Source organism: Amycolatopsis melonis (assembly GCF_040064235.1).
Classification (GTDB): Bacteria; Actinomycetota; Actinomycetes; order Mycobacteriales; family Pseudonocardiaceae; genus Amycolatopsis; species Amycolatopsis melonis.
This window is the reverse complement of sequence record NZ_JBDZYD010000008.1, coordinates 1-113904: the sequence shown is the minus strand read 5'-3', so window position 1 is coordinate 113904 and position 113904 is coordinate 1. Positions and strand designations below refer to the sequence as shown.

The 113904-nt window shown below is 70.4% G+C and carries 100 protein-coding genes and 1 tRNA gene; 51 read left to right on the top strand and 50 right to left on the bottom strand.

Going from position 1 to position 113904, the window contains the following annotated elements; all coding sequences use genetic code 11:
• Positions 1 to 54: 54 nt before the first annotated feature.
• Positions 55 to 1155, bottom strand: coding sequence for an epoxide hydrolase family protein (locus ABJI51_RS22190; RefSeq protein WP_348953161.1), 1101 nt, complete (start codon positions 1153 to 1155; stop codon positions 55 to 57).
• A gap of 149 nt (positions 1156 to 1304) precedes the next feature.
• On the opposite strand from ABJI51_RS22190, the gene ABJI51_RS22185 reads away from it, so the two are divergent.
• The 3 genes from ABJI51_RS22185 (at position 1305) to ABJI51_RS22175 (ending at position 3754) form a co-directional block, all read left to right on the top strand.
• Positions 1305 to 1377, top strand: a tRNA-Arg gene (locus tag ABJI51_RS22185).
• Between the two features lie 271 nt (positions 1378 to 1648).
• A complete protein-coding gene (locus ABJI51_RS22180) occupies positions 1649 to 2746 on the top strand; it encodes an NAD(P)/FAD-dependent oxidoreductase (RefSeq protein ID WP_348953160.1) in 1098 nt (365 codons plus the stop codon).
• Between the two features lie 15 nt (positions 2747 to 2761).
• The gene (locus ABJI51_RS22175) at positions 2762 to 3754 is read left to right on the top strand and encodes an aldo/keto reductase (protein ID WP_348953159.1); all 993 of its coding nucleotides are present in this window, start codon (positions 2762 to 2764) and stop codon (positions 3752 to 3754) included.
• Between the two features lie 177 nt (positions 3755 to 3931).
• Here ABJI51_RS22175 and ABJI51_RS22170 read toward each other — a convergent pair whose 3' ends face one another.
• Together ABJI51_RS22170 and ABJI51_RS22165 are read right to left on the bottom strand one after the other, a co-directional pair.
• Complete coding sequence (locus ABJI51_RS22170) at positions 3932 to 4282, bottom strand: bleomycin resistance protein (protein WP_348953157.1); 351 nt, start codon at positions 4280 to 4282, stop codon at positions 3932 to 3934.
• Between the two features lie 174 nt (positions 4283 to 4456).
• Positions 4457 to 5197: a PIG-L deacetylase family protein gene (locus tag ABJI51_RS22165; RefSeq protein WP_348953156.1), complete on the bottom strand. Its 741-nt coding sequence runs from the start codon at positions 5195 to 5197 to the stop codon at positions 4457 to 4459.
• A 78-nt stretch (positions 5198 to 5275) separates the two neighbouring features.
• Between ABJI51_RS22165 and ABJI51_RS22160 the strand changes: the two genes are divergently transcribed.
• A complete protein-coding gene (locus ABJI51_RS22160; RefSeq protein WP_348953155.1) occupies positions 5276 to 5791 on the top strand; it encodes a VOC family protein in 516 nt (171 codons plus the stop codon).
• Positions 5792 to 5965: 174 nt separating this feature from the next.
• Positions 5966 to 7132, top strand: a complete 1167-nt coding sequence (locus ABJI51_RS22155; RefSeq protein ID WP_348953153.1) for a right-handed parallel beta-helix repeat-containing protein — start codon at positions 5966 to 5968, stop codon at positions 7130 to 7132.
• 100 nt (positions 7133 to 7232) lie between these two features.
• Here ABJI51_RS22155 and ABJI51_RS22150 read toward each other — a convergent pair whose 3' ends face one another.
• Positions 7233 to 7817, bottom strand: a complete 585-nt coding sequence (locus ABJI51_RS22150) for a TetR/AcrR family transcriptional regulator (protein ID WP_348953152.1) — start codon at positions 7815 to 7817, stop codon at positions 7233 to 7235.
• 77 nt (positions 7818 to 7894) lie between these two features.
• Here ABJI51_RS22150 and ABJI51_RS22145 point away from each other — a divergent pair, with 77 nt between their 5' ends.
• Positions 7895 to 8806 carry an SDR family NAD(P)-dependent oxidoreductase gene (locus ABJI51_RS22145; RefSeq protein WP_348953151.1) on the top strand — a complete coding sequence of 304 codons (912 nt, stop codon included), beginning with the start codon at positions 7895 to 7897 and terminating at the stop codon, positions 8804 to 8806.
• A 65-nt stretch (positions 8807 to 8871) separates the two neighbouring features.
• Positions 8872 to 9147, top strand: a complete 276-nt coding sequence (locus tag ABJI51_RS22140; protein WP_348953150.1) for a YggT family protein — start codon at positions 8872 to 8874, stop codon at positions 9145 to 9147.
• 3 nt (positions 9148 to 9150) lie between these two features.
• Here ABJI51_RS22140 and ABJI51_RS22135 read toward each other — a convergent pair whose 3' ends face one another.
• Positions 9151 to 9801: a TetR/AcrR family transcriptional regulator gene (locus ABJI51_RS22135; RefSeq protein ID WP_348953149.1), complete on the bottom strand. Its 651-nt coding sequence runs from the start codon at positions 9799 to 9801 to the stop codon at positions 9151 to 9153.
• A 114-nt stretch (positions 9802 to 9915) separates the two neighbouring features.
• Here ABJI51_RS22135 and ABJI51_RS22130 point away from each other — a divergent pair, with 114 nt between their 5' ends.
• Complete coding sequence (locus ABJI51_RS22130) at positions 9916 to 11106, top strand: FAD-dependent monooxygenase (RefSeq protein WP_348953148.1); 1191 nt, start codon at positions 9916 to 9918, stop codon at positions 11104 to 11106.
• A 70-nt stretch (positions 11107 to 11176) separates the two neighbouring features.
• Positions 11177 to 12163, top strand: coding sequence for an MCE family protein (locus ABJI51_RS22125; protein WP_348953147.1), 987 nt, complete (start codon positions 11177 to 11179; stop codon positions 12161 to 12163).
• 96 nt (positions 12164 to 12259) lie between these two features.
• Here the strand turns inward: ABJI51_RS22125 and ABJI51_RS22120 are convergent, their stop codons facing one another.
• On the bottom strand, positions 12260 to 12682 hold the full coding sequence (locus ABJI51_RS22120; RefSeq protein WP_348953146.1) for a PaaI family thioesterase: 423 nt from the start codon (positions 12680 to 12682) through the stop codon (positions 12260 to 12262).
• 64 nt (positions 12683 to 12746) lie between these two features.
• Here ABJI51_RS22120 and ABJI51_RS22115 point away from each other — a divergent pair, with 64 nt between their 5' ends.
• Positions 12747 to 13169 (top strand): MarR family winged helix-turn-helix transcriptional regulator, encoded by a 423-nt coding sequence (locus tag ABJI51_RS22115; protein WP_348953145.1) that lies wholly within the window; start codon positions 12747 to 12749, stop codon positions 13167 to 13169.
• An 18-nt stretch (positions 13170 to 13187) separates the two neighbouring features.
• On the opposite strand, the gene ABJI51_RS22110 is transcribed toward ABJI51_RS22115, so the two are convergent.
• Both ABJI51_RS22110 and ABJI51_RS22105 read right to left on the bottom strand, forming a co-directional pair.
• Complete coding sequence (locus tag ABJI51_RS22110) at positions 13188 to 13919, bottom strand: class I SAM-dependent methyltransferase (RefSeq protein WP_348953144.1); 732 nt, start codon at positions 13917 to 13919, stop codon at positions 13188 to 13190.
• Positions 13919 to 14836: a proteasome assembly chaperone family protein gene (locus ABJI51_RS22105; protein WP_348953143.1), complete on the bottom strand. Its 918-nt coding sequence runs from the start codon at positions 14834 to 14836 to the stop codon at positions 13919 to 13921. The genes ABJI51_RS22110 and ABJI51_RS22105 overlap by 1 nt, the downstream gene beginning before the upstream one ends.
• Before the next feature lie 174 nt (positions 14837 to 15010).
• Between ABJI51_RS22105 and ABJI51_RS22100 the strand changes: the two genes are divergently transcribed.
• The 6 genes from ABJI51_RS22100 (at position 15011) to ABJI51_RS22075 (ending at position 19241) form a co-directional block, all read left to right on the top strand.
• Positions 15011 to 15514 carry a PH domain-containing protein gene (locus ABJI51_RS22100; RefSeq protein WP_348953142.1) on the top strand — a complete coding sequence of 168 codons (504 nt, stop codon included), beginning with the start codon at positions 15011 to 15013 and terminating at the stop codon, positions 15512 to 15514.
• A complete protein-coding gene (locus ABJI51_RS22095) occupies positions 15511 to 17031 on the top strand; it encodes a PH domain-containing protein (protein WP_348953141.1) in 1521 nt (506 codons plus the stop codon). The genes ABJI51_RS22100 and ABJI51_RS22095 overlap by 4 nt, the downstream gene beginning before the upstream one ends.
• Before the next feature lie 153 nt (positions 17032 to 17184).
• Positions 17185 to 17970, top strand: coding sequence for an IclR family transcriptional regulator (locus ABJI51_RS22090; RefSeq protein ID WP_348953530.1), 786 nt, complete (start codon positions 17185 to 17187; stop codon positions 17968 to 17970).
• 30 nt (positions 17971 to 18000) lie between these two features.
• Positions 18001 to 18504: a GNAT family N-acetyltransferase gene (locus ABJI51_RS22085; protein WP_348953140.1), complete on the top strand. Its 504-nt coding sequence runs from the start codon at positions 18001 to 18003 to the stop codon at positions 18502 to 18504.
• 123 nt (positions 18505 to 18627) lie between these two features.
• Positions 18628 to 18825: a hypothetical protein gene (locus tag ABJI51_RS22080; protein WP_348953139.1), complete on the top strand. Its 198-nt coding sequence runs from the start codon at positions 18628 to 18630 to the stop codon at positions 18823 to 18825.
• A complete protein-coding gene (locus ABJI51_RS22075) occupies positions 18825 to 19241 on the top strand; it encodes a VOC family protein (protein WP_348953529.1) in 417 nt (138 codons plus the stop codon). The genes ABJI51_RS22080 and ABJI51_RS22075 overlap by 1 nt, the downstream gene beginning before the upstream one ends.
• Before the next feature lie 269 nt (positions 19242 to 19510).
• Here the strand turns inward: ABJI51_RS22075 and ABJI51_RS22070 are convergent, their stop codons facing one another.
• Positions 19511 to 20779: an aminotransferase family protein gene (locus tag ABJI51_RS22070; RefSeq protein ID WP_348953138.1), complete on the bottom strand. Its 1269-nt coding sequence runs from the start codon at positions 20777 to 20779 to the stop codon at positions 19511 to 19513.
• Between the two features lie 55 nt (positions 20780 to 20834).
• Positions 20835 to 22025: a CaiB/BaiF CoA transferase family protein gene (locus tag ABJI51_RS22065; protein WP_348953137.1), complete on the bottom strand. Its 1191-nt coding sequence runs from the start codon at positions 22023 to 22025 to the stop codon at positions 20835 to 20837.
• A gap of 146 nt (positions 22026 to 22171) precedes the next feature.
• Here ABJI51_RS22065 and ABJI51_RS22060 point away from each other — a divergent pair, with 146 nt between their 5' ends.
• Positions 22172 to 24091 carry an NPCBM/NEW2 domain-containing protein gene (locus tag ABJI51_RS22060; protein WP_348953136.1) on the top strand — a complete coding sequence of 640 codons (1920 nt, stop codon included), beginning with the start codon at positions 22172 to 22174 and terminating at the stop codon, positions 24089 to 24091.
• A 7-nt stretch (positions 24092 to 24098) separates the two neighbouring features.
• Here the strand turns inward: ABJI51_RS22060 and ABJI51_RS22055 are convergent, their stop codons facing one another.
• The 6 genes from ABJI51_RS22055 to ABJI51_RS22030 form a co-directional block, all read right to left on the bottom strand.
• Complete coding sequence (locus tag ABJI51_RS22055) at positions 24099 to 24776, bottom strand: GntR family transcriptional regulator (protein WP_348953135.1); 678 nt, start codon at positions 24774 to 24776, stop codon at positions 24099 to 24101.
• Positions 24777 to 24780: 4 nt separating this feature from the next.
• A complete protein-coding gene (locus tag ABJI51_RS22050; protein WP_348953133.1) occupies positions 24781 to 25566 on the bottom strand; it encodes an SDR family NAD(P)-dependent oxidoreductase in 786 nt (261 codons plus the stop codon).
• Between the two features lie 2 nt (positions 25567 to 25568).
• A complete protein-coding gene (locus ABJI51_RS22045) occupies positions 25569 to 27269 on the bottom strand; it encodes a hydantoinase B/oxoprolinase family protein (protein ID WP_348953131.1) in 1701 nt (566 codons plus the stop codon).
• On the bottom strand, positions 27266 to 29287 hold the full coding sequence (locus tag ABJI51_RS22040; protein WP_348953130.1) for a hydantoinase/oxoprolinase family protein: 2022 nt from the start codon (positions 29285 to 29287) through the stop codon (positions 27266 to 27268). The genes ABJI51_RS22045 and ABJI51_RS22040 overlap by 4 nt, the downstream gene beginning before the upstream one ends.
• The gene (locus ABJI51_RS22035; RefSeq protein WP_431605657.1) at positions 29284 to 30879 is read right to left on the bottom strand and encodes a thiamine pyrophosphate-binding protein; all 1596 of its coding nucleotides are present in this window, start codon (positions 30877 to 30879) and stop codon (positions 29284 to 29286) included. The genes ABJI51_RS22040 and ABJI51_RS22035 overlap by 4 nt, the downstream gene beginning before the upstream one ends.
• A gap of 71 nt (positions 30880 to 30950) precedes the next feature.
• Positions 30951 to 32129 (bottom strand): NAD(P)/FAD-dependent oxidoreductase, encoded by a 1179-nt coding sequence (locus ABJI51_RS22030; RefSeq protein WP_348953128.1) that lies wholly within the window; start codon positions 32127 to 32129, stop codon positions 30951 to 30953.
• 80 nt (positions 32130 to 32209) lie between these two features.
• On the opposite strand from ABJI51_RS22030, the gene ABJI51_RS22025 reads away from it, so the two are divergent.
• The 6 genes from ABJI51_RS22025 (at position 32210) to pqqB (ending at position 36611) form a co-directional block, all read left to right on the top strand.
• Positions 32210 to 33574, top strand: a complete 1365-nt coding sequence (locus tag ABJI51_RS22025; RefSeq protein WP_348953127.1) for a WS/DGAT/MGAT family O-acyltransferase — start codon at positions 32210 to 32212, stop codon at positions 33572 to 33574.
• A gap of 115 nt (positions 33575 to 33689) precedes the next feature.
• Complete coding sequence (gene pqqA / locus ABJI51_RS22020; RefSeq protein WP_348953528.1) at positions 33690 to 33776, top strand: pyrroloquinoline quinone precursor peptide PqqA; 87 nt, start codon at positions 33690 to 33692, stop codon at positions 33774 to 33776.
• Positions 33777 to 34478 carry a pyrroloquinoline-quinone synthase PqqC gene (gene pqqC / locus ABJI51_RS22015; RefSeq protein WP_348953126.1) on the top strand — a complete coding sequence of 234 codons (702 nt, stop codon included), beginning with the start codon at positions 33777 to 33779 and terminating at the stop codon, positions 34476 to 34478.
• Positions 34475 to 34741: a pyrroloquinoline quinone biosynthesis peptide chaperone PqqD gene (gene pqqD / locus ABJI51_RS22010; RefSeq protein WP_348953125.1), complete on the top strand. Its 267-nt coding sequence runs from the start codon at positions 34475 to 34477 to the stop codon at positions 34739 to 34741. Before pqqC ends, pqqD begins: the two co-directional genes overlap by 4 nt.
• Positions 34732 to 35796 carry a pyrroloquinoline quinone biosynthesis protein PqqE gene (gene pqqE / locus ABJI51_RS22005; protein ID WP_348953124.1) on the top strand — a complete coding sequence of 355 codons (1065 nt, stop codon included), beginning with the start codon at positions 34732 to 34734 and terminating at the stop codon, positions 35794 to 35796. The genes pqqD and pqqE overlap by 10 nt, the downstream gene beginning before the upstream one ends.
• Positions 35793 to 36611, top strand: a complete 819-nt coding sequence (pqqB, locus tag ABJI51_RS22000; RefSeq protein ID WP_348953123.1) for a pyrroloquinoline quinone biosynthesis protein PqqB — start codon at positions 35793 to 35795, stop codon at positions 36609 to 36611. Before pqqE ends, pqqB begins: the two co-directional genes overlap by 4 nt.
• Positions 36612 to 37060: 449 nt before the next feature.
• Here the strand turns inward: pqqB and ABJI51_RS21995 are convergent, their stop codons facing one another.
• From ABJI51_RS21995 to ABJI51_RS21985, 3 genes are read right to left on the bottom strand one after another with little or no spacing between them, the layout of a single operon-like run.
• Positions 37061 to 37318: a hypothetical protein gene (locus tag ABJI51_RS21995; protein ID WP_348953122.1), complete on the bottom strand. Its 258-nt coding sequence runs from the start codon at positions 37316 to 37318 to the stop codon at positions 37061 to 37063.
• Between the two features lie 58 nt (positions 37319 to 37376).
• Positions 37377 to 38759, bottom strand: coding sequence for an amidase (locus ABJI51_RS21990; RefSeq protein WP_348953121.1), 1383 nt, complete (start codon positions 38757 to 38759; stop codon positions 37377 to 37379).
• Positions 38756 to 39754 carry a D-2-hydroxyacid dehydrogenase gene (locus ABJI51_RS21985; RefSeq protein WP_348953120.1) on the bottom strand — a complete coding sequence of 333 codons (999 nt, stop codon included), beginning with the start codon at positions 39752 to 39754 and terminating at the stop codon, positions 38756 to 38758. The genes ABJI51_RS21990 and ABJI51_RS21985 overlap by 4 nt, the downstream gene beginning before the upstream one ends.
• Before the next feature lie 100 nt (positions 39755 to 39854).
• Between ABJI51_RS21985 and ABJI51_RS21980 the strand changes: the two genes are divergently transcribed.
• The 3 genes from ABJI51_RS21980 to ABJI51_RS21970 are packed head-to-tail and all read left to right on the top strand — an operon-like array spanning position 39855 to position 42123.
• On the top strand, positions 39855 to 40595 hold the full coding sequence (locus ABJI51_RS21980; RefSeq protein WP_348953118.1) for a maleate cis-trans isomerase family protein: 741 nt from the start codon (positions 39855 to 39857) through the stop codon (positions 40593 to 40595).
• 60 nt (positions 40596 to 40655) lie between these two features.
• Complete coding sequence (locus tag ABJI51_RS21975; protein WP_348953117.1) at positions 40656 to 41402, top strand: maleate cis-trans isomerase family protein; 747 nt, start codon at positions 40656 to 40658, stop codon at positions 41400 to 41402.
• Between the two features lies 1 nt (position 41403).
• On the top strand, positions 41404 to 42123 hold the full coding sequence (locus ABJI51_RS21970) for a GntR family transcriptional regulator (RefSeq protein WP_348953116.1): 720 nt from the start codon (positions 41404 to 41406) through the stop codon (positions 42121 to 42123).
• 184 nt (positions 42124 to 42307) lie between these two features.
• On the opposite strand, the gene ABJI51_RS21965 is transcribed toward ABJI51_RS21970, so the two are convergent.
• From ABJI51_RS21965 to ABJI51_RS21955, 3 genes are read right to left on the bottom strand one after another with little or no spacing between them, the layout of a single operon-like run.
• Positions 42308 to 42778, bottom strand: coding sequence for a DUF4262 domain-containing protein (locus ABJI51_RS21965; protein WP_348953115.1), 471 nt, complete (start codon positions 42776 to 42778; stop codon positions 42308 to 42310).
• 59 nt (positions 42779 to 42837) lie between these two features.
• Entirely contained in the window at positions 42838 to 43896 is a 1059-nt protein-coding gene (locus tag ABJI51_RS21960) for a tartrate dehydrogenase (protein ID WP_348953114.1), read from the bottom strand.
• Positions 43893 to 45356 (bottom strand): NAD-dependent succinate-semialdehyde dehydrogenase, encoded by a 1464-nt coding sequence (locus tag ABJI51_RS21955; protein ID WP_348953112.1) that lies wholly within the window; start codon positions 45354 to 45356, stop codon positions 43893 to 43895. The genes ABJI51_RS21960 and ABJI51_RS21955 overlap by 4 nt, the downstream gene beginning before the upstream one ends.
• Positions 45357 to 45447: 91 nt before the next feature.
• On the opposite strand from ABJI51_RS21955, the gene ABJI51_RS21950 reads away from it, so the two are divergent.
• Both ABJI51_RS21950 and ABJI51_RS21945 read left to right on the top strand, forming a co-directional pair.
• A complete protein-coding gene (locus ABJI51_RS21950) occupies positions 45448 to 46704 on the top strand; it encodes an aspartate aminotransferase family protein (RefSeq protein ID WP_348953111.1) in 1257 nt (418 codons plus the stop codon).
• 2 nt (positions 46705 to 46706) lie between these two features.
• Positions 46707 to 47204 carry a DUF3830 family protein gene (locus ABJI51_RS21945; RefSeq protein ID WP_348953110.1) on the top strand — a complete coding sequence of 166 codons (498 nt, stop codon included), beginning with the start codon at positions 46707 to 46709 and terminating at the stop codon, positions 47202 to 47204.
• A gap of 528 nt (positions 47205 to 47732) precedes the next feature.
• Here ABJI51_RS21945 and ABJI51_RS21940 read toward each other — a convergent pair.
• Entirely contained in the window at positions 47733 to 48554 is an 822-nt protein-coding gene (locus ABJI51_RS21940) for an aldo/keto reductase (protein ID WP_348953527.1), read from the bottom strand.
• 78 nt (positions 48555 to 48632) lie between these two features.
• On the opposite strand from ABJI51_RS21940, the gene ABJI51_RS21935 reads away from it, so the two are divergent.
• From ABJI51_RS21935 to ABJI51_RS21915, 5 genes are all read left to right on the top strand, one after another.
• Positions 48633 to 49352, top strand: coding sequence for an alpha/beta fold hydrolase (locus tag ABJI51_RS21935; protein WP_348953109.1), 720 nt, complete (start codon positions 48633 to 48635; stop codon positions 49350 to 49352).
• A gap of 78 nt (positions 49353 to 49430) precedes the next feature.
• On the top strand, positions 49431 to 50816 hold the full coding sequence (locus tag ABJI51_RS21930) for an FAD-binding oxidoreductase (RefSeq protein WP_348953108.1): 1386 nt from the start codon (positions 49431 to 49433) through the stop codon (positions 50814 to 50816).
• Positions 50813 to 52375, top strand: a complete 1563-nt coding sequence (locus ABJI51_RS21925) for an acetolactate synthase large subunit (protein ID WP_348953107.1) — start codon at positions 50813 to 50815, stop codon at positions 52373 to 52375. The genes ABJI51_RS21930 and ABJI51_RS21925 overlap by 4 nt, the downstream gene beginning before the upstream one ends.
• Before the next feature lie 41 nt (positions 52376 to 52416).
• Positions 52417 to 53217, top strand: coding sequence for an SAM-dependent methyltransferase (locus ABJI51_RS21920; protein WP_348953106.1), 801 nt, complete (start codon positions 52417 to 52419; stop codon positions 53215 to 53217).
• A 50-nt stretch (positions 53218 to 53267) separates the two neighbouring features.
• Positions 53268 to 54068, top strand: a complete 801-nt coding sequence (locus ABJI51_RS21915) for an SAM-dependent methyltransferase (protein ID WP_348953105.1) — start codon at positions 53268 to 53270, stop codon at positions 54066 to 54068.
• Here ABJI51_RS21915 and ABJI51_RS21910 read toward each other — a convergent pair.
• Positions 54065 to 55465 carry an MFS transporter gene (locus ABJI51_RS21910; protein WP_348953104.1) on the bottom strand — a complete coding sequence of 467 codons (1401 nt, stop codon included), beginning with the start codon at positions 55463 to 55465 and terminating at the stop codon, positions 54065 to 54067. The two genes, ABJI51_RS21915 and ABJI51_RS21910, sit on opposite strands and share 4 nt — an antisense overlap.
• Before the next feature lie 115 nt (positions 55466 to 55580).
• Here ABJI51_RS21910 and ABJI51_RS21905 point away from each other — a divergent pair, with 115 nt between their 5' ends.
• From ABJI51_RS21905 to ABJI51_RS21895, 3 genes are all read left to right on the top strand, one after another.
• On the top strand, positions 55581 to 56648 hold the full coding sequence (locus tag ABJI51_RS21905; RefSeq protein WP_348953103.1) for a sensor histidine kinase: 1068 nt from the start codon (positions 55581 to 55583) through the stop codon (positions 56646 to 56648).
• A gap of 7 nt (positions 56649 to 56655) precedes the next feature.
• Positions 56656 to 57321, top strand: coding sequence for a response regulator (locus ABJI51_RS21900; protein WP_348953102.1), 666 nt, complete (start codon positions 56656 to 56658; stop codon positions 57319 to 57321).
• A gap of 114 nt (positions 57322 to 57435) precedes the next feature.
• A complete protein-coding gene (locus ABJI51_RS21895; RefSeq protein WP_348953101.1) occupies positions 57436 to 59487 on the top strand; it encodes an MMPL family transporter in 2052 nt (683 codons plus the stop codon).
• On the opposite strand, the gene ABJI51_RS21890 is transcribed toward ABJI51_RS21895, so the two are convergent.
• The 3 genes from ABJI51_RS21890 to ABJI51_RS21880 form a co-directional block, all read right to left on the bottom strand.
• Positions 59484 to 61004: a DUF3558 domain-containing protein gene (locus ABJI51_RS21890; RefSeq protein ID WP_348953100.1), complete on the bottom strand. Its 1521-nt coding sequence runs from the start codon at positions 61002 to 61004 to the stop codon at positions 59484 to 59486. The genes ABJI51_RS21895 and ABJI51_RS21890 overlap by 4 nt on opposite strands.
• A gap of 97 nt (positions 61005 to 61101) precedes the next feature.
• Positions 61102 to 63273 carry a 3-hydroxyacyl-CoA dehydrogenase NAD-binding domain-containing protein gene (locus ABJI51_RS21885; RefSeq protein ID WP_348953099.1) on the bottom strand — a complete coding sequence of 724 codons (2172 nt, stop codon included), beginning with the start codon at positions 63271 to 63273 and terminating at the stop codon, positions 61102 to 61104.
• A gap of 23 nt (positions 63274 to 63296) precedes the next feature.
• Entirely contained in the window at positions 63297 to 64508 is a 1212-nt protein-coding gene (locus ABJI51_RS21880) for an acetyl-CoA C-acetyltransferase (RefSeq protein WP_348953098.1), read from the bottom strand.
• A 149-nt stretch (positions 64509 to 64657) separates the two neighbouring features.
• Between ABJI51_RS21880 and ABJI51_RS21875 the strand changes: the two genes are divergently transcribed.
• Entirely contained in the window at positions 64658 to 65836 is a 1179-nt protein-coding gene (locus ABJI51_RS21875) for a TetR/AcrR family transcriptional regulator (protein ID WP_348953097.1), read from the top strand.
• 475 nt (positions 65837 to 66311) lie between these two features.
• On the top strand, positions 66312 to 68084 hold the full coding sequence (locus ABJI51_RS21870) for an HEXXH motif domain-containing protein (RefSeq protein ID WP_348953096.1): 1773 nt from the start codon (positions 66312 to 66314) through the stop codon (positions 68082 to 68084).
• 5 nt (positions 68085 to 68089) lie between these two features.
• Here the strand turns inward: ABJI51_RS21870 and fxsT (ABJI51_RS21865) are convergent, their stop codons facing one another.
• From fxsT (ABJI51_RS21865) to ABJI51_RS21850, 4 genes are read right to left on the bottom strand one after another with little or no spacing between them, the layout of a single operon-like run.
• Positions 68090 to 72367, bottom strand: a complete 4278-nt coding sequence (fxsT, locus tag ABJI51_RS21865; protein WP_348953095.1) for an FxSxx-COOH system tetratricopeptide repeat protein — start codon at positions 72365 to 72367, stop codon at positions 68090 to 68092.
• Between the two features lies 1 nt (position 72368).
• Positions 72369 to 73415, bottom strand: coding sequence for an AAA family ATPase (locus ABJI51_RS21860; protein ID WP_348953094.1), 1047 nt, complete (start codon positions 73413 to 73415; stop codon positions 72369 to 72371).
• On the bottom strand, positions 73393 to 75006 hold the full coding sequence (locus ABJI51_RS21855) for a VMAP-C domain-containing protein (protein ID WP_348953092.1): 1614 nt from the start codon (positions 75004 to 75006) through the stop codon (positions 73393 to 73395). The genes ABJI51_RS21860 and ABJI51_RS21855 overlap by 23 nt, the downstream gene beginning before the upstream one ends.
• Positions 75007 to 75044: 38 nt before the next feature.
• Complete coding sequence (locus ABJI51_RS21850) at positions 75045 to 75875, bottom strand: effector-associated domain 2-containing protein (protein ID WP_348953091.1); 831 nt, start codon at positions 75873 to 75875, stop codon at positions 75045 to 75047.
• 245 nt (positions 75876 to 76120) lie between these two features.
• Between ABJI51_RS21850 and ABJI51_RS21845 the strand changes: the two genes are divergently transcribed.
• A complete protein-coding gene (locus tag ABJI51_RS21845; protein ID WP_348953089.1) occupies positions 76121 to 76315 on the top strand; it encodes a hypothetical protein in 195 nt (64 codons plus the stop codon).
• 2 nt (positions 76316 to 76317) lie between these two features.
• Positions 76318 to 78126 (top strand): HEXXH motif domain-containing protein, encoded by a 1809-nt coding sequence (locus ABJI51_RS21840; RefSeq protein WP_348953087.1) that lies wholly within the window; start codon positions 76318 to 76320, stop codon positions 78124 to 78126.
• A gap of 4 nt (positions 78127 to 78130) precedes the next feature.
• On the opposite strand, the gene fxsT (ABJI51_RS21835) is transcribed toward ABJI51_RS21840, so the two are convergent.
• From fxsT (ABJI51_RS21835) to ABJI51_RS21820, 4 genes are all read right to left on the bottom strand, one after another.
• A complete protein-coding gene (gene fxsT / locus ABJI51_RS21835; RefSeq protein WP_348953086.1) occupies positions 78131 to 82543 on the bottom strand; it encodes an FxSxx-COOH system tetratricopeptide repeat protein in 4413 nt (1470 codons plus the stop codon).
• A 1-nt stretch (position 82544) separates the two neighbouring features.
• Positions 82545 to 83603 (bottom strand): AAA family ATPase, encoded by a 1059-nt coding sequence (locus ABJI51_RS21830; RefSeq protein ID WP_348953084.1) that lies wholly within the window; start codon positions 83601 to 83603, stop codon positions 82545 to 82547.
• Positions 83581 to 85068 (bottom strand): VMAP-C domain-containing protein, encoded by a 1488-nt coding sequence (locus tag ABJI51_RS21825; RefSeq protein ID WP_348953082.1) that lies wholly within the window; start codon positions 85066 to 85068, stop codon positions 83581 to 83583. The genes ABJI51_RS21830 and ABJI51_RS21825 overlap by 23 nt, the downstream gene beginning before the upstream one ends.
• A gap of 94 nt (positions 85069 to 85162) precedes the next feature.
• A complete protein-coding gene (locus ABJI51_RS21820; protein WP_348953081.1) occupies positions 85163 to 86086 on the bottom strand; it encodes an effector-associated domain 2-containing protein in 924 nt (307 codons plus the stop codon).
• Between the two features lie 117 nt (positions 86087 to 86203).
• Between ABJI51_RS21820 and ABJI51_RS21815 the strand changes: the two genes are divergently transcribed.
• The 3 genes from ABJI51_RS21815 (at position 86204) to ABJI51_RS21805 (ending at position 90034) form a co-directional block, all read left to right on the top strand.
• Positions 86204 to 87409, top strand: coding sequence for a low temperature requirement protein A (locus ABJI51_RS21815; protein ID WP_348953080.1), 1206 nt, complete (start codon positions 86204 to 86206; stop codon positions 87407 to 87409).
• Between the two features lie 100 nt (positions 87410 to 87509).
• The gene (locus tag ABJI51_RS21810) at positions 87510 to 88805 is read left to right on the top strand and encodes an acyl-CoA dehydrogenase family protein (RefSeq protein WP_348953525.1); all 1296 of its coding nucleotides are present in this window, start codon (positions 87510 to 87512) and stop codon (positions 88803 to 88805) included.
• Positions 88806 to 88828: 23 nt separating this feature from the next.
• Positions 88829 to 90034 (top strand): acyl-CoA dehydrogenase family protein, encoded by a 1206-nt coding sequence (locus ABJI51_RS21805; protein WP_348953079.1) that lies wholly within the window; start codon positions 88829 to 88831, stop codon positions 90032 to 90034.
• A gap of 149 nt (positions 90035 to 90183) precedes the next feature.
• On the opposite strand, the gene ABJI51_RS21800 is transcribed toward ABJI51_RS21805, so the two are convergent.
• Positions 90184 to 90342, bottom strand: a complete 159-nt coding sequence (locus tag ABJI51_RS21800; protein ID WP_348953078.1) for an AMED_5909 family protein — start codon at positions 90340 to 90342, stop codon at positions 90184 to 90186.
• On the opposite strand from ABJI51_RS21800, the gene ABJI51_RS21795 reads away from it, so the two are divergent.
• Positions 90329 to 90697 carry an NUDIX hydrolase gene (locus ABJI51_RS21795; protein ID WP_431605650.1) on the top strand — a complete coding sequence of 123 codons (369 nt, stop codon included), beginning with the start codon at positions 90329 to 90331 and terminating at the stop codon, positions 90695 to 90697. The genes ABJI51_RS21800 and ABJI51_RS21795 overlap by 14 nt on opposite strands.
• A 5-nt stretch (positions 90698 to 90702) precedes the next feature.
• Here ABJI51_RS21795 and ABJI51_RS21790 read toward each other — a convergent pair whose 3' ends face one another.
• The 11 genes from ABJI51_RS21790 to ABJI51_RS21740 all read right to left on the bottom strand — a co-directional run bounded on the left by ABJI51_RS21790 (position 90703) and on the right by ABJI51_RS21740 (position 104940).
• On the bottom strand, positions 90703 to 92481 hold the full coding sequence (locus ABJI51_RS21790) for an ATP-dependent helicase (RefSeq protein WP_348953077.1): 1779 nt from the start codon (positions 92479 to 92481) through the stop codon (positions 90703 to 90705).
• Positions 92482 to 92490: 9 nt separating this feature from the next.
• Positions 92491 to 94278, bottom strand: a complete 1788-nt coding sequence (locus ABJI51_RS21785; protein WP_348953523.1) for an ATP-dependent nuclease — start codon at positions 94276 to 94278, stop codon at positions 92491 to 92493.
• Between the two features lie 731 nt (positions 94279 to 95009).
• A complete protein-coding gene (locus tag ABJI51_RS21780) occupies positions 95010 to 96077 on the bottom strand; it encodes an alpha/beta fold hydrolase (RefSeq protein WP_348953075.1) in 1068 nt (355 codons plus the stop codon).
• Positions 96078 to 96208: 131 nt separating this feature from the next.
• On the bottom strand, positions 96209 to 97054 hold the full coding sequence (locus ABJI51_RS21775) for an SDR family oxidoreductase (protein WP_348953074.1): 846 nt from the start codon (positions 97052 to 97054) through the stop codon (positions 96209 to 96211).
• 59 nt (positions 97055 to 97113) lie between these two features.
• Positions 97114 to 97626 carry a GNAT family N-acetyltransferase gene (locus ABJI51_RS21770; RefSeq protein WP_348953073.1) on the bottom strand — a complete coding sequence of 171 codons (513 nt, stop codon included), beginning with the start codon at positions 97624 to 97626 and terminating at the stop codon, positions 97114 to 97116.
• Positions 97627 to 97635: 9 nt separating this feature from the next.
• Positions 97636 to 98400, bottom strand: a complete 765-nt coding sequence (map, locus tag ABJI51_RS21765; protein ID WP_348953072.1) for a type I methionyl aminopeptidase — start codon at positions 98398 to 98400, stop codon at positions 97636 to 97638.
• Positions 98401 to 98443: 43 nt separating this feature from the next.
• A complete protein-coding gene (locus ABJI51_RS21760) occupies positions 98444 to 99598 on the bottom strand; it encodes an acyl-CoA dehydrogenase family protein (RefSeq protein ID WP_348953070.1) in 1155 nt (384 codons plus the stop codon).
• The gene (locus tag ABJI51_RS21755) at positions 99595 to 101580 is read right to left on the bottom strand and encodes an ATP-binding protein (protein WP_348953069.1); all 1986 of its coding nucleotides are present in this window, start codon (positions 101578 to 101580) and stop codon (positions 99595 to 99597) included. The genes ABJI51_RS21760 and ABJI51_RS21755 overlap by 4 nt, the downstream gene beginning before the upstream one ends.
• Before the next feature lie 2 nt (positions 101581 to 101582).
• Positions 101583 to 103196 carry a carboxyl transferase domain-containing protein gene (locus tag ABJI51_RS21750; protein WP_348953068.1) on the bottom strand — a complete coding sequence of 538 codons (1614 nt, stop codon included), beginning with the start codon at positions 103194 to 103196 and terminating at the stop codon, positions 101583 to 101585.
• A gap of 139 nt (positions 103197 to 103335) precedes the next feature.
• Positions 103336 to 104106 carry an SGNH/GDSL hydrolase family protein gene (locus ABJI51_RS21745; protein ID WP_348953066.1) on the bottom strand — a complete coding sequence of 257 codons (771 nt, stop codon included), beginning with the start codon at positions 104104 to 104106 and terminating at the stop codon, positions 103336 to 103338.
• 252 nt (positions 104107 to 104358) lie between these two features.
• Positions 104359 to 104940: a TetR/AcrR family transcriptional regulator gene (locus ABJI51_RS21740; RefSeq protein ID WP_348953065.1), complete on the bottom strand. Its 582-nt coding sequence runs from the start codon at positions 104938 to 104940 to the stop codon at positions 104359 to 104361.
• A gap of 113 nt (positions 104941 to 105053) precedes the next feature.
• Between ABJI51_RS21740 and ABJI51_RS21735 the strand changes: the two genes are divergently transcribed.
• The 4 genes from ABJI51_RS21735 to ABJI51_RS21720 all read left to right on the top strand — a co-directional run bounded on the left by ABJI51_RS21735 (position 105054) and on the right by ABJI51_RS21720 (position 107891).
• Positions 105054 to 105794: an SDR family NAD(P)-dependent oxidoreductase gene (locus tag ABJI51_RS21735; RefSeq protein WP_348953064.1), complete on the top strand. Its 741-nt coding sequence runs from the start codon at positions 105054 to 105056 to the stop codon at positions 105792 to 105794.
• 32 nt (positions 105795 to 105826) lie between these two features.
• On the top strand, positions 105827 to 106657 hold the full coding sequence (locus tag ABJI51_RS21730; protein ID WP_348953063.1) for an SDR family NAD(P)-dependent oxidoreductase: 831 nt from the start codon (positions 105827 to 105829) through the stop codon (positions 106655 to 106657).
• A 96-nt stretch (positions 106658 to 106753) separates the two neighbouring features.
• Entirely contained in the window at positions 106754 to 107344 is a 591-nt protein-coding gene (locus ABJI51_RS21725) for an SACE_7040 family transcriptional regulator (RefSeq protein WP_348953062.1), read from the top strand.
• Between the two features lie 46 nt (positions 107345 to 107390).
• On the top strand, positions 107391 to 107891 hold the full coding sequence (locus ABJI51_RS21720; protein WP_348953061.1) for a hypothetical protein: 501 nt from the start codon (positions 107391 to 107393) through the stop codon (positions 107889 to 107891).
• Between the two features lie 10 nt (positions 107892 to 107901).
• Here ABJI51_RS21720 and ABJI51_RS21715 read toward each other — a convergent pair whose 3' ends face one another.
• Positions 107902 to 108531 carry a TetR/AcrR family transcriptional regulator gene (locus ABJI51_RS21715; RefSeq protein WP_348953060.1) on the bottom strand — a complete coding sequence of 210 codons (630 nt, stop codon included), beginning with the start codon at positions 108529 to 108531 and terminating at the stop codon, positions 107902 to 107904.
• Between the two features lie 71 nt (positions 108532 to 108602).
• Between ABJI51_RS21715 and ABJI51_RS21710 the strand changes: the two genes are divergently transcribed.
• Together ABJI51_RS21710 and ABJI51_RS21705 are read left to right on the top strand one after the other, a co-directional pair.
• Positions 108603 to 109502 (top strand): AurF N-oxygenase family protein, encoded by a 900-nt coding sequence (locus ABJI51_RS21710; protein ID WP_348953059.1) that lies wholly within the window; start codon positions 108603 to 108605, stop codon positions 109500 to 109502.
• Positions 109493 to 109714 (top strand): hypothetical protein, encoded by a 222-nt coding sequence (locus ABJI51_RS21705; RefSeq protein ID WP_348953058.1) that lies wholly within the window; start codon positions 109493 to 109495, stop codon positions 109712 to 109714. The genes ABJI51_RS21710 and ABJI51_RS21705 overlap by 10 nt, the downstream gene beginning before the upstream one ends.
• Before the next feature lie 53 nt (positions 109715 to 109767).
• Here the strand turns inward: ABJI51_RS21705 and metX are convergent, their stop codons facing one another.
• Both metX and ABJI51_RS21695 read right to left on the bottom strand, forming a co-directional pair.
• Positions 109768 to 110871, bottom strand: coding sequence for a homoserine O-acetyltransferase MetX (gene metX, locus ABJI51_RS21700; protein ID WP_348953057.1), 1104 nt, complete (start codon positions 110869 to 110871; stop codon positions 109768 to 109770).
• Positions 110868 to 112166, bottom strand: a complete 1299-nt coding sequence (locus ABJI51_RS21695) for a bifunctional o-acetylhomoserine/o-acetylserine sulfhydrylase (RefSeq protein WP_348953055.1) — start codon at positions 112164 to 112166, stop codon at positions 110868 to 110870. The genes metX and ABJI51_RS21695 overlap by 4 nt, the downstream gene beginning before the upstream one ends.
• Before the next feature lie 163 nt (positions 112167 to 112329).
• Between ABJI51_RS21695 and rdmE the strand changes: the two genes are divergently transcribed.
• Positions 112330 to 113877, top strand: coding sequence for an aklavinone 12-hydroxylase RdmE (gene rdmE, locus ABJI51_RS21690; RefSeq protein ID WP_348953053.1), 1548 nt, complete (start codon positions 112330 to 112332; stop codon positions 113875 to 113877).
• Positions 113878 to 113904: the final 27 nt, after the last annotated feature.

Here is a 113904-nt window from a genome sequence, read left to right as displayed (position 1 = left end):
GGTCCAATCCACCAGGCGGGGTGTCCGCCCAGTGGGACTCGTCACGCTTCGCGGCTACCGCACCAGCCGGAAGAACCCCCGGACCTGCTCGACGAACAGCCCGGGCTGTTCGAGCGCGGCGAAGTGCCCGCCGACGGGCAGCTCCTCGAACCACCGCAGATCGGTGTACCGCTGTTCGGCCTGACGACGCGACGGCCGCACGATCTCCTTCGGGAACACCGAAATCCCGGCCGGAACATCCACAGTGGACAGGTCGGCCTCGGCGTTCTCCCAGTACATCCGCGCCGACGAGGCGGCCGTGGCGGTGAACCAGTAGACGGAGACGGCGTCGAGGATCCGCTGCCGGTCGACGGCGTCCTCGGGGTGCCCCTTGTTGTCGGTCCACGCCCAGAACTTCTCGGCAATCCACGCAGCCTGCCCGGCCGGCGAGTCGGTGAGCCCGTAGCCGAGCGTCTGCGGCCGGGTGCGCTGCTGCGCGGAGTAGCCGGACCCGGTCCGCCGGAACTCTTCGAGATCGTCCAGCGCGCGCCGCTCCGACGGCGTCAGCTCGCCCTCCCCCATCCGCACGAGCGGGAAGTTGACGTGCACCCCGGCCACCCGCCCGGTCCGCGCGAGCGCGTTGGACACGGCAGCACCCCAGTCGCCGCCCTGAGCGCCGTAGCGGTCGTAGCCGAGCGACGTCATCAGCCGGTCCCACAGTTCGGCCACCCGGGAAACTTTCAGCGCGGGCTTGTCACTCCACCCGAACCCGGGCAGCGACGGCGCCACGACGTGGAAGGCGTCGGCGGGATCCCCGCCATGCCCCCGCGGATCAGCCAGCGGCCCGAAGACGTCGAGGAACTCCAGCACGGACCCGGGCCAGCCGTGGGTGAGCACGAGCGGAAGAGCATCGGGTTCCGGTGACCGAAGGTGCACGAAGTGCAGCCCGACCCCGTCGACGGTGGCCCGGAACTGCGGAAAGGCATTCAGCCGCCGCGCGAACCCGAAGTCGTACTCCTCACCCCAGTCCCGGCACAGTTCCCGCACGTAAGCGAGCGGAACGCCCTGAGACCAGTCCCCGACGGTCTCGGCCTCGGGCCACCGCGTCCGCCGCAACCGCTCCCGCAGATCGGCGACATCGGTCTCGTCGAGAGCTACCTGGAACGGCTCGGCCATCTCGGCTCCTTCAGGTGGGGTTCCCAAGCTAGCGACGGTCCGCCGGATCGATCAACTTCCTCCCGTTGACCAGGGGAAACACCGATGGGGGCACCTGCCCGCGGAGGCTGTCGGGGATGCGCTAAGCTTTCGGAGTCGCCCAGCGATGGGCCCTCGTAGCTCAGGGGATAGAGCACTGCCCTCCGGAGGCAGGTGTCGCAGGTTCGAATCCTGCCGAGGGCACGTACAGACCACGTCGACAGGCGGGCTGCCGGTTACTCGAAGACACCTTCAAGGTGTGAGTACCAGCAGCCCGCCTGTTTCGCGTCGGCCCGACCCATGGCCGGTCCGCCCGGCGCAGCCCGATCAGGCTTAGTTTCTCTTCGACGCCGGACGGCGTCGCACTCCCCCGTGATCCAGTTCTCTCGCCTTGTCCGGCCACGTCACACTTGCAGTTCGTACTACGAACCAATATGATTCGTAGTACGAACTTAACTTGATGGAGGATGAACCCATGAGTCGTGGAGTCGTGGTCGTCGGTGGTGGCTACGGAGGCGCGTCGGTCGCGAAGGCGTTGGAGAACGAGGCCGACGTCGTGCTCATCGATCCCCGGGACTCGTTCGTCAACGCGGCGGGATCGCTGCGCGCGGTCACGCAGCCGGACTGGGCGGGCAACATGTTCTTCCCCTTCGACACGCTGCTCACGCGGGGTACGGTGATTCGCGACCGCGCGATCTCGGCCGATCCCGCCGGCGTCACGCTGGCCTCCGGCCGCCGGGTCGAGGCGGACTACCTCGTCCTGGCCACCGGCTCCAGCTACGCCTACCCGGCCAAGCCCACCGCGGATTCCGCCGCCGAGGCGATGGACGACTTCCGCCGGACCCACAAGGAACTGGCCGGCGCCGAGCGGGTGCTGATCCTCGGTGCCGGGCCGGTCGGCCTGGAGCTGGCCGGCGAGATCAAGGAGGTCTGGCCCGGCAAGCGCGTCACCATCGTCGATCCGGCCGAGCGGCTGTTGCCCGCCTTCGCCCCGGAGATGGTCCAGGACCTGCACCGCCAGCTCGGCGAAAGGGGCATCGAGCTACGGCTGGGCGCCGGCCTGACCGCCGCGCCGCCGACCGAGGCCGGGCAGGCGGGCACGTTCACCGTCACGACCACCGGTGGCGCCGAGATCACCGCCGACATCTGGTTCCGTGCCCACGGCGTGCGGGTCAACAGCGACTACCTCTCCGACGGGCGGCTCACCACCCGCACCCCGGCAGGACAGGTGCCCGTGACCGAGACCCTCAACGTCAAGGGGCACGACAACGTCTACGCGGTCGGCGACATCACCGACGTCCCCGAGGCCAAGATGGCCGGCTATGCGATGCAGCACGCCGAAGTCGTGGCGAAGAACATCGCCGCACAGCTGCGCGGCGAGCAGCCGTCGGCCACCTACCGGCCGCTGCCGCACCCGATGATTCTCCTGCCGCTCGGGCCGCGTGGCGGTGTCGGCCAGCTGCCCGCACCGGACGGACCATCCGTCGTGTCGACCGAGACGGTTTCCGCGTACAAGGGCACCGACCTGTTCACCGGCCGCTTCGTCGAGCAGTTCGGTCCCACCGCTGCCTGAAAGGAATTGTCCACCATGGAGTACACACACCTCGGCCGCAGCGGCCTTTCCGTGTCCCGGCTCGTGCTCGGCACCATGAACTTCGGACCGCACACGTCCGAAGAGGACAGTCACGCGATCATGGATCGCGCGCACGAGCACGGCATCAACTTCTTCGACACGGCCAACGTGTACGGCGTGCGGCCGGGCGACGGAGTCACCGAGGAGATCATCGGCCGGTGGTTCGCCACGGGCGGCGCCCGGCGGGAGAAGACCGTGCTGGCCACCAAGCTCTACCTCCCGACAGGAGAGTGGCCGAACGAGTCGTTCCTGTCCGCGCTGAACATCCGGCGCGCGGCCGACGCCTCACTCCGGCGGCTGCGGACCGACCACATCGACCTGTACCAGATGCACCACGTCGACCGGAACACGCCGTGGGAGGAGATCTGGGAGGCGTTCAGCGTTCTTCGCCAGCAAGGAAAGGTGCTCTACTTCGGCTCGTCCAACTTCGCGGGCTGGCACATCGCGCAGGCGCAGGAGGCCGCCCGGTCGCGGCACTTCCTCGGGCTGGTCTCCGAACAGTCGATCTACAACCTGATGGCCCGCTGGGTCGAGCTGGAGGTGCTGCCCGCCGCGCGGCACTACGGGCTCGGCGTGATCCCGTGGTCGCCACTACACGGTGGCGTGCTCGGCGGTGTGCTGCGCAAGCAGAAGGAGGGCGGCGCCGCCCGCGGCAACTCGCCACGCTCGGCCGCCGCGCTCGCCGAACACCGGGAGACCATCGAGGCGTACGAGCAGCTGTGCGCCGACCTCGGTGAGGACCCGGCCCACGTCGGGCTGGCGTGGTTGCTCGCCCAGGACGGCGTGACCGGTCCGATCATCGGCCCACGCACGGTCGCCCAGCTAGACGGCTCGCTGCGCGCACTGACCATCACGCTCGACGAGGACACCCTGACCAGGCTGGACACGCTGTTCCCACCACCCGCGCCGAACGGGACCAAGCCCGCCCCCGAGGCGTACGCCTGGTGATCACGAAAGGCCGGACGTTGTCCGTGCTCTTCGTCCCGCGGGGACGGCGCTCCTGCCGGGCGGTCTCAGCGTTCCCTGAGCTGGGGCCGCCCGGGCGAGAGTGCCCGCGGCGACCACGGTCAGCGCGGCCAGGCCCAGCGCGTACGAGCTGAAAGCGCCGTCCTGGCTTGGTCAACCTTACTCGGTAAGCGGCTGGCTGAAGATCAACAAGTGCCCGTCGGGTGTCCGTACGTTGAAGTCGCGCATCCCGTAGGGCCGGTCAGCCAGTGGCTCGACGATGTCGGCGCCGCGGGCGCGCAGCTCGTCGTGGCAGGAATCGACGTCGTCGACGATAACCGTCACCCTGGCCGGGCTGACGCTGCTTTCGGCGTACAGGTGGAACTCGGCGGTATCGCGGATCACGGCCGCGTAGCTGGGTGGGGTCTCCCAGGTGAATATGGTGTCGAATCCGAGCGTGTCCGTGAAGTACGACCGCGCTGCCTGCACATCTCGGCACGGCAGCACGGGAATCGCCACCCGCATGACCATTTCGTCACCCTACCTGAATTTGGCTCAAGATCGCTGATCTTGGGTAGGGTGCTGGCTGTTGAGCTGCGGTTTCGTCGTGTGAACGGCGAAAATCTGCGCACTGAGCGGCCGGTTCCAGGCTGTCTCTCGTGGCGTATGTGCGCACGGTGAAGACGGCGTCGGGGGCCAGGGCGGTCAGTCCTCGAAGTCGGGCGGTGCCTGCAGGTCGAACGCCCGGAACAACACCGCGTGCTCCACCCCCATGGCCTTGCCGCTCATGGCCGCGAACCGGGGGATGAAGTCCGCCGGGGCCGGGTGGTCCGGGAGGGCCGCCAGGTACGCCGCGTGGGCCTCCAGGGAGGCCACGCCGCGGCGCAGGGGCTCTCCTGTGACGTCCACTCCGTGCGTTGCTTCCTTGATGCCCGGTGTCAGGTACCAGCGCGGCGAGTGGGGTTCGAGGCCCTCGTCGTCGATCTGCTCCGGGAACACCCAGCGGTTGCCCGCGTCGCGTAGTGCGTCGAGCGTGGCCAGGCCTGCCGCGCGGTGGTCGGCCTGGTCGAAACCGTACGGTGTCTCGATTTCGTACGACGGGCCGAACACCACGTCCGGCTTGAAGCGGCGGATCTCGCGGCAGATGTCGCGGCGCAGGTCCAGGCCGTAGACCAGGACGCCGTCCGGGTGCTCCAGGACGGTCAGGTGCTCCACCCCCACCGCGGCGCACGCCGCCCGCTGCTCGGCCACGCGCAGGCGGGCCGTCTCCTCCGGCGGGTTCGGCATGCCCGCCTCGCCCCTGGTGAGCAGCAGGTAGCCGACCTCGATGCCGCGGGCCGTCCAGCGGGCCACCGCCGCCGACGTGCCGTACTCCATGTCGTCGGGGTGGGCGGCCACGCACAGCACGCGGCGGAACGACTCCTCGGGAAGCGCAGGCAGTGTCATGGCTCACATCCTGCATTAGGTCAGGATCTGGCCTGAACGGTGGATAGCGTGCCGGTACCAACGCGAAAGGAACCCGCCATGACCGCCACCCCCGCCGGCTACACCACCGTTGCGCCCTGGGTCGTCACCAAGGACACCGGCGCGCTGCTGGACTTCGTCACCGCCGCCTTCGACGGCGTCGAACTCGGCCGGGTACCGCTCGAGGACGGCAGCATCGGGCACGCCGAAATCCGGATCGGCGACACCGTCGTCCTCGCCTTCGACCAGCACGACGACTGGCCCGAACTGCCGTCGCTGCTGCGTGTCTTCGTGCCCGACGCCGACGTCGCCTACACCGCCGCCATCAAGGCAGGCGCCCGCGAGGTGACCGCGTTGTCCGACAACGCCTTCGGCCAGCGGGGCGGCCGGGTGCGCGACCCGTTCGGCAACATCTGGTGGATCACCGCCATGGTCGAAACCGTGGCGCCGGAAGAGGGCATGCGACGGCTGAACGAGCCCCGGTACCAGGAGCAGATGCGGTTCGCCCAGGAAACCCTGGACGCCGAACTCAGCGGACGGGCACACGGCCGGGCGAGCGCAGTGGCCAACCCCTGACCTCGCAAGCGCTTTCCTGCGGGAGCGGTCTGCACTGAAAGCGTTTTCAGTGCAGACGACCCGCTTGGCCCAGTCGGACGCCCGCCACCCGGTGCTACCGTCGCCTCACCGAAAGATCCCGCCCCGCACAAGGGGTTTCCGGCATCGGTGATTCTTGCCCGCAAGGAGGCGTGCATGGGTTCGTACGGAAGCAGTCACGGCAGGAAAGCGCTTGCAGCAGGCGCCGCACTGGTCACGATCGCGGCGCTGGCCCCGCCGTCGGCGGCCGCGGCCACCACGCTGTACGTGGCCCCCGGCGGCAAGGACTCCGCCGCCGGCACCCTCGCCGACCCGACGACCCTGACGTCGGCGCTCGGCCGCGTCGGCGCCGGTGGCACGATCTCGCTGCGGGGCGGCACCTATTCCTTCAGCCAGACGATCACCATCGCGCCGGGCAACAGCGGGACCTCCAGCGCTCGCAAGACACTGTCGGCGTACGGGAGCGAGAAGCCCGTGCTCAACTTCTCGGCCATGAAGGAGGACCCGGCCAACCGCGGCCTGGCCCTGAACGCGTCGTACTGGCGTGTGGCCGGGATCGTCGTCGAGCGCGCGGGCGACAACGGCATCTTCGTCGGGGGCAGCAACAATGTCATCGAACGCGTGGTGACCCGCTACAACCGCGACTCCGGCCTGCAGATCTCCCGGATGTCCTCCAGCACGCCGAAGGACCAGTGGCCGTCGAACAACCTGGTCGTCAGCTCGGAATCGCACGACAACGCCGATTCCGACGGCGAGGACGCCGACGGTTTCGCGGCGAAACTGACCGCCGGGCCCGGCAACGTGTTCCGCTACGACGTCTCCCACAACAACATCGACGACGGCTGGGACCTCTACACCAAGACCGACACCGGCCCGATCGGCCCGGTGACCATCGAGGACTCCCTCGCCTACGCCAACGGCACCCTGAGCAACGGCACGGTGAACAAGAACGGCGACCGCAACGGCTACAAGCTCGGCGGCGACAAGATCGCGGTGAACCACATCGTCCGGCGGGACATCGCCTACCGCAACGGGCACCACGGGTTCACCTACAACAGCAACCCCGGCTCGATGACCGTCACGGACAACGTCGGCATCGACAACGCCGAGCGCAACTTCTCCTTCGACACCGGGACTTCGGTGTTCCGCAACGACACTTCGTGCCGCTTCGCCAGTGGCGGCTCGAACGACAAGACCGCAGGCAGCGTCGACGGCTCCGACCAGTTCTGGACCGGCAAGAACGGTTCCCGGTGCGCCGCCTACGCGGGCACGCTGAAGTGGTCCTTCGCCTCCGATGGCAGGCTCGTGGTCACTTTCGGCTGACCCCCCGGACCGGGGGGGGGGGGGGGGGGGGGGGGGGGGGGCCCCCCCCCCCCGCGCGGGGGGGGGGGGGGGGGGCCCCCCCCCCCCCCCCCCGGCCGGCTCAGTGCACTTCGCGCAGCAGCACCGCGAACGCGTCGTCCACCGCGCGCCCCAAGGCCGCCGGGTCGCCGTCCGCCGCCGCATGGCCCGCGCGGAAACAGGCCAGTCCCACGTGTGCCGCCAGTGCCGCTTCCGCCGGTACCATTCCGCGCGCTGTCAGGCGGCTCGCCATGGCGTCGGTCAGGTTCAGCAGCTTGCGCTCGCTGCGGTCGTGCAGCTCTTCGTTCTCCGCCACCAGCTTTTCGTGCAGCCGGTACCGCTCCCGGTCCGCCGTCACCGTCCGGCACATCACGTCGACCGCCGCCCTGGCCTCTTCCAGTGCTTCGCGGAACGTCGGCGGCCCCGGTGCCGGCGGCGGTGCCGCGCGGAGGACGTCGAGCAGGTTCTGCTCTTCGACGAACAGGACCTCCTGCTTGTCGCCGAAGTAGCGGAAGAACGTCGTCCGGCCGACCTCCGCGCGCTCGGCGATCTCCGTCACCGTCACGTCCGCGAAGCCCCGTTCGGCGAACAGCTCGAACGCCGCGTCGACGATCGCCTCCTGGACGCGCCGCCTTTTGCGCTCGCGCAGCGGCACCTGCTCGGTCATGGCCGCATCCTAGCGACGCCGGACCAGATCCCGTACGGTACTGAGTACCATTTGGAATCGAGTCCGAGGAGGACGTCGTGCAGACCCTGCTGATGACCGGCGCGAGCCGGGGGCTGGGCCGGATCGCCGCCGAGCGGATCCTCCGCCGCCGTCCGGACGTCCACCTCGTCGTGACCGCGCGCGGCGGGACACTCGCCGACGACCTGCGCGCGAGCACCGGGAACCCGAACGTGACGGCGCTGACCTGCGACCTCACCTCGGCAGCGGCCATCCGCGCCACCGCCGCCGACCTGGCGGATCGGCTCGACAGCGGCGCGCTGCCGCCGTTGCACGGCTTCGCCGGCAATGCCGGGCTGCAGCTGACCAGCCGCGCCTGCGCCACCGCGGACGGCATCGAGCCGACCTTCGCGGTGAACGTCCTGGCCAACTTCCTGCTCGTGCGCCTGCTGTGGGCCCGCTTCACCGCGCCGGGCCGGATCGTGCTGACCGGCAGCGACACCCACTTCGGCGATCTGCGGCACAACCTGGGCATGGTGCCCGCGCCGCGCTGGGAACCGGTCGCGGAGCTGGCCAGCCCGCGTCCCGGCGAACGCACCGCGGCCGACGGCCGCCGGGCCTACTCGACCAGCAAGCTGGCCGTCGTCCACCTCGTGCACGCACTGGCCCGGCGGCTGCCGGAGGGCGTCGACGTCTACACCTTCAACCCCGGCTACGTCCCCGGCACCGGCCTCGTCCGCGACGCCGGTCCCGTCGTGCGGTTCTTCTCGCGAACAGTGATGCACGCACTGATCGCAACACCGTTCGCCATGTCCGCGGCCTCGGCGGGTGAGCTGCTCGCCGAGGCCGTCACCGGTCCGCGCCCGGGCGAGAGCGGCGCGTATGTCGACCGCCGGAGGGTGACGCCGTCGGCCCCGGAGTCCTACGACCTCGACCGCGAAGAGCAGCTGTGGCGAGAGCTGTGCGCGCTCGAACCTGTTGAAATGCTGTGAACCGGACGGATCCGGCACTTCCGGGCTCCCGCCGCACGTTCTGGTGGTAGGAGAACGGAGGGACCATGGGTGCACTAGGGACGCTGCTGGGGTTCGCGCTGAGCCTGTACCTGCTCGTGCTCGTCGCGCGGATGGTGCTGGACTGGGTCGGGATGGTGGCCGACACGCCGCCGTGGGCGCGGCGGGCGCGCAGTCTCGCCTACTCGGCCACCGAGCCGGTGATCGGGCCGGTGCGGCGGGTGGTGCGGCCGGTGCGGATCGGCGGCATTTCGCTCGACCTCGCGTTCACGCTGGTCTTCGTCGGCGTGATCGTGCTGCGCAGCATCGTGTTCGCGCTCTAGCAGTTACAGCGTGCCGCGGAAACCCGCGGACAGCCGGTCGACGCTGCGCTCCAGCTCGGCCCGCAGCCCGCGCAGGTCGACGCCGTCCGGGTCGATCAGCGCCTGCATCGAGATCCCGCGCAGCTGGGCCAGCAGCGCCGAGGCGTAGGAGTCCGGGTCGTGGACGCCGGTGATGGAGCCGTCCGCGACCCCGCTGGCGACGGTCTGGGCGATGGCGAACCGGAACCGGCGGTCGGCCTCGGTCAGCGCGCCGCGCAGGGCCGAGTACTCCGCCGCGCCGTCGCCCCACAGCGCCAGGAACGCCTGGTTGAGCGTCGGCATCGTGCGGATCAGCTCGAAGATGATGTCCAGCAGCGCGCGCAGCATGTCCATCGGCGTCGCGGCCGCCGCCCCGGTCCGCGCGGCGACGGCCTCGCTGTAGGCGTCGGTGAACTCCGCGACGGCGTATTCGATCAGCCGTCGCCCCAGCCCTTCCTTGTCGCCGAAGTGCTGGAAGACCACCGACCGCGCGTACCCGGAGCGGGCGCAGACGGCACCGATCTTCAGCCGTCCGAACCCCTCCTCGGCAATGAGGTGCGCGGCGGCTCCCAGGATGCGCGCTTCGACGATCTCCTCGCCGTCCTCGGGGATCCGGCCTTCGGCGGAGCGGTCCACCGCGTCATGTTAGCGACGGCGCGCGCACCCCACCGGTCAGCGGACGGTGCGGGAACCGTCAGCGGCGGTCAGCACTCTCGGATCCGGCAGTACCCGACCCGAGAGGAACCCCTGATGACCACCAAGACCGTGCTCGTCTCCGGAGCAGGCATCGCCGGCCCGTCCGCCGCCTGGTGGCTGCACCGCGGCGGCTACCGCGTGACCGTCGTCGAAGCCGCGCCCGCCCTGCGGCCCGGTGGCCAGGCCGTCGACTTCCGCGGTGAGCAGGTGAAGCTGCTGGAGGCGATGGGCCTGCTCGCCGACGTCCGCCGGTACGAGACGGCGATGGGCGACCAGACGCTGCTCGGCCTCGACGCGCGGCCCCTGCTGACCGTGCCTGGCGCCGCGTGGAGCGGGGAGGTCGAGATCCTGCGTGGCGACCTCGCGCGGATCCTGTACGAGCACACCGCGGAGCACACCGAGTACGTCTTCGGCGACCGCGTCACCGGCCTCACCGAGACCGCCGACGGCGTCGAAGTCACCTTCCGGCACGGGGCGCCGCGGAAGTTCGACCTGGTCGTCGGCGCCGACGGCGTCCACTCCGGCGTGCGGGCCGCGGCGTTCGGGCCCGAGCGGGACTTCCGCCGCGACCTCGGCTTCGGCATCGCCGGCTACACCGCGCCCAACCACCTCGGGCTCGACCACACCAGCATCATGTACAACGAGCCGGGCCGCGGGCTGACCGTGGGCAGCCACCGGCTGGCGGACCGGCTGCACGTCGGCCTGGTCTTCGCCGCCGACGACGTCGGGTTCCACCGCCGGACCCCCGCCGAGCAGCGCGCCCTGCTCGGGCAGCTGTTCGGGGACACCGGCTGGGAAATGCCGCGGTTGCTCGAAGCGCTGGCCGGGGCCGACGACCTGTACGTCGACGCGATCAGCCAGATCCACCTCGACCGCTGGTCGAAGGGCCGGGTCGTGCTGCTCGGCGACGCCGCCTGGTGCGCCGGGCCGGGCGGGTCCGGCACCGGGCTCGCGATGATGGGCGCCCAGGTACTGGCCGGCGAACTCGCCGCGGCGGGTGGCGATCACGAGACGGCGTTCGCGAAGTACGAGCAGCGGTTGCGCAAACCGGCCACCATCGGGCAGAAGAACGGCAAGGGTTCCGGCAACTTCCTGGCACCCCGGACGGCGGCGAAGATCCGCAGCCGCAACCGCGCCTACCGGATGGTGAGCACTCGGGTGTTCGGCCGGGTCTTCCTCTGGATGACCGACCGCGCGGCCAACGCGCTGGAGTACCGCGAGTACCCCGCGCTCACGGCGGCGTGAGCAGCGCGATCTTCCTTCCTTCGGGTTACTCCGCTGGCGGCCCGGCGTGGCGTGCGTCACTCTTGACACCATGTCAATACGCTGGGCCGCGGACTCCCCGGTCAGGACGGCGCTCGCCGGCCTGACCGTGCTGGCCCTGGGTGTGCTCACCGCGCTGAACGCGCGTTCCCTGCCGGTCCTCGGCGACGGGACGACCTACTCGGCGGAGTTCAGCGAAGCGGCCGGGCTGGCCGAGGGCAACGACGTGCGCGTCGCCGGGGTGAAGGTCGGCCGGGTGTCGGCCGTCCGGCTGCGCGGCGACCACGTGGTCGTCACGTTCAAGGCCAAGGACGCGTGGCTGGGCGACACGACGGGCGCGGCGATCCGGCTGAAGACCGTGCTGGGCCAGAAGTTCCTCGCCCTCGACCCGCAGGGCGAGCACCCCCTGGATCCGGGGCAGCCGATCCCCCGGTCCCGCACCAGCGTTCCCTACGACATCCTCGCGGCGTTCGGCGCACTTTCGTCCACTGTGGACCGGATCGACACCACGCAGCTGGCGAAGAGCTTCGACACTCTTTCGGCGACGCTGGCGAACACGCCGCAGAGCGTCCGCGCCGCGCTGACCGGGCTGTCGCGGCTGTCGGATTCGCTGGCCTCCCGCGACCGGCAGCTCACCGCCCTGCTGGCCAACACACGCACGGTGTCACGGACGCTCGCCGACCGCGACGCCGTGGTGCAGCGGCTTCTGAGCGACGGCAACCGGCTGCTCGCGGAGGTGAGCGACCGCGAGGCCGCGATCGGCTCCCTGCTCGACGGCTCGCGGCGGCTGGCGGCCGAACTGTCCGGGCTGATCGGCGAGAACGAGGCGCAGCTCGGCCCGCTGCTCACCCAGCTCGACCGGCTGACGTCGATGCTGCAGCGCAACCAGGACGCGCTCGCCGCGGGCATCCGGGGACTCGCGCCGCTGGTCCGGTTCGGCACGAACATCGCAGGCAGCGGCCGGTTCATCGACGGCTACCTGTGCGGGCTCATCCTGCCGTCGCTCGGGCCGCTCAACGAGGAAGGCTGCCACGGCTAGGGTCGCCCGGGCCACGGCGGTGCCGGGACGACATGAACGACTCTTTCCTGTCGTCGGAGCGCATGAACGAGTCGTTCATGCGCTCGCGACCGCCAGTCATCCCGCGACGGCGCTCCGCACCACCCGCGCACTCCCCTGTGCGGCCGCGCACAGTACGGCATCGCCGTCTCCGTCCACTGTGTACAGATCACACCGGCAGGTGGCCCCGGACCGCCCGGCCCGCACGACGACGGCGTCCGCCCGCAGGGTCACGCCCGTCGCCGGGCGCAGGTAGTCGATCGTGAAGCCGGCGGTGAGCAGTGCCGGGCCGAGCACGGTGCCCGCCGCGAAGGTCAGCGCGTTGTCGGCGGCGTAGGCCAGCACGCCGCCGTGGAGAAAGCCGTTCTGCTGCTGGAGTTCTTCGCGGATGTCCAGTTCGAGCGTGGCCGCGCCGTCGCCGAAGCCGGTCAGGCGGGCGCCGAGGAGGCGGCTGAACGGCTGGCTTGCCAGCCCTTCGCGGGCTGCTGCGAGATCGAGCATGCATCCTCACTTCACTAGTGAAGCGAGGATGACGCGGAGCCGCCCCTGCTGTCAAGATCGGGGCGTGCCCGAACCCGACCAGCGCCTGTTCTTCCTGCTCCAGCAGGCCGCCCACCGGCTGCGCGTGGCCGCCGACCGCCGCTGCCTCGCCGCGGCCGGGATCACCACCGCCCAGCTCGGCGCGCTCTTCGCCGTCCGCGAAGGCGGGCTGACCCAGCGAGCTCTCGCCGCACGGCTCGGCCAGCGCGAATCGGCGGTGACGGCCATGGTCACCCGGCTGTCCGACGCGGGCCTGCTCTGCAGGCGCGCCCACCCGAGCGAGCACCGCGCGGTGGTCCTGGAGCTGACGCGGGCGGGCGAGGAAGCGCTGGCCCGCGTCACCCCGGAGATCGAAGAGTTCAACGCCCGGCTGCGTGCGGTGCTGGGCGAGGACGGCTTCCGGCACACCGCCGAAGCCGTCGGCCTGCTGGCGAGCCGGGAGTGGTGAGCCGGGAGTGGTGAGCCGCTAGGCGACGATCAGCCGGAACCCCGCGTCCCACTCCGGCAGGTCCAGCAGCTCGGCGTGTTCCGCCGCCCACCGGCCGGACGCCAGGTCGTCCCGCAGCCGCGTCACCCCGCGCTCCACCGCCTCGGGCGCGGTCTGCGCGAGGGCCGAACACGACCGCTGCACCACCGGGTCGAGGTAGGCCTCGGGCCGCCGCCAGTACGCCGGGAACACGCCGTCCGTGAAGTCCCACGGCACCGGCAGCTCGATGACCGAAACCGCGTCCAGTGCGTCCGCGATCTCCGGTGCCGACGGCCGTGACGCCTCCAGCGCGGCGACCTCCGGCACGTACTCGCGCACGAACCAGAAGTCGCTGTGCACCGCGGTGTCGTAGGCCAGCACCACCCGCCGCGACGCCACGCGGCGCAGCTCGGCGAGCCCTTCGCGCCAGCCCGGCCAGTGGTGGACGGTCAGCACCGCCAGCGTCGCGTCGAACGTCGCGTCGGCGAACGGCAGTGCCTCCGCGACCGCCTGCACGACCGGCGCCGCCTCCGGCGACCGCTGCCGGATCATCTCCGCCGACGGCTCGACCGCGACCACCCGCCGCCCCGGCGGCTCGTACGAGCCCGTCCCGGATCCGACGTCGAGCACCGACGACGCGTCACCCAGTGCTTCGAGCACCGGCGTCAGCCACCGCGGATCCGTCCGCCGCCCCTGCGCGTAGCCGACGCCGATCTCGTCGTAGCGCGCCATCAGCGCTCGGACCCGTCGCCGCCGTTCTGCTCGGCGAGGAACCGCTCGAACTGCGAACCGAGCTCCTCCGCCGTGGGCATGTGCTCGACGGTCTCCGCGAGCAGGCTGTCCCGCTCCGAAGCTTCGACGAACGTGTCGTACTGCCGCTCCAGCGCGCGGACGACGTCGGCGACCTCGTCGGACTCCGCGACCTGCCGGTTGATCTCCGCGTCGGCGAGTTCCGCGGCCGCGCGCAGCTCGCCCTCGGCCAGGCTGAGCCCGGTCGCGCGGCTCAGCGCGTCGAGCACGATCAGCGACGCCGCCGGGTACGTCGACTGGGCCAGGTAGTGCGGCACGTGCGCGGCGAAACCCATGGCGTCGTGCCCCCACTCGCCGAGCCGGTACTCCAGCAGCGCCGCCAGGCTGCCCGGCACCTGCAGCCGGTTCGGCAGCGGCTGGTGCTCGCCCACGAGGTCCCGGCGGGTGGCGTGCGCGGTGACGCCGAGCGGGCGCGTGTGCGGCGCGCCCATCGGGATGCCGTGGAACCCGGCCGTCAGCCGGACGCCCCAGCGCTCGATCAGGTTGCGGACGGCCCGGCAGAACCGCTCCCAGTCGTGGTCCGGCTCCGGGCCGGTCAGCAGCAGGAACGGTGTCTCGTCGGTGTCGTGCAGCAGGTGCACCACCAGTTCGGGCGCGTCGTAGTCCTCCCAGTGGTCGACCGCGTAGGTCATCGCCGGCCGCCGTGAGCGGTAGTCGATGAGCCGGTCGACGTCGAAGCGGGCGACCACCCGGTGGTCCCCGCCCAGCAGGTGCTCGGCCAGCAGGCGGCCCGCCGAGCCCGCGTCCATGAACCCCTCGAAGTGGTGCAGCAGCACCGCCCCGGTCAGGTCGGGGACGTCCGAGTCCACCTCGTACAGGTCGTCGGGATCGAGTCCCACCGGATCCTCCTGCTTGCCCCATGGATCGATGCTTCAAGCACAACACACCCCGACGGGGATTCCATTCCTCCGGCGGTGTCACCGATCGTAACGCCCGGCGACGAGCCGCGGCGCGGATCGGCGACGTGACACTTGTCGTGGGCGCGCAAGCCTCCGATCGGGCACGCTTGAACCGTGAACGAACACACCACGGCGGTGCGGCTGCGGCCCCCGGCGCACCGGGTCAGCCGCCGGGCCATCGGGTACTGGACGGCGACCGCCGCGCTCCTCTGGATCGTCCTGATCGGGGTGCAGGCACTGATCGTGGTGACCAGCGACGACCCGCCGGCGTTCTTCGACGTGACGCTGGTGGTCTCGTGCGTGCTCGGCCCGCTGCACCTGCTGGTGATGCCCCAGTGGCGGTACCGCGTGCACCGCTGGGAGGTCACCGGCGAAGCCGTCTACACGCAGTCGGGGTGGCTGAAGCAGGAGTGGCGGATCGCGCCGGTCTCGCGGATCCAGACCGTCGACATCGAGCGGGACCCGCTGGAGCAGCTGTTCGGGCTGGCGAAGATCACGGTGACGACGGCGTCCGCGGCGGGCCCGCTGCGCATCGCCGGCCTGGCGCACGACCGCGCGCTCGCGCTGGCCGGCGAGCTGACGAAGACGACCCAGGCCGTCCGCGGGGACGCGACGTGAGCACCGAAGTCGTGACGCCGCCCGCCGAAGGCACGCAGGACGCGCCGTGGCACCACCTCGACCGGCGCATGCTGCTCATCCGGCCGGTGCTGGACCTGGTGAAGTCGCTGCCGGTGCTGCTGGGCGCGCTGCTGTTCGGCCAGGGCGAGCCGTGGCAGTGGGCGGGTCTCGTGTTCACCGCGATCGCCGTGTGCACCGGCGTCTCGCACGTGCTGACCTCGCGCTACCGGATCACCGGGTCACAGGTCGAGTGGCACACCGGGCTGCTGCTGCGCAAGCAGCGGGCCATCCCGCGCGACCGGATCCGCACGGTCGACGTCACGTCGGAGCCGAAGCACCGGCTGTTCTCCCTCGCCGCCGCGCGGATCGGCACCGGGCGGCACGCGCACGGCCAGGGTCCCGGCAAGGACGAGCTGGTCCTCGACGCCGTCACCGTCGCCGAAGCCCAGCGGCTGCGGACCCTGCTGCTGCACCGCAAGGAGGCCGTAGCGACGGAGACCGCCGCCGTCCCGCCGGAGCAGCTGGTGGCCGCGGTGGAGAAGAAGTGGGTGCGGTACGCGCCGTTCACGCTGTCGGGGCTGGCGGTGGTCGGCGCCGCCGTCGGCACCGTCTACCACTTCGCGCACGAACTGCACTTCGACCCGATCCGGTTCTCGCTGGTCCAGACGGTCGTCGGGCACTTCGCCGACACCCCGGTGTGGCTGAGCCTGGTGCTCGCCGCGGCCGGGCTGCTGGTGCTCGTGTCGGTGCTGTCGATCGCGGGGTACGTGCTCTCGTTCTGGAACTTCCGGCTCACCCGCGAGCCCGCGGGCACCCTGCACGTCCGCCGCGGCCTGATCACGACCCGCTCGGTGTCGATCGAGGAGGACCGCCTGCGTGGCGCGGAAATCCGCGAGCCACTGCCGCTGCGGCTGGCAGGCGGCGCCCGCGTCGTGGCCATCGCCGGCGGCCTCCGCGAGGGCAAGGGCGCGGACAAGAGCGGCAGCCTGCTGCTCCCGCCCGCCCCGGCCGGGCGTGCGCACGAGGTCGTCGCGGAGGTCCTCGGCGAAGACCCGGCCGCGACGCCGCTGGTCCGCCATCCCCGCCGCGCGCTGTACCGGCGGCTGTCCCGTGCCGTGGTGAGCGTGCTCCTGCTCGCCGCGGCGCTGTCGGGCCTGGCGTGGCTCGGCGCCCTGCCGGACTGGCCGTGGCAGGCGGCGCTGGTGCTGCTGCCGTTCGCCGCGCTCGTGGGCTGGGACCGCTACCGCAGCCTCGGGCACGCACGGGCCGGGCGGTACCTGGTGACGCGTTCGGGCTCACTGGACCGCAGCACGGCAGTGGTCCGCTGCGACGGGATGACCGGGATCGTCGTCGAGCGCTCGTACTTCCAGCGGCGGGCCGGGCTGGTGACCGTGACCGCCCCGGTCGCCGCGGGCAAGGGGCGCTACCGGGTGGTCGACATCGGCGAAGCCGACGGGCTCGCGCTGGCCGATCAGGCGGTCCCTGGGCTGCTCACGCCGTTCCTCACCCGGGACTGACGCGCGCATTCGAGTACTACAAGAAAAATCGGATCGGCGTGTTCCGGTGGAATTTCACCGCATGCGGGAATGCCTGGCCTTCGATTCACACACCGTGCTAATTTATTCACCGCGCGTGATAGCGAGGACGGTCACCCCCACCGAGAGGTCATGATGACGCCTGCCGTCAGTACGGTCGACGGTTCCGCCGCCACAGTCCCCCGCCGCACCCCCGGTGCCAGCAGTTCCCGGAAGGTCCTGCAGCTGCTGCTCGCCTTTTCCGAGAGCCGGTGGGAGGCCAGCGTCGCCGAACTGGCCGCGACGATCGGCACCCCGGTCGCGACGACGTACCGCTACGTGGCCCTGCTCAAGGAACTTCAGCTGCTCGAAGAGGGCCGGGCCGGGCACTACCACCTGACCAGCCAGGTGATGCCGCTGGCGCGGGCGGCGCAGCTGGCCAACGACCTCGTGCGGCTGGCGAAACCGTCGATGGAGTCGGCGGCGCGGGAACTCGGCGAGACGGTGATGCTGTTCCAGCAGTTCGGCGACAGCGCCGTGTGCGCCGACCGCGTCGAGTGTGACCGCGCCATGCGGTTCACCTTCGAGCCGGGGCATTCGATCCCGCTCGGGCTCGGCGCGTCCGGCAAGATGCTGCTCGCCCTGCTGCCCGAAATGGAACGCGACCGGCGGCTGCCCGCCATCACCGAGCTGCGCGGCCCCGGGCTGCGCGAGGAGCTGAAACGCGCACTCGAAAACGGCTATTCGGTCAGTTCCGGAGAAATCGACGAAGGCGTCTGGGCCTGCTCGGTGCCGGTACTGGCACCCGGCAGGCGGCCCACCGTGCTGAGCCTGGCCGGGCCCGCCGCCCGGATCACCGACGACGCCCGGCGCGCCGCGATCACGACCCTGCAGGAGTACGCGGCCCGCATCCAGCGCACGATCGCGGCTTATTCGCTGTGAGAATCCCGCATCGGGCGTGAAAATGCCGGGGTGATCCGACTCGCGCGTCCCGGCGACCTGCCCGCACTGGTGGACATCGAACGCGCGGCGGGCAGCCTCTTCCGCGCCATCGGCATGACCGCGATCGCCGACGACGACCCGGGTTCGGTGGCGGAACTGGCGGTGTACCAGGTTGACGGGCGCGCGTGGGTGAGCACCGGCGAGGACGACCGTCCGGTGGCCTACCTCCTCGCGGACGTCGTCGACGGGTGCGCGCACATCGAGCAGGTCTCGGTCCGGCCGGAATGCACGCGGCGCGCGCTCGGCCGCGCGCTCATCGAAACACTCGCCGGCTGGGCCGGCGAGCGGGGCCTGCCGGCGTTGACGCTGACGACGTTCGCGGAGGTGCCGTGGAACGCGCCCTACTACGAGCGGCTGCGGTTCCGGGTGCTCGCGGACGAGGAAATTGGCGACGGGCTGCGGGCGATCCGCCGCGAGGAGGCGGCCCGCGGCCTGGACGCCTGGCCGCGCGTCGCGATGATCCGGCCCCTCTGAGCTGGCTTTCTCCCCTTTCCGGGGGATCCACTTGGCGCGGGTGTCGAACATGTGTTCTACTGTGCGGGCCGGTCCCGGAGGGGGAAGCTCCGCGGGCCGGCCCACAGACTTCGGGAGGTTGTCATGGCGGTCAAGATCACCCACCTGACGAACGGCCAGCAGGTGCGTTTCGCCAACGCCGACGGCGCCCGCCGCTACGCGGAGATCATGGGCGGCGGCGTGGACAAGTGGCGCTTCACGGTGGTGCCGGAGCAGCCCGCGCTCCGGAAAATGTCGGACTCGGTCGTTAACGTGCCGGTATGGCGTATGACTTCCAGGTAGTGGTGGATTCGGCCGACCCGCACGTGCTCGCCGACTGGTGGGCCGAGACGCTCGGCTGGCCGGTGGAACCGACGGACGAGGACTTCGTCCGCGAGATGATCGCGAAGGGGTACGCGAAGGAGGAGGAAACCCGCACATACCGCGGAAAGCTGGTCTGGCGAACGGGCGCGGCGATCCGCCACCCGGACTCGCCCCCGGACGGCCCGCCCCGCCGGATCCTCTTCCAGGAGGTCCCAGAGGCGAAGACGGTGAAGAACCGGCTCCACATCGACGTGTGGGTGGGAGCGGACAACGTCGAGGCAACGCTGGAGAAGCTCAAGTCCCGCGGCGCAACGTACCTGTGGCGGGGGCGGCAGGGGCCACACAGCTGGGTGACGGTCGCGGACCCGGAGGGCAACGAGTTCTGCATTTCGTGAGCCGTGAGGTAGGCGCGGACCGGCGGCGGGCAGGGGGTCGCCGCCGGTTCCGGGCCCGATCACGCGAGTTCCGGGCCCGACCACGCGAGTTGCGGCCTCAAGCACGCGAGTCTCGGGAGACCCGCCCCGGCACGCCAGGCCCTGGCACCAACGGCTCGGCTCTGGCTCCGGCCCCCAACGTCATGAACGACTCGTTCATGACGTCGGACGACATGAACGAGTCGTTCATGACACGACAGCACCGGCACCCACCGGTGCCGCAGCTCACCTCAGCTCTGCGCCGCCAGGCTGTCCAGTGCCTTCGGCAACGCCGACGCCAGCAAATCCAGCTCCGCCTCCCCCGCCACCAGCGGCGGCGACACCGCCACACCGCGCCCGAGGTTGCGCACGATCACGCCCTCGTCGCGGCAGGCTCGCTGCAGCTTCACCGGTGCGCCCGGGTCCGCGTCCAAAACCTCCGCCGTCAGCTCCACCGCCGCCAGGAAACCCAGGCCCGCTCGGACCTCGGCGACCAGCGGGTGTCCCGTCACCGCCGAGACCGCGTCGGCCAACGGCTTCTCCAGCTCGCGGCCGCGGGGGATCAGCTTTTCTCGCTCGTAGATGTCCAGTGTTGCCAAGCCCGCCGCGCATGCCACCGGGTGGCCCGCGTACGTCGCGCCGTGGCGGAAGACCGGTGCGCCCGGGGAACCCGTGAAGAACGGCTCTGCCACCCGAGGAGCCACCACCAGTGCACCCAGCGGGATCGTTCCGCCCGTGATGCCCTTCGCCGTCGTGATCATGTCCGGCTGCACCGGCCAGCGGTCGATGCCGAACCACGTGCCGAGCCTGCCCCAGGCCGCGATCACGCAGTCCGCCACGAACAGCACGTCGTGACGGCGGCAGATCGCCGCCGCCTCCTCGAGATACCCCTCCGGCGGGAGCAGTACCCCGCCCGCGCCGATCACCGGCTCGCAGAAGAACGCCGCCACCCGTGCCGCGCCCACCCGCTGGATCTCCGCCTCCAGCGCCGCCGCGCTGTCGAACGGTACGTGTGAGAACTCCGGGGGCTGCGGGCCGACGCCTGCCGCGTTCGCCGGGATGCCGCCGACCGCCGTGCCGAAGCCGTGTGTTCCGTGGTAGCCCTGGGTCCGGCCGATCACGTGGACCTTCTCCGGGCGCCCCGTCTGCGCGAAGTATGCCCGCGCCAGCTTCACCGCCGTGTCGATGACGTCGCCGCCGCCCGAGCCGAAGAACACCTTCGACCCCGGTACCGGCGCCAGCTCGGCGACGCGGTCCGCCAGCTCGATCGCCGGACGGCTGGCGTTGTAGCCGAACAGGTTCCACGAATCCAGCGTCGCCAGCTGGCGGGAGACCGCCTCGGTGATCTCGGGACGGCCGTGGCCGAAGTTCGCGTACCAGAGCGACGCCGTCGCGTCGAAGTACCGGCGGCCCGCATCGTCCCAGACGTACGAGCCCTCACCCCGGGTGATGACCATCCGGTCGCCGTCGACCGCGCCCATGTCGGCGAACGGGTGCCAGAGGGCGTGCTGTGCTGCCATCGGTCCTCCTCAGTCCTGTCCCCATCCCTACCAGTGCGCGGCGGCGAGCGCGAAGTCAGTCCAGGAACTGCGCGATCTCCTCCGGCGAGTACCCCAGCTCCGCGAGGACTTCCGCGGTGTGCTGGCCCAGCGTCGGCGGGGCGGACACCGGCCGGGCCGGGGTGTCCGACGCCTTCACCGGGAATCCGGTGCCGACGTAGGTTCCCACCGTCGGGTGCGGCAGGCGGACCACCTGGTCACGCGCGGCCGTCCACGGGTCCGCGTAGACGTCGTCGATCTCGTTGATCGGCGCCGCCGGGATGCCCGCCGCCTCGAAGGCCTTCAGCCACTCCGCGGCCGTGCGGGTCCGCAGCACCGGCTCCAGCACGGCGTTGAGGGCGTCGCGGTGGTCCGCGCGGGCGGCGTTCGACGCGAACCGCGGGTCCGCCGCGATGTCCAGGTCCAGCACCCCGCAGAACGCCTGCCACAGCTTCTCGCTGCCCACCGCGATGATCAGCCAGCCGTCCGCGACGGCGTAGGCCTGGTACGGCACGATGCTCGGGTGCGCCGAGCCCATCCGGCGCGGCCGCGGCGTGTCGTAGAAGTGCGCGCCCGCGGCGTAGACGTGCCAGGCCAGCTGACTGTCCAGAAGGGACACGTCGAGGTACTGGCCGCGGCCGGTGGTGTGCCGGGCCTGCAGTGCCATCAGCACCGCGATGATCGCCCACGTCCCGGCGTTCAGATCCGCCACCGGCAGCCCGACCTTCGCCGGCGCGCCGTCGGGCTCGCCGGTCAGCGACATGACGCCGCCGAGCGCCTGCGCGACCAGGTCGTAGCCCGCGCGGTCGCGGTACGGCCCGGTCTGCCCGAACCCGGTGATCGACACGTGGATCAGCCGCGGGTTCAGCTCCGCCAGCACGGCGTACCCCAGCCCCCACTTCTCGAGCGTGCCAGGGCGGAAGTTCTCGACGAGCACGTCGGCGTCCGCGACCAGCCGCCGCAGGGCCTCGCGCCCGCGGTCGCTCTTGAGGTCGAGCACGATGCCGCGCTTGTTGCGGTTCGCGGCCAGGTAGTAGACGGCCTCGCCGCCGACGAACGGCGGTCCCCAGCCGCGGGTGTCGTCGCCGTTACCCGGCGGCTCGACCTTCACCACGTCCGCGCCCATCTCGCCGAGGTACTGCGTGCAGTACGGCCCGGCGAGGATGCGGGAGAGGTCGACGACCTTGATCCCGTCCAGCGGGCGGAATCCGTCGGGGGCAGCGGGCATCAACGGCTCCTCGTCAGGCTCGGCGTCCAGCCCCTTTCTACCCGGCGCCCGGCACTCACCCGTCCGGCGGCGGCATTTCTCCCCTCATGCCCGGTTCGTCCCCGCGTCACCCTGGAGCTCTTGTCCGCAGTCCGGGGGAGGGAACCATGCGACGGTTCGGGGTCCTGCTGCTCACGCTCCTCGGTCTCGCCACGGCGGTCGCCGCGCCCGCAGCCGCCGACGAGCCCGTCATCGCCGCCAGGCCGCCGATGGGGATCTCCTGGTCCCGCGGCTGGAACCAGTGCCCGCGCATCGACGACGCGAAGGTCCGCGCCGCCGTCGACATGCTGGTCGGCAGCGGACTCAAGGACGCGGGCTACACCTACGTCAACATCGCGGGCTGCTGGGCGGCGAAGACGCGAGCCGCCGACGGCAGGCTGCAACCGGACACCGCCAAGTACCCCGACCTGCCGGGACTCATCGCCTACGTGCACGCCCACGGGCTCAGGTTCGGGCTGCACAGCGGCACCGGCGCGCTCGTCTGCGGCAGTGCGATGCCGGGCTCCCGCGACCACGAAGAACTCGACGCGCAGACGTTCGCGGACTGGGGCGTCGACTACCTCGAGTACGACACCTGCGGCGGCGAGAACGGCGTCGCGGCGTCGGTCAGGAAGATGAGCGACGCCCTCAAGGCGACCGGGCGGCCGATCCTGCTGGCCATGAACGACACGATGGCGAACAACTACCGCCAGTGGGAGTGGGCGCCCGGGGCCGGCGCGCACACCTGGCAGCTCACCAGCGACCTGCCGGAACCGTTCCCGATCGTGATGACCAAGATCGACGAGCAGGTCCCGCTCGCCGGGCACACCGGTCCCGGCGGGTGGAGCGACCCCGGCTACCTCAACTTCAGCTTCCTCGACCTGCCGGTGCGGCGGGCCGAGTTCTCCCTGTGGGCGCTGCTGAACGCGCCGCTGATGCCGAACGAGTCGTTCCCGCTGGACACGATCGCCAACCGGGACGTCATCGCGGTCGACCAGGACTGGTCGGGGACGCCGGGACGCAAGGTCCGCGACCTGTCCGACGCCGAGATCTGGGCGAAGCCGATGTCCGACGGGTCGGTCGCCGTGCTCCTGCTCAACCGCGGCTCGGTCGCCCGGACGATCCCGTTCGACCTCGCCGAGTCCGGGATCGCGGCCGCGTCCGCCTACCGGGTCCGCAACCTCTGGACCGGCGCGGAACTGACCAGCACCGGCACGCTGCGCGCCTCGGTGCCCGCGCTGTCGGGGGTCTTCCTGCGTGCGTGGCCGGGACAGCCGTCGCCCGCCGAACCGCTGGTCACGCTGGGCGTCGAGCTGCCAGAGGGCTTCCTCGCGGGCCAGCCGGTTTCCGGCACCGTGACGCTGACCAACGACGGCGACACCCCGATCACCGACGCCCGCTACACGATCACCGTCCCGTCCGGATGGCAGCTGGACGGGCCCGCGCAGGTCGACGTCCCGCGCGTTTCGCCGGGCAGCACGGTGACACAGGAGATCACGCTGCGGCCGGTGGCGGCACCGGCGGCGAAGGTGCCGGTCGCGGTGGAGGGCAGCTACACGAGCGAGTCCGGCCCGCGTACCGCGGCGGGCTCGGCCGAGATGCCGCTGGTGACCGCGCCCGGGAGCGGGACGACGTACCTGAGCACGCGGCCGTGGCTGTACTCGGAGAACGGGCTCGGCCCGGTGGAACGCGGCACCGTGGCCAACGGGCGGGCGATGTCGGTCGGCGGCGTCGCGTTCCCGCCGAACAGCGGGATCGGCGTGCACGCGCCGTCGGTGATCCGCCTGTACCTCGGCGGTGCGTGCAAGTCGTTCACCACGCAGTTCGGTGTCGACGACGCGGCGGGCCCGCAGGCGACGACGGCCTTCCGCGTGCTCGGCGACGGCCGGGAGCTGTTCGCGACCGGCGTCGTCCAGCGCGGCGCGAAACCGCAGAAGGTGACGATCCCGGTCACCGGCGTGCAGCAGCTGGCCATCGCGGTCGACGACGGCGGCGACGGGTCGGCGGGCGAGTACGCCGACTGGATCGCGCCGTACGTCAGCTGCTGACGGACGCCTACGTGCAGAGCTCCAGCAACCGGGCTTCGGCGTCGCGCAGGTAGCGGTCCAGCGCGGACTCCGCGATGGCGAAGCTGCCCCGGCGCAGGTGCCGCAGGATCTTCTCGTGGCAGTCCAGGAACGGCTCGTAGAACGCGCGGGTGTTCTCGTTCAGCACGAAGAACAGCCGCGTTTCGGCGAGCACCTGCCGCATCGTCGCGGAGAGGCGCTCGCTGCCCGCGAGGTCGGCCAGTGCCTGGTGGAAGTGGATGCTCGCGGTGCCGACCGACGGCCAGTCCCCGGCGGCCGCGGCCGCGCGGCCCTCGCGCAGCGCCCGCTCGACCGCCGACAGATCCACTGTGGACAGTTCGGCGGCGCGACGCAGGGCACCGCACTCGGTGGCGCGGCGCACGACGTAGAGGTCCGCGATGTCGTCGGCGGTCAGCCTGCGGACGAACACACCGCGGTTCAGCTCGTGCACCGCCAGCCGCTCGTGGGCCAGCAGCTGGAACGACTCGCGCAGCGTGTTGCGCGAGACGCCGAGCGCGGAGCTGATCACCGGCTCGGACAGCCGTTCACCGGGGGCGAAGACGCCGTCGGTGATGTACTGGCGCAGGATCGCCGCGACCCGCTCGGCTGTGCCGCTGCGCTCGAGCAGGTGCCGCTCGCTCTCCAGCCCCGAGGCATCGACGGACACGGCGCTACCTGACGCCGAGTTCGAAGTCGAGGCTGTAGCGGTTGCCCGGCATCGCCCCCGCCGCCTTCGCGCCGTCGATCGGCAGGACGACGCCGTTGACGAACCGCGACTCGTCGCTGGCCAGGAACACCACCGCCTTGGCGACTTCCCACGCTTCGCCGACGCGCGCGGCGGGTGTGCTCGCGACCAGCTGGTGCTGCTTGGTCTCGAACTCCTCCGGCGAGTTCAGCGTGCTGCGCAGCATGTCGGTGTCGATCGCGCCGGGGTTCACCGTGTTGGCGCGGATGCCCTGGTGGGCGTGCGCGACGGCGATCGACTTCGTCAGCCCGACCAGCGCGTGCTTGGTGGCGTTGTAGACCGGGTCGCCGGGGCGGCCCATCACGCCGCCGTTCGACGACGTCGTGACGATGCTGCCGGCCTTCCGCTCGATCATGTGCGGCAGGACGGCGCGGGTGCCGAGGAAGGCACTCCGGACGTTCAGCGCGAAGATGTGGTCGAACTCGGCGAGCGTGGTGTCCGCGAGCGGCTTGCCGAGGTGGATGCCGACGTTGTTGAACAGCACGTCGATGCGGCCGGCTTCGGCGATGACGCCGTCGACGAAGGCGCCGACCTGGTCTTCGTCGGTCGCGTCCACGATCTCGTGGCGGTAGCCGGGTATGTCCTCGGCGGGTTCCCGGACGTCGGAGGCGAACACCGTGGCCCCCTCGGCGAGGAACTCCTTCACCGTGGCGAGGCCGATGCCCCGCGCGCCACCGAAGACGACCGCCACCTTGCCCGCCAACCGGCCCATGCTCACTGCCCTGCTCTCAGTCGTGCTGTCTCTTCTTCGTCCACCGCGTAGTCCTCCGGCAGCCGGACGAGCGCGTCCGGCTTCCCGAGATACCGCACGGCGACGCCGTACACCTCGCGCGCCGCGGCCACCGAGACGTATCCCTCGACGACGTCTGCGAGCACCGCGTGCAACGGTCGTGCGAGCGGTGTTCCGTAGCCGCCACCGCCGGGGAGCGTGACGTCCACGACGGCGTCCGCGGGCAGGCTCACCCGGCTCTTCGCGGGCAGGTCCGGCCCGCCGTCCAGGCCGAACCGGCCCGGCGCGCCCGGCCCGCCGCCGTCCACTCCGGACGCCGCGGCCCGGACGCGGTCGACGTTCCCGTTGACGCTCCAGGAGTCTCCTTCGCGCAGCGCCATCGTCGTCACCTGGCCGAGGCCGCCGCGCCACCGCCCGGGACCTCCGGAGTCCGTACGCAGTTCGCGCGACCGCTGGACCAGCGGCGCCATCGTCTCGATGACCTCGGTCGGCGTCGAGCGCAGGCCGCTGGGAAACCCGGTGGTGTTCAGGCCGTCCTTGCCCGCGCGGGCGCCCATGCCGCCGGTCTGGAAGACGTTGAGCATGAAGCCCGGACCCCGCCAGATGGTCATCCACAGCGCGTCCGCGCTCGGCGCGATCGCCGTCTCCGGCAGCGCACCGATCAGCAGCGACGGCAGGAAGTGCCCGATCAGGTGCCGCGACGCGACCGGGGCAGGCGGCAGGCAGTTCAGCACCGAGCCCTCCGGCGCGGTGACGTGCACCGGCCGGAACGACCCGGCGTTGTGCGGCACCTCCGGCGAAATCGCCGCCTTCACCGCGAAGGACGCGTACGCGCGCGTGTAGTTCAGCACGACGTTGATCCCGCGACGGCTCTGCGGCGAGGAGCCCGCGAAGTCGAGGTGGATCTCGTCGCCGTCCACCGTCGCCGCCACCCGCAGGACGATCTCTTCGTCGTCGAAGCCGTCAGTGGCGATTTCGTTGGTGTACGTGCCGTCGGGCAGCTCCCGCAGCGCGTCGCGCAGGGCGCGCTCAGACCGGTTCATGATCTCGGCGGCGACGTCGTCGAGACTGTCGATACCGAACTCGTCCAGCAGCCGCAGCAGGCTCGCCGCACCGACCTCGTTGCCGGTGACCTGCGCGTACAGGTCGCCGATGGTCTCCTCCGGCGTCCGCACGTTCGCCCGGATCAGCCGTTCCAGATCGGCGTTGACCTCGCCAGCGCGCAGGAACTTCAGGATCGGCAGCCGCAGGCCCTCCTCGAAGACCTCGTGCGCCTCGGCCGACACCAGGCGCCCGCCGATGTCCGGCGCGTGGCAGCACGACGCGAACCACGCGACCAGGCGGCCGTGGCGGAACACCGGCGTCGCCACCGTGATGTCGTTGATCTGCCCGGCGGTCTGCCACGGGTCGTTGGTGAGCAGCACGTCGCCTGGAGCGAGGGTTTCCGGCGGGTACTGCGCGGCGAAGTGGTGCATGCCGGTCGCCATCGCGTTGATGTGCCCTGGCGTGCCGCCGACGGACTGGCCGATCATCTCCCCGCGCGAGTCGAACACCGCGCACGCCAGGTCGAGCGACTCACGCACGACTGCGGAGAAGGCCGTGTTGACCAGGGCGTTCTGCTGCTCGGCGAGGATCGAGTGCAGCCGGTTGCCGAACAGCCCGACGACAATGGGGTCGGCACTCACAGCGTCACCTCCAGCGCGGCATCCTCGCGGACGACGCAGTGCGCGCCGGGCGGAACGACCACAGTGGACTCGCGTTCCTCGACGATGGCCGGTCCATCGACCCGCTCGCCGGGCTGCAGGCGGTACCGGTCGAACACTGCCGTGTCGACAAATCCACCGGCCGAGGGGAAGTACGCCGGACGCGTGCCCTTCCGTGCCTCACCCGGCGTTGCCGCCGCCGCCAGCCGCAGCGTGACGTCCGGTTCCGGCCCGCTCGAAACGACCCGCCAGTTCAGCACCTCGACGCCGACTTCGGGGCCGGTGCGCCGGTAGAGCGCGCGGTAGGTGCGGGTGAACTCCTCGATCAGGCTGCCGGGCCAGCTGCCGCCGCGGACCGGGACGCGGATCTCGTAGCCCTGCCCGGCGTAGCGCATCTCGGCGATGCGCGTGTGTGTCACGGCGTCCACCCCCGACTTCGCCAGCAGCGCCGCGCCCTCGGCCTCCATCTCGGCGAACAGCGCGTCGACCTGCTCCCACGCGAGGTCGTGCACGGCCGCGCGGGCCGACCGGACGAAGTCGAACGCCAGCGGCGCGGTGAGGAACCCCGCCGCGCTGAGCACCCCGGCGGCCGGGGGCGCGACGACCGAGGGCGACCCGAGCGCGCGGGCGACGCCGGCGCCGTGCACCGGTCCGGCGCCGCCGAAGGTGTACAGCGGCAGCTTCGCCGGGTCGTGCCCGCGCTCGACGGCGTGCACCCGCGCGGCGTTGGCCATGTCCTCGTTGACGCTGGTGTGGATGCCCCAGGCGGCCTCCTCGACACTCACGCCGAGCGGCGCCGCGATCTTCTCGGCGATCACGGCTCGCGCGGCGCCGGCGTCCAGGCGCATGCCGCCGCCGAGGAAGTAGCCGGGGTCGAGGTAGCCGAGCACGAGGTCCGCGTCGGTCACCGTGGGCTGGGTGCCGCCGCGGGCGTAGCAGACCGGGCCGGGCTCGGAGCCTGCCGAGTCGGGCCCGGCGGTCAGCAGGCCCAGCGCGTCGATGCGGGCGATCGAGCCGCCGCCGACGCCGATCTCGATCATGTCGGTGACCGGCACCTGCACCGGCAGCCCGGAGCCCGGCAGCAGCCGGTACTTGCGGTCCACTTCGAACTGGTGGGTCACCAGCGGCGCACCCGAGGCGATCAGGCACAGCTTCGCCGTCGTGCCGCCCATGTCGAAGGCCAGCAGGTCGTCCGGGCCGATCGCGGCCGCGGCCAGCGCGCCGCCCGCGGGCCCGGACTCGAGGATCCGGATCGGGTACTTCGCCGCGGTGTCCACCGTCGCGAGCCCGCCGCTGGAGAGCATGATGTGCGGCGCGCGGGTGATCCCCAGCCGCCGCAGCCGCTGTTCGAGGTCGCGCAGGTACCGCTCGGTGAGGTCCTGGACGTAGACGTTGGCGGCCGTGGTCGACGCGCGTTCGAACTCGCGGATCTCCGGCACGACGTCGGACGACAGCGCGCCCCTGAGCGCGGGCGCGACCTCGGCGAGGATCTCCGCCACCCGCCGTTCGTGCGCCGGGTTCGTGAACGCGTGCAGGAAGCAGACCGCGACCGCCTCGATCCCGCGGGCGGCCAGCTCCCGGCCGAGCCGCGCGACGAAGTCCTCGTCGAGCGCGGTGTGCACGGAACCGTCGGCGAGGATCCGCTCCGGGACGTCGAAGCGCAGGTGCCGCGGCACGAGCGGCGCGGGCAGTTCCAGGTGCAGGTCGTACAGCTCGTAGCGGTGCTCGCGGCGCATCTCCAGGACGTCGCGGAAACCGGCGGTGGCCAGCAGCGCGGTCCGGGCCCCCTTGCGCTCGATCAGCGCGTTCGTCACCAGCGTCGTCCCGTGCACCACCTGCTGGACGACGCCGAGATCTGCCAGGAGCGCGGCCAGGCCCTCCTCGACCGCGCGGGCAGGCTCGTCGTGGGTGGTCAGCACCTTGCCGACGGCGACGATGCCCGTCTCGTCCACGGCGCAGAGGTCGGTGAACGTGCCGCCGATGTCGACGCCGATCCTCATGTCCGGTACCACCGCGGCGAGGTGTTGAGCGGCGGCTTCAGCCGCGCCCGCACGACCAGGACGTTCGGCTCGTCCGACTCGACGAACTCGCCGAGCAGCCGCCGGAACGCCCGCCCGAACCCGGAGACGCGGTCGGCGTGCACCCCGAAGGAACGGGCCAGGCCGACGAAGTCCGGGCTGTCCCAGTCGACCCCGCGGTGCGGCAGGCCCTCGCGGTCCTGGTCGTAGCGCAGCATCCCGTAGCCGCCGTCGTCGACCAGGACGACGGTGACCGGCAGCTGCTCCTGCGCGAGCGTCGCGAGGTCGCCGCAGCCGTAGAGGAATCCGCCGTCGCCGGTGATGCAGACCGCGCGCCCGGTGCCTGCCGCGGCCGCGCCGAGCGACGCCGGGAAGCCGTAGCCGAGGGTGCCCCAGCCCATCGGGTAGGCGAGCTTGCGCGGCGCGCGGACCCGGTGGAAGCCGCCGACCCAGTACCCGGCGACGCACATGTCGGCCACGATCACCGCGTCGGTCGGCAGTACTTCGTCCAATGTGGACAGCAGGTCGTAGGCCTGCGGCTCCTCGTCACGGATGCGCTGGCGCACCCGGCGTCCGATGCCCGCCAGCCGCAGCGTGACGTCGTCGAGGCCCGGCCGCTGCTTCGGCAGCAGCCGCTCGACGATCGAGCGCGCGTCCCCGACCAGCGTCAGGTCCGGGCGGTAGTTCTTGGCGGCGTCGTCGGCGTCGACGTTGACCGCGATGAGCTGCGGCGGCTTCGGCATCCGCCAGTTCTGCGTCATCAGGCCGTCGAAGTCGGTGCCGACGGCGAGCACGACGTCGGCTTCGTCCCACAGCTCGCCGACCTCGGGCGTGTGCACCGGGTTCGGCGCCAGGCACGGGTGGTCGAGCGGGAGCAGGCCGCGCGCGCCGAACGTGGTGATCACCGGCGCGGCGAGCTTCTCCGCCAGCTCGCCGATCGCGCTGCCCGCACCCGACCGCAGCGCGCCGCCGCCCGCCCAGATCAGCGGATGCCGCGCGTCCGACAGCATCGCCTCGGCCCGCGCGAGGTCGGGGACGTCGACGTCGGGCTTGCGGTGCGGCGCGGGCGGACGGCGGTGCGGCACCGTCTCGCGCAGGTAGTCGGTGGGCACGCCGAGGTAGACCGGCCCGCTCTGCGGCAGCTGCGCGAGCCGGGCGGCGCGGTGGACGGTGGTGCCGATCTGGTCCGGCGCCCGCACGGTGAAGCCGCCCTTGGTGACCGGCGCGAACATCGCCTGCTGGTCGGACGTCTCGTGCAGCACCCCGCGGACGACGCCCGGCCGCCGCAGCGTCGAGGGGATGTCGGTGGCGATGACCAGCACCGGGGCTGCGGACGCCATGGCCTCGCCGACCGCGCCGAGCGTGTTGGCCGCTCCCGGCCCGGTGGTCACCATGGCGACGCCGAGCTTGCCGGTGGCGCGGGCGTAGCCGTCGGCGGCGTAGCCGGCGGTCTGCTCGTGGCGGACTCCGACGAGCTTGATGCCGGTCTCGCCGAGCGCCTCCCACAACGGCAGGTTGTGCACCCCGGGAAGCCCGAAGACGATCTCCGTCCCGAGCGCTTGCAGCGCGTCCACCAGCTCCCGAGCACCACTCACAGCCACGGCGCGGATACTGCCAGATCGTTGAACGATCGGGCAATCGCCCCCTAGACGATGTGGTGCTCCGCCGGTGCGGTATCGGCGGCGCCGAACCGCCGGACGTCCAGCTCCGCGATGTCCACCGGCGGCCGTCGTCCCAGGTAGAGGTCCCGGACCAGCTCGCCGGCGGCCGGGCCCATCTGGAACCCGTGCCCGGAGAACCCGGTCGCGTAGATGAACCGCGACAGCAGGACGCTTTCCCCGATGATCTGGTTGCGGTCCGGCGTCGTTTCGTACAGCCCGGCCCACGCGGTGCGGATGCCGGCGTCGAGCACCGCGGGGATCCGGCGGCCCGCCAGCTCGGCCAGCCGCGGCAGCCACTCGCCCGCTTCGAAGTGCGTCGCGAAGCCCGGGAAGCCGTCGTCCTCGGAGAACGACATCGCCAGGCCGGGGCCTTCGCGGTGGCAGTAGAACGTCGAGGGCAGCTCGATGGTCAGCGGAACCGAGTCCGGCAGGCCGGGCACGGGGCCGGTGAACACGACCTGCCGCCGGAACGGGCGCACCGGCAGGTCGAGCCCGGCCAGCTCGCCGATCCGGCCCGACCACGCGCCCGCCGCGCACACCACCGCGCCGGTCCGGACGAACCCCGCCGTCGTGACGACACCGGTCAGCGCGTCGCCGTCCCGTTCGATCCCGGTGACCTCGACACCGGTGCGCAGTACCGCGCCGCACGCCCGCGCGGCCTTCGCGTAGCCCTGGACGACCGCGTCCGGCGTCGCCTTCGCGTCCTCCGGCGACCAGAGGGCGGCGACCACGCCGTCCGTGTCGAGCAGCGGGAAGACCCCCTTCGCCTCGGCCGGGTCGAGCAGGTGACTGCGGACGCCGTACTCGCGCTGCAGCTCCGCACACTGTCCGATTGCGGGGATGTCGGCCGGGTCGGTGATCAGGTAGAGGTAGCCGTCGCGGCGGAAGTCGATCTCGACGCCGAAGTCCCGCGAGAAGGCGCTGTAGGCCGCCAGCCCGCGCAGCCCGAGTTCGACGTTGACGCGGCGGGTGAACGACGACCGGATGCCGCCCGCGGCCTTCGCCGTCGACCCTCCGCCGAGCCCGCCGCGCTCCAGCAGCAGGACGCCGACGCCGGCTTCGGCCAGCCGGAACGCACAGCTCACGCCGATCACGCCGCCGCCGATCACCACGCACTCGGCCATCGGTGGCAAGGACGTTTCCGCGGCGCCGTCGGCGGTCATACTCGCCAATGTAGAACGTGATCCACCGGCGGCGGCCGAGCGCGTAGAGTCGGCGTGCCGAGCGCGGAAGGTGATGTCCCATGGCGATGATGCCCGTGACCGACTCGATGTTCCTCCTGGTCGAAACGCGCGAGCATCCGATGCACGTGGGCGGCCTGCAGCTGTTCCGGAAACCCGACGGCGCCGGCCCCGAGTACCTGCGCGACATCCGCACTTCGCTGCTGGAGTCCGGCAACATGCGGAACGTCTTCCGGCGCCGTCCGGCGCGGCCGGTCAACACGCTCGGGCATCTGGCCTGGTCGACCGACGCCGACCTCGAACTGGACTACCACTTCCGCCACTCGGCGCTGCCGCAGCCCGGCCGCGTCCGCGAGCTGCTGGAACTCACCGGGCGCTGGCACAGCACGCTGCTCGACCGGCACCGGCCGCTCTGGGAAACCCATCTCATCGAAGGACTCGCCGACGGCCGGTTCGCGGTCTACACCAAGGTCCACCACGCGCTGATGGACGGCGTCTCGGCGTTGCGCCAGCTGCAGGGCACGCTCTCCGACGACCCCGCCGACCTGGACTGCCCGCCGTGGTGGGGCAGCCGCCGGGCGGCAGGCGAAGAACGCGCGAAGCGGCCGCGGTCGCTGCTCGGGACCGCCCGCAAGACCGCGGGCCAGCTCGCGAGCCTGGCCCCGGCCGCACTGAAGGTCGCGCGGGAGGCGTTCGGCGAGCACACCCTGACCCTGCCGGGCCACGCCCCGAAGACGATGCTCAACGTGCCGATCGGCGGCGCGCGGCGGTTCGCGGCGCAGTCGTGGTCGCTGGAGCGGGTGCGGAAGGTGGCCACCGCGGCCGGGGTGTCGCGCAACGACGTCGTGCTCGCGATGTGCTCGGGTGCGCTGCGGGACTACCTCATCGAGCAGCGCGCGCTGCCGGACGCGCCGCTGATCGCGATGGTGCCGGTGTCGCTGCGCCGCCAGAACGACCCCGGCGAGGCGGCGGGCAACAACATCGGCGCGCTGCTGTGCAACCTCGCGACCGACCTGCCGGACGCGGGCAAGCGGCTCGTCACGATCCACCAGTCGATGCGCAACGGCAAGCGGCTGTTCTCGGAGCTGACGCCGTTGCAGACCCTGCTGCTGTCGGCGCTGAACGTCGCCCAGCTCGGCGCGTCGCCGATCCCCGGCGTCGTCAACAACACGCGGCCGCCGTTCAACCTGGTGATCTCGAACGTGCCCGGCCCGCGCAAGCAGATGTACTGGAACGGCGCGCAGCTCGACGGCATCTACCCGGCGTCGGTGCTGCTCGACGGCCAGGCCGTCAACATCACGCTGACCAGCAACGGCGACAACCTCGACTTCGGTGTCACCGGCTGCCGCCGCAGCGTGCCGCACCTGCAGCGGATTCTCACTCACCTCGACACCGCATTGGTGGAACTGGAAGCCGCAGTCCGCTAGCACCGCTGACCGGCATTCCGCTGCGCCATCGGTAGGAATCTTCGCGAACGGATCTGGCCAGCCCGGCCGCCGCGCTCCTAGGGTGCGGTCACCAGCCCGACGGGAGGAGCAGGACATGACCGAGGAATGGACGGCACCGGACTTCGTCGAATACGAAACGCCCATGGAGGTCACCGCCTACGCGGCTCGCATGGCGGACTGAATGACCGCGGGGCCTGCCGCCGGGCCGCGACCGGAAAGCGCATTCATCAGTGAACTGCGTGCGCTTTCCGGCCGGTACTGGGGCACCCACCCGTTCCACCGCCGCCTGCACGCGGGTGAGCTGGACGAGCGGCAGCTGCGCGTCTGGGCGGCGAACCGGTGGTACTACCAGTCGATGCTGCCGCAGAAGGACGCGGCGATCATCGCCAACTGCCCGCTTCCGGAGATCCGGCGCCAGTGGCTCGACCGGATCGTCTACCACGACGGGACGAGCGCGGGGACCGGCGGCATCGAACGCTGGCTGCGGCTCTGCACGGCGGTCGGCCTCGGCCGAGACGAGGTGCTCGACGAACGGCACGTCGTCCCGGGCGTGCGTTTCGCCGTCGACGCCTACGTCACCTTCGCGCGGACGAAACCGTGGTGGGAGGCCGTCGCTTCGGGCCTGACGGAGATGTTCGCCGGGCACCTGATGCAGCAGCGCGTGGCGGACATGCTCGCCCACTACTCCTGGATCTCCGCCGGGGACCTCGCCTACTTCACCAACCGGATCGACAAGGTTTCCGGCGAGGGCAAGGACACGCTCGACATCGTCGTCCGCCACTGCGGCACGCGCGAACGGCAGGATCGCGCGATCGCCGCGTTGTCGTTCAAGTGCGACGTGCTGTGGTCGATGCTCGACGCGATCGAACGGGCGGCGGGATGATCACCGCCGAGTCGGTCCCGCAGCTGCGCCGCGGCGTGCGGCTGACCTTCGACCACGTCCGCGAGACGCACGTCCTGCTGTACCCGGAAGGTGTCCTGGTGCCGAACGCGACGGCGACGGCGGTGCTCGAACTCTGCGACGGCGTGCGGTCGGTCGCCGACATCACGGCGGCCCTTTCACAGCGCTACTCCGGCGTGCTGGCGCAGGACGTCCTTTCCGTACTGTCCCGGCTCGGCGAACGGCGGGTCGTCGCATGGACGTGAGCCCGCCGCTGGGCCTGCTGGCCGAGCTGACCCACCGCTGCCCGCTGCACTGCCCGTACTGCTCGAACCCGGTCGAGCTGACCGCACGCGACGCCGAACTGTCCACTCAGGACTGGCGGGCGGTGCTGTCGCAGGCCCGCGAACTCGGTGTCCTGCAGGTGCACCTGTCCGGCGGCGAGCCGCTGGCGAGGCCGGACCTGCCGGAGCTGGTGACGCACGCGAGCGGGCTCGGCTGCTACGTCAACCTCGTTACGTCCGGGCTGGGCCTGACCGCGGCGCGGCTCGACGACCTGGCCGCGCGTGGGCTGGCGCACGTCCAGCTGTCGGCGCAGGGCGCGACGCGGGCCCGCGCGGACCTGCTGGCCGGCGCCAAGGCGTTCGACCGGAAGCTCGCCGCGGCCGCCGTGGTCAAGGCGTCCGGGCTGCCGTTGACGCTGAACGTCGTGCTGCACCGGCAGAACCACGACCAGCTGGCGGGCATCATCGAACTGGCCGAGCAGATGGGCGCCGACCGGCTGGAACTGGCGAACACCCAGTACTACGGCTGGGCGTTGCGCAACCGCGCGGCGCTGATGCCGACGCGCGAACAGCTCGCGGCCGCCGAACCCGTCGTGCGCGCGGCTGTCGCGCGCCTGCGCGGCACGATGGAGATCGTCTACGTCGTCGCCGACTACTACGAGCCTTTCCCGAAGCCGTGCATGCACGGGTGGGGCGCGCGGCAGCTGACCGTGGCGCCGGACGGGACCGTGCTGCCGTGCCCGGCGGCGTCGGCGATTTCGACACTCTCGCTGTCCAACGTCCGCGACACCCCGCTCGCCGAGATCTGGTACGGCTCGGAGTCGTTCAACGCCTACCGCGGCGAGGAGTGGATGCGCGAGCCGTGCCGCACGTGCGACCGCCGCACGCTCGACTTCGGCGGCTGCCGCTGCCAGGCGTTCCTGCTGACCGGCGACGCGGCGGCGGCCGACCCGGTGTGCTCGCGGTCGCCGCACCGCGACGTCGTCGACCTGGTCCTGGCGGCCCCGGGCCCGCCGGAGATGGTCATGCGCCGATGAGGGTGATCCTGCTCGGCACCGCCGCGGGCGGCGGGTGTCCACAGTGGAACTGCGCGTGCGCGCTGTGCACGTCGGGCCTGCCCCCGCGGCTGCAGGACTGCGTCGCGGTGAGCGCGGACGGCGCCGGCTGGTACCTGCTCAACTGTTCTCCGGACATCCGCGCGCAGATCCTCGGGACGCCGGCGTTGCGCGCCGGGCCGGGGCCGCGGGAGACGCCGCTGCGCGGGGTGCTGCTCACCGACGCCGAACTCGACCACTCGCTGGGTCTGCTGATGCTGCGCGAAGCAACCGGCCTGCCGGTGTGGGCCCCGCCCGCGGTGCGGCACGCGCTGTCGCCCCTGCGCAGGGTGCTGACCGGCTGGACCTGGCCCTCCACTGTGGACATTCCCGGCCTGCGGGTCGAGGTGCTGCCGGTGAGCGACAAGCGGCCGAAGTACGTGTCCTCCGGCGCGGCAGGCCCGTGGGTGGTCGCCTACCGGATCGAAGACCCCGCGACCGGCGGAGTACTGGTGTACGCGCCGTGCCTGAAAAGCTGGCCCCCGGGCTTCGACGCGTTCGTGGACGGCGCGTCCCTAGTGCTGCTGGACGGCACGTTCCACGCCCCAGACGAGATGGCCGGAGTCGGCGGCCCGGACCAGCTCGCGATGGGACACCTGCCGATCACGGCCAGCCTGCCCCGCATCGCGGGACGCCGCTGGGCGTACACGCATCTCAACAACACGAACCCGGTCCTGGACCCGGCCTCCCCCGAGCACGCGGCAGTGCACGCGGCGGGTGCATTACTGCCCGCGGACGGAACGGAGTTCTCGCTGTAGGCCCGGCCGGGTTATGTCGGTGAACTCGACGCGTGCGTACCGGCCCCCGGCCGGGACTGGGACTCGCGGTTCCGGCGCAGCGAGCAGCAGCACGAGCACCCCACGTTCCGAGCGGGCGGGTCCAGCCCGGTGGGTCGGCTCATCGAGGTGATGCTCGCGCGACGTCCGCAAGAAACCCCAGCCCGGCGCGTCGCCGCCTGCCAGGTCAGGCAGCAGCGCCCCATGGGTCGGCTCGTCGAGGCAATCCTCGCGCGACCCAACCCGGCGCCGCCGCCTGCGAGGTCAGGCAGCAGCGCCCCATGGGCCAGCTCGTCGGGGTAATCCTCGCGCGACCCAACCCGGCGCCGCCGTCTGCCAGGTCAGGCAGCAGCGCCCCATGGGCCAGCTCGTCGAGGTAATCCTCGCGCGACCCCACCCGGCGCCGCCGCCTGCGAGGTCAGGCAGGTGGGTTACCGGCCTGCGCGGGGTTCCGGGGTCAGGTCGCGGTGGCCGTCGAGGCGCCACCAGCTCTCCAGGGTCTCGCGTAGTGCCTTCAGCAGCTCGCCGCCCGTTTCCAGGGGGACCAGTGCTGCCTTTCCGTCGTCCACCCGCAGGGCCGCCGACAAGCGGTTGCCCTGCTCGATCAGGCCTACCACCACACGGGTCGGCTGACCCGCCTGGTCTACCGTCGGGATGGCTCGTTCGTAGCGCCAGCCTTGAGCGTTCACCCGGCCGACAGTGGCACAGCTTCCCGGACTCCGGCCCGGGTTTCACCCTCACGTGTGGTCAGGCGGGCGCCCAGGGCCGGACTTCCTCCAGCAGCTTCGCCACCGCCAGCACCAGGTCGTCCGAATGCCGCGGCCCGACGATCTGCAGCCCGACCGGCAGGCCCGCCGACGTGCGGCCCGCCGGCACGCTGATCGCCGGCTGCTGGGTCATGTTGAACGGGTACGTGAACGGGGTCCACTCCGGCCACTCGCTCAGCCCGCTGCCCGGCGGCACGTCGTGCCCCGCCTCGAACGCCGCGATCGGGACCGTCGGGGTGATCAGCACGTCGTAGCGCGTGTGGAACTCGCCCATCAGGATGCCCAGTGCCGCGCGCTCGGCCGTGGCGTCGAGGTAGTCGCTCGCGCTCCACGTGCGGCCCAGCTCCCACACCCTGCGCAGCCCCGGATCGGTTCGCTGTTCCGAGCCCGGCGGGAACGTGTCGAGCAGCTTCGCCGCGCCCGACGACCACAGGATGTCGAACGCCGGCTTCGGATCGGCAAAGCCGGGGTCGGTCTCCTCGACGTGCAGGCCCGCGTCACCCAGCGCGCGCACCGCTTCCGCGACGATCGCGGCGACCTCCGGGTCGACGTCGACGTAACCGAGCGTCGGCGAGAACGCCGCGATCAGGCCGCGCACGTCCCGCCGGACCGCCTCGCGGAACGACGCCACCGGCGGTGCCAGTGCGGCCGGGTCGCGGTGGTCCGGCAGGGACAGGACGTCCAGCAGCAGCGCGGTGTCGTCCACCGAACGCGCCATCGGGCCGGCGTGCGAGAGCGGGCCGAACGGGCTCGCCGGGTACAGCGGGATCCGGCCGTGGGTCGGCTTGAGCCCGACGATCCCGCAGAACGACGCCGGGATCCGCACCGAACCGCCGCCGTCGGTGCCCACGGACAGCTCGCCCATCCCCGCCGCCACCGCCGCGGCACTGCCGCCGCTCGATCCGCCCGCCGTCTTCGACGGGTCGGCCGGGTTGCGCGTGATGCCGCACAGCGGGCTGTCGGTGACGCCCTTCCACGCGATCTCCGGCGTGGTGGTCTTGCCGAGCAGCACCAGGCCCGCCTCGCGCATCCGCGCGGCGACCGGGCTGTCGACCTCCCACGGCTGGTCCGGGTCGATGCTCTTCGAGCCACGGACGGTCGGCCAGCCCTGCGTGAGGAACATGTCCTTGATCGACGCGGGCACACCGTCGAGCCAGCCGATCGGGTTCCCGTCCCGCCAGCGGATCTCCGACGCCTTCGCCTGCTCCAGCGCCCCGTCGGCGTCGACGAGGCAGTAGGCGTTGCACTCGCCGTCGCGGGCTTCGATCGCCTGCAGCGCGCTCTGGGTCGCCTCGATCGGGGACAGCTCCCCCGTCGCGTACGCGGCCACGAGCTCGCTGGCGGTCAGCATCCTGTCGTTCATCCGGCTCCCTGGTTCCCCGACGGCACGTAGCCGAGCGTCTTGTCGACGACATTGCGCAGCGGCTCCCCAGCGCGCCAGCGGCGGAAGTTCTCGGTGAACACCTCGACGAGCGTGTTCCGCCAGCCGACGAAGTCCCCGGACATGTGCGGCGAGATCAGCACGTCCGGCATCGTCCACAACGGGCTGTCCGACGGCAGCGGCTCGGTGTCGAACACGTCGAGCGCGGCTCCCGCGATGGACTTCGCGGCCAGCGCCTCGACCAGGTCCGACGTCACCACCAGCTCGCCCCGGCCGACGTTGACGAACCGCGCCGACGGCTTCATCGCGGCGAACGCGCGCGCGTCGAACATCCCCTTGGTGTGCTCGGTCAGCGGTGCGACGGCGACGACGTAGTCGGCGTGCGGCAGGAACTCGGCGAGCCGCGCGGACTCGTGCACGACGCCGAAGTCGGGATCGCCCGTGCGCGCCCGCCGCCCGGCGCCGCTCACCCGCATCCCGGCCGCCCGCAGCAGCCGCGCGATGGCACGGCCGATCGGCCCGGTGCCGACGACCACCACCTCGCGCCCGGCGATCCGCTCGCTCTCGCGGTGCAGCCAGCGGCCCTCGCGCTGCAGGTCGTGCGAGCGCGCGAAGTCCTTCGCGAACGCGAGGACGACGCCCAGCACGTACTCCGCGATGGCCTCGTCGAAGACGCCCCGCGAGTTGGTGAGCACGACGTCGCTCTCGCGCAGCCCGGGGAACAGCACCGGGTCGACACCCGCGCTGGCGATGTGCAGCCAGCGCAGCCGGTCGGCCGCGTGCCAGGCACCCGGCACCGCCGTGGAGAGGAAGTCGTAGACGAAGAGCGCGTCCGCTCCGGACAACGCTTCGGCAAGGCCCGCCGCGTCCGTGTAACGCACGACCGCCCCGGATTCGACAGCACGCATGTCCGGTGGGCGGGACTCGCCGCAGAGCACTGCCAGGACGGGTGTTTCCCGGTGTTCCGAGGCGATCACGTTGACACGGTAAAAGTCACTCGTATGATTGTCAACAATCCGAGGAACGACCCCCGGAGCACCGGACTGTCAAGTTCAGACGTATTCCGGAGGCTGAGCCTTGGATTTCGACTTCCTGGCGTTCGAGGGCCCGCTCGCGCAGCGCGGCATCGGCGTCATCGCCCCCTTCGACCTCGCGCTGGAGCGCGAGCTGTGGCGATGGGTGCCGATGGAGGTGTCCCTGCACCTCGCGCGCACGCCGTACGAGCCCGTGCCGGTGAGCATGGAGATGGCCCGCCTCGTCAGCGACAGCCACCACCTGGCCGGCGCGACACGCGACGTCCTGCACGTCGAGCCCGAGGTGGTCGCCTACCTCTGCACGTCGGGCAGCTTCGTCAACGGCGTCGACTACGAGCGTTCGCTGACCAAGGCGATCTGCGACGCCGGCGCGCCGGACGCCGTCACCACCTCGGGCGCGCTCGCCGAGGTGCTGCACCAGCTCGACCTCCACCGCGTCTCGGTGCTGACGCCGTACGACGCCGACCTCACCGCCGCCCTGCACGGCTTCCTCGCCGAACTCGGCGTCGAGACCGTGTCCAGCGACCACCTCGGACTGGGCGGCGGGATCTGGAAGGTCAGCTACCGGACCATCGCCGAGCGCATCCTCGCCGCCGACCACGGCGACGCCGAAGCGATCTTCGTCAGCTGTACCAACCTCCCCACCTACGACCTGATCGAGCCGCTGGAAGCCGCGCTCGGCAAGCCGGTGCTCACCGCGAACCAGCTGACCATGTGGGCGTGCCTGCGCCGGATGAACCTCCCCATCGTCGGACCCGGAAGGTGGCTCCGTGACGTGTCGTGAAGGTGTTTCTTGACCCGCCCTCTAGGATTGTCGACAATTTGCGTCCCCTCCGGAGGTTCCGTGACCACCATCGGTTTCATCTACCCCGACCACGCGGCCGAAGACGACTACCCGCTGGCCGAGCAGCTGCTCGGTGGCACGGCCGTCGACGAGGGCGACATCCGGCTGGCGGTCGAGCACATCTACGGCACCGACAAGCACGCGGTCGCCGAGCTGCTGGACCTCGGCAGCGAGGCCCGCCTCGCCGACGGCGCCGCCCTGCTCGCCAAGCACGAGCCCGCCGCGGTGATCTGGGCCTGCACCAGCGGCAGCTTCGTCTACGGCTGGGACGGCGCCCGCGACCAGGCCGACCGCCTCGCCACGGTCGCCGGGGTCCCGGCCTCCAGTACGTCCTTCGCGTTCGTGCACGCCGCGCGGGCGCTGGACGTCAAGCGGGTCGCCGTCGCCGCCAGCTACCCGGACGACATCGCCCGCCTGTTCGCCGGCTTCCTCCAGGACGGCGGCATCGAGGTCGTCGCGATGGCCAGCGCCGACATCGTGACGGCCGCCGAGGTCGGGGCGATGAGCCCGGAGGCCGTCGTCGACCTCGCCGTGAGCCACGACCACCCGGACGCCGAAGCGGTGCTCGTGCCGGACACCGCCATGCGCACGCTCGGGGAGATCAACGCCGTGGAGGCCGCGCTCGGCAAGCCCGTGCTGACCGCCAACCAGGTCACCGTCTGGGAGGGCCTGCGCCTGACCGGGCAGCACCGGCTCGTCCGCTCGCTCGGCGCGCTCTTCCGGCACCTGCCGGACGGAGGCGCCTGACATGGCCCTGCCACCGGGCATGCTGCCCGAGATCGAACCGGTGAGCCGCGAGTCGACGGCCGCCGTCATCGCGCGCCAGCTGCGTGACGCGATCATGACCGGCGCACTCCCGCCCGGGACCCAGCTCGGCGAAACCGAGCTGGCTTCCCGGTTCCAGGTGTCACGGGGGCCGCTCCGGGAAGCCATGCAGCATCTCGTCTCCGAAGGCCTGCTGCGCAGCGAACGGCACCGCGGGCTGTTCGTGATCGACCTCGGCCCCGGCGACGTCTACGACATCTATGCAGCTCGCTCGGCGATCGAGCGGGCGGCGATGCTGCGCGCCCTGCGGGGCGGGGACCGGGACCGGATCGCCGACCTGCTCGAACACACCGTCGCCGAGATGGCCACCGCTGCCGTCGAGGACGATCCGACCGCACTGTCCACAGCGGACCTGCGGTTCCACGAGGTCCTCATCAACGCTTCGGGCAGCAAGCGGCTCGTCCGGATGGCCAGGACCCTGCTCATCGAGACCCGCATGTGCCTGACCGCGCTGCAGGGCACGTACCAGCGGGTCGAAGAACGCGTGGAAGAGCACACGAAGCTCATCCAGGCACTGCGTGCCGGCGACGAGGAGACGGCGCTGGCCCTGCTGGAGGCGCACATGGAGGACGCCGTCCAGCGGCTCGCGCCGGGCACCAGCCTCCGTGACGGCCACGCCCCGCCGGTACCGGGCAACGCGTGACCGCAACGCCGACACGCGTGATTTCAGGGCCGACACGCGTGATTTCAGGGCCGACACGCGTGATCGGAAGGCCGACACGCGGACGTGCACGGCCGATTCGGGGATCTCGTCGGGGTCCGGCAAGCGGACGTGGACGGCCGGCGACGGCTCCGGGAAGCAGTTGACCGGCACGGTGCGCCGTCGGTCAGCGGACATGGCGCACCCCCAGCACCGGCTGGCCACCCTGGCCGTCGCGGAAGTCGGCCGACCACGGCCAGCGGCCGCACTCGTCGGCGTGGACCAGTTGCAGCGCCTCGATTTCCGCGCCGAACAGGGCGACCGCGAACACCAGGTGCACCGACGGTTCGGCGAGCGGGACGACCTCGATCAGCGGGCCGCCGCGCAGCGGGATGCGTTCGCCCGGTTCCGGTGGCGAAGCGTGCAGGGAGTGGCCGGCCATGCCGTTGAGCAGCTCCGCGGCCGCCCGCATCGGCAGGCCGGTCACGACCAGCTCGGGCAGGCCGAAGCCGCTCAGGCCGATCGTGTAGGCCCACGGCGGGTACAGCCCGTTGCCCTCCACTCCCTGCACGAGCCAGCCCCGGTCGGCCACGCCGTCCCGGAGCATCATCAGGTATTCGGACTGGGGTCTTCCGGGGTTGTCGCACTGCCAGCACATCGGGTTCTCCTCCCCCTCGGTGGGTTTGGGGACACCGTGCCGGAGGGGTCCGACAAAACTCAGCGCAGTGCTTCGGCCACCGCCGTGCCGAGCTGTTCTGTGGTACTCGTGCCGCCGAGGTCGGGGGTGCGGACCGCGCCCTCGTCGAGGACCCGGTCGACCGCGGCGCGGATTGCTTGGGAGGCAACGGTTTCGTGCAGATGTTCGACCAGCATCGCGGCCGCCAGGATCTGGGCGACGGGGTTCGCGATCCCCTGTCCGGCGATGTCCGGAGCGCTGCCGTGGACCGCCTCGAACATCGACGGGAATTCACCTGATGGGTTGATGTTGCCGGAGGGGGCCATGCCGAGGCCGCCGGTGATCGCGGCCGCCAGGTCGCTCAGGATGTCGCCGAAGAGGTTCGACGCCACGATCACGTCGAGCCGTTCGGGTGCCTGGACCATGCGTGCCGCGAGCGCGTCCACGTGCATCTGTTCACTGTGGACATCCGGGTACTCCGCGGCGACCTCGGCGAAGATCTCGTCCCAGAACGGCATCGAGTGGATCAGGCCGTTGGACTTCGTCGCCGAGCAGACGCGCGAAGACCGCGTCCGCGCCACTTCGAAGGCGTAGCGGATGATCCGCGAGACGCCCACGCGCGTGAACACCGACTCCTGCAGCACGAATTCGTCCGGCCGCCCGGCGTTGTGCCGCCCGCCGATCGCGGAGTACTCCCCTTCGGAGTTCTCGCGGACGATGACCAGCTCCAGCTCCTCGGCCTTCCGCCCGGCCAGCACGGACGTCGTGCCCGGCAGCAGCCGCACCGGCCGCAGGTTGACGTACTGGGAGAACGCACGCCGCAGCGGGATCAGCAGGCCCCACAGGGAAACGTGGTCCGGCACGCCGGGGAAGCCGACCGCGCCGAGCAGGATGCCGTCGAACGCCGACAGCTGCTCGACGCCGTCGTCCGGCATCATCGCGCCGACGCGCGCATAGCGCTCGCAGCTCCAGTCGAACTCCGTCCATTCGAGAGAAAACCCGAAGAGTCCGGCGGCCCGGTCGAGGACCTTGCGGGCCTCGGCCGTGACGTCGACGCCGATCCCGTCGCCGGGAATGCTCGCCAGCCGGTAGGTCTTCACAGGGCCACCGCGATGTACTTGGTCTCCAGGAACTCCTCGATGCCGACGGTGCCGCCCTCGCGGCCGAGCCCGGACTGCTTGATCCCGCCGAACGGGGCCGCCGGGTTCGACACGATGCCCTGGTTGAGGCCGATCATGCCGGCTTCGAGGGCCTCGCAGACGCGCAGCGCCCGCTTGAGGTCGCTGGTGTAGACGTAGGAAACCAGGCCGAACTCGGTGTCGTTCGCCTTGGCCACCGCCTCTTCCTCGGTGTCGAACGGCGTGATCGGGGCGACCGGCCCGAAGATCTCCTCGTGGGTCAGCCGCGCGTCCTGCGGGACGTCGGTGAGCACGGTGGCCTGGTAGAAGTGCCCCGGCCCGTCGACGCCGGAGCCGCCGGTGAGCACCTTCGCGCCGCGGTCGGTGGCGTCCTTGACCAGCTCGGTCACCTTGTCCACGGCGTTCTGGTCGATCAGCGGGCCGACCACGACGTCCTTTTCGGTGCCGCGGCCCATCGGCAGCGCCTGCATGCGCTCGGTCAGCCGCCGCGAGAACTCCTCGACGACACCGCGCTGCACGTAGAACCGGTTCGCCGCGGTGCACGCTTCGCCGATGTTGCGCATCTTCGCGAGCATCGCGCCCTCGATGGCCGCGTCCAGGTCCGCGTCGTCGAAGACCAGGAACGGCGCGTTGCCGCCGAGTTCCATCGACGTGCGGAGGATCTTGTCGGCGCACTGCTCGAGCAGCTTCCGGCCGACGCCGGTGGAGCCGGTGAAGGACAGCTTGCGGGCGCGGCCGTCGCGGATCAGCGGTTCCATGACACCGCCGGAGTCGCTGGTGGTGACGACGTTGAGCACGCCGGCGGGCAGCCCGGCCTCGGCGAGGATGCCGGCCAGCGCGAGCATCGACAGCGGCGTCTGGGCGGCGGGCTTGATCACCGACGTGCAGCCCGCCGCGACGGCCGGCCCGATCTTGCGGGTGCCCATGGCCATCGGGAAGTTCCACGGCGTGATCAGCAGCGTCGGCCCGACCGGCTGCTTGGTGATGAGGAAGCGGCCCGAGCCGTTCGGGGCGGTCGCGTAGCCGCCGTCGATGCGGACGGCCTCCTCGGCGAACCAGCGGAAGAACTCGGCGGCGTAGGCGATCTCGCCCTTCGACTCGGCGAGCGGCTTGCCCATCTCCAGCGTCATGAGCAGGGCCAGCTCGTCCTGGCGTGCCATCAGCAGCTCGTACGCCCGGCGCAGGATCTCCCCGCGTTCGCGGGGCGCCATCTTCGCGAAGTCGGCCTGCGCGGCGACCGCGGCGTCCAGTGCCGCGACACCGTCCGCGGGCGAGGCGTCGGCGACCTGGCACAGCTCCCTGCCGGTCGCCGGGTCGACCACCGGGAACGTCTTCCCGGACTCGGCGGCCACCCACTTGCCGCCGATGAACAGTTCCTTGCCGACCGCCTCGACGACGCCGGCCTCGGTGCTCGCACTCATCCCGACTGCTCCTCACGTGTTGTCCCGGGGGCCATGCTATGGATATTGTCAACAATCGACAACCCGCTCAACCGAACCGGGAGCCGCTGCCATGGCCCAGCTATCTCCGCTGCTCAAGCAGGCAACGCCCGTCGTGGTCGACCACGGTGAAGGGGTTTACCTCTACGACGTCGAAGGCAAACGCCACCTCGACTTCACCGCCGGGATCGGCGTCACGAGCACCGGGCACTGCCACCCGCACGTCGTGCGGGCCGCGCAGGAGCAGATCGGCAAGCTCGTCCACGGGCAGTACACGACGGTGCTGCACCAGCCGCTGCTGGAACTGACCGAGCGGCTCGGCGAAGTCCTGCCGCGCGGGCTCGACTCGCTGTTCTACGCGAACTCGGGCAGCGAAGCCGTCGAAGCGGCGTTGCGGCTCTCGCGGCAGGCGACGAAACGCCCGAACGTCATCGTCTTCCAGGGCGGCTTCCACGGCCGGACGGTCGCGGCGGCGAGCATGACGACGTCCGGGACGCGGTTCAGCGCCGGCATCGGGCCGCTGATGGCGGGCGTGCACGTCGCGCCGTTCCCCTACGCCTACCACTACGGCTGGGACGAGCAGACGGCGACGAAGTTCGCGCTGCGCGAGCTGGACTACCTGTTCCAGACCGTCAGCGCGCCGAACGAGACGGCCGCGATGTTCGTCGAGCCCGTGCTCGGCGAGGGCGGGTACGTCCCGGCGAACAGCGAGTTCATGGCCGGGCTGCGCGAGCGTGCCGACCGGCACGGCATCCTGCTGGTCGTCGACGAGATCCAGACCGGCTTCGGCCGGACCGGGAAGTTCTGGGGGCACGACCACTTCGATGTCTCACCGGACATCGTGCTCATCGCGAAGGGCCTGGCGAGCGGGTTCCCGCTGTCGGGCATCGCGGCTTCGGAAGAGCTGATGGCGAAGGCGTTCCCCGGTTCACAGGGCGGCACGTACGGCGGCAACGCCGTCTCGTGCGCGGCGGCGATCGCGACGCTCGAAGTGATCCAGCAGGAGAACCTCGTCGAGAACGCCGCCGAGCGCGGACGCCAGCTGCTCGAAGGCGCGCGGGTGATCGCGGACAAGACGCCGTCGATCGGCGAGGTGCGCGGGCTCGGCCTGCTGGTCGGCTCGGAGTTCACCACCGCCGACGGCGAACCGGACACGGCCACCGCGCAGGCCGCGCAGCAGGCGGCTTCGAAGAACGGCCTGCTGCTGCTGACCTGCGGGCCGTACATGAACGTCGTCCGCATGGTGCCGCCGCTGGTCGTCACGGCGGAGCAGGTCGACGACGCGTTGCGCATCTGGGGAGACGTCGTCGCTTCGGTCACGGGGAGCTGAGCATGGCCCGGTACATCACGATCACCCTCGACAAGCGGGGCGTCTCCTGCCGCGCCCGGCTGCTGGACGACGAGGCACCGCGGACCTGCAAGGCGGTCTGGGACGCGTTGCCGCAGAGCGGTTCCGCCTACCACGCGAAGTACGCGCGCAACGAGGTCTACACGCTCGTGCCGCCGTTCGCGGACCCGAAGCCCGGGCGGGAGAACCCGACGATCACGCCGATTCCTGGCGACGTCGTGTACTTCGGCTTCGAGGCCTGGGAAATCGGCAACCCGGCGTACGGCTACGACGAAGGCAGCGAGGCACACAGCGACCAGGGCGCGACCGATCTCGCAATCTTCTACGGGCGCAACAACCTGCTGATCAACGGCGATGCGGGCTGGGTGCCTGGCAACGTGTTCGCCACGATCGAGGAGGGCCTGGCCGAGATGGCCGCGGCCGCGCAGGACCTGTGGCTGCGGGGTGTCGAGGGCGAGACGCTCTCGTTCGCGCGAACCTGATTTCCCTTTTCTCCCAACCAGGACGCCGGGTGCGCAGCCGCACCCGGCGTCCTTCTTCGTACACTCGAACGGGTGATCATCGTGCCTTCACCCGGCGTGGCCGGCGATCACCGGATCGAGCTACCCGCACCGCCGGGATGCCGGATCAAGCTCGGCGTCACCCGGAGTGATGATCCGCGGCACAGCTACCCGCAGTGGCGGACGCCCGACCGGGGCACCCCCGCAGCAAACACGAAGGGATTACGTGTTTAGCATGGGAAGATTCCGCGTCGGCGGATATGACCGGAAACGGCTCTTTGACACCGTGCCAGCACGGTGAAAACCTGATTCCGCTCCTCGCGAGGGCATCTCCAGGGAATTCATTCGGAACAAGGAGTCATTCCATGCAGCTGTTCGCTCAGCACGCCCAGTACTACTGCCACGACATCCTCACGGGCGCGCTGGCGCACCTGGCGCACGTCCTCGGCTGGCTCGTCTGAGCCGTGGCGTGACCCGCGACCCGGCCGCGGTTTCCGCGGCCGGGTCGTTTCACGCCAAATCGGCCAACCGTGTGAAATCGTCGTCGGAAAGTTCGATTTCCGCCGCGGCGCAGTTTTCCTCCAGGTGCGTGATCGACGACGTTCCCGGAATGGGGACGACGACAGGCGAACGGCGCAGCAGCCACGCGAGGGACACCTGAGCGGGTGTCGCGCCAAGTCCGGCCGCGATCTTTCCGAGCACGCCACCCGCCCGCGCGTGCTCACCGCGCGCGATCGGGAGCCACGGCACGAACGCGATTCCCTCACGCTCGCAGTAGGCCAGGACGTCGTCGGCCGCGCGGTCGGTCAGGTTGTAGCGGTTCTGCACACTCGCGATCGGTGCGATCGCCCGCGCTTCGGCCAGCTGCGCGACGCTCACTTCGGACAGTCCGATGCGGGCGATCTTGCCCTCCTCCCGCAGCCGGGCCAGTGCACCGATCTGGTCGGCGAGCGGCACCTGCGGATCGAGGCGGTGCAGCTGCAGCAGGTCCAGGCGGTCGACGCGCAGGCGGCGCAGCGACAGTTCCGCTTGCTGCCGCAGGTATTCGGGCCTGCCGAGCGGGACCCACTCGCCGCGGCTCGGGCGGGCGTGCCCGCACTTCGTCGCGATGAACAGCCCGTCGTAGGGGTGCAGCGCGGTGGCGAGGAGTTCTTCGTTCAGGCCCAGGTCGTAGGCGTCGGCGGTGTCGAAGAAGGTGACACCGAGGTCCGCCGCACGCCGGGCGACGGCTTCGGCGCCGTCCTTCACGTGGTCCCACTCGGTGAGCCGCATGGCGCCGAAACCCAGGCGGTGAACGGAAAAGCCGTCTTCGAAGCGGTAGGTCGAGGTCATGCCGGAAGCATCCCCGCCGCGGGCGTCACCCACCAGAGATTCGGCCTGGGCTAAATCGTCGCGTGCCAGACTGGGCTCGTGCCGCACTTCCCCGCCCGCGACGGGCTCGAACTGTCCTACCGCGAGCTGGGCGAGGGCCGCCCGCTCGTGCTGCTGCACGGCTTCACCGGCGACAGCCGCCAGTGGCTGGACCACGGACCCGCCGCCGCGCTCGCCGAGCGAGGGCACCGCGTGGTGCTCCCCGATCTCCGCGGGCACGGCGACAGTCCCGCGCCGGACGATCCCGCCGCTTACCCTCCCGACGTCCTCGTCGACGACGGACTCGCCCTGATCGCCCACCTCGGGCTCGACGGCTACGACCTCGGCGGGTATTCGCTCGGCGGCCGCGTCGCGCTGCGGATGCTGGTCCGCGGGGCCCGGCCCGCACGGGCGATCGTCGGCGCGCAGGGACTCACCGCCGTCTGCCAGTCGCCCCAGGGGGACAGCAGCCGGCGCCTGCTCACCGATCTCGCCGAAGGACGTCCCGCCGGCGAAGAAGCCCGGTGGATCACCGGCGATCCGCGGGCGCTGCTGCGCGTTCTCGACTCGCTCGTCCCGACTTCCGCGGCCGAGCTGTCCCACCTCACGACGCCGATACTCCTCGTGGCCGGCGACGAGGACGCCCGCGACGCCGACGCACTCGCCGCCGCGTTGCCCGCCGCCCGGCTGGTCCGGGTTCCCGGCAACCACTTCACCGCGCTCGGGAACCCCGGGTTCGCGACCGCCGTCGCGGGCTTCCTCGCCGAGCCACTAACGTGAAAAACATTCATAGCGGCGTACCGGCGGTACGTACTACGCTGCGGTAACCACAGCAACGGCGCAGAGGAGAACCTGTCGATGGGCGACGTGGCGGCACGGCTGGCCGGGATCGTCGGGGACCGGAACCTGCTCACGGGCGAGGCGATCTCCGACGACTACGCGCACGACGAAGCACTGACCGCCGAGCCGCAGAAGCCCGCGTACGTCGCGAAACCGGCCACCGCCGAGGAAGTCGCGGAGCTGCTGAAGGCCGCTTCGGAGTACAACGTGCCCGTGACCGCACGCGGGTCCGGCAGCGGCCTGTCCGGCGCGGCCCGGCCGCAGCGGGACGGCCTGCTGATCTCCTTCGAGCGGATGAACGCCGTGCTGGAAGTCGACACCGGCAACCACGTCGCCGTCGTGCAGCCCGGGGTCACGCTCGCGGAACTGGACGCCAAGACTGCCGAAGCCGGGCTGAGCTACACCGTCTACCCCGGCGAGCTGAGCGCCAGCGTCGGCGGGAACGTCGGCACCAACGCCGGCGGGATGCGGGCGGTCAAGTACGGCGTCACCCGGAACAACGTGCTCGGGCTGCAGGCGGTCCTGCCGACCGGCGAGATCATCCGGACCGGCGGCAAGACGTCGAAGGTGTCCACCGGCTACGACCTCACCCAGCTGATCATCGGCTCCGAAGGCACCCTCGCCCTCGCCACCGAGATCATCGTGAAGCTGCACCCGCGGCTGCCCCACGGCGCGACCGTGCTCGCCCCCTTCGGCGGCTTCGAGCAGGTGATGGCCGCCGTGCCCGCGATCGTCTCCAGCGGGCTGGGCCCGCACATCCTCGAGTACATCGACAACCTGACGATGGCGGCGATCGTCTACAACGAGAAGCTCGAACTGGGCGTCCCGGACAAGATCCGCGAAACGTGCGAGGCCTACCTCGTGGTCGCGCTGGAAAACCGCGACGGCGGCCGCCTCGACGAGGACGTCGAGACCGTCGGCGAGCTGCTCGGCGAACTGGGTGCGCTCGACGTCTACGTCCTCGAAGGACCCGCCGCGCGCAAGCTCGTCGAAGCCCGCGAGAAGGCGTTCTGGACCGCGAAGGCGGCCGGCGCCGACGACGTCATCGACGTCGTCGTGCCGCGGACGGCGATGCCGCAGTTCATCGCGAAGGCCCGGGAACTGGCGATGGCCGCCGGCGGCGGCGCGCTCGGCTGCGGGCACGCCGGCGACGGCAACGTCCACCTCGGCATCTTCTGCAAGGACGACGTCAAGCGGAAGCAGCTGCTCACCGACATCTTCGCCTTCGCCATGGAACTCGGCGGCGCGATCTCCGGCGAGCACGGCCTCGGCCGCACCAAGGCCGGCTACCACCAGGACCTCGAAGACCCGGCCAAGATCGAGCTGATGCGCCGGATCAAGCAGAGCTTCGACCCCGCCGGGATCCTCAACCCCGGCGTTCTCTTCCCCGAAGGAACCGCATGAGTGAGCTGAACGGCGCCCAGTCCCTGATCCGCACGCTGGTCGACGCCGGCGTCGAGGTGTGCTTCGCCAACCCCGGCACCTCCGAGATGCACTTCGTCGCCGCACTGGACTCGGTCCCGGAGATGCGGGGCGTGCTCGCGTTGTTCGAAGGTGTTGTCACCGGTGCTGCCGACGGTTATGCACGCATCGCGTGCAAGCCTGCGGCAACACTGCTGCACCTGGGCCCCGGCCTGGGCAACGGCCTGGCGAACCTGCACAACGCGCGCCGCGCGCACACTCCGATCGTCAACGTCGTCGGCGACCACGCGACCTACCACAAGCAGTACGACGCCCCGCTGGAATCGGACATCGAAGCCGTCGCGGGCTCGCTGGAAGGGTGGGTGCGCCGCTCCGAGCACACCAAGGACGTCGGGGCGGACGCCGCTGCCGCGGTCGCCGCTTCGCAGGACGCGCCGGGCCGCGTCGCCACGCTGATCCTGCCCGCGGACGCTTCGTGGGGCGACGGCGGCGAGACCTGCGCGCCCATCCCGCCGCGGGTGCCGCAGGCCGTCGACGCCACGACCGTCAAGGACATCGCGGCCGTCTTCGGCAGCGGTGAGCCGGTCGCGCTGCTCGTCGGCGGCAGTGCGTGCCGCGAGGAAGGCCTGCGCGCGGCGAGCCGGATCGCCGCCGCGACCGGCGCCAAGGCGTTCGTCGAGACGTTCCCCGCGCGGCTGGAGCGCGGTGCCGGGCTGCCGGCGATCGAGCGGCTCGGCTACCTCGCCGAGCAGGTCACCTACCAGCTCGACGGGATCAAGCACGTCGTCGTCGCGGGCACGAAGGCGCCGGTGTCGTTCTTCGCCTACCCGGGAAAGCCGAGCGACCTCGTCCCCGAAGGCGCGCAGGTGCACACGCTTGCGTCGGTCGGCCAGGACGTCACACGCGCGCTGAACGAAGTCGCCGACCTGGTCGCCGCGGACACCGAACCGGTGCTGGCACCGGCGTCGCGGCCCGCGCTGCCGAGCGGGCCGCTGACCCCGCAGAACTGGGTCGACGTCATCGGGGCACTGCTGCCGGAGAACGCGATCATCGCCGACGAGGCCAACACGTCCGGCCTGATGCTGCCCGCGGCGACGGCCGGCGCGCCGCGCCACGACGTCCTCACCCTGACCGGCGGCGCGATCGGCTACGGCATGCCGGTGGCGACCGGGGCGGCCGTCGCCGCGCCGGACCGGCCGGTGCTGAACCTGCAGTCCGACGGCAGCGCGCTCTACACGATCTCGGCGCTGTGGACGCAGGCCCGCGAGAACCTGAACGTCACGACGGTGCTGCTCAACAACCGCGCGTACGCGATCCTGCGCCTGGAACTGCAGCGCGTCGGCGCGGCTTCGGGCGGACCGAAGGCGAACGAGCTGCTCGACCTGTCGCGGCCGGACATGGACTTCGTCAAGATCGCCGAAGGCATGGGCGTCCCGGCCACCCGGGCCACCACGGCCGAGGAACTGGCCGAACAACTGCAGCGCGCCTTCGCCGAGCCCGGCCCGCACCTCATCGACGCCCTGGTGCCGCCGCTGCTGTAGCCCGGCTATTGTCACCGGCACACTGAGCCCGGGAGCGGCGGATGAGCGAAGACGAACACGCGAAGCGGGGCATCGACCTCGACCGGCCGAACGCGGCACGCGTGTACGACTACATGATCGGCGGCAAGCTGAACTACGCCGTCGACCGGATGTTCGCCGACCAGATCCTCGGCGTGCTGCCGAACGCCCGGCACATGGCGCTGGTCAACCGGGCGTGGCTGCGCCGGGCCGTGCGGTTCGGTGCCGAGCAGGGCATCCGGCAGTTCCTCGACATCGGCTCCGGCATGCCGACCGTCGGGCACGTGCACGAGGTCGTCCAGGCGATCGATCCGGCGTCGAAGGTGGTGTACGTCGACAACGAGCCGATCGCCGTCGCGCACAGCGAGATCGTCCTGGAGGGCAACGACAACGCCGCGATGGTCCAGGCCGACGCCGAATACCCGGACGAGGTGCTGGAGCACCCGACCACCGTGGAGCTGCTCGACTTCGACCAGCCGATCATGGTGATCATGGCCGCGTTCGTGCACTTCGTCCCCGACTCCCGCGACCCGGCGGGCCTGATCGGCCGCTACCGCGACGTGCTCGCGCCAGGCAGCTACCTCGCGCTGTCCTCGGGCACGTGGGAGGGGCAGGGCGAGGAGTCGCGGCGTTCGGTGGCGCTGTACGAAAAGAGCGGCACGCCGCTGACGCTGCGGTCGCCGGACGAGCTGCGCACGCTGGTGAAGGGCTTCGAGATCCTGCCGCCGGGCATCGTGTTCACGCCGGAGTGGCGGCCGGACGAGCCACCCGAGGACCCGCCGGAGCGCTCGGGCGGGCTCGCACTGGTCGCGCGCAAGCCGTAGGTCCGCGTCCCGCTATTCTCGCGATCACACCGGACTTCGGGGGAGCGCGGATGAGCGAAGAGGACCACGCGAGGCGGGACGTCGATCTCGAGAAGCCCAATGCCGCGCGGGTGTACGACTACATCCTCGGCGGTCAGCTCAACTACGCCGTCGACCGGATGTTCGCCGAGCAGGTGCTGGCCGCGCAGCCGAACGCGCGGGAGCGGGCGCGGCTCAACCGGCAGTGGCTGCGCCGCGCCGTCCGGTTCGGGCTGGACCAGGGCATCCGGCAGTTCCTCGACATCGGCTCGGGCATGCCGACCGTCGGGCACGTGCACGAGGTGGCCCAGGCGGCCGACCCGAAGTCGCGGGTCGTCTACGTCGACAACGAGCCGGTCGCCGTGGCGCACAGCGAGATCGTGCTGGAGGGCAACGAGAACGCCGCGATGGTGCATGCCGACGCCGAGTACCCCGACGAGGTCCTCGAGCACGAGACCACCGAGATGCTGCTGGACCTCGACCAGCCGATGATGGTCGTGATGGCGTTGTTCGTGCACTTCATCCCGGACGAGCGGGACCCCGCCCGGCTGATCGCCGCCTACCGCGACGCGCTCGCGCCCGGCAGCTACCTCGCCCTGTCCTCGGCGACCTACGAGCAGCAGGGCGAAGGCACGTCCCGCGCGGTCGAGATGTACAAGAAGAGCGCCAACCCGGTCACCCCGCGCTCGGCCGACGAGCTGCGGGCGCTGGTCGACGGCTTCGAGATCGTCGACCCGGGCATCGTCTTCATCCCCGAGTGGCGCCCGGACGGCGAACTCCACCCGCGGCCGGCGGAAAGCGGCGGCCTCGCACTGGTGGCACGCAAGAACTAGACGGCGGCAGGCTGCAGCGCGGGGCGCGTCTTCGGGACCAGCGCCGCGAGCAGCACGCCCGTCAGCGCGGCCAGCGCCGCGACCGCGAACGTCGCACGGAAGCCGAACAGGGACGGCACCGGCACGCCGCCGACGCTGATCGTCAGCTGGGCCAGCATCGCCGCCATCACCGCGCTCGACACCGCCGTGCCGACCGAGCGCATCAGGGAGTTCAGGCCGTTCGCCGACGCCGTTTCGGTGACCGGCACCGAGCCCATGATCAGCGCGGGCATTGCCGCGTACGCGATGCCGACGCCGGCGCCGATGACGACCGACGCCGTGATCAGCTCGAGGGCGTTGTCCATCAGCACGATCGCGAACGCGTAGCCCGCCGCGATCACCAGCGCGCCGCTCATCAGCGTCGGGCGCGGGCCGAAGCGCGTGATCAGCCGCGCGGAAACCGGTGACAGCAGCATCATCACCAGGCCGTTCGGGGCCAGGGTGAGGCCGGATTCGACCATCGTCTGGCCCAGCCCGTAGCCGGTCGACGCCGGGGCCTGAAGCAGCTGCGGGAACGACAACGCCATCGCGTACAGCGCGAAGCCGACCATGATCGACGCGAGGTTCGTGAACAGCACCGGGCGGCGGGCGGACACGCGCAGGTCGACCAGCGGGTCGCGGCGGCGCAGCTGGTAGGCGCCCCAGGCGAGCAGGATGACGACGGCCGCCGCGGCCAGGCCGAGCGTCGGCACGCTGGTCCAGCCCCACGTGCCGCCCTTGACCACCGGCAGCAGCAGGCAGAGCAGCCCGGCGGCCAGCCCGAACGCGCCGAAGAAGTCGAACGGCGCCGGCGTGCGCAGCGGCGACTCCGGCACCACGGTGAGAATGAGCAGCGCACAGGCCAGCCCGATCCCGGCGGCGGTCCAGAAGAGCACGTGCCAGTCGGCGTTCTCGGCGACGACGGCCGCGACCGGCAGCCCGACCGCGCCGCCCACCCCGAGCGTCGCGCTCATCAGCGAGATCGCGCCGCCGACGCGTTCGGGCGGCAGCTCGTCGCGCATGATGCTGATGCCGAGCGGGATCACGCCCATCGCGCAGCCCTGCAGGCCGCGTCCGAGGATCTGGAACGCGAGCGCGCTCGTCGTCGCGGAGACGACCGAGCCGGCAATGAGCAGCGCGAGGCTGACGAGGATCATCCGCCGCTTGCCGTAGAGGTCGCCGAGCCGTCCGCTGACCGGCGTGACGACGGACGCCGCCAGCAGCGTCACGGTGACCACCCAGGACGCGTCGGCCGCCGAGGCGTTCAGCAGCCGCGGGAAGACCGGGATCAGCGGCACGACCAGCGTCTGCATGAACGACGCGACGAGCCCGCACGAGGCGAGCACGACGACGAGCGCCCGATCCGTCCGTCCGGACACCGGCACACCCCCAGTGTGTAGTTAGTACGCATCATGCAACTTCATGCACTGTACCGACCGGACGGCCGGTTTCCGCTCGAATGGCGGTCTCGTCACAACCCCTAGACTCGCCGGTATGTCCCGGCTGCGGCGGTACTGGGCCGAGCTCGCGGTCACGGCCGCGGTGCTCGCGGGCACCCTCCTCACGGCACTCGACGACGGCGCCAAGCCGCCGCGGCACGCCGCGCTGGGCTGGGTTCTCACCGCCCTCTGCTGCGCCGCGCTGTTCCTCCGTCGGCGGTATCCGATGGGCGTCGCGGGGTTCGCGCTCGTCTGCTGCGCCGTCTACTACCCGCTGACCGATCCCGACGGCCTCGTCCTGCTGGCCTTCGCCTACGCCCTGTTCAACGCCGCCGCGGCCGGGCGGATCCGCGGGGCGGCGCTGCTCGTCGCCGCCGCGATGGCCGGAGTCGCCGCCGGGGAGATCGGCTCGCGGACCGGGCGGCACGTCGACAACTTCGCCTTCTTCCTCATGACCGGCTGGTTCGTCGCCCTGGTCGCCGGGGGCGCGGTCGCGCACTACCGCGCCGAGGCCGAGCGCACCAAGGAGGCCGAAGCCCGCGCCCGGGCCACCGACGAACGCCTGCGCATCGCCCGCGAGCTGCACGACGTCCTCGGCCACCACCTCGCGCTCATCAACGTCCAGGCGGGCGCCGCGCTGCACCGGCGTGACCCCGGCCAGGCGACCGAGGCACTGGGGGCGATCAAGGACGCCAGCAAGACCGCACTCCAGGAGTTGCGGGCCACGCTCGGCATGCTCCGGCAAGCCGACCGGCCGAGCCTCGCGCGGGTCTCGGAGCTGGCCGAGTCGGTCGGCGCGTCCGGGCTGACCGTGCGCACCGAGATCGACGGCGACGCGCGCGACCTGCCGCCGGAAGTCGAGCACGTGGCCTTCCGCGTCGTGCAGGAAGCGCTGACGAACGTCGCCAAGCACGCCGGCGCGAAGACTGTCGTCGTGCGGCTCGGCTACGGCGACGGCGAGCTGTCCGTGCAGGTCGACGACGACGGCCGCGGCGGCACCGCCCCGCCGGGCAACGGGATCCGCGGGATGGCCGAGCGCGCGCGGGCCCTCGGCGGCGAGGTGACCGCGGCGCCGCGCGCGGGCGGCGGCTACCGGGTGCACGCCCGGCTGCCGGTGCGATGATGGGCCGATGATCCGGGTCCTGCTCGTCGACGACCAGCGGCTCGTCCGCGCCGGCTTCCGGTCCATTTTGGACGGCGAGGACGACATCACGGTCGTTGCCGAGGCCGCCGACGGCCGCGAAGCCCTGCAGGCCGCGCACGAACACCGCCCCGACGTCGTGCTGATGGACATCCGGATGCCCGTCCTCGACGGCCTCACCGCGACCCGGCACCTGCTGGACGACCCCGCCGTGGCCACCAAGGTCGTCATCCTCACGACGTTCGACCTCGACGAGGACGTCTACGGCGCCCTGCGCGCGGGCGCGAGCGGGTTCCTGGTCAAGGACACCGAGCCCGAAGAGCTGATCCACGCCGTGCGCGTGGTCGCCCGCGGCGACGCGCTGCTCGCGCCGTCGATCACGCGGCGGCTGATCTCGGAGTTCGCCTCGCGCGTCAGCCGTCCGGCGCCGTCGCCCGCGCTGGACCGGCTCACCGAGCGCGAACGCGAGGTGCTGACCCTGGTCGCGGCCGGGCTGTCCAACGACGAGATCGCCCGGGAGCTCACCCTGAGCCCCGCGACGGCGAAGACGCACGTCAGCCGCATCATGACCAAGACCGGCGCCCGCGACCGCGCGCAGCTCGTCGTCCTCGCGTACGAGTCCGGTGCGGTGACGCCGCGCTGGCTGACCCCCTGACCCGTACTCCCCCGGTGGTACGGGAACGGCCTTAGGGGACACCGCCGGGAGCACGCGAAGTGTCTTCCCGCGCGCGACGCGGGACAGGGCCTCTCTCGCGAATCCTTGTCCCCCATGGAAACCCTCACTCGTTCCGGCGGCGGGCGGCTCGCGCGCCTGGCCGGCTGGGCACAGCGGCACCGGTGGCTCGCCGTCGCGCTCTGGGCGCTGGTCCTCATCGGCGTCACGCTCGCTTCGCGGCTCGCCGGCAGCGCGTTCCACGACGACAACTCGCTGCCGGGCACCGAATCCCAGCAGGTCGTCGACCTGCTGAAGAACACCGCGCAGTCCGGCGCGAGCGCGCAGATCGTGTTCAAGGACGACCACGGTCTCGCCACGCAGCGCGCGGCCGTCGAAAACACTCTGCGAAATGTCCGATTGCAGCCGCACGTGCGGTCGGTGACCGGGCCGTTCGAGACGCTCTCGCCCGACGGCCGGATCGGCTACGCCACCGTCACGTTCGACGCCGCCGCGACCGATCTCCCGTACGACGACATCGTGAAGTTCGCCGACGCCGCGAAGCAGGCGGGGCCGGTGGAAGTCGCGCTCGCGGGCGACCCGGTCAAGCGGATCTCCGAAAGCGGCGGCCCCGCCGAAGGCGTCGGGCTGCTCGCCGCGCTGGTCATCCTCGTGTTCCTGTTCCGCTCGCTGCTCGCGGCCGGCCTGCCGGTCATCACCGCGGTGTTCGCCGTCGGCAGCACGCTCGGCGTGATCACCGTCGTCTCGCACTACGTCGACATCGCGAGCTACACCTCGCCGCTGATGATGCTCGTCGGGTTCGGCGTCGGCGTCGACTACGCGCTGCTGATCTTTTCCCGCTACCGCACCGAAATCCTCGACGGGCTCGACCGGGACGCGGCCGCCCGCCGCGCGCTCGACACCGCGGGCCGGTCGGTCCTGTTCGCCGGGACGACGGTGATCATCGCCCTGCTCGGCCTGCTCGCGCTCGGCCTCGGCGGGCTGCGCGGGGTCGCGCTGTCGGTCGCGCTGACCGTCCTGATGACGATGCTCGCGTCGGTGACACTGCTCCCGGCGCTGCTGTCGCTGTTCGGCAGGCGCCTGGAACGCGGCATCCGGCGGCACGCCGTCCGGCGGGAGCACGGCAGGGCGTGGCGACGGCTCGCCGACGGCGTCCAGCGGCGGCCCGCGGCCCCGCTGGCGATCGGCCTGCTCGTCCTCGTCGGGCTGTCCGTTCCGGCGCTGGGCCTGCGGCTCGGGTTCGCCGACGCGGGCACCGACCCCGCCGGCTCGACCACGCGCCGGGCGTACGACCTGCTGGCCGAGGGCTTCGGGCCCGGCTTCAGCGGGCCGCTCGCGATCGTCACCGAGAACGGCAGCACCGCCGCGGTGCAGCAGGCGCTGGCGTCGACACCGGGGATCGCCCGGGTGCTGCCGCCGACGGGCCCGGTCGTGCTGGCCTTCCCGGCGACGTCACCGCAGGACGAAGCGACGGCCGAGCTGGTGACGCGGCTGCGGACCGAGGTCCTCCCGGCCCTGCCCGGGCACCACCTCGTCGGCGGCCCGGTCGCGGCCGCGACGGACTTCGCGGACGCCGTCGCCGACCGGCTGCCGCTGTTCGTGCTGGTCGTCGTCGGGTTGTCCGCGCTGCTGCTCATGGTGGTGTTCCGGTCGGTGCTGATCCCGCTCAAGGCGGCACTGCTGAACCTGCTGAGCATCGGCGCCTCGCTCGGCGTGATGACGCTGGTGTTCGGCGACGGCCTGTTCGGCGCGCAGCCCGGCCCGATCGAGGCGTTCGTGCCGGTGATGATCTTCGCGATCGTGTTCGGGCTGTCGATGGACTACGAGGTGTTCCTGGTGTCGCGGATGCACGAGGAGTGGCGGCGCACCGGCGACGCACGCCTGGCCGTCCGCGAAGGGCTCGCGGCCACCGGCGGCGTGATCACCGCGGCGGGCGCGATCATGGTCCTGGTGTTCGGCGCGTTCCTGCTCGACCCGTCCCGGATGCTCGGGCAGTTCGGGCTCGGCCTGGCGGTCGCGGTGCTGCTGGACGCGCTGGTGATCCGCTGCCTGGTCGTCCCGGCGATCATGCGCCTGCTCGGGGCCAGGGCCTGGTGGCTGCCACGATGGCTGGACCGGCGGCTGCCGCACGTCGCGCTGGAGCCCTAGGACCGCAGTCGCTGCGCGACGGTGTTCGCGAGCTGCCGGGCCGGTTCGCACAACCGGTCCGGCTGCGCGTCGCTGTTCTCCACGTCGACGATCACCAGCTCGTCCGTGTTGACGTGCTTCTCGTCGGGATAGGTGCGGTAGACGATCGCGACGGCGCAGCTGGTGCGGCTGCGGATCGCCGGTTGCAGCCGCGCTCCGAAGCCGGGCAGCGCGAGAGGGGTGCCCTCCAGGTCCTCGGCCTCGGTCCGGTCGAAGATCACCTTCACGACCCCGGGCCGGTCGGTGTAGTCCCAGCGGCAGTTCCAGTTCGTGAGGGACGGCGTCTGCTGCACCGGGCCGTCGCCGAGGACTCCCTTGACCGTCCCGGGATCCAGCAGCGGGCACGCCTGTTCGGCCGCGAGGGATCCGGGAGCGAGCTCGCGCCGCTTGATCTGGTGATCCTGCAGCCGCGACAGCGCACTCGCCAGGACGGCCTCGGCCATCCCGCAGAGGTCGACCTTCTCGTCGCCGTCCTGGTCGGCCTGGACGACGACCTGGGCGTCGTCGGGCAGCAGCAGGGTGCGGCTGCAGCGGTCCGGTTCGGCGGGCGGGCGCTGGATGCCGATCTCGCCGTCCTGCTGCACCGGCAGCCCTGGCTCGTCGGCGTCCGAGGCCAGCTGCACCCGGACGTCCACGACGTCCCGGGGATCGCTCGCGAGGCGGACCAGGGCGTCGCAGCGGTCGAAGTTGCCGTAGTGGTCCGTCGCCTCCACCAGGCCGTAGTGGCTGAGCGCCTCGGCGTAGGTCAGCGCGCACGGGTCCACGGTCCGCGGGTCGCCGAGGAACGTTTCGGCGCGGGCATCGAAGACCAGCTTCACCCCCACCGCGGCCACCGCGGCAACCACCGTCGCGGCCACCGCGATCCGCCACCGTTTCCGGGCGGCACGCCGGGCGGCGGGCGGATAGGGATCGTCGGGCCGGGCGATCCACGCCGCCTCCCGGGTCTCTTTCACCTTGACCTTGACCCGCCGGTAGGTGGTGGCGTTCGCGTCCGCGCTCTGCCTGACCACTTCTTCGAAGAACCACGCGGAACAGATCAGGGCGAGCACGCCATCCGATTCGGCGAGTGCCTTCTTCAGCACGCCGGCATCGAGCAGCCGGAACGCCTTGATGATCGCCGGTGCCGCGACGCCGTGTTCGTCGTAGGCGATTTCCCCGGCGTGCAACGCCACCCGGACGCGCATCCGCGCGTGTTCCGGATGCCGGTCGTTGTGGGCCCGGACCGCCGCCGCCAGTGCCTCGGGAAACCGTTCCACGAAAGCGGATTTGGGAACGTCGGCCGGTACCAGGACGAAGAGGCCGTCACCCCCGTCGTCGAGCCGCGAGTCCGCCCAGGGCAGCCCGCAGCCGAGAAAAGCCGTCTCCAACGCCCCGTAGAGGCCTTTCCGCAGCGCGAGGAGGTCCTGGGTCGTCCTGTTCTTGTCGCCGTACTTCTCGACGTCGACCAGGAAGATCGTCCGGTGCACGGGCAAATCCATCCGCAGCACCGTACTCGCGCGGGCACATTGCCCGATCGGGTGAAGGCCACCTTGAGGAACTTGAAGCTCCTCAAGGTGGCCTTCGCGAACCGGCGGGCTATTCGTAGATCTCGCCCTTGGCGGCCTTCTCCACCAGCGAAGCGGGCGGCTCGAAGTGGTCGCCGTAGCGGGCGGCCAGCTCGCGGGCCCGGTCGACGAAGCCCTGCAGGCCGCCCTCGTACTGGTTGATGTACTGGATGACGCCGCCGGTCCAGGCCGGGAAGCCGATGCCGAAGATCGAGCCGATGTTGGCGTCGGCCACCGACTTCAGCACGCCCTCGTCGAAGCACTTGACCGTCTCGAGTGCCTCGGCGAACAGCATGCGCTCCTTGAGGTCCTCGAACGGCACCTGCGCCGAACCGGACTTGAACGCGTCACGCAGGCCCGGCCACAGGCCGAGGCGCTTGCCGTCTTCGTCGTAGTCGTAGAAGCCCGCGCCCGAGGACCGGCCCTTGCGGTCGAACTCCTCGACCATCCGGTCGATGACCGCCTCGGAAGCGTGCGCCTTCCACGTGCCGCCCGCGGCCTCGATCGCCTCGCGGGTCTCCTGCCGGATCTTGCGCGGCAGGGTCAGCGTCAGCTCGTCCATCAGCTGCAGCGGCGGCGCCGGGTACCCGGCCTGGGCACCGGCCTGCTCGATCGACGCCGGCTCGACGCCCTCGCCCAGCGCGGCGACGGCCTCGTTGAGGAACGTGCCGATCACGCGCGAGGTGAAGAAGCCGCGGCTGTCGTTGACGACGATCGGGGTCTTCTTGATCTGCAGCGTGTAGTCGAAGACCTTGGCCAGCGTGGCGGGCGAGGTCTTCTCCCCGCAGATGATCTCGACCAGCGGCATCTTGTCCACCGGCGAGAAGAAGTGGATCCCGATGAAGTCCTCCTGCCGCCGCACGCCCTCGGCGAGCGTGGTGATCGGCAGGGTCGAGGTGTTGGAGCCCAGCACCGCGTCGGCGTTGACGACGTTCTCGATCTCGCCGAACACCTTGTGCTTCAGCTCGACGCTCTCGAAGACGGCCTCGATGACGAAGTCGACGCCCGCGAAGTCGGCCGGGTCGGCGGTCGGCTTGATCCTGGCCAGCAGCGCGTCCGACTTCTCCTGCGTCGTCTTGCCGCGCGAGAGGGCCTTCTGCTCCAGCTTGACCGCGTAGCCCTTGCCCTTCTCGGCCGCCTCCTGCGAGACGTCCTTCAGGACGACGTCGATGCCCGCCTTCGCCGAGACGTACGCGATCGCCGCGCCCATCATCCCGGCGCCGAGCACACCCACCTTGCGAGCGGTGTACTTCTCGAAGCCGTCCGGCCGCGAGCCGCCGGAGTTGATGGTCTGCAGGTCGAAGAAGAACGCCTTCGTCATGTTCTTCGAGACCTGGCCGGTGGCGAGGTGGACGAAGTAGCGCGTCTCGATCTGGATCGCGGTGTCGAAGTCGACCTGCGCGCCCTCGATCGCGGCGGCCAGGATCGCCCGCGGCGCCGGCATGTTCGCGCCCTTGATCTGCTTGCGCAGGTTCGCCGGGAACGCCGGCAGGTTGGCCGCGAAGCTCGGGTTCGACGGGGTGCCGCCCGGGATCTTGTAACCCTTGACGTCCCACGGCTGCACGCCGCCTTCGGGGTTGGCCTTGATCCACGCCTTCGCGGCGGGGACCAGCTCCTCGACGGTGTCGACGACCTCGTGCACCAGGCCCAGCTCGAGCGCCTTGCGCGGGCGGTGCCGCTGGCCCTGCAGCAGGACGTTCAGCAGCGCGCTCTGGATGCCGAGCAGGCGCACGGTCCGTACCACGCCACCGCCGCCGGGCAGCAGGCCCAGCGTCACCTCGGGCAGGCCGATCTGGCTGCCCTTCACGTCGGCGGCGATGCGGTGGTGCGTCGCCAGCGCGATCTCCAGGCCACCGCCGAGCGCGGCGCCGTTGATCGCCGCGACGACCGGCTTGCCGAGCTGCTCGATGCGGCGCATCTGGCCCTTCATCAGTGCGCTGCCCTCGGTCAGCTCGGCCGCGTGCTCGGGCTTGGCCTGGATGAGGTCGTTCAGGTCGCCACCGGCGAAGAACGTCTTCTTCGCCGACGTGATGACGACGCCGGTGATGTCGTCCTTCTCCGCTTCGAGGCGGTCGACGGTGACGCCGAGCGACTCGCGGAAGGCGGCGTTCATCGTGTTCGCCGACTGGTCCGGGTCGTCCAGGGTCAGCGTGACGATGCCGTCTTCGTCCCGCTCCCAGCGGATGGTCTTGCTCTCAGCCACGTTTTGGTTAGACACAGTGGTCCTCACACCCGCTCGATGATGGTCGCGACGCCCATGCCGCCGCCGATGCACAGGGTCACCAGCGCGCGGCGCGCCTGGCGGCGTTCCAGCTCGTCGACCACCGTGCCGACCAGCATCGCGCCGGTGGCGCCCAGCGGGTGGCCCATGGCGATCGCGCCGCCGTTGACGTTGACCTTCTCCTCGTCGAGGTGCAGGTCCTTGATCCACTTGAGCACGACCGAGGCGAACGCCTCGTTGAGCTCCCACAGGTCGATGTCCTCGGGCTTGAGGCCCGCGGCCTTCAGCACCTTCTCGGTGGCCGGCGTGGGGCCGGTGAGCATGATCGTCGGCTCGGAGCCGATCGACGCGGTCGCCACGATCCGGGCGCGCGGGGTCAGCCCGAAGGTCTTGCCGACCTGCTCGGAGCCGACCAGCACCAGCGCGGCGCCGTCGACGATGCCGGAGGAGTTGCCGCCGGTGTGGACGTGGTCGATCTTCTCGACGTAGTGGTACTTCTGCAGCGCCACGGCGTCGAAGCCGCCCATGTCGCCGATGGTCGTGAAGGCGGGCTTCAGCTTCGCGAGGCCCTCGACCGTGGTGCCGGGACGGCGGTGCTCGTCGTGGTCGAGGATGGTGACGCCGTTGATGTCCTTGACCGGCACGACCGACTTCGCGAAGTAGCCGCCGGACCAGGCCGCCTCGGCGCGTTCCTGCGAGCGGACGGCCCAGCGGTCGACGTCCTCGCGGGAGAAGCCCTCGATGGTCGCGATCAGGTCGGCGCCGATGCCCTGGGGGACGATGTAGTTGTCGTAGGCGGTGGCCGGGTCCATGAACAGCGCGCCGCCGTCGGAGCCCATCGGCACCCGCGACATCGACTCGACGCCGCCGGCGATGACCAGGTTGTCCCAGCCGGAGCGGACCTTCTGCGCGGCGGTGTTGGTGGCTTCGAGGCCGGAGGCGCAGAAGCGGTTGAGCTGCACGCCGGCGACGGTCTCGGGCAGGCCCGCGTTGAGCGCGGCGGTGCGCGCGATGACCGCGCCCTGCTCGCCGACCGGCGAGACGACGCCGAGCACGATGTCGTCGATCGCGGCGGGGTCGAGGTTCGGGTGGCGGACCTTCAGCTCGTTGATCAGGCCGACCACCAGGTCGACCGGCTTGGTGCCGTGCAGGGCACCGCCCTTGTTCTTGCCGCGAGGCGTGCGGATCGCCTCGTAGATGTAGGCCTCGCTACTCACTGAACAACTCCTCGCGAGCGTGTCGGACGTCGTCGTACCGTGACCGATGATACCGGCCAGTAGGGCTAATGCCCATTAACTTATCCCCGGATAACCCCATGGTGTCAATGGGTTGCAGGTATGCCATCAGCCGCTATCGTTCACTCACCATGACCGACGTCGAACGCAGCGCGCGACCGCGTGACCGCAAGGCCCAGCTGGCCGCGGTCGCCGCGGAGCTGTTCCGCGCCCGCGGCTTCCCCGGCGTCGGCATCAAGGACATCGCGGACGCGGCGGGCGTGACCGGCCCGGCGCTGTACCGCCACTTCGCGGACAAGCAGGCGATCCTGGCGTATGTCGTCCTGACCGGCTTCGAGGAGATGGAGACGGCGACGGCGGAGGCGCTGTCGGACGCCGTTCCACCCGCCGGCCGGCTGGAATCCCTGCTCACGCGGCTGGCGACCCAGGCCGTCGAACGCCGGGAGATCGCGGCGCTCTGGCGCTGGGAAGGGCGTCACCTGGCCAAGGAGGACCAGCGGGAGATCGCCCGCCGCTCGACGCTGACGCTGACGGCGTGGGCGAAGGCCCTGCAGGTCCAGCGCCCGGAGCTGCCCGCGGAGGACGCCGAGCTGCTCTGCTGGGCGGCACTGTCGGTGTTCGGCAGCGTGTCGGTCCACCACACGTCGGTGGCCCGCCGCCGGTTCGCCGCCCTGCTGGTCGAGCTGGCGATGGGTGTGCTCAACGCCACACTCCCGGCGCCGTCTTCCACGCCATCGCCCCCACCAGCGGGCCTGGGAACCCCGTCCCGCCGCGAGCAGGTCCTGGCGGCGGCCACGCAGCTGTTCGCCCAGCGCGGCTTCCACGACGTGAGCATGGAGGACATCGGCGCGGCGGCGGGCATCGCGGGCCCGAGCGTCTACCGCCACTTCCCGAGCAAGGCGGCCCTGATGGTGGCCATCGGCCACCGCGCGGCGGACAGATTGGCCCTGGCGGCCGAGCGGGCCCTGCAGGCCCCGGACGAGCACGCGGCCCTGCGCCGCCTGGCGGCGTCGTACGTCGACACGATCCTGCACACCCCGGAACTGCTGGTGTCGTTCTCGGCCGACCGCGTGACGATGCCGGACCGCGACAAGGCGGACCTGCTGCGGGTACAACGGGATTACGTGGCCCAGTGGGTGACACTGCTGACGTCGGCGCGGCCTTCACTGCCACCGCGGGAAGCGAAGATCACCGTCCACGCGGCGCTGACCATCGCGAACGACCTGTCCCGGACGCGCCGCGTGGCCGCAAGGCCGAACTTCGCGGCGGAACTGACGACCCTGCTGCACACGGTGCTCGGCGTCGCCTGAACGAGCAGCGGGAAATGACAGTCCAGCCGAATGTCCGGCTCGGCGGCGTTTCCACTTCGCGAACTGCACCCGCGCGGACATCGAACAGGGGTACGATGGGCAGCCTGCTCGCGAACACGAGTGCTACCAGGGGAAACCCGGTGCGTCGGGCAGGCCCGAACGGGCGAGACGCAGCCGTGCTAGCTTACGTCGCCTCCAACGGCACTTCGAGACGAGAAGAACGAGGAGAATCATCGTCATGCGATCGCCGGGAGGCGAGCAACCGGGGATCCAATCAGAACTCCTCGACCTGAGTGCCGTTTCGCTGTCGGAGCTGCGGAAACTCGACCCCGCCGTACTCCGTCGTTCGATTCGCCACGCGGCGGACCGGACCACCCACATTCCGGTGACCGCGAGTGGCAGCGGCGGCGGCGGCGCCAAGCGCGTCGACTGAAGCCGCTTCGGAGGGCTCGTCGTGCACACGAAGGACCGTTCAGTGTCCCATCCGGACCTGCACTCGATTTCCTGGGACACCTTCGACCGGCTGGCAGCCGGTGGTGGTGGGGTGAGCGCGGTCGGGCTGCTCCGTACCGCCGACCGAAGCCGGAGGCTGCTCCTGCTGGCCGGCCTCGTGGACCTGGCGAAGGCCGACGAAGACGTGACCGGCCCGCTCTTCCCCGCCGAGGAGCCCTGGGAGCTTCTGGTCCGCGCACAGGAAGCCGAGCCCAGCGCACTGGAGCGGATCCTCACCCACCCGTACACCGGCAGCTGGGCGGGCTACACGACCCGGTTGATCGAGCGCGGATTGCCGGGGGAATGCCCGCTCTGGGTCCACTACGGCTATTTCCACACCCTCGCCGCCGTGGCGGCGATCCACGCGGGCCTGGAGTTCACGATCCGGGTTCCGGTCTGGAACGACACCGTGGTGCTGCCGACCCTGGGCGCGGCTCACCTGGACGAGGGCGGGGGCTTCGCGACCGCCGAGGTGCGGGGAGCGGCCGGCACCTTCACGATCAACGGCCGCCGCTCCCGGGTGGCGCCCGGTGCCCCGGACTGGACCCCGCTTCGCGACTTCCGGTTCGAAGCCGGCGGCCAGGTCCTGCACCTGCGGCTCGACGACCTCGACCCCCACCGCGGCCTCTTCCACCCGATTCCCCCGGATCGGCTCACGGACACCGAAGCGGCGCACTGGCAGGGCCTGCTCGGCGAGGCCTGGCAGCTGATCGTCGAGCACCTGCCCGAGTACGCCGAGGTCCTCCCCTCGGGCCTGACGTCCATCGTGCCGGAACCGGCCGTCCCGTTCCGGCTTCCCAGCGCATCCACGGGAGAAGCCTTCGGCAGTGCGGTCATCGCGGAGCCGGTGGCCGAGGACCCCGCCACCCTCGCTGCGGCACTGGTGCACGAATTCCAGCACATCCGGCTCGGTGGGCTCCTGCAGCTGGTCCCGCTGCACGACGACGACCGCACCGAGCGGCTCTACGCGCCGTGGCGGGAAGACCCGCGTCCGCTGGGCGGCCTGGTCCACGGGGTTTACGCGTTCTTCGGGGTTTCGGCCTTCTGGCGGGCGCTGTCGCGGGCACAACCCCAGAACCGGCTGGCCGCGTTCGAGTTCGCCCACTGGCGCGCCCAGACCTGGCAGACCCTCGAGACGATCCGGGACGATGCCGCGCTGACCGGCGAGGGCCGCCGGTTCCTGGCCGGACTCGCCACCGTGTTCGGTCCGTGGCAAGCGGAACCTGCCGTCCCCGAAGCGGCGCACTGGGCGGACACGCTGGCTGCCGACCACCTGGCAGGCTGGCGGCTCCGCCACCTCCGCCCCGCCCGCGAGCCGGCCGTCGACCTCGCCAAAGCCTGGCTGCACGGCGAGAGGTGCCCGCAGGGGGTACCGGAAGGCAGACTCGACACCGTTTCGGACGGGGAATGGGCCAACGCCCGTGCCGACCTGATCCGGATCCGCTTCGGACCGGACGGCGAAACCAGGCTGCCGCGGTCGTGGTTCCGCGTGCCGGGCGCGCTGGAGGCCGACTACCGGCTGGTCGCCGGCCTGACCGACGAAGCACGGACCGGCTACCGGGCCGTGCTCGAACAGGATCCGGATCATGCCGAGGCGCTGATCGGCCTCGGCCTTTCGCTACCCGACGGCCCGGCCAGACGGGCGCTGCTCGGCGTGCCGCACCTGGTTCGCGCGGTGCACCGGGTTCTCCGCGAGGCGGGGAACACTCCGGCGGTCGACGTGCTGGCCGGCTGGATCGGCTCGGCAACGGACTGACCGGGCTACAAGGGCGTCGGGTCGATGTCGCACTCCGCCCGCACCGCGGCCTCCGCCGCCGTGATCGCGGGGTGTCCGGCCCGCAGGACCCGGGCGGCCGCGACGAGCACTTCCCCGTGCTGGCTCACCGCTTCACGGACCCGGCCGAGCCGGGCGAGGTCCAGTGCCCGGTTGAGCCGGGCCGCGAGCGTCGTGGGGTGGCTCTCGGACAGCACCCGGCGCAACCGCGCCAGCGTCTCCGTGTTCATCCTCAGTGACCGCGGGACGTCGCCCAGCGCAAACCAGTCGTTCGCCGTGTTGATCGCACAGGCCAGCACGTGCGGGTGGGCCGGTCCCAGCCGGTCACGCAGCCCGGTCAGCGCGCGCTCGTCCCGCACCAGCGCGCTCCGCGGATCACCGAGCAGGCGCAGGGTGACCCCGATGTCGGCTTCGACGGTCAGCGTGTGCGGGTGCCGGTCGCCGAGACTGCCCCGGTACAGCGACAGTGCCTGCTTACCCAGCTCCAGCGACGCGGTCAGTTCACCGGCGTTGCGCAGGTCGATCGAATGGGCGAGCGCGCAGGCCATCGCATTGGGATGTTCCGGCCCGTACTTGTGCCGGAACCGCTCCAGCGCGCTGCCGGACAGGTTGAGAGCAGCTTCGTGGTAGCCGTCTTTGCGCTGTGCCACGGCGAGGTGGTAGTCACGGCGGATGACGCCGTCGGTACCCGAACCGAACAGGCCGCGGATCCTCGCCACGACCTTTTCCTGCTCGATCCGCGCCCACGAGTAGTCACCGAGTTCGCGGCGGCAGATGATCATGATGTTGAGGGTGCTGATGGTCTTCCAGTTGTCGTAGCCGAAGATCTCGGACCTGCGCTCGTAGGTGTCCTCGCTGAGTCGGCGGGCCTCTTCGTAGTCCCCGGCGAGCAGCAGCGCGACGACCAGGTCGTGCGCGGCTTCGAGCGCGGTCGGGTCGTCGTCTCCGAACAGCGAGCGGACCTTCTCGTACGTTTGCCGGTTGAGGTCACGCGCGGCGAAGAAATCACCGTTGGCCTTCAGCCCGACCGCGACGAGGACCTCCGCCCCGAGCGCTTTTTCGGACTCCGGCCCCATGGTTTCCCGGTACAGCCGCAGCGTCCGCCTACTGACCTCCGACGAGGCCTCGTACCGGCCGAGCACCCAGAGCACGAACCCGAGTTGTTCCGAAGCGGCCAGCGTCTGCTCGTCCCCGGCCCCGTGCCGCTCGGTCCAGGCAGCCACGACCTCCTGGGCCAGTGCGAGTGCGCCGAGGTGGTCGCCGGAGAAGTACAGGAACTTGATCAGGTTGATCAGCAGCCGCCGGGCCCACGAGTCGTCGCAGTCGATGAGCCCGGCGTGCCGGAAATGCGGCAGCACCTTCTGGTACTGCGGCCACTGCCGGGTGCTCTGTGGGTCGTCCGGATCGAGGTTGGCGAGCAGGAGGTGCGCGCCGTGCTGCATTTCCGTCCGGACCGCGTCGCTCATCCGGGCCCGGAGCACCAGCTGCGCCAGCCGGTGCAGGAGCAGGGTGCCGCTGCGGTGGTCCAGCTTCGCCAGCCGGCACCGGTGGATGTCCCGGAACACCCGGTCCAGCAGCACGGGATTGCGCATCGCGGTATCCAGCTCGGGAGCGATCGACACGCCTCGCACGCCGGCGAACAAGGTGCGGGAGATCGGTTCGGCGGCGAAGAACGCGCACACCTGGAGCAGCTGGTGCGCGGCCGGGTTGCGCGTCGCAAGCCCGTCGAAGGACACGTTCCACGCCGCCGCCACGCAGATCTCGTAATCGGATGCCGACGGCGCCGTCACGAGGACTTCGGCCACCTTCTCGTCGAACAGGCGCGTGTACTCGGCCACCGGGATACCGGTCTCGGCACGCCACGCCGCCGCCTGGGCCAGCGCGATCGGCAGGTCGCCCAGTTTCTCCGCCAGGGCATCGGCGTCCGGGACGGCCAGCGCGGCGTCCCGGCGGCGCAGAACCTCGATGCTCTCCGCCCGGGCGAACCGGCCGACGGTGATCGGCTCCGCCGGGAAGGAGCCGAGGTCGGCGTCCCGCGACGTGACCAATATCCGCCCCGGTCCGTCGACCGGCAGGAACGGCTGCAGCAGGTCTGGCTGCTCGGCCGCGTCGAAGACGAGCAGCCAGCGGCGGTACGGCTTGCCGGCCCGGAGCGCGGCCAGGACCGCGGGCACCGCGGTGACGATCTCTTCCGAGCCCGGCAGCCGCAGTTGCCGCGCGAGTTCGGTCAGCGACGCCCGGATCTGGCTCTCCTGAGGTGCGCTGATCCACCACACGAGATCGAGGTCGTGGAGCCGCCGGTAGATGTACTCGACCGCGATCTGCGTCTTGCCGAGTCCGCCGGGCCCGTGCAGGACCGCACAGCCCGCGGACTCCAGCGCCGCACCGAGGCGGTCCAGCAGTTCACGGCGGCCGACGAACTCCGGGTTGCGGGCGGGAACCGCACCCCAGACGACCGGGGCGTCGGTGGTGATCCGCCGGATCCGGCGCAGCGAGGTGGCCGCCTCTTCGCGCACGTCCGCGACGAGTTCGTCCGGGACCCCTGGTCCGGCCGTCACCGCCGGGCGTGCTCCGTCCGCGCCTTCGCCCGCCACAGTGGTGTCGTCCGCGGCTTCCGCCGCGGCGAGTTCACGTTCGCGTTCCCCGAGCCGCTCGGCACGCCACGCATACGGGCCTGAAAGCGCACGCATGACGACCCGCTCGAGAGAGATGTCCGCGGCCTCGTCGGGCAGGACCGCGCGCTCGGGGTCGGCCAGCGCGTCGGTGATCTTCAGCAGCACCGGATGCTGTTCCCCGAACCGCTGCCCGGTCAGGGAAACCACCTGGACGGTGTCCGCTCGCCGGCCGGCCGCGAGGAGGGCTTCGCGAATCGGCAGCGGGAAGTCGAAAGAGGCGTCTTCGCCGCCGGAGTTTCCCGCGACGGGCGTACCGAGGAGCCCGCTCGTGAGTACCTCGGCGAGGTGCGAACTGTCGGCTTCGGGCACCAGCTGCGTCTGGACGAACCGCGCGATCGGAAGGCTGACCGGTACCGCGGCCAGCAGTGTCGCCAGCCGGAGCGCCGGCGGCGTCGCGGCACCGAGGAAGCGCCGGACGCGTTCCTGCGACGTCAGCGGTGAAGCGGGCTCCTCGTCGTCCCCTTCTTCGGGCATCGGCTGGTCACGCGCAAGCAGGACCGTTCCCGGTACCGCCTCACCGACCAGGCGCGAGATGAACCCGACCCACCACCCGAACCAGCGGCCGTCCAGCTCGAGGATCGGGACCGGGACCGCGCCGGTGACCGTCTTTTCCGGATCTGCCATCGTCATCCACGCGTCCGGCAGGTCGAACCCGTAGCGGCGGTTCGGCTGGAACGGCCCCGGCGAGGTCAGCAGGGCGCGGTGCAGCGGGATGCCGGTCTTCTTCCACAGGTGCTGGGGCAGCAGGTGCACCAGAGCGACCGGCATCCGCCTGCTCCATTGAGCGAGCAGCGGTGACACGAGGTCGCGACGCCACGCCTCGGCGACCCCGTCGGTCAGAACGAGCATCAGCCGGCCGCCGTACCAGTCCAGGAGCTCCGCCACACTGTGCTCAGGCGCGTCCGGAGTACCGCCGCGCAACACCGGTGCGAGCGATCCGTCCGTTGCCCTTGCCTCGGTCTCCAGATACCGGATCCGGACCGTCCGGAACGCCCCGAGCTGCTGCACCAACCTCAGGAACGCCGTCACTTCCGTGCGCCACAAGGCCATCGAGGCCCCGGCGTCGACGACCACGGTCAGATCCAGGACGCGGGTCGTCGGCGCGGGCTGCAGCAGCGGCACCCACAGGCCGGTCTCGGCCGCTCGCTCGGCGGTCAGCTCCTCGTCCAGCTCGAGGTCGTCATCCTCGAGCTGCGACGGACGCAGCTGTTTCAGCGGCCGCAGAGCACGCAGGATGTCCGGCTCTCCGCGCATCCCGGGAGACTTCGAGACCCGGGCGTTTCCAGGCTCGGCCTCTCCTCGCCCGGCGACGTCTCGCCGCCGGGTCCAGGTGCGCGGAGGACGCTGCTGCCCGGCGACCGGCTCAGGTCCGGTGACAGCCTGCGGTGCAGCCTCGCCCTCCGGCCGGTGTGGCGGCGCCTCCGGTGGTTCCGGCTCCCGCGGGTGCGCCTGCGGTTCCGGCTCGCCGGGCTCGCCGGACGGCCGCGCCGCCGGCGGCCCCAGCATCGCCGCCAGCCAGACCGCGTCGGCGACCTCCCGCCACGACAGTGGTTCGTCCCCGTCCGGGCGACCGGCCCGCTCGTCCGCCATCTCACGGAACCACCGAGTTCAACTGGCGCCACAACGCGTCCACCAGACGCGGCCACGATTTGCCCGCTTCGCGATAGGCACCCGATGTCGCCAGGAAGATCGCCTCGAGAAGCTTGTCGACCGGCAGGCCACCGTATGCCTCACTGCGGCTGAGGAACTCCACGATGATGCGTGACCGGTGGACATCGTCCGGGTCGAGTGCATGGGCGGCCACCATGGCCGCGAGCTGGTCGATGTCCGGGTCCTTGGTTTCGAAGCGCAGGCACCGGCGCAGGAAAGCAGGCGGAAAGTCGCGGTCACCGTTGCTGGTGATCACGACGACGGGGAACGCGGCGCAGCGCACCCGGCCGTCCACCACGGTGGCCGTCCCGTCGGGATCGGCCGTGAAGACCTCGACTTCCCTGGTGCGGCTGCGCATCCGCGCCAGTTCGGGGATCAGGAACTCGCCGTCCTCGAACAGGCTGAGCAGATCGTTGGGCAGGTCGGCCTCGCTCTTGTCCAGCTCGTCGATCAACAGCACCCGCGGCCGCCTGCGGGGCAGGAAGACCGTGCCGAGCTCTCCGAGCCGGAGATAGTCCCCGATCGGTGGCTCCTCCGCCGAGTCCGGCCGCGCGCCGACCGCCTGGGCGCGGCCGATCGCGTCATAGTGGTACAGCCCGCCCTTGAGCGTGGTGCGGGAGGTGATCGGCCACCGCAGTACCCGGCCCAGCCCCAGCTCGCGCGCAATCCGGTACGCCAGGCTGGATTTCCCGCTGCCCGGACGGCCGGTCACCAGGAGTGGACGGCGCAGGTACAGGGCGGCGTTGACCATGTCGACCTCGTGCTCGTCGACGTGCCGGACGGCCAGCCGGTGCTCGGCCCCGAGCCGGCGGTCCGTTTCACCCTCGTCCGGCGGGACGACCTCCTCATCGGGCGGCACGCCGGCGAAGACCCGCCACGGTGGTGGCGGCGGCAGCCGGTCGGCGAGCGAACCGTCGTCGGGTGGCCGGCCGGTACCGCGGTAGATCCACCAGTCCGGCGGCGGCTCAGGACGCTTTTCCTCGTTCATCCGAATCCTCCCGTGTCGCGTCCGGCAGGCAGGGGCCATCGTCCAGAAAGATCAATCTGGTGGGGTCGTCCCACAGGATCACCAGATCGCGGGCGATCCGGAGATCCACGGGGACGGTCACATCGCTGAACGCCGCGCGCCGGGAGTCCTGGGTGCGGGCCGGGAGATCGCCGAGCCCGCCGCTGCCGATGATCCAGGCGACGACCTCCCGCATCACCTCGGCGGGCGCGTCCGGATGCCAGAGCAGGACGGGGATCCCCGTCCGCAAACCGGTCGCCAGCTCGTCTTCGCCGGGACGTGGCCGGGTCGGCGGTGGCCCGGCGAGAACCATGACCAGCCATCGCCCGTCGCTGAGTATCGCGTCGAGCCGATGGCGCTCCGCGGTGTCCTGTGGACGGCAGAAGTACACCCGTTCGACCGTCGGATTGCCGAGCATCGCCTCCCAGCGGATTCGCCACGCGCGATGCCACTGCCGCGAGAACATCCGCTCCAGGGAACGGATGACGATCGGGTAGTCGAGGAACAACGGCCGGGGGTCTCCGGTCTCGTGTTCCTTGCACCACCGGTGCACGGGAAGGTTGACGAGCGCCCGCGGCAGGACGAACTCCAGTGCCACTTCCTCACGGTATTCCGACCAGGCGCGTTCGGCGTCGACGATCAGGCGGTCGACATGGTGTTCGAGCTCGTCCCCGCGGATGGTGGCGATCCCGCCGCGGGCAGGCGGCCACTCCTGCGGATCTTCCTGCCGCCAATGGGAAACGAAGTGCCGGTCGGGATCGATCCCGTCCACCTCCACCATGATCACCAGGTGCAGGCGCAGGCGGCCGCCGCCGCGGTCCCGTTCCACGCGCAGCTCCCGCAGCCGCTCCTCGCCCTGTACCCGGCGGGCCTGGCAGGTGTTCCACTTCCGCAGCTCGTCGCCGAGCGGTTGCGCGCACTCGGCGGCCACGAGCTCGACGAAGGCCAAGGCGGGCGGCAGCCCGTGCGAGGGCGTGTTGAGCTCGGTCAGCAGGCAGAACGCTGCCCAGGCATCGCCCGGCTCACCGGGCGGGCAGGCCGCCGGGCTCGCCGCCCGCCGGAAGAGCGCACCCAGCCGAGGCGGGGTGGAACCGGCCAGAACGGACCGCAGCCAGAGCAGTTCGGAATCCGGCAGGAGGTCGTGCATCCGCGGTTCGTCCACGAGCCGGTGCAGGCGCTCGGATTCCGGGGAACCCGGCCGCAGCATGCGGACGGCGCGGTCGAGTGCCTGCATTCCCCCGTCCGCCTTGGCGCAGGCGTTGACGACGTCGATCAGCTGGTCCCGCCCGGTCGCGTGTTCGGAAAGGGCCAGCGGGAAACCGAGGTTGTCGTGGATCAGGTCCACCATCAGCGACCGGCTCGGCCGGTCGGTGGCCAGCCCGGCGTCGGCGAGCACGTTGACGATCGCCTCCCGGACCGCCACGCGAACCGTCGACGTGAGGTGCAGCTCGCGGCCCGGGCCGTGGGTTCGTTCTCCGGTCGACACCTGACGAACCACCTCCCCGCCCGGGAGCCCGGGAATCGTGATTTTACCCAGCGAGCCCCCATGCAATAGCGGGCAAAAGATGGACACAGCAGCGCGTAACAGGACAACCGGCCCGCGGCCCGGCTTCACTGCCCGTCGATGAGCGCGGCAAGGGCCGCGACCTGAGGCGATTCCGGGTCGAGCACCTTGATCACGTCCAGCAGGTCGGCGAGCCCGCGGGTGAACCGGCGGCACGTCCTGGCCAGCGCGATCACGTGCAGCCGGTCTTCGGCGTGATAGGGAACGACGTCCGCGATTTCCCGCCGCGGGAAAAGCTCCAGCAGCAGCCTGCGGCTTTCCGCGCCACGGACGCAGGGCACCGCCAGCAGGGCCTCGACCAACGCCGGAAATGCCGGTCCGGCCGTGGGAGACGGCAATTCGCGGACCGTCGTGCCGGTGACGGCCGCGCCGAGCAAGCGCAGCCATGCGTTCGCTTCTCTTGTTCCGGCGGAAACGCGAATGCAGCGGTACGAGCCGGCGTCCGCCGAGCCGGCACACACGACATGTTCGTAGAACGTCTCCGACACGATCAGTGCCCCCGCCACACCCGGCTGTTTCAGTGCGTTCTCCGCTTCGGTCGCCTCCAGCAGCCGGAACACGAACCCGGTCGCGTCGCTGCCTGAGACAGGCCTGTCACGAACGGGCCATCGCGTATGGAGGGCCAGGCGCAGTTGCACGTGCGTTTCTCCGCCGCGCGGGGCGTTGTAGCGCCACAACTCGGCAAGTACGCCTTCGAGTACCCGGGCGAGCTGCGCCGCCGGCACCAGGCGAGCCGGAAGCCGGATCACCGCGCTGCCACCCGCGTCCTCTTCGATGTCGGCTTTCGGGAAGCAGGTGCCAAGCGCCCTCCGAACCCCGTCGCGCAGGACGAGGTGGTGTGCCGCGCGCCGGGGACGGTGGTGATCGACGAGGGCCATCGCCATAATCGTCTCGGAGTGCGTGAACGAGTCCCTGGACACCGGACCTCCCGGAGTTCTCGGCACTCGTCATTGTCACAGGTCACCGCGCCGACGGCACACTCACGCGGACGAACCACCCCGGCGAACGGCGCAGTCCGCGTCGTCCGGACGGCACACGGCGCCGGTCCCTGTCGAAACCGCCCGGAATGCGGGACAATGGGCCCGGGCCGACGGGGTCCGTTCTCCCTGCGAAAGGGGAAAGCGTGATGCAGGCTGCTCGTTCCGGCACGGACACGGGAATCGAATCCGGGCTCCTCGACCTCGGCGGCGTCTCGCTCACCAGATTGCGCACCCTCGACGGCCGCCGGTTGCACGAATCGCTACGGCATGCGGTGGAACGCGTCGCGCACATACCGGTGACGGCAAGCGGGACCGGAGGAGCGAAACGGGTCGACTGACCATGACTTCCGACGAGCTGGTTCCCCATCGGCTGCCGTGGGCGGATTTCGACGCAATCGCGCGTGGTGGTGGGGGTCCCGGCCCGGTGCGGCGGCTCCGGGCGGCCGAACGCAGCCGTCGGCTTCTCCTGCTGCGCGGAATCATCGATCAGGCAGCCAAATCGGCGGACGTTTCCGGCCCGCTCCCCTCGCCCGAATCGGCGTGGGAACTCCTGGCCGGAATTCAGCAACGGGCGCCTGCCGCGGTCGAAACGATCCTCGCCCATCCCTATACCGGCACCTGGGCCGGCTACACCACCCGGTTGATCAGCCAGGACATCTCCGGTGTCTGCCCGTTCTGGGTCCATCTCGGGCACGTGCACTGCCTCGCCGCGGCCGCCGCCGTCCGGGCGGGAGTGAGCTTCGAGGCGGAACTGCCGGTCTGGCGGGGAAACGTGTCCCTGCCGACGCTCGGCATGGTCCGCTTCCGCGCCGGTGATGCGCACGGCGTGGCGCAGGTGTCCGCGCAGGACGGCCGGATCGTCGTCCGGCACCGGCAGGCCGAGGTCCGCCTGCCCGGCGAGCTGAGCACCGAAACCGCCGGCTGGCAGCCGATCCGCCGCGTCACGAGCCGGCACGAAGAGCGCGAGCTTTCGATCCGGCTCGACGATCTCGACCCCTACCGCGGGCTCTACGAACCGATCCCGCCGCGGCGGCTCACCGCGCTGGAGGTCGAGTCGTGGCGGACGGTCGTCGACGACGCCTGGCGGCTGCTCACCGTTCACCTGCCGGGCGTGGCGGAGGTGCTGCCCTGGAGCCTCGAATCACTGGTGCCCGCACCGGCTGTCGCGTTCCGGCTGCCCAGCGCGTCGACGGGCGAAGCCTTCGGCAGCGCCGTCGTCGCCTACAGCGACGATCCCGAGCAGCTCGCCGCCGCGCTCGTCCACGAGTTCCACCACATCCGGCTCGGCGGCGTCCAGCATCTGACCGCTCTGCACGTCGACGATCCGCGTGAGCGGTGGTACGTGCCGTGGCGCGACGATCCGCGGCCGATCGGCGGGGTACTGCACGGGATTTACGCCTTCTTCGGTGTGACCGCGTTCTGGCGTGCCCTTGCCGCCGCCGAACCCGGCAACGACCTGGCTTCCTTCGAGTTCGCGTTGTGGCGGGCCGCGGTCCGGCGCACGCTGGCCGCGGTGCGCGAGGACGACAGCCTGACCCCGGCCGGACACCGGTTCCTCGGCGGTGTCGCGGCCGAGTCGGCCGCGTGGCACGAGGAGCCGGTGGCCGCCGCACCGGGCCTGTGGGCCACGACGGCGGCAGCCGATCATTACGCGACCTGGCGCCTGCGTCACCTGCGTCCGGACACCGGTACCGTTGCGGCGCTCGTGCAGGCGTGGCATCGCGGCGACGCGTGGCCCGAGCCCCGCGAACTCCGTGAGCCGCACACTCCGACACCGATCCCGGACGGCGGGTGGACCGACGCCAGAACCGACCTGATCCGGCTCCGCCTCGGCCGCGATCGCGAGGCCTTCCTGGCGCAGGGTCCCACCGTCCCGGACGTGACCGCCGCGGACCTGGCGCTGGTCTCCGGCCGGATCGAGGCCGCGGTGGACGGCTATCGGAGCCTGCTGGCGGCCGACCCCGACAACCCCGCCGCGTTCGTCGGTCTCGGCCTCGCCCTGACGGCCCGCGGGACCGGACCGGCGGCCCGGGCGTTGCTGCACCGCCCGGAACTGGTCCGGGCCGTGCACCGGGAGCTGCGCACGAACGGCGATCCCCCGCCCACGATCGAAACCGTTGCGGGGTGGATCGGCCGGTTCACCCACTGAGCGGTTACAGCGGCATCGGGTCGATGTCGCAGTCGGCGCGGACCCCGCGCGACGCCGCCACCGTGCCGGGGTGGGCTTCGCCCAGGACGTGCCGGTAGCGGTTCATGACGTCCTCGTAGAGTTCGTCCGCCTCCTCGGCCCGGCCCAGCGCCCGGAGGTCGAGCGACCAGTTGAGCTGGACCGCCAGCGTCGTCGGGTGGTTCTCGCCGAGGACCCGCCGGGAGCGCTCGAGCAGCTCGGCGTCGCGCTCCGCAGCTTCTTCGACGCGGTCCAGCGCGGCAAGGTCGCTCGCGACGTCGATCGCGCAGACGATCGTGTGGGGATGGTCTTCGCCCAGCTGCAGCCGGAAACCCTCCAGTGACCGTTCGTCCAGGGCACGCGCGCCCGACGGGTCGCCGGACAGCCGCATGGTGACCCCCAGGTCGAGCGCCGCCGAGAGAGTGTGCGGATGGTTTTCCCCGAGGCTTTCGCGGTAGAGGTCGAAGACCTCCTCACCGGCCTCCCGGGCCCTGGTGAACTCCTGGGCGTGCCGCAGGTCGATCGAGTAGCCGAGGGCGCAGGCCAGCGCGTTCGGATGCTTGTCGCCGTAGCGGATCCTGAACCGGCGGAGGGCGTCCTCGGAGATCGCGCGGGCGGTCTCGTGGTCGCCGTCCTTCCGGCAGGCGACCGAAAGGTGGTACTTGCGGCGCAGGGTGCTGACGCTGTTTTCGCCGTAGAACTGCTCGACCCGCTGGGTGATCTGCTGTTGCTCGATCCGGGCCCACGGGTACTCGCCCAGCTCGCGCCGGGCGATCACCATCAGGACCTGGGTGGTGACGGTCGATGCGTTGTCGTAGCCGAAGATCTCGACGCGCCGGTTGTACGTGTCGGCGGCCAGTTCGTCCGCCTGCCGGTAGTCGCCGGCCAGCAGCAGTGCCGCGACGTAGTCGTTGGCCGCCTGCAACGTGATCGGGTCGTCCCCACCGAACAGACCGCGGGCCTTGACGTAGATCTCCTCGTTGCGCTGCACGGCTTCGGTGAAGTCGCCCCTTGCCTTGAGGACGGCTGCGTAGGTGAGGGCGGCGTTGAGGGTCTCCTCCTCGTCGGCCCCGATCGACTCACGGTAACGCTCGAAGGTCCGCTTGCTGATCTGCGCCGCTTCGGCGTAGCGCCCGACGGTCCACTGGAAGAACGCCAGCCGCTCGGACGCCTGGAGTTCCTGCAACGGCGGGTCCTCGACGGGAGCCTCGCCCTTGCGCTGCCGTTCCAGCCGGTCTCGCTCCCACGTCTGGACCGCCCGCTCCGCCAAGGTGACCGCGCCGTCGTGGTCGCCCCAGTGGTAGAGGAACTTCATCAGGTTGATCACCAGCAGGCGGACCCACTGGTCCGTGCACTCGATCAGCTCGGCGTCGTAGATGTGCGGCAGGACTTCCTGGTAGCGCTGCCACTGCCGGGGCGAGTCCGGGCCGTTGGGGTCGAGGTTGGCCAGCAGCTTGTGGGCGCCGTGGCGCATGTCGCGGCGGGTCTGCTCGGTCATGCGGTTGCGCAGGACCAGCTGGACCAGGCGGTGCAGCAGGATCGTGTCGGTGCGGTGGTCGATCTTCGCGAGGCCGAAGCGGTTGATGTCGCGGATGGCGCGGCTGAGCTTGATCGGGTCGCGCAGGGCCGCGTCGAGCTGGGGCGAGATCGTCGTCTCGCGGACGCCGGTGAAGATGCTGCGGGACACCGGTTCGGGGGCGAAGAACGCACACACCTGCAGCAGCTGGTGGGCCGCCGGGTTGCTCACGCTCAGCTGGTCGAACGAGACGTTCCACGCCGCGGCGACCGAGGTCTCGTAGTCCTGGGGGTTCGACGTGTCGAGGATTTCCGCGACCTTCTCGTCGAACAGCTCCAGGTACTCCCGGGCCGACATGCCCGTCTCCGCCAGCCATGCCGCGGCCTGCTCGATGGCCAGCGGCAGGTCGCCCAGCTTCTCGGCGATGCGGTCGGCGTCCGCGTCGTCGAGCTGCGGGCCGCGCTTGCTCAGCAGCGTCTTGCTTTCGCCGCGCTCGAAGACCGCGACCTCCAGCGGGCGTGCCACGCCCGCCCAGTTCGGGTTGCGGGAGGTCACCAGGATGTCGCCGGGACCGCCGACCGGGAAGAACGGACGGACCATCTCGGGGTCCTCTGCCGAGTCGAAGACCAGCAGCCACCGCCGGTACGGGCGGCCGAGGCGCAAAGCCTCCTTGACCGCGGGCACCGCCGTGTTGGCTTCGTCGGCGCCCGGCAGCCGGAGGTGCTGGGCCAGTTCGGTGAGCGACGCGTGGATCTGCGTCGGCCGGGTCGCCTGGATCCACCAGACGATGTCGTAGTCCTGCAGGTGGCGGTAGATGTACTCGGTGGCCATCTGCGTCTTGCCGATGCCGCCCATGCCGTGCAGGGTCGCGGGCAGGACGGCGGTGGTGCCCGCTCCCAGCCGTTCGCCCAGCTGGGCCAGCAGTTCGCCGCGGCCGGTGAAATTGGGATTCGGCGGCGGAATGGAACCCCAGATCGGGGGTACTTCTTCACCCGAACGTCGTACTTGACGGGCGGTCGAGGCACCCACACTGGCGACCACGTGCGCTTTTTCCGCGACGGCGGGTTCCGCTTTCCCCGCCGGGGCATGATGTTCCGGATCGCGGCTCTGGTGTCCGGCGGCAGCGGATTTGCCGGGGAGATCAGATTGCTCGACATCGCGGGGCATCGTGGCGCTCACCGGCGCCACGATATCGGTACTTACTCGATCCAGCCGCCCGGGGGTCTTCGAGAGTTTACCGAGTCTGTCCGCTCTCGAGAGATAAGGACCGGAGAGCGCACTCATCACGTCACGTTCGAGCGCGATGTCCGCACTCGTCGCCGTCTCCGGTTCGGGGTCGGGGGTCGAGTCCGGGTCCACCAGTGCCGCCTGCAGCCGGGCCAGCACTTCGTTCTGCCCGCCCGCGCGCCGGGACGCCGCGCGGACCGCGAGCGCGGTGTCCGACCGGCGCGCGCCGCTGAGCAGCACTCTTCGCGTCTGCCCGGAGAATTCCCAGCGGGCCGCCGGGTCCCACGGTTCGGTTCCGTCGTGTTCCAGCAAACCGCTCGTGAACACCTCCACGAGGTGGTCGGGACCCGACTCCGGAAGCATCTCCGCCTGCACCGCCGCGGCGACGTCGATATCCACCGGAACCGCCGCCAGCAGCGTGGCCAGCCGGAATGCCGAAGGCGACGCCTGGCTGTGAAAGTCCCTCACCCGGTCCTGTGCGGTCACCTCATTCTTTCGCGGCCGGGAAATGCTCCCCGAATCGGGTGACAATCCCGGCTGCCGATCCCGGATGACCATGACCGGGCATTTTCTCGGCTCGCCCGCCGGACCGGTGACGACCTCGGCCCACCTGCGGAACCACCGCTCCTCCAGTTCGAGCACGGGCACCGCGACCGAATCCCCGGTCAGGTCCGCGTGTTCCGGGTCGTCGAACAGCAGGTCGGTCAGGCGCACCCGGTAGGAGTCGTTGGGCCGCACCGCACCCCTGGTCGTGATCTCGGCGTTCTGCGCGTCGACGCCGCCGCGCGCCCACAGCCGCCGCGGCAGCAGGTGCACGACCGCGACCGGCACCTTGCGCCCCCACCGGGCGAGCAGCGGCTGCACCAGCTCCGACCGCCAGGCGTCGCCGATCCCGTCCGTCAGGACGAGCATCAGCCGCCGCCCGGACGAGTCGACCGGCTCGCCGGCACCCCGGACCGGGCTTTCCGGTGTCCCGCCGCGCAGGACCGGCCCCAGCACCACGCCGCCCTCGGCGCGGGCGGCCTTGCCCGTTTCCAGCAGCCGCACCTGGACCGAGCGGAAGATGCCGAGCCGTCGCTGGCACAGCGCGACGAACGCGGCGACGGTCGGCGCCCACAGCGCCATGGACGGCGCCTGCTCCACCACCAGCGTCAGGTGCAGCCACGGCACGCGGGTGCGCCGGGTGACCGGAATCCAGGTCCCGTGTTCCGCGCTGGCCTCGGCGGTCCGCTCCTCGTCGAGCTCGACGTCGGCCAGCCGTTCCGACGGGACCTTCCGCTTGAACGCACGGAAAGCACGCACGAGCCGTCCGATGTCGGGCAACGGCGAGGCGGCCACGGGCACCGCCGGCTCACCGGACGCGCCGAGCAGGCCGCCCGCTCCCGCGGTCGCGCAGCCGTTGCGGGACTCGGCCCGGCCGGACGGCGCGACGGACGGCGACGGGTCCGGGGGCGGCCGCCGGTCGCCGGGACGCTCGCGTTCTTCCATCGGACGAGGATCCACCCGCGCGGTTTGGGGCGGCTCGGCGCGGGCTGGAGGCTCCGCGGGCGGTTCCCCGGCGGAGTTCGCCGCGATGGCCGCCATCAGCCACAACCCGTCGGCGACCTCGTCCGGCGTCAGGTCGTGGTCGCCGGGCGGCCCCGGGGTGCCCGGCATTTCAGTGGCCCTGCTGGGTCAGCTGCTGCCAGAGTGCCTCGACCAGGCCCGGCCAGCCGGGGTCGCCGGGCTGGTAGGCACCGGAGGTGGCCAGGAAGATCGCGTCGAGCAGCTTGTCGGCGGGCAGCCCGCCGAGTGCCGCGCGCCGGGCGACGAAGTCCTCGATCAGCACCGCCCGGTGCTGCGGGTCGAGTGCGTGCGCCGCCACGATCGCGGCGAGCTGCTCCGGGCCGGGATCCTTCATCTCCAGCCGCAGGCAGCGGCGCAGGAACGCCGGCGGGAAGTCCCGCTCGCCGTTGCTGGTGATGACGACGACCGGGAACGCCGAGCATCGGACGACGCCGTTCTCGATCCGCGCGGTGTGGCCGGGGTCGGCGGTGAACACCTCCGCCACCGGCGACCGCCGGGCGTCGCGCGCCAGCTCGGGGACGAGGAACTCGCCGTCCTCGAAGATCGACAGCAGGTCGTGCGGCAGGTCGGATTCGGCCTTGTCCAGCTCGTCCACCAGCAGGACGCGGGGCAGCCGGCGGGGCAGGAACGCGGTACCCAGCTCGCCCAGCCGGACGAAGTCGCCGATGGGCGGCTCTTCCGCACCGCTTTCGCCCGCGGCGGCGGTGCGCGCGGCCGACGCCTGGACGCGGCCGATGGCGTCGTAGTCGTACAGCCCGGACCTCAGCGTGGTCTGCGAAGTGACCGGCCAGCGCAGCACCCGGCCGAGCCGCAGCTCGCGGGCGATCCGGTAGGCCAGGCTCGACTTGCCGCACCCGGGTTTCCCGGTCACCAGCAGCGGACGGCGCAGGTACAGCGCGGCGTTGACCATGTCGAGCTCGGCACGGTCGGGGCCGCCCGCGGTGAAGTTCAGCTCGGCACCCAGTCGCCGCTCGATCTCGCCGTCGTCCTGCGGCAGGTCGGCGGCCAGCTGCTCGCCGTCACGCCGGAAGTCGCGCCACGGCGGCGGCGGGGGCAGCCGGTCGGCCAGGTAGGTGTCCTGCAGGGGATGCCCGGTGCCGCGGTAGATCCACCACTCCGGTGTGCGCTCAGGAAGCTCGGTCGCGCTCATCGGCGCCCCCTTCCCCGACCGGGCCGGTTCCGCCGTCGCCGAGGGGGAGCATCCGGTCCGGGTCGTCCCATAGCACCACCAGATCCCCTACGATGCCGCCCTCCGCGGACGACGACCGATTTCGCAGCGCGTCGATCCGGTGCTTCCGGGTCAGCGCCGGCAAATTCCCCAAATCGCCGGTGTCGGCCAACCACGTTACCATCTCGCGCACGGTTTCCGAAGAGACCGTAGGGTGCCAGACGATGACGGGCAAGCCCGCCCGCAATGCGGCGAAAAACTCGTCACGATCGGAAACCGGGGTCGGGGGCGGGCTCTCCGTCAAGACGGTCATGAGCCAGCGCTCGTCGCTGAGAATCGCGTCGAGGCGATGCCGATCTTCGGTGTCGCAGCGGTCGCAGAAATACACTCGTTCGAACGAGGGTTCCCGGCTCCAGGACGCCCACCGCCGCCGCCAAACGCGATGCGAACGACGGGAACTCATCCGTTCCAGTGAACGAATGACGGTCGGATAGGTCAGGTACAGCGGTTGCGGCTCCCCGAAGTCACGCTCCGTGCTCCAGCTGTGCACCGGAAGGCCCAGCAGCACCCGCGGAAGCACGAACTCGAGCACGACTTCCGCGTCGGTTTCCGACCACGCCTCCTCCGCCGCGGAGATCACTTTCGCCACCTGGAGTTCCAGCTCCGGCGCCGTGGTCACCACCGTTTCCCCGCGCGGCGGCGGCCATTCGGCCGGATCGTCCTGCCGCCAGTGCGAGATTTCGTAGCGGTCCTCCTCGACGGGGTCGGGGCTGATCATGATCGTCAGGTGCAGCCGCCCGGACGCCGACGGCGTGACATGGGCACGCAGTTCGCGCAGCGCTTTGTCGAGTCTCAGCCGGTGCGCCTGTCCCTCGGACCATTTCCGCAGCTGCGCCGCCAGCTCGTCGTCGCATTCGGCGGCGATCAGCTCGGCGAAGGCCACCACGGGCGGCAGCTCCCCTGGCGCGGCGTTGAAATCCGCGAGGCCGGCGAAGGCGTCGGCGGCGTCGGTGTACTGGGGCACCGGGACGACGTGCCGGGCGGCGCGGCGGACGGCCGCGCGCAACCCGGGTGGCGCGAATCCTTCGAGGCGGCTGCGGAACCGTTCCTGTTCGGCTTCCGATACCACGTCCCGCAACGGAAGGGAATCCACCAGAGTGCGGAACTGCGCGCATTCCTTCGTCCCCGGGCGGAGAAACTCCAGCACGTCGGCCAGTGCCGGCAGGCCGTCGTCGATCCCGCTGCAGCTGTTGACGATTTCGATCAGCTGCGCGCGCGGGGCGAGCTGATCCGGAACCGTGAACGGATTGTCCAGCGCTCTCCGCAGTTCGGAGACCATCAGGGTGCGGATCGACTTGTCGTCGGCGAATCCCGCCACCACGAGCACGTCCACGAGCTTGCGGCGGACCGCGATGCCGATGGGGGGACGCCCTTGCCTTGCCGACATCGGCGCACCACCTCCCGCCCCCGCGAAGTGCCCCCGAAGATCGCGAGTCTACCTATCCGGTACACCGGGAAAAGGGGCAAAAGTCGGACAACTGTCAACGAACTCCGTGCGCGGAACGGCTCGCGATCACCGCACCGAGCCGCTGCACCTGCGGCGACATCGGATCGAGCAACCGCACGGTCGCGAGCAGTTCCTCCAGGCCGCCGTCGTAGCGTTCGCACGTGCGCGCCAGTTCGATCACGTGCAGCCGGTCTTCCGCCTGGTGCGGCACCGCTTCGGCGATTTCGCGCCGGGAAAACATTTCCAGCAGGAGACGGCGGCTTTCCGCGTTCCGCACGCACGTGATCGCCAGCAGCGCCTCGACCAGCGCGGTGAACGGGAGCGGGTCGGCGGGGACCCGAGTCTGGGGCACGGCCACCTCGGCGGAGTCGGTGCCGCCCAGCAGCCGCAGCCACGCCCAGGCGGGGTGCTCGCCCGGCTTCACCTTCACCTCGATCCGCCGGTACGCCTGCGGCTCGGCGGCCGGGTCCTGGCGGACGACGTCCTCGTACAGCAGCTCTGAGGTGATCAGCGCGAGGTCGGCGGCCGACTCCTTCTGCGCCGCCTTCGCCGCCGGGGCTTCGAGCAGCCGGAACGTGGCGCTCACCGCCTTGCTGATCGAACCGTGACTGCCCTTGGCGACCTCGCCCGCGTGCAGGGCCAGCCGGAGGTCGATCCGGGCCTGCGCCGCGTGCACGTGGTTGTGGCGGCGCAGCTCGGCGTGCATCCGGGCGGGGAGCTCGGCGACCAGGTCCGCCTTGCCGACCTCCGGCGGCAGCAGGATCATCGCCCCGTCGCCGGTGTTCTCCACGAAACAGACGTCCCACGGGATGCCCGTTTCGGCGAACGACGTGCGCAGGACCCGCCACAGGCCGTCGTGTACTTCGCGCAGGTGCGCCATGGTCCGGCTCGGGTTGTTGTACCCGGCGACGTCCACGGCCATGATCGTCCGGTGCTGCGCGGCTGGATAAGAAACCACCACACCCTCCCCACGTCCCGGGCTCATTGTCCCAGACCCATGCAGCCCGGGCCATGTTCGCGCAGGGCTTTGCGACAAAACCGGTTTGCGCCGCCGGTGTTTCGTCCATAATTCGGCGTGCCCACGAGACGCCTGCACCTGGTGAGCGCGGATGAGGACCACCGCGTTTCGACCATCGAACTGTTCTTCGACCTGGTCTTCGTCTACGCCATCACCCAGACCACCCAGCTGATGGCCGACCACCTGAGCCCGGCCGGGGTCGGGCAGGGGCTGGCGATGCTCGCCGTCCTGTGGTGGTGCTGGTGCAGCTACGCGTGGCTCGGCAACACCATCCACGTCGACCACGGGATCGCGCGGCTGGCCATGTTCGGCGCGATGGCCGTGATGTTCCTGGTGTCGCTGACCATTCCCGAGGCCTTCGTCGACCACCCTGGCGGCCTGTACGCGCCGGTGCTGTTCGTCGTCTGCTACGCGCTCGTGCGGCTGCTGCACCTGGCCGCCTACCTCGGCGCCGCGCAGCACGATCCCGGGCTGCGGCGGGTGCTGCTGAAGATGTTCGTCGGGCTGCTGCCGAGTGTCGTCCTGCTCGGCGTGGCCGCGTTCCTGACCGGGCCGTGGCAGCTGGGGTTGTGGATTGCCGCGCTTCTCGTCGACTACGTGAACGTCTACCTGACCGGCCCGGAGGGCTGGCGGCTGAACTCGCCCGCGCACTTCGCCGAGCGGTTCGGGCTGATCGTGATCATCGCGCTGGGCGAGTCGATCGTCGCGATCGGCATCGGGATCGGGGCGCTGCCGATGTCGTGGCTGGTCGCCGGTGCCGCCGTGTGCGGGCTCGCGCTGGCCGCGGGAATGTGGTGGACGTACTTCGACGTCGTCGCGCGCGTGTCCGAGCACCGGCTGACCCAGGCGAGCGGGGTCGAGCGCGCGAAGCTCGCCACCGACTCCTACACCTTCCTGCACCTGCCGCTGATCGCCGGCATCGTGCTGGTCGCGCTCGGCCTGAAGAAGGCGTTCCTGTGCATCGCCGACACCGAGCACCACACGCCCGGCGAAGCACTGCACGGCGTGCCGATCTGGACGCTGACCGGCGGTCTCGCGCTCTACCTCGTCACGCTGAGCGCGCTGCGCAAGCGCAACCTCGGCAGCTGGAACGTCCAGCGGCTCGTGCTGGGCGTGCTGGTGGTCGCGGCGACCCCGCTGCTGGAACACGTGCCTGCCGCGGTGCTGCTCCTGCTCGCCGCCGCGACCGTGCTCGCGTTGATCACCTTCGAACGGGTCCGGTTCGCCGAATGGCGCAGGCAGGTGCACACACAGCACCCGTAAGTGACCCCACACTGGCGTCCGGCCGGATCCCGGGTTAACCTACTCGCGAGTAGGTAACGGGATGGAGGGCCACATGGCTGCGCCAAGGAAACGGGACGCGATGGGCTGGGGCCTTTCCGCGCTGACCCGGCTGGCCGGGAGCAAGGTCGTCGACCGCGCGGGGCTGCGCAAGCCCCTCGAGGACCTGGTCACCGCGGGAACCCGCAACGGCTTCCGCGTCGCGGGCGCGGCGACCCGGTCGTTCAAGTCGGTGCAGAAGCTGGGCAAGCCCGCCCGGCTCGCGCCGGCCGCCGACACCGGGTTGTTCGACCTCACGCCGACCGAGGACCAGCAGCTCATCGTCGAGACGGTGACGGAGTTCGCGGCCGAGCAGCTGCGCCCGGCCGCCGCGGACGCCGACGCCAAGCTCGAAGCACCCGAGGGGCTGCTGAGCCGGGCCGCCGAGCTGGGCATCAGCCTGATCGGCATCCCCGAGGAGCTGGGCGGCGTCGGCACCGAGCGGTCGGTCGTCACCAACGCCCTCGTCGCGGAAGCGCTTGCGCACGGCGATCTCGGCCTGGCCGTGGCGGTCCTCGCGCCGTCCGCGGTGAGCACCGCGCTGGTCGCCTGGGGCGACGAGCAGCAGCAGGCCGACTACCTGCCCGCGTTCACCGGCGAGAACGTCCCCGCCGCCGCGCTGGCACTGCAGGAGCAGAAAGCGCTGTACGACCCGTTCAAGCCCGCCACGAAGGCGCGGCGGACCCCGAAGGGTTACCAGCTCGACGGCGTGAAGTCGCTGGTGCCGCGGGCGGCCGCGGCCGAGCTGTTCATCGTGTCGGCCGACCTCGAAGGCCGCGGCCCGGCGCTGTTCCTCGTCGAGTCGTCGACCGCGGGGGTGTCCATCGAGGCCGAGCCGGCGATGGGCCTGCGCGGCGCCGCGACCGGCAAGCTGCACCTTTCGGGTGTCTCGGTGCCCGCGGGTTCGCTGCTCGGCGGCGGCAAGCTCGACGTTTTCACCGATCTCGTCCGGCTTTCGCGGCTCGGCTGGGCGGCGCTGGCCGCCGGCACCGCGAAGGCCGTCCTCGACTACGTCGTGCCTTACGTCAACGAGCGGACCGCGTTCGGCGAGCCGATCAGCCACCGGCAGGCGGTGGCGTTCTCGGTGGCCGACATCGCGATCGAGCTGGAGGGGCTGCGGCTGGTCACGCTGCGCGCCGCGGCGCGGGCCGAGCAGGGCAAGCCGTTCGCCCGCGAGGTCGCGCTGGCGCGGAAGCTGGCCGTGGACAAGGGCATGCAGATCGGCAGCGCGGGCGTGCAGCTGCTCGGCGGGCACGGCTTCGTCAAGGAGCACCCGGTCGAGCGCTGGTACCGGGACCTGCGCGCCATCGGCGTCATGGAAGGCGCCGTCCTTCTCTAGGGCTTCGAGAAAGGCTTCGGATCATGATCAACCTGGAAGTTCCCAAGAAGGCCGGCGCGCTGATCAACCAGGCGTACCAGGCCGCGGCCGAGGTGTTCCGGCCGATCTCGCGCAAGTACGACCGCGCGGAGCACACGTACCCGACCGAGCTGGACATGTTCGCGGCGCTGCTGGACGGCCTCAATTCCTCCGGCGAGGGCGGCGCGGGCGCGGCGGGTGTCCGCCGGTCGAAGTCCGACGATTCGGCCAAGGGCAACCGCAACGGCGCCAACCTCAACGTGGTCCTCGGCACGATCGAGATGTGCTGGGGCGACGTGGGTCTGCTGCTGTCGATGCCCCGCCAGGGTCTCGGCAACGCGGCGATCAGCTCGGTGGCAACCGACGAGCAGCTGGAGCGTTTCTCCGGCATGTGGGCGGCGATGGCGATCACCGAGCCATCCTGCGGCTCGGACTCGGCGGCAATCACGGCAACGGCCCGCCTCGACGGCGACCACTACATCCTCAACGGCGAGAAGATCTTCGTGACCTCGGGCGAGCGCGCCGACGCGGTGGTCGTGTGGGCAACCCTGGACAAGTCCAAGGGCCGCGCGGCGATCAAGTCGTTCGTGGTGGAGAAGGGCACCCCGGGCTTCGAGGTGGTGCGCGTCGAGCACAAGCTGGGGATCCGCGCTTCGGACACGGCGGTGCTGCGTTTCGAGAACTGCCGCGTGCCCCGCGAAAACCTGCTGGGCTCCCCGGAGATCGACACGGCCAAGGGTTTCGCGGGCGTCATGCAGACGTTCGACAACACCCGCCCTCTGGTGGCGGCGATGGCGATCGGCGTGGCCCGCGCGGCGTTGGACGAGACGCGCCGGATCCTCACGGAAGCGGGCATTTCCATCGATTACGACCGCCCGGCAAACGCCCAGTCTGCTGCGGCGGCGGAGTTCCTCCGGCTGGAGTCGGATTACGAGTCGGCGTACCTGCTGACCTTGGAATCGGCGTGGATGGCCGACAACCGCAAGCCGAACTCCCTGCAGGCGTCGATGGCGAAGGCCAAGGCGGGTCGTTCGGTCGTCGACATCGCTCTTAAGTGCGTCGAACTCACTGGGGCTTATGGGGAGGAGTCGCTGCTCGAGAAGTGGGCTCGGGACGCGAAGATTCTGGACATCTTCGAGGGGACTCAGCAGATTCAGCAGCTGATCGTGGCTCGCCGGATCCTCGGGAAGACCTCGGCTGAGCTGAAGTAGTTGTGACGTAACGGAAAGCCGCCCGGTCGCTTGCCCTTCTTGGGGCGCTGCGGCCGGGCAGGCCGTCCGAACACCGCAGCCTGCTTCATCGTTGCACGTCAAGGCGTGTATTTCGCTACTACTGCTGAGTTTTCGCTCGTCTACATCAACTACTCAGCAGGCGCTTCTTCCGCATGGAGTTCCGCCGAGATCTCACCCGCTTTCCGTTCCTCATATCCGGCCCAGTACAGCGCCTCGTGGTGGTGACCCCGGTCGACATCCGCGACGGCCTTTGACGCCCAAGGCCGGATCTTGATGATCAGGCGCACGGACAACGACCTGTACTCGATCCCAGGAGGCCAGCTTGAGCTCGGCGAAACACTGGCCGAAGCGGCAGTCCGGGAGGTCCGCGAAGAGACGGGAATCGAGTGCGAGGTTACGGGAGTGATCGGCCTGTACTCAGACCCCAAGCACGTCATCGCCTACGACGACGGGGAGGTCCGCCAAGAGTTTTCAATCTGCTTTAAAGCAAAGCCGAGAAGCAACTCTCTCCGAATCAGCGACGAAAGCAAGGAAGCACTCTGGACTGAGCCGACCGAGCTAGACGGACTTCAGATACATCCATCGATCAGAACCCGCATTCAACACGGTCTATCCAATAGCGACATTGTACAGTTCACCTAGAACCGTCAGATCCTTACTATCGCAAGAAACTGAGACGGCTGGGTTCGGCGCGAACCATAATTGGTCATGCGAGTCTTCGCCCGCGTTAGCAAGATCTGCCGAGTCGCCCGCGAGAGAGCGACGTAAAAAGCGCGCATCTCAGCCTTTACTGCTTCGACTTCTCTCGCTCGAAAATCCGGAATTTGACCTTCATTACACGCAACAAGAGCGACAGCCTTGAATTCTCGACCTTGCGCCTTGTGAATGGTTATCACACGAACACCCGGCTTTTGAATGTCACCTCTCTGATGACGAGTAATGTGAGCTCGAAAATTGCTATACGTCCTACCAGCCTCATCAGTAGAATCAGAGAATCGAGACCACGCTTCCTCTAATTGCGCCAAATCCGAGCGCCAAGCGATATTCTTTATATCCAGCGCGCGAAGGCGTACAAAGAACTCGTCGACATTATGTGAGTCCACAAGCGGCAACAGTGCTTGCATCTCAGGACTAGCCGATTTCGCCAGAAGGTCACCAGGACCATCCGACGACTCACTAGTGACATCTACTGCGTCCGCCAGCTGCCTACGAGCCGATCGATGACTTGGAGAACTAAGAAAGTTGATTAGCGCGACAACAACTCTTGCAGGCTGAGACTCAAGCCAGTCGTCTTCTGCACTTCCTTCTACCCATTCGATACCACGCTCAGATAGGGCACTCTTCACGAAGCGAAGACTAGCGGCAGTACGTCCCATAACGGCAATTTCTTCGGGATGAACTCCGCGCGATTCGCCAGGCGCAGCGGCTCCTTCATCGATCCCCTGCTCTATTAAGCGCTTTACCCAATCAGCAACAAAACTTCCTTCTTTTACTTCGTCCTCAGCTTCGAAAAAGTTGACCGACCCGCTCGCCGCAAACTCCACAGTATCGTCAACACTTGGTTTAATCGCTAATCGATCAGCAACCCTAGCGGCAACTTCCACGATTTTACGCGCCGATCGATAGTTCTCGTTCAAGCTAAATCGTCGAGCATGGTACTCACGCTCAAATCGATTCATCAATTCTGGGTCCGCACCGGCGAAACCAACGATTGATTGACGTTCATCCCCGACGAGCATCGCGTCGATATAGTTTGAATCCGGAACTCCAATAAGTGAACATAACACAGCGTACTGAGCGGGTGTCAAGTTCTGAGCCTCATCGACAACCACCTGACCATAGGTCCGCCGCATGTGCCGTCTCATCCAAGAACTATCAAGAAGCTCTAAAGCCTTATCTAGGATTGCCGGATAGTCGACCGCCCCGCGACTCTCCAGAGCATCCCTCCACAAGTCAAGATACTCCGTCGACCTTCTTGCAGCACGCGCTGAGTCGAGTTCTATAAGAACAGAGCTAAGGTCACCTGCATAAGATTGCCCTCGCTCCGCGAGCCAATATTGGAGCAACTCAATGCGATCTTCGTCTCTAGTTAAGATCTCCGGGTCGGCCGGCAAACCGATCCGGGTACCAAACTGTCGAAGCAGGTTCAGACAGAAACTGTGAATTGTCTCCGCGTCAACCCTTCGATGCAGTCCTCCCAGACGCTTCTCTAGACGACTACGTAACGCATCTGCAGCTCGCACCGTATACGACACGGCAAGAATTCGAAAATCTTCTTCACTCGAATCACGCAAAATCCGTTCGATTCGATGCGAGACGACCTCAGTCTTTCCGCTTCCAGCTCCAGCGGAGACGACGATAGCCTTTTCCGGACTATCCACTATCGCCTGCTGCGCCTCGCTTAGTCGGATACCGACGTCCGCCACCCTCTACTCCTAACGCTTCGGAAGCACCGCATCCAGCATGTCGATTAACTGACATATAGCGCGCGGCCAGGGTTGAGATCCGTCGGATTCTTGCCCAACCAAATACGTGCCGGCTTTTGCAAGTTCGAGAGCAACCAGGCGGCCAACGACGCCCTTCTTTCTCTGCATGAACGTTTGAACATCACCATTACCTTTGTAGCCTAACGGCTCACACGCTCGCTCGCACAGCTCGCGATCGAAGTCGACGAGCATCTTTTCTGTCGCAGCACCTTTTTCATACTCGGAACTCTCATCCGGAACCCAAATTACGTGACCTTGGCCATCGCTTGCATACTGCTCCATGATCCGCTTAACTGCACCCTTACCTGCAGTATCAGAATCGCTAAACAGGAACCAGGGAACGCCGATCAGGCACGCAAATTTTACGACCGCTGTTGCATAATCTCCCTCCATACTACCTGGATCCACGACACATATGCCGTGCGATCGACCTTTCAGCGCCTTTCTGATTAGCGGCGGGAGCAGCGCGCGCTCAGTTGCACCGTCGCCAATAACAATAGCCGATGCGAAAATCAACTCGCCGAACGGTCGCTCTATTAATCGGCGAATCTTTTCCATCTCGTCCAAATGAAGCTGAGGGTTCAGCGCACGATGCCTATGACTGTCACCTACTTTTCCGGGTTTAAAGTCGACAACCTTCGCGCCGGCCGGCGAAGTTTGCAGCACACGCAAAGCGCTGGGCTCAGCCACGGAAACGAGGTGGGCCGAGTGAGAGCTGGTCACAACTTGACCTCGCATACTGTTGAGCAACTCATGAAGTTCAAACTGAGCTTGGGGATGCAGATGAACTTCAGGTTCCTCGATCAAGCTCACAGGATGCGGCAACAAGGTAGGTCCATCTCGTCCAAGTCGCCGGTCATACAGGACAGACTGAACTTGGATTGACGCGAGACTGCGCGCTCCTGAACCATGTAGCCGGAGAGGATAATCGCCAAGACCACTATTCAAGCTGATAGAAACACTTCGGGCAAGCTCCTCAAGTCTCGTCGGCAATGCGTGCAGTTCGGGATACCCGATCTCGTCGATTGAACCAGCCAACACGGATAGCGACTCTTTAAGAGCAGCCAAGGATCCACTCGATTGCATTATCTTCTCACCGAGAATCCTCAGCTCGTCACTTAGATCTTGACGATCTCCTGAGACTATTTCGAGATCATCTAGAATACGACTAATCGGCGAGTTTCTTCGGGTAAACTCATCAGCCAAATCCCGCCTAGTTTCCACGAGATCTGCCGCAACGATAGAGCGTTCGCGTCCTGTTAGCGATCTGGGATTCCCCAATGATTCCCAAGTTCCACTGTTCTGATCGAAAATTAGGGCAGCATAATCAGTCCGAACACCCATCCCTTCGCGGGACGGCTTGATTATTGCTCGCCATGCGACTCGTTCAACTATGGGATCCTCGCTGATGCTCTGCACCAGCAGCGACAATCTTTGGCCCACTTGCAGGCTAAAAACTGACTCTTCTCCCGTCTTCACGCGAGGAGCTATGACGACATCTATAGTTGCTTCTTCGAGACTATCAATTGTTAGATCATCTCGAGTAGCGCCGGTTGCCCCGAGCACTATGGCAAGGGCCCTGAGCAAGCGAGACTTACCGGCGTTGTTTCGGCCAACAATGATAGTCAGACCAGGTTCAAGGTCGAGCACGCACTCGCCAATACCTCGAAAATTGCGGACGGTCAACTTTTCAACGTAGACAGGCGCAAAGTTCTTATCACTGTCATGGTTTGGCATACTCACGCCTCGATACCGTTTCTGGAGCTGTTGCCGAACTTGACTCTATGGGATCGAGGGCGCGCCGACGAGACGGCGCGCCGGTCGCCTACGTAGCCACTCGCCTGGGCGGCCGCATCCGCTTCCGACACGGCGGGCTGCCGCTCCGCTTCGCCCGCCGGCCGGGCGGTGGGGCCGCCAGCGGGTCGCCTGACGCAGCGCCGCGCGGCGGCGGCACACGAGTCCCCTGCCCCATCCCGGCCTCCTCAACGAGCTACGAGCGGTGGTGACATGCGGGTCGCTCGTGACTCGATCTCCGTTACGCACCGTCGCGAGCGCCTCCATCCCGACGCCTGATCGTGACAACGGCCGGTGGTGCCGGGTCAAGACGGGAAAGCGTGTCTTGACTCGGTACCACCGGCCGCGTGCTGGCTTCGTATCGGAATGCAGGGGTCGGTGTGGCTGGTCCGCCAGGCCGTCTCCAGGCCGTCAGAGGCCAGGGAGCGGCGACAGCCGACGAGAACTAGCGAGACACATCAGCGCAGGTCAGAGGCCGTTTACGGCGAAGTGAGCGAGGTCGACCAAACCCGGCTGAGAAATTCTGGACGTCCTTCGAGGGGACTCAGCAGATTCAGCAGCTCATCGTGGCCCGCCGGATCCTCGGCAAGACGTCCGCGGAACTCAAGTAGCCCAAAGCCCCTGAAGGCCACCATCACGGCACGAGATGCCCTGATGGTGGCCTTCAGAGCACTTCAGGAACCCGAAGCGGCGATCTGGTCGTCCAGGAACTCGTCCAGGTACCGCCAAGTCGTCCCCCGGGCCTTCCGGCCCGTGAGGACGCCCAGGTGACCTCCCGGAGCCGTCTTGAAGCGGACCTCCGGGGCCTTGTCCAGCAGCTCCACCACCCGCTCCACCGACGGCCGGGGGGCGATTGTGTCGTTCTCGCCTGCCACCACCAGGGTTGGGACGCGGACCGCCGACAGGGAAATGATTCTGCCGTTCAGGTCCACCTTGCCCTCGGCCAGGTCGTTCGTGCGGAACAGGCGGTGGTACAGCTGGCCGAACGTGCGGCCCGGATACGCGTACATGTTGCTCATGAAATGGTCGACCGCCTCGACCTGGGCCAGGTAGTCGCGGTCGTCGAGGTTCTTCAGGATGGCCAGCGGTTTCGTGATTTCCTTGCTGATGCCCGTTGCGCGGAACACCCTGCTGACCAAATAGGACGGTGCGCCGCCGAATGCTCGGTAGATCGGGGTCAGGAGGTGGCCGTTGGTCAGGTCGACCAGGGGGCGGAACGGGGCCACGATCGGGATCGCCGTGAAGTCCACCGGTGAGCCGATCGCCGTGATCGATGCTATCGGCAGGTCCGGGCGGTCGGCGTTCACCAGCAGGGAAAAAATTCCGCCAAGGGACCACGACACCAGGTGGACGTCCTGGCCGCCCGCGTCCTGGCTCACGCGCCGGATTGCGCGGGGCAGGACTTCGTCGATCCAGTGCTCGATGCCCAGGCGGCGGTCGGAGAACGCCACCATGCCGTAGTCGACGAGGTAGGTGTTGCGGCCCCGGTCGACCAGGTGCTCGATGAGGCTGCAGCCGCGGCGCAGGTCGAAGCAGATCGCCGGCGCCGCCAGCGGGGGCACCAGCAGGATCGGCGGCCCGGACACCTTGCCGCCGCTGTGCGTCATCCGATACAGCGACCGGTTGGGGCCCTGGTCGATCAGCACCCGCGGCATCGGGCGCAGGTCGGCGACGCCGCCGTGCAGCACCTTGCCGACGACGTTCGACGCTGCGGCAGCCAGCCGTGCGGGCGGTGAAACCATGGTTCTCGTGCCTCCTGGACGCGGTGTTCGCCCGGCAATCTTGCCCCGGCGGCCCGTGCCCGCTCAACATCTCCCTTCCCGCGGGCACCCGGCAACCCCGTCCAATTCGGACAGTCGTTAGGCCGTCCGAGTTACTCCGGGGCCGCCCCGGGCGCGCTCCGGGCGGCCCTCTCTTCGTAGGCCGCACGGGCCGGGGAATGGGCTGCTGAAGCCAAAAGCCGGTCCGCCTTCAGCGCGCGAGCGAGCGCTTCCCCGGCCCGGCGCGGCAGCAGCCGCGTGAGCTTGCCCATAGTGCCCAGCGACCGGGGTACGAAAACGTCGAAACGAGGTTTGCGCAGCGCGGATACGATGGCGTCGGCCACATCTTCCGGCCGCACCGACTTGATCACCTTCGCCTCGCCGAGGCCGCTGGCCAGTTCCGTCCGCACAATGCCGGGCATCACGCACGAAACGCGGACGCCGCTGCCGTGCAGTTCCAGGTGGACCGCTTCGGACAGCCCGACGACGGCGTGCTTGGTCGCGCAGTACGTCGCCGCGCCGGGGAAGCCCGCCTTGCCCGCGAAGGAGGCGACGTTGACGATGTGCCCGCTGCGCCGCGGCCGCATCCGCTTCACCGCTTCGCGGGTGCCGTGGATGACGGCGTGGAGGTTGATCTCCAGCTGGCGCCGCGTCGTCGCGTCGCTCTCCTCCTCGAGATCCGCCAGCGACATGATGCCGGCGTTGTTGATCAGCACGTCGATCCGGCCGTGGCGGCGCTCGACCTCGTCGAGGAACGCGGTGAACCCGCCGATGTCCGTGACGTCCAGCGGCAGCGCCTCCGCGCCCAGCTCGGCGGCGGTCTTCTCGGCACGGACCTGGTCGAGGTCGCCGATCACCACCCGCGCGCCCAGCCGGGCCAGTGCCGACGCGGTGGCCGCGCCGATCCCCTGCCCGCCTCCGGTGATGACGACGACCTTGCCCGCGAGCTGTTCGGCCATGGCGACTCCTTCGTCTGTTGGCACCGCGTCAACAGTGTCACCCCAGCCGCGCGGTGGCGCTACCCCACGCGCTGCTCCAGCACCTGGCCGACCCACTCGTCGACGTTGAAGCGCATGGTCGGCTTGAAGCCCTGGCTCTCGTAGTACCGCTGCAGGTCGCCGTCGCCGCCGGCCCAGCAGTCGACGCGCACGAGGTCGATGCCGCGGCGCCGCGCCTCGTCGAGCGCGTACTCGATCAGGCGCCCGCCGACGCGCCGCCCGGTGAACCGCCGCGACGTGATGAGCAGCCGGATGTACAGCTCACGCTCGTCGACCGCCGGCACGTGCGGGTCGTGTTCCTCGGAGACGATCAGCGCGCCGGCGGGTTCGCCGTCGACCATCGCGATGCGCAGGCCGGGATCGGCGGCCATCCCCTTGACCCGCTCGACGCGCTTCGGGACGCCGCTCCACGGCTCGGTCCCCCACTGCTTCGAGCTGCCCCGGGCGACCAGCCACTCGACGGCTTCGTCGAAGAAGCGCAGCAGGGTGTCAGCGTCCCCGGAATCACCCGAACGTATGACGATGGTGTCCATGCCCCCTGTCTACCGCACAGTGAGCACGCGCGGGCCGTCTTCGGTGATCGCGACGGTGTGCTCGACGTGTGCGGCGCGGCTGCCATCGACGGTCAGGATCGACCAGCCGTCCTCGGCGTACCGGTAAGCGTCGCCGCCCCGGGTGAGCATCGGCTCGATCGCCAGCACCAGTCCGGGCTTCAGCCGCATTCCGCGTCCCGCGCGGCCTTCGTTCGGCAGGTGCGGGTCCTCGTGCATCGCCCGGCCGATGCCGTGCCCGCCGTGGTCGGCGAGCATGCCGTGGCCCTGCGCGCGGCCCGCGACGCCGACGGCGTGTGAGATGTCCCCGAGCTTCCCGCCCGGCTGCGCGGCGGCGATCCCCGCCCGCAGCGCCCGCTCGGTGGCCTCGATGAGCGCGAGGTCGGCGGGGTCGGCGGTCCCGACGACGAAGCTGAGCGCGGCGTCGCCGTTCCAGCCGTCGAGCACGGCCCCGCAGTCGATGCTGACGAGGTCGCCGTCCCGGAGGCGGTAGGCCGTCGGGATCCCGTGCACGACGACATCGTTGACACTCGTGCACAGGACGTGGGGATACGGCGTCGGCGCGGACCGCGGCTGGTAGCCAAGGAACGACGGCTTGGCCCCGGCCGCCCGGATGACCTCGGCGGCGACCTCGTCCAGCTCCAGCAGCGAGACGCCGGCCGCGGCGGCGTCCTTGACGGCATGCAGTGCCTCGGCGACGACGCGGCCGGCTTCGCGCATCATCGCCAGCTCGGCTTCGGTTTTGATCTCGACCATGGCGATAACTATACCGGTATAGTTATCGCTGTCGAGTGCGTGGTCAGGCGACCCCGAGGTGCCGCGAGATGAGCATCTTCTGCACCTCGCTCGTCCCCTCGCCGATCTCCAGGATCTTCGCGTCGCGGTAGAAGCGGCTGACCGGGAACTCGTTCATGAACCCGTACCCGCCGAAGATCTGGGTCGCGTCCCGCGCGTTGTCCATCGCCGCGTTCGAGGCCACCAGCTTGGCGATCGACGCCTCCTTCTTGAACGGCTCGCCGCGCAGCATCTTCGACGCCGCCTGGTAGTAGGCCAGGCGCGCGGTGTGCGTGCGGACCTCCATGTCCGCGATCTTGAACTGGATCGCCTGGTACTCGCCGATCCGCTTGCCGAACGCCACGCGGTCCTTGACGTACTTGAGGCACTCGTCGACGCAGCCCTGCGCGAGACCCACCGACAGCGCGGCGATCGCGACGCGTCCTTCATCCAGAATGGACAGGAACTGCGCGTACCCGCGGCCGCGGACACCCACCAGGTTGTCCGCCGGGACGCGGACGTCCGAAAAGGACAGTTCGTGGGTGTCCGAGCAGTTCCAGCCGACCTTCGAGTACTTCGGCGCCACCTCGAAGCCCGGCGTGCCCGACGGGACGATGATCGCCGAGATCTCCTTGCGGCCGTTCTCCATCACGTCCGTCACCGCCGTGACCGTGACCAGCCGCGTGATGTCCGTGCCCGAGTTGGTGATGAACGCCTTGCTGCCGTTGATGACCCACTCGTCACCGTCCAAAGAGGCCCGCGTGCGCGTCGCACCCGCGTCCGAGCCGCCGCCCGGTTCCGTCAGGCCGAAGCCGCCCAGTGCCGTGCCCGCGCACAGCGAGGGCAGCCACTTCTCCTTCTGCTCCTGGGAACCGAAGCGGTAGATCGGCATCGCGCCCAGCGAAACGCCGGCCTCCAGGGTGATCGCCACCGACGAGTCGACCCTGGCCAGCTCCTCCAGCGCCAGGCACAGCGCGAAGTAGTCGCCGCCCATGCCGCCGAACTCCTCGGGGAACGGCAGGCCGAACAGGCCCATCTCGCCCATCTTGGCGACGATCTCGTACGGGAACTCCTCCTTCTCGTACAGCTCGCCGATCACCGGGGCGACCTCGGCGTGCGCGAAGTCCTCGACGGTCTTGCGGAGGGACTCGTACTCCTCGTCCAGGCGGAAGTCGATCACTGCTGCTCCTCTTGAGGCGTAACGACGGCAAGGGTTTCGTCGAGCGCGACCTGCTGGCCCGCCCGGACGGGGAGTTCACTGACCACGCCGTCGACCGGCGCGGTGACCGTGTGCTCCATCTTCATCGCTTCGACGACCAACAGCGGCGTCCCGGCCTTCACGACGTCGCCCGCGGCGACCTTCACCACGAGCACCGTGCCCGGCATCGGGCTGGTGACCGGGCCGGCACCGGCGGCTTCGCCGCGCGACGAGAGCACGAACTCCTGTTCACCGAACGGGAAACTCAGCCCGTCGCGGGCCAGCCAGACCGTCCGATCAGGACCGCAGGCCTGGCGGTAGCGGTGGAACCCGCCCGCGTGCCGGATCTCCAGGACGTCGCCGTCGCGGCGGGCCGAGACCTGGACCGGTGCCTCATCGTCGACGAAGACGGTCGCGGCGGACGGCGTTCCCTGCACCCGGACCACGGCGCGGGCCGTGCCGGACTTCAGCCGGAACACCACACCGCCGGACCCGCCCATCCGCCAGCCGTCCGGGACGTCCCACGGGTCCACCACCGGGCCCGAGGGCTGCAGTTCCAGGAAGCGGTCCAGCGCCGCCGCCACGAAGAACTCGGAAGGGACGTCGGCGGAGACCAGTTCGGCCAGCCGCCGGTCGACCAGCTCGGTGTCGAGCCGCCCGGCGCGGACGTCGTCGTCGGCCAGCAGCGCGCGCAGGAACGCCGTGTTGGTGCCGACGCCCAGCAGCGCGGTGTCGGCCAGCGCCAGGTCGAGCCGGTGCAGGGCCGCCGCGCGGTCCGGGCCCCAGGCGATCACCTTGGCCAGCATCGGGTCGTAGTTCGAGCCGACCACCGCGCCCGTGGTCATCCACGAGTCGACGCGGACGCCCTCGCCGGACGGCTCGTGCACCGCCAGCACCGTCCCGCCGGTCGGGATGAACCCGCGCGCCGGATCCTCGGCATACACGCGCGCCTCGACGGCGTGTCCATTGAGGACGACGTCGGACTGCGCCACGGTCAGCCGTTCCCCGGCCGCGACCCGGACCTGCCACTCGACCAGGTCCAGGCCGGTGACCAGCTCGGTCACCGGGTGCTCGACCTGCAGCCGGGTGTTCATCTCCATGAAGAAGAACTCGTCCGGGTTCTTCGCCGACATGATGAACTCGACGGTGCCCGCCCCGACGTACCCGACCGAACGCGCGGCCTCGGCCGCCGCCGAGCCCATCTTCTCGCGGGTCGCGGGGTCCAGCAGGACCGACGGCGCTTCCTCGATGATCTTCTGGTGCCGCCGCTGCAGGCTGCACTCGCGCTCACCGAGGTGGACGACGTTGCCGTGCTTGTCGGCCAGTACCTGGATCTCGATGTGCCGCGGGGTCGTGACGAACCGCTCCATCAGCAGCGTGTCGTCGCCGAAGGAGCCCTTGGCCTCCCGCCGCGCCGACTCGATCGCCGCGGCCAGCTCGTCCGGCCCGTGCACCAGCCGCATCCCCTTGCCGCCACCGCCTGCGGACGGCTTGAGCAGCAACGGGTATCCCACGCGAGCGGCGGCTTCGGCGAAACCGCCGTCCGGGATGTCCACATCGGACGCCCCGGGCACGACCGGGACACCGGCCGCCGACACCGTCGCCTTGGCGCGGATCTTGTCGCCCATGGCTTCGATGGCCGCCACCGGCGGGCCGATGAACACCAGTCCCGCGGCCTCGCAGGCGCGGGCGAACTCGGCGTTCTCCGCCAGGAAGCCATAACCCGGGTGCACCGCCTGCGCACCGGACGAAACCGCGGCGTCCACAATGGCCGGAATCGACAGGTAACTGCGTGCGGCCTCGGCCGGGCCGATCCGCACCGCCGCGTGCGCTTCGCGGACGTGCCGCGCGTCGGCGTCCGCGTCGCTGTACACCGCCACCGCACGGATCCCGAGCGCCCGCAGCGTGCGGATGACCCGCACCGCGATCTCGCCCCGGTTCGCCACCAGCACTGAATCGAACATCATCACATCCGGAAGACGCCGTAGTTGACTTCGCCGAGGGGCGCGTTGGCCGCGGCCGACAGGGCCAGGCCGAGCACCGTGCGGGTGTCCGCCGGGTCGATGACGCCGTCGTCCCACAGCCGCGCGGTGGAGTAGTACGGGCTGCCCTGCGCCTCGTACTGCTCGCGGATCGGTTCCTTGAACGCCTCTTCGTCCTCAGTGGACCATTCGCCGCCGCGGGCCTCGATCGCGTCGCGGCGGACCGTCGACAGCACCGACGCCGCCTGCTCGCCGCCCATCACCGAGATCCGCGCGTTCGGCCACATCCACAGGAACCGGGGCGAGTAGGCCCGGCCGCACATCGAGTAGTTGCCCGCACCGAACGAGCCGCCGATCACGACGGTCAGCTTCGGCACCCGCGCGCACGCCACCGCGGTGACCATCTTCGCGCCGTGCTTGGCGATGCCGCCCGCCTCGTACGCGCGCCCGACCATGAACCCGGTGATGTTCTGCAGGAACAGCAGCGGGATCGAGCGCTTGTCGCACAGCTCGATGAAGTGCGCGCCCTTCATCGCCGACTCGGCGAACAGGACGCCGTTGTTGGCGATGACGCCGACCGGGTGGCCGTGGATCCGGGCGAACCCGGTGACCAAAGTGGACCCGTACTCCTTCTTGAACTCGCCGAACCGGCTGCCGTCGACGATCCGCGCGATCACCTCGCGCACGTCGTAGGGCACGCGCGGGTCGGTCGGCACGACGCCGTACAGCTCGGCCGGGTCGACGGCGGGTTCCTCGGTCGGCAGGACGTCCCACGGCCGCGGGGCACGCGGCCCGAGCGTCGACACGATCGAGCGGACGATCCGCAGCGCGTGCGCGTCGTCGTCGGCCAGGTGGTCGGTGACGCCGGACTGGCGCGCGTGGACGTCGCCGCCGCCGAGCTCTTCGGCCGTGACGACCTCGCCGGTCGCGGCCTTCACCAGCGGCGGACCGCCGAGGAAGATCGTGCCCTGGTTCCGGACGATCACCGCCTCGTCGCTCATCGCCGGGACGTACGCGCCGCCGGCGGTGCAGGAGCCGAGCACCGCGGCGATCTGCGGGATGCCGCGCGCGGACATCGTCGCCTGGTTGTAGAAGATCCGGCCGAAGTGCTCACGATCCGGGAAGACCTCGTCCTGCCGGGGCAGGAACGCGCCGCCGGAGTCCACCAGGTAGACGCACGGCAGGTTGTTGTGCAGCGCGACCTCCTGGGCGCGCAGGTGCTTCTTCACCGTCATCGGGTAGTACGTGCCGCCCTTGACGGTGGCGTCGTTGGCGACGACCACGCATTCGCGGCCGGAGACCCGCCCCACCCCGGTGATGATCCCGGCGGACGGCGCCTCGTCGTCGTACAGCCCGTTCGCGGCCAGCGGGGACAGCTCCAGGAACGGCGAGCCCGGGTCGAGCAGCGTGTCGACGCGGTCGCGCGGGAGCAGCTTCCCGCGTTCGACGTGCCGGGTGCGTGCCTTCTCCGGCCCGCCGAGCCGCGCGGCGGCCAGGCGTTTGCGGAGGTCTTCGACCAGTTCCGCGTGCGACGTGGCGTTGCGGGCGTAGGCCTCGCTGTCCGGGGCAGCCGAAGTCCCCAGTACCGGCGTGTCCATGGGCTCCCTCGAAGTTAGCAGGCGTTAACCTCCGCTCCGATGTTAGCGACCGCTAACACGGGTGTCCAGTGCCCGGAAAGCCGTGAAGGCCTCCTTCCCGGCGCCAAAAGCCGGAAAGGAGGCCTTCACTGACCTCGGATCAGCCGATGGCCGCCCGCAAGGGGGCGTAGTAGCCGCCCGACTGGCCTGCCACGGTCGGGTGATACGACTCGATCACCGGCCAGGTCAGGCTGTGCAGGTAGTCGTCGGCCGACGAGCAGATGTTGTGGCCGACGAAGGACGGCCGGACGTCGACGAACGTCGCCCCGGCCGCCGCCGCACGCTGCTGGATGACCGACGCGAGCGCGTCGGCACCCGAGTTGATCGCCGAGCGCTTGGTGTCGCTCAGCCCGACCCAGCAGGAGCCGGGCACGGTGTAGAAGCGCGGGTAGGACAGGACGACGAGGCGGGCGCCGGGCGCCTTGGCCTTGATCGCGTTGTAAGTGTTGGTCAGCAGCGGCGGGAGCGTGTTGTTCACGTACGTCTTCGCCGTGTTGACGCGGTTGACGCAGTCGGCGTCGCTCCCGAGGGTGCAGGACTGCATGACGTCGGCGAAGCCCGCGTCGTTCCCGCCGACGGTCACCGTGACGAGCGTGGCCGAGGAGGGAATCGAGTTCGCCTGGTTGATCACGTCGCCGGTCTTGGCCCCCGAGCAGGCCAGGAACGTGAGCGACGTGCCGCTGTGTGCGTTGGTCCACAGCTGCGGATAGGCGTTGGAGCTGCGGTAACAGCTCCCGGAACTGCCGTAGCTGCCGGCACCCACCCCGGAGGAGTAGGAGTCGCCGAGCGCGGCGTAGACGGTCCCGGCGGCCTGGGCCAGGCCCGTGACGCCGAGAGAAGCAAGGACAACGGCCCCCAGGGCCGTACTCAACCGTAGAAGGGATCGCCGGAACTTACGGATGGGAACAGCCATGGGTCACTCCTTTGTGACAGGGCCGACCTGAATAGAACAGCAGGTGGAGGCCCCACAAGGAAGCCCGATTACCGGTAGGTAACCCACTCGGCCCACGCCGGAAGGCGGGAAGCGGCCGAAGTGATCCGGCTCACGGCCGGTCACACCGGCGGATCGGCCGGTGTCCTGTGGTCGATCCGGCGAAACGAAGGAGAAACCATGGGAGCCGCTTCAGTGCCTCGGCCGCATCCCGGCGAACAGGGCGTCGAGCACGCGGTCGACGTAGTCGTGGGTGACCGGCTCCTGCGTGATCAGGAACGTGAAGTACAGCGGGCCGGACAGGATCGCCATCCCGAGGCCGAGGTCGAAGTCCGGGGCGAGCTGCCCCTGGGCCTTGGCCACCTCGAGCCGGGCGACGGTCTTCTCCGTCTGCGGCCGAATGAACCGCTCGTTGAGCCCGGCGGCGACCGCGGGATCGTGCTGGGCCTCCCCCACCAGGTCCCGGTATAGCGGCCCCCACGGCGGCATGCCCAGCAGGTCGACCGCCGCGCAGATCTGCCGTCGCAGGTCGGCGACGACGTCGCCGGTGTCGGGGATGTCGAGCACCGGCTCGTTCACGGTGAGCAGCGAGTCCAGGAACAGCAGGCCCTTCGAGGGCCAGCGGCGGTAGACCGTGTGCTTGCCGACACCCGCGCGGGCCGCGACCGCCTCGATGTTCAGCTTCGCGTAGCCGGACTCGCGGGCCAGCTCCAGCGCGGCTCGCATGATCGCGGCCGTTCGGTCTTCGGAACGGGCGGCGCGTCGGTCGGTCACGTCGTCAGCATACGGCACGGCACGTGCCGTCTTGACAACGAACCACCGTAGCTCCACGCTAACCGCGGCACGGACCGTGCCGTGTCGTTTCACCAACCACTCAGGAGGCAGGCATGACCACGGATCGGACCGCGGTACTGGTCACCGGCGGCAACAAGGGACTCGGGCTGGAGACCGCCCGCCGGCTCGGCGGGCTGGGCTGGCAGGTCTTCCTCGGCTCACGCGACGAAGGCCGGGGGCAGGCCGCCGCAGCCGGGCTGGCGCGCGACGGCGTGGACGTGGTCGTCGTCCCGCTGGACGTGACCTCGGACGAGTCGGTCGCGGACGCCGAACGGCTGGTGCGCAAGCACACCGACCGGCTGGACGTGCTGATCAACAACGCGGGCGCGCCGGGACACGTCGTCCCGCCCGCGGAGGCGACGGCCGACGAACTCCGTTCGGTCTACGAAACCAACGTGTACGGGCCCGTCCGGGTCACGCACGCGTTCCTTCCCCTGCTGTCCGCCGCCGACCTGCCGCGCGTGGTGATGGTGTCCAGCGGCGGCGGCTCGTTCGCCGTCGTGACCGACCCCGCGCAGCGGGTGTCCAAGATGCACGAACTCGCCTACAGCTCGTCCAAGGCGGCGCTGAACATGATCACCGTCCGGTACGCCCAGGCACTGCCGAACTTCAAGTTCAACGCCGTGACGCCCGGCGAGGTCGCCAACCACAAGTTCACCGCCACCGACATGAACAACCACACGGGTCAGCTGACGGTGACCGAAGGCACCGACCCGATCGTCGCACTCGCGACGCTCGGCGCCGACGGCCCGACCGGCACCTTCGTCGACCGCCTCGGCCCCGTCGCCTGGTAACCCACCCCCACCCTCGAAACAGGAGCAGCACCATGAGCAAGGTCTGGTTCGTCACCGGTTCCTCGCGCGGCCTCGGCCGCGAGTTCACCGAAGCCGCGCTGTCCCGCGGCGACCGGGTGGCCGCGGCGGCCCGCCGCCCCGAAACCCTCGGGGACCTGGCCGCCACCTACGGCGACGCAGTGCTCCCGCTCGAACTCGACGTGACCGACCGGACTGCCGTCTTCGCGAGCGTGGAGCGGGCCGTCGAGCACTTCGGCCGTCTCGACGTCGTCGTGAACAACGCCGGCTACGCCCAGATCGGCGCGGTCGAGGAGCTGAGCGAGCAGGAACTGCGCGACCAGCTGGAGACCAACCTGTTCGGCGCGGTGTGGGTCGTCCAGGCCACGCTGCCGCACCTGCGGGCACAGCGCAGTGGCCACATCATCCAGCTTTCGTCGGCGGCCGGGCTCATCGCGATGCCGCTCGGCGGGGCGTACCACGCTTCCAAGTGGGCGGTCGAAGGCCTGAACGAGGCCCTTGCCGGCGAGGTGGCCGAGTTCGGCGTCAAGGTGACCGTGATCGAGCCCGGCGGGTTCGCCACCCGGGAGGGCAAGAACCCGGATCCCCTGGCCAACGGGCACATGGCCCAGCCCGACCCGGCCTACGACGGTCTCCGCCGCCGTCTCGCCGAGGTCGCCGGGAAGCAGCCGGCCGGCGACCCGGCCGCGGCCGCCCGTGCGCTGCTCAAGCTCGTCGACCTCGAGGAGCCGCCGCTGCGGGTGCTCTTCGGCCGGGGCTTCCAGCCGATGATCGAGCAGGCCTATGCCGAGCGGCTCAAGACCTGGGCCGAATGGCAGGACCTCTCGGCCGAAGCACAGGGCTGAACCCGGCCGTCCGCGGGGCGCTCGCCCCGCCCCGCGGACCCGGGCGCCGCGGCAGGAGTGTTAGCGGTCGCTAACATCGCGCTCTACTATGGCCGGATGCCGGCGAACTCAACCCCTCTCGTGAACGGCGAGAAGGCGAACAGGCGCGAACAGATCCTGTCCGCGGCCGCCGAGCTGTTCGCCCACCACGGCTTCCACGGCGTCGGCATCGACGACATCGGGGCCGCGGTCGGCATCTCCGGGCCGGCGCTCTACCGGCACTTCCGCAGCAAGGACGCCATTCTCGGCGAGATGCTGAACTCGATCAGCCGCTACCTGCTCGACGGCGGCACGGCCCGCGCGGCCCGTCCCGGCGAGCCGGACGACACGCTGGCCGGGCTGGTCCGGTTCCACGTCGACTTCGCGCTCGCGCACCCGTCGCTGATCACCGTCCAGGAACGCAACCTCGCGAACCTGACCGACGCCGACCGCAAGCAGGTGCGCGCCCTGCAGCGCCAGTACGTCGAGGTGTGGGTGAGGGTGATCCGCGAAGCCGTGCCGGAGCTGGGAGAACGGCAGGCTCGGTCGGCGGCACACGCCGTGTTCGGACTGATCAACTCGACCCCGTACAACCGCCATCTCGGTGACGACGAGCTCGCCGAACTGCTCTGCCGGCTCGCGCTGGGTGCCCTTCGCGCGGCTGGATGACCAACCCGGATCAAGGTATCCCCACGAGCGGCGTCGCTGGTGTTTGATGGGGCACGTGGATGCGGACTGGAACGAGCAGCTGCTCGTCGAGAAGGCTCAGCGGGCGTTGACCGCGCTGAGCCTCGGTGACGACGCCGAAGCCCTCGTCGAGGTCGCCCCGACGGCGACCGAACCGCAGGCCCGCGCGGACGAGACGAAGGCGCTGATGCTGCTGCTGTTCGGCGAGTGCAGCGCGATGGTGTCCACGCTCGGCGACGGGGGCAGCGCGCCGGTGAAGGTCCAGGTCTTCGACGAGGACGGCGAAGAGGTCTCGATCGACCAGGCCGACCCGCCGGTGCGCACGGCGGTGCGCACACTGCTCGCCGAGGTGCACGGCAACACCGAGGCCGCGCAGGAGCAGGTGGAGATCGCCCTGGCCAACGCGGCCCCGGACGAGGTCGACAGCCTGGTGCTGCAGGCCCTGCGCTGGACGATCCGGCTGTCGGTGGAGTGCCTGGACCGCGACCTGCCGGTGGCGCCCTGGATCTCCGAGGCCGTCTCCGACTGAGGCGCAACTTTCACGACGGGCGCAGCGAACGGACGATCGGGGCCAGGTACAGCTCCGCGAGCCGTCGCCGCTGGGCTTCGTCGTCGACCGGCAGCACCGTCTCCGGCGTCAGCACCAGCGACACCACGATGCGGATGAGCAGCTCGGCCATGCCGTCGACGTCTTCGGCGGGCAGGCTGAGCCGTCCGGCCGCGATCTCCGCGTGGAAGTGCGCCGCGATGCGGGCGCGGGCCGCCGTGAAGAGGGCGCCCGCCTGGACCGTCAGCTGCGGCAGGATCAGCTCCGGCTCGGTGCGCAGCAGGCGGTTGAGCAGCCGGTGCCCGCGCAGGTATCCCAGCGAGTAGCTCAGGCCCTCGATGAGCTTGTCCTCCGGCGTCGGCTGTGCCTCGACGACCGCATCGACCTTGGTCAGGAACCGCTTCATCTCCCGCAGCACCAAGGCCTTGAGCAGCTGGTCCTTCTTCGGGAAGTACCGGTAGATCGTCACGCGCGAGAGGCCGACGCGGCGCGCGACGTCGTCGACGGTGAACCGGCGCAGCCCGAAGTCCTCCGCCTGGGTGAGCGCCGCGCCCATGATCCGTTCCGCGGTCTCGTCCGCGGGCAGGTCGGCTTCGAGGGCGTGCTTCAGCAGGTCGCTCATGGGCTCACTTTACAACTTGACGGAAAATGTTTCGTGCGTTCTAGTGTTAACCGACACGGAGGAGGCGCGGCATGGGCGATCGCGAAGCCACGGCGGAACGGCTGCTCCGGTCGAGCGCCCGGCTGTCCTACGACCCGGACGTCGACGTCGACTGGGCCGCGCCACTGGACGAGGACCGGTTCTTCATCCCCGAAAAGCTCGTCTCGCTGTACGGCACGCCGCTGTGGGACACGCTGAGCCGCGCGCAGCGGATCGAGCTGTCGCGGCAGGAGCTGGTGAACACCGTCAGCGTCGGGATCTGGTTCGAGCTGATCCTCATGCAGATGCTGCTGCGCGCGTCCTACCGCCAGGACCCGACGACCCGGCACGTGCACTACGCGCTGACCGAAGTCGCCGACGAATGCCGCCACTCCACGATGTTCGCCCGGCTGATCGAGCACGTCGACGGACGGCCGTACCGCAACAACCGCTGGCTGCAGCTGTCGACGCAGGCACTGCCGTCGATCCTGCACGGGCCCGCGATGTGGGTGGCGACGCTGATCGGCGAGGAGATCTTCGACGCCCTGCAGCGCGAGCACCTCGACGACGAGTCGGTGCAGCCGGTGGTGCGCGCGGTGATGCGCATCCACGTGACCGAAGAGGCCCGGCACGTCCGGTACGCGCGGGACGACCTGGTCCGGTCGTTGGCCGTCGCGCCGTGGTGGCGCAAGGAGTTCGCCCGGATCGTGGTCGCGGTCGGCGCGCTGCTGATGTCGCGCCTGCTGTCCCGGCCGCGGCAGTACCTGCGCGCGGGCATCGACCCGGGCCCGGCGGTCCGGGCGGCACGCACCAGCCCGCACCGGCGGGCGATGCTGACGTTCGGGGCCCGCAAGCTCGTCCGGTTCCTGCGGGAGAACGACCTGATCGGCGGGCCGAGCGCGGTGCTGTGGCGCCGCGCGGGAATGCTCGAAGAGGGGACGTCATGGCGCTGAAGGATTTGCTCGCGGCGGGGACCGGCAGGCTGGCCGACCGGATCACCACGGCGGGCGAGGAGGCGGGCGACCGCGCGGACGACGTCGCGTGGCGGGTGGCGAAGCTGTCCGACCGCGCCGCGGAACGCGTCGGCGACTACGCGGCCGAGACGTCCCGGCGGGTCGCGAACCGGCTGGTCCGCCTGGGCGAACGCGTCACCGGCCGCCGCTAGCCCAGCAGCGCACTTTCTCGGACGCTCAGGGCAAGCGCCGGGCCGCTGACCCGCTAGCCCAGCAGCGCCTTCACCATCGCCGCGATCTGGCCGGTCTCGATGAGGAACGAATCGTGCCCGTACGGGGACGACACCACCGACGCCTCGGTGGACAGTCCCGCCGCGATCTCCTCCGACTGGTACAGCGGATAAAGCCGGTCGCTGTCGACGCCGCCGATCACCGCTCGGGCCGTCACGCGCCCTAGTGCCGCCGCCACGCCGCCGCGGCCGCGGCCGATGTCGTGGGTGTTCATCGACTCCGTCAGCACCAGGTAGCTGTTCGCGTCGAACCGGCGGGCCAGCTTCTCCGCATGGTGGTCCAAATAGGACTCGACGGCGAACCGGCCGCCCGCCAACGGGTTCTCGCCGTCCTGGTACGCGCTGCCGAACCGCCGGGCCAGTTCCGGCTCGCTGCGGTAGGTCACGTGCGCGATCCGGCGCGCGATGCCGAGGCCGCGATGGGGTCCCGAAGGCGCGGAATAGTAGTCACCACCGTGAAAACACGGGTCGCTGCGAATCGCGTGCAGCTGCGGTGCCGCCCACGCGATCTGGTCGGCCGACGCCCGCGCCGTCGAGGCCAGCACGAGCACCGACGCGACCCGGTCGGGCAGCGAGACCGCCCACTCCAGTGCCCGCATCCCGCCCATCGACCCGCCGACGACGGCCGCCCAGCGGCCGATGCCCATTGCGTCCGCCAGTGCCGCCTCGGCCGCGACCTGGTCCCGCACCGTCACCACCGGGAACCGGCTGCCCCACGGCTTCCCGTCCGGACCGGGTGACGACGGGCCCGTCGAACCCTGGCACCCGCCCAGCACGTTCGGGACCACGACGAAGAACTCCGTCGTGTCCAAGGCTTTTCCCGGCCCGATCAGGCCGTCCCACCAGCCCGCGCTCGGATGGCCCGGCCCGGCGGGACCGGCCGCGTGGCTGTCGCCGGTCAGCGCGTGCTCGACGAGGACCGCGTTGGACGCGTCGGCGTTCAGCGTGCCCCACGTTTCGTACGCGAGCGAAAACTCCGGCAGCACGCCACCGGCCTCCAGCGCGAGCGCGCCGGGGCCGGTGACGAACTTCCGGCGGCCCGGCGGATCACCGATCCGCCAGGCGCCGGTGACGGTCACAGTTCCGCCTTGGCCGCCCGGAATCCGGCCTCCAGGTCGGCCTTGAGGTCCTCGATGCCCTCCAGCCCGACGGCCAGCCGGACCAGGCCGGGCGTGACGCCGCTGGCCAGCTGCTCGCCCGGCGTCAGCTGGCTGTGCGTGGTCGACGCGGGGTGCACGATCAGGCTGCGCACGTCGCCGATGTTCACCAGCTGGCTGTGCAGTTCCGTGCCGTCGACGAACTTCCGGCCCGCCTCGACGCCGCCGCGCAGGTCGAACGACAGCACCGCACCCGCACCGCGCGGCAGGTACTTCTGCGCGTTCGCGTAGTGCGGGCTCGACGGCAGGCCCGCGTAGTAGACCTTCTCGACTTCGTCGCGCTCTTCGAGCCACTCGGCGAGTGCCTGCGCGTTCGAGACGTGCCGCTCGATGCGCAGCGACAGCGTCTCGATGCCCTGCAGGATCAGGAAACTGTTCAGCGGCGAGATCGCCGCGCCGGTGTCCCGCAGGATCTGCACGCGCGCCTTCGCCGCGTACGCGCCGGGGCCGAGCGCCTCCCAGTACTTCAGGCCGTGGTAGCTGGGGTCGGGCTCGGTGAAGCCGGGGAACCGGCCGCTGCCGAAGTCGAACGTGCCGCCGTCGACCAGGACGCCGGCGACCGTGGTGCCGTGGCCGCCCAGGTACTTCGTCGCGGAGTGCACGACGACGTCGGCGCCGTGCTCGATCGGGCGCAGCAGGTACGGCGTCGGCACGGTGTTGTCGACGACCAGCGGCACACCCACCTCGTGCGCGACGTCGGCGACGCCCCGGATGTCAAGGACGTTGCTGCCCGGGTTGGCCAGTGTCTCGGCGAAGAACAGCTTCGTGTTGGGCCGGACGGCGGCCCGCCACTGTTCGAGGTCGTCCTGGTCGTCGACGAACGTGACCTCGACGCCGAGTTTCGGCAGCGTGTAGTGGAAGAGGTTGTAGGTGCCGCCGTAGAGCGACGGGCTCGACACGAAGTGGTCGCCCGCGCCCGCGAGGTTGAGGATCGCCGCCGTGGTCGCGGCCGAGCCGGACGCGAACGCCAGCGCCGCGACACCGCCTTCGAGCGCGGCGAGCCGCTGCTCCAGCACGTCCTGGGTGGGGTTCATGATCCGCGTGTAGATGTTGCCCGGCTCGGCGAGGCTGAACAGGTCGGCGCCGTGCTGGCTGTCGCGGAAGACGTACGACGTCGTCTGGTAGATCGGCGTCGCGCGCGCACCCGTGGCCGGGTCCGGCGCGGCGCCCGCGTGGATCTGCTTGGTCTCGAAGGACCACGCCGAGGTCTCGGCCATCGGTTTCTCCTTGCGGCTCAAGGGGGTTCGTGTGGCCGAAGCTACTGCGGCCGAACGGTCCACCCAACTGCTCCCACGTCCTGGGAGGACGACCCTCTTGCCAACAAAATCTCTCTGTGTCTAAGATACTTGACAAGGGAGATTCACGGGCATGGAGGTAGTGATGACCGAACGAGTGCAGGTGCTCGTCGTGGGGGCCGGACTGGGCGGGCTGTCGGCGACGCTGTTCCTGGCGCAGGCGGGCGTGGACGTGCTGACGGTCGAGCGCCACCCGGGGACGTCGATCCACTCGCGCGCGGCCGGGCAGAACTGGCGCACGATGGAGCTGTTCCGCTGGGCGGGCATCGACCGCGAGGTCCTGGAGGTCAGCCCGCGGGCGTCGCAGGGGCTGCGGATCACGGTGGCGACCAGCCTGGCAGGCCGGGTGCTGCACCGGATCATGGAGGACGTCGGCGAATTCGACGTCTCGGCGTGGACGACCCTGCCCGCCGCACTGGCCGGCCAGGACGTCGTCGAGCCGATCCTGCTGGCACACGCGGAAAAAGCGGGCGCACGGGTGGAGTTCCGGACCGAGCTGACCGAGTTCACGCAGGACGACGACGGCGTCACCGCGACGATCCGGCACCGCGACACGGGCGAGGAACGGGTGGTGCGCGCGGACTACGTCGTCGCGGCCGACGGCGGCCGCAGCCGCATCCGGCAGCGGCTGGGCATCGGGACCACCGGCATGGACGCGCTGAGCCACTGCCTCGGCGTGGTGTTCGACGCCGACCTCGGCGACCGCGTCCAGCCGGGCGTGACCGACCTGTTCTACCTGCAGCACCCCGACTTCACCGCCGGGCTGGTGAACACCGACACGCCGAACCGCTACGTCTTCGCGCCGGACTACCACCCGGACCGCGGCGAAAGCCCGGCCGACTTCACCCCCGAGCGGCTCGTGTCGATGATCCGCGCGGCCACCGACCTGCCGGACCTGGAGCCGGAGATCGTCTGGACCGGCTCGTGGGAGATCGCCGCGCGCCTGGCCGACCGGTTCCGCGCCGGCCGGGTCTTCCTGGTCGGCGACGCGGCGAAGGTGACCCCGCCGACCGGCGGGATGGGCGGCAACACGGCGGTCGGCGACGGCGCGGACATCGCGTGGAAGCTGGCCGCGGTGCTGCGCGGCGAAGCGGGCCCGGCCCTGCTCGACACCTACGAAGCCGAGCGGCGGCCGATCGCGCGGATGGTCATCGACGCGTCGCTGCACAACATGAAGGAGCGGATGCACCCCGACCTCGACGTCTCGGGACTGACGAAGGCCGAGGACCCGCTGGGCATCCTCCTCGGCTTCCGCTACCGCTCGACGGCCGTGCTCGCGGAGGAGCCGGACGACGGCGAGCGCGTCGAGACGGCCACGCCGTCCGGCAGGCCGGGCTTCCGGGCGCCGGTCATGGAGTCCACTGTGGACCTGCTGGGCCGGTCGTGGGTCCTGCTGTGCGCGGGCGACGGAGCACGCTGGCACCCGGCCGCGGCGGACATCGCGGCGGAGACCGGCGTCCGCCTCGACTGCCACGCGCTCGACGACGCGACTTTCGCGGCGCGGTACGGGCTTTCGGCGGGCGGGGCTTCGCTGGTGCGTCCGGACGGGATCGTGGCTTGGCGGGCCAAGGAGCCGGTCGAGGACCCGGCCGGCGAGCTGTGGCGGGTGCTGACCACGGTCCTGTCGCGTTAGCGGGTCTGCCGCAGTCGTGGGGGGGGG

Excerpts from the sequence above, each read along its gene's own strand:
- ABJI51_RS22190 (WP_348953161.1), bottom strand. The coding sequence starts at position 1,155 with ATGGCCGAGCCGTTCCAGGTAGCTCTCGACGAGACCGATGTCGCCGAT.
- ABJI51_RS22180 (WP_348953160.1), top strand. The coding sequence starts at position 1,649 with ATGAGTCGTGGAGTCGTGGTCGTCGGTGGTGGCTACGGAGGCGCGTCG.
- ABJI51_RS22175 (WP_348953159.1), top strand. The coding sequence starts at position 2,762 with ATGGAGTACACACACCTCGGCCGCAGCGGCCTTTCCGTGTCCCGGCTC.
- ABJI51_RS22170 (WP_348953157.1), bottom strand. The coding sequence starts at position 4,282 with ATGGTCATGCGGGTGGCGATTCCCGTGCTGCCGTGCCGAGATGTGCAG.
- ABJI51_RS22165 (WP_348953156.1), bottom strand. The coding sequence starts at position 5,197 with ATGACACTGCCTGCGCTTCCCGAGGAGTCGTTCCGCCGCGTGCTGTGC.
- ABJI51_RS22160 (WP_348953155.1), top strand. The coding sequence starts at position 5,276 with ATGACCGCCACCCCCGCCGGCTACACCACCGTTGCGCCCTGGGTCGTC.
- ABJI51_RS22155 (WP_348953153.1), top strand. The coding sequence starts at position 5,966 with ATGGGTTCGTACGGAAGCAGTCACGGCAGGAAAGCGCTTGCAGCAGGC.
- ABJI51_RS22150 (WP_348953152.1), bottom strand. The coding sequence starts at position 7,817 with ATGACCGAGCAGGTGCCGCTGCGCGAGCGCAAAAGGCGGCGCGTCCAG.
- ABJI51_RS22140 (WP_348953150.1), top strand. The coding sequence starts at position 8,872 with ATGGGTGCACTAGGGACGCTGCTGGGGTTCGCGCTGAGCCTGTACCTG.
- ABJI51_RS22130 (WP_348953148.1), top strand. The coding sequence starts at position 9,916 with ATGACCACCAAGACCGTGCTCGTCTCCGGAGCAGGCATCGCCGGCCCG.
- ABJI51_RS22125 (WP_348953147.1), top strand. The coding sequence starts at position 11,177 with ATGTCAATACGCTGGGCCGCGGACTCCCCGGTCAGGACGGCGCTCGCC.
- ABJI51_RS22120 (WP_348953146.1), bottom strand. The coding sequence starts at position 12,682 with ATGCTCGATCTCGCAGCAGCCCGCGAAGGGCTGGCAAGCCAGCCGTTC.
- ABJI51_RS22110 (WP_348953144.1), bottom strand. The coding sequence starts at position 13,919 with ATGGCGCGCTACGACGAGATCGGCGTCGGCTACGCGCAGGGGCGGCGG.
- ABJI51_RS22090 (WP_348953530.1), top strand. The coding sequence starts at position 17,185 with ATGACGCCTGCCGTCAGTACGGTCGACGGTTCCGCCGCCACAGTCCCC.
- ABJI51_RS22080 (WP_348953139.1), top strand. The coding sequence starts at position 18,628 with ATGGCGGTCAAGATCACCCACCTGACGAACGGCCAGCAGGTGCGTTTC.
- ABJI51_RS22070 (WP_348953138.1), bottom strand. The coding sequence starts at position 20,779 with ATGGCAGCACAGCACGCCCTCTGGCACCCGTTCGCCGACATGGGCGCG.
- ABJI51_RS22065 (WP_348953137.1), bottom strand. The coding sequence starts at position 22,025 with ATGCCCGCTGCCCCCGACGGATTCCGCCCGCTGGACGGGATCAAGGTC.
- ABJI51_RS22060 (WP_348953136.1), top strand. The coding sequence starts at position 22,172 with ATGCGACGGTTCGGGGTCCTGCTGCTCACGCTCCTCGGTCTCGCCACG.
- ABJI51_RS22050 (WP_348953133.1), bottom strand. The coding sequence starts at position 25,566 with ATGGGCCGGTTGGCGGGCAAGGTGGCGGTCGTCTTCGGTGGCGCGCGG.
- ABJI51_RS22040 (WP_348953130.1), bottom strand. The coding sequence starts at position 29,287 with ATGAGGATCGGCGTCGACATCGGCGGCACGTTCACCGACCTCTGCGCC.
- ABJI51_RS22030 (WP_348953128.1), bottom strand. The coding sequence starts at position 32,129 with ATGACCGCCGACGGCGCCGCGGAAACGTCCTTGCCACCGATGGCCGAG.
- ABJI51_RS22025 (WP_348953127.1), top strand. The coding sequence starts at position 32,210 with ATGGCGATGATGCCCGTGACCGACTCGATGTTCCTCCTGGTCGAAACG.
- pqqA (WP_348953528.1), top strand. The coding sequence starts at position 33,690 with ATGACCGAGGAATGGACGGCACCGGACTTCGTCGAATACGAAACGCCC.
- pqqC (WP_348953126.1), top strand. The coding sequence starts at position 33,777 with ATGACCGCGGGGCCTGCCGCCGGGCCGCGACCGGAAAGCGCATTCATC.
- pqqD (WP_348953125.1), top strand. The coding sequence starts at position 34,475 with ATGATCACCGCCGAGTCGGTCCCGCAGCTGCGCCGCGGCGTGCGGCTG.
- pqqE (WP_348953124.1), top strand. The coding sequence starts at position 34,732 with ATGGACGTGAGCCCGCCGCTGGGCCTGCTGGCCGAGCTGACCCACCGC.
- pqqB (WP_348953123.1), top strand. The coding sequence starts at position 35,793 with ATGAGGGTGATCCTGCTCGGCACCGCCGCGGGCGGCGGGTGTCCACAG.
- ABJI51_RS21990 (WP_348953121.1), bottom strand. The coding sequence starts at position 38,759 with ATGAACGACAGGATGCTGACCGCCAGCGAGCTCGTGGCCGCGTACGCG.
- ABJI51_RS21970 (WP_348953116.1), top strand. The coding sequence starts at position 41,404 with ATGGCCCTGCCACCGGGCATGCTGCCCGAGATCGAACCGGTGAGCCGC.
- ABJI51_RS21965 (WP_348953115.1), bottom strand. The coding sequence starts at position 42,778 with ATGTGCTGGCAGTGCGACAACCCCGGAAGACCCCAGTCCGAATACCTG.
- ABJI51_RS21955 (WP_348953112.1), bottom strand. The coding sequence starts at position 45,356 with ATGAGTGCGAGCACCGAGGCCGGCGTCGTCGAGGCGGTCGGCAAGGAA.
- ABJI51_RS21950 (WP_348953111.1), top strand. The coding sequence starts at position 45,448 with ATGGCCCAGCTATCTCCGCTGCTCAAGCAGGCAACGCCCGTCGTGGTC.
- ABJI51_RS21945 (WP_348953110.1), top strand. The coding sequence starts at position 46,707 with ATGGCCCGGTACATCACGATCACCCTCGACAAGCGGGGCGTCTCCTGC.
- ABJI51_RS21940 (WP_348953527.1), bottom strand. The coding sequence starts at position 48,554 with ATGACCTCGACCTACCGCTTCGAAGACGGCTTTTCCGTTCACCGCCTG.
- ABJI51_RS21930 (WP_348953108.1), top strand. The coding sequence starts at position 49,431 with ATGGGCGACGTGGCGGCACGGCTGGCCGGGATCGTCGGGGACCGGAAC.
- ABJI51_RS21925 (WP_348953107.1), top strand. The coding sequence starts at position 50,813 with ATGAGTGAGCTGAACGGCGCCCAGTCCCTGATCCGCACGCTGGTCGAC.
- ABJI51_RS21920 (WP_348953106.1), top strand. The coding sequence starts at position 52,417 with ATGAGCGAAGACGAACACGCGAAGCGGGGCATCGACCTCGACCGGCCG.
- ABJI51_RS21915 (WP_348953105.1), top strand. The coding sequence starts at position 53,268 with ATGAGCGAAGAGGACCACGCGAGGCGGGACGTCGATCTCGAGAAGCCC.
- ABJI51_RS21905 (WP_348953103.1), top strand. The coding sequence starts at position 55,581 with ATGTCCCGGCTGCGGCGGTACTGGGCCGAGCTCGCGGTCACGGCCGCG.
- ABJI51_RS21900 (WP_348953102.1), top strand. The coding sequence starts at position 56,656 with ATGATCCGGGTCCTGCTCGTCGACGACCAGCGGCTCGTCCGCGCCGGC.
- ABJI51_RS21895 (WP_348953101.1), top strand. The coding sequence starts at position 57,436 with ATGGAAACCCTCACTCGTTCCGGCGGCGGGCGGCTCGCGCGCCTGGCC.
- ABJI51_RS21890 (WP_348953100.1), bottom strand. The coding sequence starts at position 61,004 with ATGGATTTGCCCGTGCACCGGACGATCTTCCTGGTCGACGTCGAGAAG.
- ABJI51_RS21875 (WP_348953097.1), top strand. The coding sequence starts at position 64,658 with ATGACCGACGTCGAACGCAGCGCGCGACCGCGTGACCGCAAGGCCCAG.
- fxsT (WP_348953095.1), bottom strand. The coding sequence starts at position 72,367 with ATGGCGGACGAGCGGGCCGGTCGCCCGGACGGGGACGAACCACTGTCG.
- ABJI51_RS21860 (WP_348953094.1), bottom strand. The coding sequence starts at position 73,415 with ATGAACGAGGAAAAGCGTCCTGAGCCGCCGCCGGACTGGTGGATCTAC.
- ABJI51_RS21850 (WP_348953091.1), bottom strand. The coding sequence starts at position 75,875 with ATGGCCCTCGTCGATCACCACCGTCCCCGGCGCGCGGCACACCACCTC.
- ABJI51_RS21840 (WP_348953087.1), top strand. The coding sequence starts at position 76,318 with ATGACTTCCGACGAGCTGGTTCCCCATCGGCTGCCGTGGGCGGATTTC.
- fxsT (WP_348953086.1), bottom strand. The coding sequence starts at position 82,543 with ATGCCGGGCACCCCGGGGCCGCCCGGCGACCACGACCTGACGCCGGAC.
- ABJI51_RS21830 (WP_348953084.1), bottom strand. The coding sequence starts at position 83,603 with ATGAGCGCGACCGAGCTTCCTGAGCGCACACCGGAGTGGTGGATCTAC.
- ABJI51_RS21825 (WP_348953082.1), bottom strand. The coding sequence starts at position 85,068 with ATGTCGGCAAGGCAAGGGCGTCCCCCCATCGGCATCGCGGTCCGCCGC.
- ABJI51_RS21810 (WP_348953525.1), top strand. The coding sequence starts at position 87,510 with ATGGGCTGGGGCCTTTCCGCGCTGACCCGGCTGGCCGGGAGCAAGGTC.
- ABJI51_RS21805 (WP_348953079.1), top strand. The coding sequence starts at position 88,829 with ATGATCAACCTGGAAGTTCCCAAGAAGGCCGGCGCGCTGATCAACCAG.
- ABJI51_RS21795 (WP_431605650.1), top strand. The coding sequence starts at position 90,329 with ATGATCAGGCGCACGGACAACGACCTGTACTCGATCCCAGGAGGCCAG.
- ABJI51_RS21785 (WP_348953523.1), bottom strand. The coding sequence starts at position 94,278 with ATGCCAAACCATGACAGTGATAAGAACTTTGCGCCTGTCTACGTTGAA.
- ABJI51_RS21780 (WP_348953075.1), bottom strand. The coding sequence starts at position 96,077 with ATGGTTTCACCGCCCGCACGGCTGGCTGCCGCAGCGTCGAACGTCGTC.
- ABJI51_RS21775 (WP_348953074.1), bottom strand. The coding sequence starts at position 97,054 with ATGGCCGAACAGCTCGCGGGCAAGGTCGTCGTCATCACCGGAGGCGGG.
- ABJI51_RS21770 (WP_348953073.1), bottom strand. The coding sequence starts at position 97,626 with ATGGACACCATCGTCATACGTTCGGGTGATTCCGGGGACGCTGACACC.
- map (WP_348953072.1), bottom strand. The coding sequence starts at position 98,400 with ATGGTCGAGATCAAAACCGAAGCCGAGCTGGCGATGATGCGCGAAGCC.
- ABJI51_RS21755 (WP_348953069.1), bottom strand. The coding sequence starts at position 101,580 with ATGTTCGATTCAGTGCTGGTGGCGAACCGGGGCGAGATCGCGGTGCGG.
- ABJI51_RS21750 (WP_348953068.1), bottom strand. The coding sequence starts at position 103,196 with ATGGACACGCCGGTACTGGGGACTTCGGCTGCCCCGGACAGCGAGGCC.
- ABJI51_RS21735 (WP_348953064.1), top strand. The coding sequence starts at position 105,054 with ATGACCACGGATCGGACCGCGGTACTGGTCACCGGCGGCAACAAGGGA.
- ABJI51_RS21730 (WP_348953063.1), top strand. The coding sequence starts at position 105,827 with ATGAGCAAGGTCTGGTTCGTCACCGGTTCCTCGCGCGGCCTCGGCCGC.
- ABJI51_RS21725 (WP_348953062.1), top strand. The coding sequence starts at position 106,754 with ATGCCGGCGAACTCAACCCCTCTCGTGAACGGCGAGAAGGCGAACAGG.
- ABJI51_RS21720 (WP_348953061.1), top strand. The coding sequence starts at position 107,391 with ATGGGGCACGTGGATGCGGACTGGAACGAGCAGCTGCTCGTCGAGAAG.
- ABJI51_RS21715 (WP_348953060.1), bottom strand. The coding sequence starts at position 108,531 with ATGAGCGACCTGCTGAAGCACGCCCTCGAAGCCGACCTGCCCGCGGAC.
- ABJI51_RS21710 (WP_348953059.1), top strand. The coding sequence starts at position 108,603 with ATGGGCGATCGCGAAGCCACGGCGGAACGGCTGCTCCGGTCGAGCGCC.
- ABJI51_RS21705 (WP_348953058.1), top strand. The coding sequence starts at position 109,493 with ATGGCGCTGAAGGATTTGCTCGCGGCGGGGACCGGCAGGCTGGCCGAC.
- ABJI51_RS21695 (WP_348953055.1), bottom strand. The coding sequence starts at position 112,166 with ATGGCCGAGACCTCGGCGTGGTCCTTCGAGACCAAGCAGATCCACGCG.
- rdmE (WP_348953053.1), top strand. The coding sequence starts at position 112,330 with ATGACCGAACGAGTGCAGGTGCTCGTCGTGGGGGCCGGACTGGGCGGG.